Annotated in this window: 85 protein-coding genes, 1 other RNA gene, 4 pseudogenes and 1 other annotated feature; of the genes and pseudogenes, 74 read left to right on the forward strand and 16 right to left on the reverse strand. The window is 36.8% G+C overall.

All coding sequences use genetic code 11. The annotated features are described in order from the left end of the window. Nucleotides 1-314: 314 nt before the first annotated feature. Nucleotides 315-2,273, reverse strand: coding sequence for a XylR N-terminal domain-containing protein (locus IC621_RS15795; protein ID WP_191159297.1), 1,959 nt, complete (start codon nucleotides 2,271-2,273; stop codon nucleotides 315-317). 291 nt (nucleotides 2,274-2,564) lie between these two features. Here IC621_RS15795 and IC621_RS15800 point away from each other — a divergent pair, with 291 nt between their 5' ends. The 22 genes from IC621_RS15800 (at nucleotide 2,565) to IC621_RS15905 (ending at nucleotide 28,618) form a co-directional block, all read left to right on the forward strand. After that, on the forward strand, nucleotides 2,565-3,743 hold the full coding sequence (locus tag IC621_RS15800) for a thiolase family protein (protein ID WP_191159298.1): 1,179 nt from the start codon (nucleotides 2,565-2,567) through the stop codon (nucleotides 3,741-3,743). 38 nt (nucleotides 3,744-3,781) lie between these two features. Then, the gene (locus IC621_RS15805) at nucleotides 3,782-4,234 is read left to right on the forward strand and encodes a Zn-ribbon domain-containing OB-fold protein (RefSeq protein WP_191159299.1); all 453 of its coding nucleotides are present in this window, start codon (nucleotides 3,782-3,784) and stop codon (nucleotides 4,232-4,234) included. Nucleotide 4,235: 1 nt separating this feature from the next. Beyond that, nucleotides 4,236-5,564: a CaiB/BaiF CoA transferase family protein gene (locus IC621_RS15810; protein ID WP_191159300.1), complete on the forward strand. Its 1,329-nt coding sequence runs from the start codon at nucleotides 4,236-4,238 to the stop codon at nucleotides 5,562-5,564. Between the two features lie 20 nt (nucleotides 5,565-5,584). Further along, a complete protein-coding gene (locus IC621_RS15815; protein ID WP_191159301.1) occupies nucleotides 5,585-6,790 on the forward strand; it encodes a CaiB/BaiF CoA transferase family protein in 1,206 nt (401 codons plus the stop codon). 128 nt (nucleotides 6,791-6,918) lie between these two features. Beyond that, nucleotides 6,919-8,316: a M20 family metallopeptidase gene (locus tag IC621_RS15820; protein ID WP_191159302.1), complete on the forward strand. Its 1,398-nt coding sequence runs from the start codon at nucleotides 6,919-6,921 to the stop codon at nucleotides 8,314-8,316. A 146-nt stretch (nucleotides 8,317-8,462) separates the two neighbouring features. Beyond that, on the forward strand, nucleotides 8,463-10,010 hold the full coding sequence (locus IC621_RS15825) for an AbgT family transporter (protein WP_191159303.1): 1,548 nt from the start codon (nucleotides 8,463-8,465) through the stop codon (nucleotides 10,008-10,010). 288 nt (nucleotides 10,011-10,298) lie between these two features. Beyond that, nucleotides 10,299-11,675: a hypothetical protein gene (locus IC621_RS15830; protein WP_191159304.1), complete on the forward strand. Its 1,377-nt coding sequence runs from the start codon at nucleotides 10,299-10,301 to the stop codon at nucleotides 11,673-11,675. A gap of 34 nt (nucleotides 11,676-11,709) precedes the next feature. After that, on the forward strand, nucleotides 11,710-12,948 hold the full coding sequence (locus IC621_RS15835) for a dipeptidase (protein ID WP_191159305.1): 1,239 nt from the start codon (nucleotides 11,710-11,712) through the stop codon (nucleotides 12,946-12,948). A gap of 315 nt (nucleotides 12,949-13,263) precedes the next feature. Beyond that, the gene (locus IC621_RS15840; protein WP_191159306.1) at nucleotides 13,264-14,547 is read left to right on the forward strand and encodes a Rieske 2Fe-2S domain-containing protein; all 1,284 of its coding nucleotides are present in this window, start codon (nucleotides 13,264-13,266) and stop codon (nucleotides 14,545-14,547) included. Nucleotides 14,548-14,860: 313 nt separating this feature from the next. Then, nucleotides 14,861-16,291, forward strand: a complete 1,431-nt coding sequence (locus tag IC621_RS15845) for an amidase (RefSeq protein ID WP_191159307.1) — start codon at nucleotides 14,861-14,863, stop codon at nucleotides 16,289-16,291. 19 nt (nucleotides 16,292-16,310) lie between these two features. Next, the gene (locus IC621_RS15850) at nucleotides 16,311-16,565 is read left to right on the forward strand and encodes a ferredoxin (protein ID WP_191159308.1); all 255 of its coding nucleotides are present in this window, start codon (nucleotides 16,311-16,313) and stop codon (nucleotides 16,563-16,565) included. A gap of 87 nt (nucleotides 16,566-16,652) precedes the next feature. After that, complete coding sequence (locus tag IC621_RS15855) at nucleotides 16,653-17,480, forward strand: dioxygenase family protein (protein WP_191159309.1); 828 nt, start codon at nucleotides 16,653-16,655, stop codon at nucleotides 17,478-17,480. Nucleotides 17,481-17,805: 325 nt separating this feature from the next. After that, nucleotides 17,806-18,639 carry an alpha/beta fold hydrolase gene (locus IC621_RS15860; RefSeq protein WP_191159310.1) on the forward strand — a complete coding sequence of 278 codons (834 nt, stop codon included), beginning with the start codon at nucleotides 17,806-17,808 and terminating at the stop codon, nucleotides 18,637-18,639. Between the two features lie 76 nt (nucleotides 18,640-18,715). Next, nucleotides 18,716-19,426 carry a carboxymuconolactone decarboxylase family protein gene (locus IC621_RS15865; RefSeq protein ID WP_191159311.1) on the forward strand — a complete coding sequence of 237 codons (711 nt, stop codon included), beginning with the start codon at nucleotides 18,716-18,718 and terminating at the stop codon, nucleotides 19,424-19,426. A gap of 82 nt (nucleotides 19,427-19,508) precedes the next feature. Next, nucleotides 19,509-19,676, forward strand: coding sequence for an aspartyl-phosphate phosphatase Spo0E family protein (locus tag IC621_RS15870; protein ID WP_191159312.1), 168 nt, complete (start codon nucleotides 19,509-19,511; stop codon nucleotides 19,674-19,676). A gap of 86 nt (nucleotides 19,677-19,762) precedes the next feature. Next, nucleotides 19,763-20,452, forward strand: a complete 690-nt coding sequence (locus tag IC621_RS15875) for a CoA transferase subunit A (protein WP_191159313.1) — start codon at nucleotides 19,763-19,765, stop codon at nucleotides 20,450-20,452. Next, nucleotides 20,442-21,098, forward strand: a complete 657-nt coding sequence (locus tag IC621_RS15880; RefSeq protein WP_191159314.1) for a 3-oxoacid CoA-transferase subunit B — start codon at nucleotides 20,442-20,444, stop codon at nucleotides 21,096-21,098. The genes IC621_RS15875 and IC621_RS15880 overlap by 11 nt, the downstream gene beginning before the upstream one ends. Further along, nucleotides 21,095-22,210 (forward strand): muconate cycloisomerase family protein, encoded by a 1,116-nt coding sequence (locus IC621_RS15885; RefSeq protein WP_191159315.1) that lies wholly within the window; start codon nucleotides 21,095-21,097, stop codon nucleotides 22,208-22,210. The genes IC621_RS15880 and IC621_RS15885 overlap by 4 nt, the downstream gene beginning before the upstream one ends. Nucleotides 22,211-22,416: 206 nt before the next feature. Then, complete coding sequence (locus tag IC621_RS15890) at nucleotides 22,417-23,610, forward strand: thiolase family protein (protein ID WP_191159316.1); 1,194 nt, start codon at nucleotides 22,417-22,419, stop codon at nucleotides 23,608-23,610. A 375-nt stretch (nucleotides 23,611-23,985) separates the two neighbouring features. After that, nucleotides 23,986-24,918, forward strand: a complete 933-nt coding sequence (locus IC621_RS15895; RefSeq protein ID WP_191159317.1) for an SDR family oxidoreductase — start codon at nucleotides 23,986-23,988, stop codon at nucleotides 24,916-24,918. 843 nt (nucleotides 24,919-25,761) lie between these two features. Next, on the forward strand, nucleotides 25,762-27,381 hold the full coding sequence (locus IC621_RS15900; protein ID WP_191159318.1) for an MDR family MFS transporter: 1,620 nt from the start codon (nucleotides 25,762-25,764) through the stop codon (nucleotides 27,379-27,381). A gap of 355 nt (nucleotides 27,382-27,736) precedes the next feature. Beyond that, nucleotides 27,737-28,618 carry a sulfite exporter TauE/SafE family protein gene (locus tag IC621_RS15905; RefSeq protein ID WP_191159319.1) on the forward strand — a complete coding sequence of 294 codons (882 nt, stop codon included), beginning with the start codon at nucleotides 27,737-27,739 and terminating at the stop codon, nucleotides 28,616-28,618. Nucleotides 28,619-28,921: 303 nt separating this feature from the next. On the opposite strand, the gene IC621_RS15910 is transcribed toward IC621_RS15905, so the two are convergent. Continuing rightward, the gene (locus IC621_RS15910; RefSeq protein ID WP_191159320.1) at nucleotides 28,922-29,479 is read right to left on the reverse strand and encodes a thioredoxin family protein; all 558 of its coding nucleotides are present in this window, start codon (nucleotides 29,477-29,479) and stop codon (nucleotides 28,922-28,924) included. Between the two features lie 151 nt (nucleotides 29,480-29,630). Beyond that, entirely contained in the window at nucleotides 29,631-29,819 is a 189-nt protein-coding gene (locus tag IC621_RS15915) for an alpha/beta-type small acid-soluble spore protein (RefSeq protein WP_191159321.1), read from the reverse strand. Nucleotides 29,820-30,004: 185 nt separating this feature from the next. Between IC621_RS15915 and IC621_RS15920 the strand changes: the two genes are divergently transcribed. Continuing rightward, entirely contained in the window at nucleotides 30,005-30,187 is a 183-nt protein-coding gene (locus IC621_RS15920) for a hypothetical protein (RefSeq protein WP_191159322.1), read from the forward strand. Nucleotides 30,188-30,290: 103 nt separating this feature from the next. Here IC621_RS15920 and IC621_RS15925 read toward each other — a convergent pair whose 3' ends face one another. Next, on the reverse strand, nucleotides 30,291-31,184 hold the full coding sequence (locus IC621_RS15925) for a VanW family protein (RefSeq protein WP_191159323.1): 894 nt from the start codon (nucleotides 31,182-31,184) through the stop codon (nucleotides 30,291-30,293). Between the two features lie 396 nt (nucleotides 31,185-31,580). Between IC621_RS15925 and IC621_RS15930 the strand changes: the two genes are divergently transcribed. From IC621_RS15930 to IC621_RS15960, 7 genes are all read left to right on the forward strand, one after another. Beyond that, nucleotides 31,581-32,822 (forward strand): MFS transporter, encoded by a 1,242-nt coding sequence (locus tag IC621_RS15930; protein ID WP_224752577.1) that lies wholly within the window; start codon nucleotides 31,581-31,583, stop codon nucleotides 32,820-32,822. Between the two features lie 191 nt (nucleotides 32,823-33,013). Further along, nucleotides 33,014-33,766 carry a MurR/RpiR family transcriptional regulator gene (locus IC621_RS15935; RefSeq protein ID WP_191159324.1) on the forward strand — a complete coding sequence of 251 codons (753 nt, stop codon included), beginning with the start codon at nucleotides 33,014-33,016 and terminating at the stop codon, nucleotides 33,764-33,766. Nucleotides 33,767-33,888: 122 nt separating this feature from the next. Beyond that, a complete protein-coding gene (mngA, locus tag IC621_RS15940; protein WP_224752578.1) occupies nucleotides 33,889-35,823 on the forward strand; it encodes a PTS 2-O-a-mannosyl-D-glycerate transporter subunit IIABC in 1,935 nt (644 codons plus the stop codon). 25 nt (nucleotides 35,824-35,848) lie between these two features. Continuing rightward, nucleotides 35,849-38,458 carry a mannosylglycerate hydrolase gene (mngB, locus tag IC621_RS15945; RefSeq protein ID WP_191159325.1) on the forward strand — a complete coding sequence of 870 codons (2,610 nt, stop codon included), beginning with the start codon at nucleotides 35,849-35,851 and terminating at the stop codon, nucleotides 38,456-38,458. A gap of 436 nt (nucleotides 38,459-38,894) precedes the next feature. Further along, nucleotides 38,895-39,737 carry a deoxyribonuclease IV gene (locus IC621_RS15950; RefSeq protein ID WP_191159326.1) on the forward strand — a complete coding sequence of 281 codons (843 nt, stop codon included), beginning with the start codon at nucleotides 38,895-38,897 and terminating at the stop codon, nucleotides 39,735-39,737. A gap of 464 nt (nucleotides 39,738-40,201) precedes the next feature. Next, nucleotides 40,202-40,387, forward strand: a non-coding RNA gene (gene ssrS, locus IC621_RS15955) — 6S RNA. 283 nt (nucleotides 40,388-40,670) lie between these two features. Then, a complete protein-coding gene (locus tag IC621_RS15960; RefSeq protein ID WP_191159327.1) occupies nucleotides 40,671-41,882 on the forward strand; it encodes a Bcr/CflA family multidrug efflux MFS transporter in 1,212 nt (403 codons plus the stop codon). A 62-nt stretch (nucleotides 41,883-41,944) separates the two neighbouring features. Here the strand turns inward: IC621_RS15960 and IC621_RS15965 are convergent, their stop codons facing one another. Continuing rightward, a complete protein-coding gene (locus tag IC621_RS15965) occupies nucleotides 41,945-42,847 on the reverse strand; it encodes a LysR family transcriptional regulator (RefSeq protein WP_191159328.1) in 903 nt (300 codons plus the stop codon). Between the two features lie 136 nt (nucleotides 42,848-42,983). On the opposite strand from IC621_RS15965, the gene gltB reads away from it, so the two are divergent. Beyond that, a complete protein-coding gene (gltB, locus tag IC621_RS15970) occupies nucleotides 42,984-47,546 on the forward strand; it encodes a glutamate synthase large subunit (RefSeq protein ID WP_191159329.1) in 4,563 nt (1,520 codons plus the stop codon). Nucleotides 47,547-47,562: 16 nt separating this feature from the next. Further along, nucleotides 47,563-49,044, forward strand: a complete 1,482-nt coding sequence (gene gltD, locus IC621_RS15975) for a glutamate synthase small subunit (RefSeq protein ID WP_191159330.1) — start codon at nucleotides 47,563-47,565, stop codon at nucleotides 49,042-49,044. A 203-nt stretch (nucleotides 49,045-49,247) separates the two neighbouring features. Here gltD and IC621_RS15980 read toward each other — a convergent pair whose 3' ends face one another. Beyond that, complete coding sequence (locus IC621_RS15980; RefSeq protein WP_191159331.1) at nucleotides 49,248-50,525, reverse strand: Nramp family divalent metal transporter; 1,278 nt, start codon at nucleotides 50,523-50,525, stop codon at nucleotides 49,248-49,250. 412 nt (nucleotides 50,526-50,937) lie between these two features. Here IC621_RS15980 and lhgO point away from each other — a divergent pair, with 412 nt between their 5' ends. The 3 genes from lhgO (at nucleotide 50,938) to IC621_RS15995 (ending at nucleotide 54,972) form a co-directional block, all read left to right on the forward strand. Further along, nucleotides 50,938-52,155: an L-2-hydroxyglutarate oxidase gene (gene lhgO / locus IC621_RS15985; RefSeq protein ID WP_191159332.1), complete on the forward strand. Its 1,218-nt coding sequence runs from the start codon at nucleotides 50,938-50,940 to the stop codon at nucleotides 52,153-52,155. Between the two features lie 20 nt (nucleotides 52,156-52,175). Continuing rightward, entirely contained in the window at nucleotides 52,176-52,862 is a 687-nt protein-coding gene (locus tag IC621_RS15990; RefSeq protein ID WP_224752585.1) for a FadR/GntR family transcriptional regulator, read from the forward strand. Nucleotides 52,863-52,981: 119 nt separating this feature from the next. After that, nucleotides 52,982-53,205 (forward strand) — a binding site (T-box leader). 63 nt (nucleotides 53,206-53,268) lie between these two features. Continuing rightward, the gene (locus tag IC621_RS15995) at nucleotides 53,269-54,972 is read left to right on the forward strand and encodes a 2-isopropylmalate synthase (protein WP_191159334.1); all 1,704 of its coding nucleotides are present in this window, start codon (nucleotides 53,269-53,271) and stop codon (nucleotides 54,970-54,972) included. A gap of 103 nt (nucleotides 54,973-55,075) precedes the next feature. Here IC621_RS15995 and IC621_RS16000 read toward each other — a convergent pair whose 3' ends face one another. From IC621_RS16000 to IC621_RS16010, 3 genes are all read right to left on the reverse strand, one after another. Beyond that, complete coding sequence (locus IC621_RS16000) at nucleotides 55,076-55,942, reverse strand: hypothetical protein (RefSeq protein WP_191159335.1); 867 nt, start codon at nucleotides 55,940-55,942, stop codon at nucleotides 55,076-55,078. A gap of 347 nt (nucleotides 55,943-56,289) precedes the next feature. Then, complete coding sequence (locus tag IC621_RS16005; RefSeq protein ID WP_191159336.1) at nucleotides 56,290-57,351, reverse strand: DUF3900 domain-containing protein; 1,062 nt, start codon at nucleotides 57,349-57,351, stop codon at nucleotides 56,290-56,292. Nucleotides 57,352-58,025: 674 nt separating this feature from the next. Then, nucleotides 58,026-58,229, reverse strand: coding sequence for a hypothetical protein (locus IC621_RS16010; RefSeq protein ID WP_191159380.1), 204 nt, complete (start codon nucleotides 58,227-58,229; stop codon nucleotides 58,026-58,028). Between the two features lie 15 nt (nucleotides 58,230-58,244). On the opposite strand from IC621_RS16010, the gene IC621_RS16015 reads away from it, so the two are divergent. Next, on the forward strand, nucleotides 58,245-58,583 hold the full coding sequence (locus IC621_RS16015; protein WP_224752580.1) for a winged helix-turn-helix transcriptional regulator: 339 nt from the start codon (nucleotides 58,245-58,247) through the stop codon (nucleotides 58,581-58,583). Between the two features lie 176 nt (nucleotides 58,584-58,759). Here the strand turns inward: IC621_RS16015 and IC621_RS16020 are convergent, their stop codons facing one another. Then, nucleotides 58,760-59,161 carry an NUDIX hydrolase gene (locus IC621_RS16020; RefSeq protein ID WP_224752581.1) on the reverse strand — a complete coding sequence of 134 codons (402 nt, stop codon included), beginning with the start codon at nucleotides 59,159-59,161 and terminating at the stop codon, nucleotides 58,760-58,762. A 452-nt stretch (nucleotides 59,162-59,613) separates the two neighbouring features. Here IC621_RS16020 and IC621_RS16025 point away from each other — a divergent pair, with 452 nt between their 5' ends. From IC621_RS16025 to IC621_RS16080, 13 genes and pseudogenes are all read left to right on the forward strand, one after another. Continuing rightward, on the forward strand, nucleotides 59,614-60,261 hold the full coding sequence (locus IC621_RS16025; RefSeq protein WP_318153065.1) for a sugar-binding transcriptional regulator: 648 nt from the start codon (nucleotides 59,614-59,616) through the stop codon (nucleotides 60,259-60,261). Continuing rightward, on the forward strand, nucleotides 60,227-60,460 hold the full coding sequence (locus tag IC621_RS26870; protein WP_263575992.1) for a sugar-binding domain-containing protein: 234 nt from the start codon (nucleotides 60,227-60,229) through the stop codon (nucleotides 60,458-60,460). Before IC621_RS16025 ends, IC621_RS26870 begins: the two co-directional genes overlap by 35 nt. A gap of 290 nt (nucleotides 60,461-60,750) precedes the next feature. Next, entirely contained in the window at nucleotides 60,751-61,083 is a 333-nt protein-coding gene (locus tag IC621_RS16030) for a bh protein (protein ID WP_191159338.1), read from the forward strand. 523 nt (nucleotides 61,084-61,606) lie between these two features. After that, nucleotides 61,607-62,838, forward strand: a pseudogene (locus IC621_RS16035) (NAD(P)H-dependent oxidoreductase). A gap of 478 nt (nucleotides 62,839-63,316) precedes the next feature. Then, nucleotides 63,317-64,135 carry a pyruvate, water dikinase regulatory protein gene (locus tag IC621_RS16040; RefSeq protein ID WP_191159339.1) on the forward strand — a complete coding sequence of 273 codons (819 nt, stop codon included), beginning with the start codon at nucleotides 63,317-63,319 and terminating at the stop codon, nucleotides 64,133-64,135. 136 nt (nucleotides 64,136-64,271) lie between these two features. Continuing rightward, nucleotides 64,272-64,559, forward strand: a complete 288-nt coding sequence (locus IC621_RS16045; protein WP_191159340.1) for a type 1 periplasmic-binding domain-containing protein — start codon at nucleotides 64,272-64,274, stop codon at nucleotides 64,557-64,559. Nucleotides 64,560-65,993: 1,434 nt separating this feature from the next. Continuing rightward, entirely contained in the window at nucleotides 65,994-66,977 is a 984-nt protein-coding gene (gene pdhA / locus IC621_RS16050) for a pyruvate dehydrogenase (acetyl-transferring) E1 component subunit alpha (protein ID WP_191159341.1), read from the forward strand. A gap of 18 nt (nucleotides 66,978-66,995) precedes the next feature. Continuing rightward, nucleotides 66,996-67,994 (forward strand): alpha-ketoacid dehydrogenase subunit beta, encoded by a 999-nt coding sequence (locus IC621_RS16055; RefSeq protein WP_191159342.1) that lies wholly within the window; start codon nucleotides 66,996-66,998, stop codon nucleotides 67,992-67,994. Nucleotides 67,995-68,009: 15 nt separating this feature from the next. Then, nucleotides 68,010-69,353: a dihydrolipoamide acetyltransferase family protein gene (locus IC621_RS16060; RefSeq protein WP_191159343.1), complete on the forward strand. Its 1,344-nt coding sequence runs from the start codon at nucleotides 68,010-68,012 to the stop codon at nucleotides 69,351-69,353. Nucleotides 69,354-69,365: 12 nt separating this feature from the next. Then, nucleotides 69,366-70,763, forward strand: a complete 1,398-nt coding sequence (gene lpdA / locus IC621_RS16065) for a dihydrolipoyl dehydrogenase (protein ID WP_191159344.1) — start codon at nucleotides 69,366-69,368, stop codon at nucleotides 70,761-70,763. Between the two features lie 125 nt (nucleotides 70,764-70,888). Then, on the forward strand, nucleotides 70,889-71,836 hold the full coding sequence (locus tag IC621_RS16070) for a sugar-binding transcriptional regulator (RefSeq protein WP_191159345.1): 948 nt from the start codon (nucleotides 70,889-70,891) through the stop codon (nucleotides 71,834-71,836). A gap of 360 nt (nucleotides 71,837-72,196) precedes the next feature. After that, complete coding sequence (locus IC621_RS16075) at nucleotides 72,197-72,388, forward strand: reverse transcriptase domain-containing protein (RefSeq protein ID WP_191159346.1); 192 nt, start codon at nucleotides 72,197-72,199, stop codon at nucleotides 72,386-72,388. A gap of 600 nt (nucleotides 72,389-72,988) precedes the next feature. Then, a complete protein-coding gene (locus IC621_RS16080; RefSeq protein WP_191159347.1) occupies nucleotides 72,989-73,936 on the forward strand; it encodes a sugar-binding transcriptional regulator in 948 nt (315 codons plus the stop codon). Nucleotides 73,937-74,194: 258 nt separating this feature from the next. Here IC621_RS16080 and IC621_RS16085 read toward each other — a convergent pair. Continuing rightward, nucleotides 74,195-75,566: pseudogene (locus IC621_RS16085) on the reverse strand (IS4 family transposase). A 314-nt stretch (nucleotides 75,567-75,880) separates the two neighbouring features. Continuing rightward, nucleotides 75,881-77,152, reverse strand: a complete 1,272-nt coding sequence (locus IC621_RS16090; protein ID WP_191159348.1) for an MFS transporter — start codon at nucleotides 77,150-77,152, stop codon at nucleotides 75,881-75,883. A 636-nt stretch (nucleotides 77,153-77,788) separates the two neighbouring features. Here IC621_RS16090 and IC621_RS16095 point away from each other — a divergent pair. The 19 genes and pseudogenes from IC621_RS16095 (at nucleotide 77,789) to IC621_RS16185 (ending at nucleotide 101,152) form a co-directional block, all read left to right on the forward strand. Continuing rightward, nucleotides 77,789-79,129, forward strand: a complete 1,341-nt coding sequence (locus IC621_RS16095) for an NAD(P)H-dependent oxidoreductase (RefSeq protein ID WP_191159349.1) — start codon at nucleotides 77,789-77,791, stop codon at nucleotides 79,127-79,129. A gap of 251 nt (nucleotides 79,130-79,380) precedes the next feature. Continuing rightward, nucleotides 79,381-80,961 carry an FGGY-family carbohydrate kinase gene (locus IC621_RS16100; protein ID WP_191159350.1) on the forward strand — a complete coding sequence of 527 codons (1,581 nt, stop codon included), beginning with the start codon at nucleotides 79,381-79,383 and terminating at the stop codon, nucleotides 80,959-80,961. A 328-nt stretch (nucleotides 80,962-81,289) separates the two neighbouring features. Further along, nucleotides 81,290-82,066: a Cof-type HAD-IIB family hydrolase gene (locus tag IC621_RS16105; protein WP_191159351.1), complete on the forward strand. Its 777-nt coding sequence runs from the start codon at nucleotides 81,290-81,292 to the stop codon at nucleotides 82,064-82,066. A gap of 713 nt (nucleotides 82,067-82,779) precedes the next feature. Beyond that, nucleotides 82,780-83,028, forward strand: a pseudogene (locus tag IC621_RS26540) (sugar phosphate isomerase/epimerase); the annotation flags it as partial. 121 nt (nucleotides 83,029-83,149) lie between these two features. After that, nucleotides 83,150-84,829, forward strand: coding sequence for a DUF6044 family protein (locus IC621_RS16115; RefSeq protein ID WP_191159353.1), 1,680 nt, complete (start codon nucleotides 83,150-83,152; stop codon nucleotides 84,827-84,829). 18 nt (nucleotides 84,830-84,847) lie between these two features. Continuing rightward, nucleotides 84,848-85,876, forward strand: a complete 1,029-nt coding sequence (locus IC621_RS16120) for a glycosyltransferase family 2 protein (RefSeq protein ID WP_191159354.1) — start codon at nucleotides 84,848-84,850, stop codon at nucleotides 85,874-85,876. Further along, nucleotides 85,842-86,276 (forward strand): GtrA family protein, encoded by a 435-nt coding sequence (locus IC621_RS16125; RefSeq protein WP_191159355.1) that lies wholly within the window; start codon nucleotides 85,842-85,844, stop codon nucleotides 86,274-86,276. Before IC621_RS16120 ends, IC621_RS16125 begins: the two co-directional genes overlap by 35 nt. 119 nt (nucleotides 86,277-86,395) lie before the next feature. Continuing rightward, a complete protein-coding gene (locus IC621_RS16130; RefSeq protein ID WP_224752582.1) occupies nucleotides 86,396-86,767 on the forward strand; it encodes an ArsR/SmtB family transcription factor in 372 nt (123 codons plus the stop codon). Then, nucleotides 86,764-87,219 (forward strand): SRPBCC family protein, encoded by a 456-nt coding sequence (locus IC621_RS16135; protein ID WP_191159356.1) that lies wholly within the window; start codon nucleotides 86,764-86,766, stop codon nucleotides 87,217-87,219. The genes IC621_RS16130 and IC621_RS16135 overlap by 4 nt, the downstream gene beginning before the upstream one ends. A 25-nt stretch (nucleotides 87,220-87,244) precedes the next feature. Continuing rightward, a complete protein-coding gene (locus IC621_RS16140; RefSeq protein ID WP_191159357.1) occupies nucleotides 87,245-87,676 on the forward strand; it encodes an SRPBCC family protein in 432 nt (143 codons plus the stop codon). Nucleotides 87,677-87,977: 301 nt separating this feature from the next. Beyond that, entirely contained in the window at nucleotides 87,978-89,180 is a 1,203-nt protein-coding gene (locus IC621_RS16145) for an aminotransferase-like domain-containing protein (protein WP_191159358.1), read from the forward strand. Between the two features lie 580 nt (nucleotides 89,181-89,760). After that, complete coding sequence (locus tag IC621_RS16150) at nucleotides 89,761-91,221, forward strand: serine hydrolase domain-containing protein (RefSeq protein ID WP_191159359.1); 1,461 nt, start codon at nucleotides 89,761-89,763, stop codon at nucleotides 91,219-91,221. A 453-nt stretch (nucleotides 91,222-91,674) separates the two neighbouring features. Next, nucleotides 91,675-92,547 carry a DMT family transporter gene (locus tag IC621_RS16155; protein WP_191159360.1) on the forward strand — a complete coding sequence of 291 codons (873 nt, stop codon included), beginning with the start codon at nucleotides 91,675-91,677 and terminating at the stop codon, nucleotides 92,545-92,547. A gap of 176 nt (nucleotides 92,548-92,723) precedes the next feature. Next, nucleotides 92,724-94,883, forward strand: coding sequence for a type IA DNA topoisomerase (locus IC621_RS16160; RefSeq protein WP_191159361.1), 2,160 nt, complete (start codon nucleotides 92,724-92,726; stop codon nucleotides 94,881-94,883). A 205-nt stretch (nucleotides 94,884-95,088) separates the two neighbouring features. Then, nucleotides 95,089-95,559, forward strand: coding sequence for a DinB family protein (locus tag IC621_RS16165; RefSeq protein WP_191159362.1), 471 nt, complete (start codon nucleotides 95,089-95,091; stop codon nucleotides 95,557-95,559). A 218-nt stretch (nucleotides 95,560-95,777) separates the two neighbouring features. Next, entirely contained in the window at nucleotides 95,778-97,424 is a 1,647-nt protein-coding gene (locus IC621_RS16170; RefSeq protein ID WP_191159363.1) for a spore germination protein, read from the forward strand. Then, nucleotides 97,414-98,622, forward strand: coding sequence for a Ger(x)C family spore germination protein (locus tag IC621_RS16175; protein ID WP_191159364.1), 1,209 nt, complete (start codon nucleotides 97,414-97,416; stop codon nucleotides 98,620-98,622). The genes IC621_RS16170 and IC621_RS16175 overlap by 11 nt, the downstream gene beginning before the upstream one ends. A gap of 245 nt (nucleotides 98,623-98,867) precedes the next feature. Then, a complete protein-coding gene (locus IC621_RS16180) occupies nucleotides 98,868-99,971 on the forward strand; it encodes a GerAB/ArcD/ProY family transporter (protein WP_191159365.1) in 1,104 nt (367 codons plus the stop codon). A 77-nt stretch (nucleotides 99,972-100,048) separates the two neighbouring features. Continuing rightward, complete coding sequence (locus IC621_RS16185; protein ID WP_191159366.1) at nucleotides 100,049-101,152, forward strand: GerAB/ArcD/ProY family transporter; 1,104 nt, start codon at nucleotides 100,049-100,051, stop codon at nucleotides 101,150-101,152. Here IC621_RS16185 and IC621_RS16190 read toward each other — a convergent pair. Beyond that, a complete protein-coding gene (locus IC621_RS16190; RefSeq protein WP_191159367.1) occupies nucleotides 101,145-101,381 on the reverse strand; it encodes a hypothetical protein in 237 nt (78 codons plus the stop codon). The genes IC621_RS16185 and IC621_RS16190 overlap by 8 nt on opposite strands. Nucleotides 101,382-101,635: 254 nt before the next feature. Between IC621_RS16190 and IC621_RS16195 the strand changes: the two genes are divergently transcribed. Together IC621_RS16195 and moaA are read left to right on the forward strand one after the other, a co-directional pair. Then, nucleotides 101,636-102,403 carry a MerR family transcriptional regulator gene (locus IC621_RS16195; protein ID WP_191159368.1) on the forward strand — a complete coding sequence of 256 codons (768 nt, stop codon included), beginning with the start codon at nucleotides 101,636-101,638 and terminating at the stop codon, nucleotides 102,401-102,403. A 433-nt stretch (nucleotides 102,404-102,836) separates the two neighbouring features. Next, nucleotides 102,837-103,853 carry a GTP 3',8-cyclase MoaA gene (gene moaA / locus IC621_RS16200; RefSeq protein WP_191159369.1) on the forward strand — a complete coding sequence of 339 codons (1,017 nt, stop codon included), beginning with the start codon at nucleotides 102,837-102,839 and terminating at the stop codon, nucleotides 103,851-103,853. Nucleotides 103,854-104,038: 185 nt separating this feature from the next. On the opposite strand, the gene moaC is transcribed toward moaA, so the two are convergent. Both moaC and IC621_RS16210 read right to left on the reverse strand, forming a co-directional pair. Next, nucleotides 104,039-104,518, reverse strand: coding sequence for a cyclic pyranopterin monophosphate synthase MoaC (gene moaC / locus IC621_RS16205; protein WP_191159370.1), 480 nt, complete (start codon nucleotides 104,516-104,518; stop codon nucleotides 104,039-104,041). Between the two features lie 17 nt (nucleotides 104,519-104,535). Beyond that, on the reverse strand, nucleotides 104,536-105,108 hold the full coding sequence (locus IC621_RS16210) for a molybdenum cofactor guanylyltransferase (RefSeq protein ID WP_191159371.1): 573 nt from the start codon (nucleotides 105,106-105,108) through the stop codon (nucleotides 104,536-104,538). A 344-nt stretch (nucleotides 105,109-105,452) separates the two neighbouring features. Between IC621_RS16210 and IC621_RS16215 the strand changes: the two genes are divergently transcribed. From IC621_RS16215 to moaD, 4 genes are read left to right on the forward strand one after another with little or no spacing between them, the layout of a single operon-like run. Further along, nucleotides 105,453-106,742, forward strand: a complete 1,290-nt coding sequence (locus tag IC621_RS16215; RefSeq protein WP_191159372.1) for a molybdopterin molybdotransferase MoeA — start codon at nucleotides 105,453-105,455, stop codon at nucleotides 106,740-106,742. Next, entirely contained in the window at nucleotides 106,706-107,254 is a 549-nt protein-coding gene (gene mobB, locus IC621_RS16220) for a molybdopterin-guanine dinucleotide biosynthesis protein B (protein WP_191159373.1), read from the forward strand. Before IC621_RS16215 ends, mobB begins: the two co-directional genes overlap by 37 nt. Further along, nucleotides 107,235-107,693: a molybdenum cofactor biosynthesis protein MoaE gene (locus tag IC621_RS16225; RefSeq protein WP_191159374.1), complete on the forward strand. Its 459-nt coding sequence runs from the start codon at nucleotides 107,235-107,237 to the stop codon at nucleotides 107,691-107,693. The genes mobB and IC621_RS16225 overlap by 20 nt, the downstream gene beginning before the upstream one ends. Before the next feature lie 4 nt (nucleotides 107,694-107,697). Next, nucleotides 107,698-107,931 (forward strand): molybdopterin converting factor subunit 1, encoded by a 234-nt coding sequence (gene moaD, locus IC621_RS16230; protein WP_191159375.1) that lies wholly within the window; start codon nucleotides 107,698-107,700, stop codon nucleotides 107,929-107,931. Between the two features lie 514 nt (nucleotides 107,932-108,445). On the opposite strand, the pseudogene IC621_RS16235 reads toward moaD, so the two are convergent. Further along, nucleotides 108,446-109,324, reverse strand: a pseudogene (locus IC621_RS16235) (HNH endonuclease); the annotation flags it as partial.

Below are 109,324 nucleotides of genomic sequence, written 5' to 3' on the forward strand. Positions count from 1 at the left end.
GAACGATCAAAAACTTAATGAATAAAAAGGGAGCCATTTCCTTTTAGAAACAGCTCCGGTTTTTTTACATCTCCACTTTTTGGGGTCTTGACCATATTACCGTGGTTCTCAATTCGAGCATGCCTTTTTGGATGTGGAAATCAAAAATCTTAAAAGCTAAATTTGTTTTTTAACCTTCAAACAAAGTTGTCTTGAGGAAGGGATCTCCTTCTTCAATCAAACAGAAAGGTTGATAAGAGAGGAAGCTCAATGCAAATGTATAAAGTTTTGTCGTTTTAAGAGATCTTTTTTTAAGAATGAACTAGGAGGAAACATTATTCAAAACTTTCTTCGTCCTGATTTAAAAGGAGGGCAGTCAGTTTGCCAAACGCTACGTATATGTCTAAAGCCATTTGTACTTCTCGTCTAGTTGTAGAATTCATCATATCAATGTTAAATCGTTCTTTTAAATTGGTAAGGCGATAGCGCATGCCGCCAATTGATAAGTTAAGGATCCGAGCGGTTTTATGCAAATTACATTCATTATTTAAATAAAAATAAATCGTTTTTAATAGCCCAGATGATTTCTGAAGGTCATAGTCATAGATAGGACCTAAAACGCTATTGGCATAATTATCCAATTCCTGAGGATTTCTTGCATCTAATAAAATGGAGATATGGCCAATTGTCGAGAATAAGAACACTTGCTGTTTCTTATTGATTTGAGCGATTTCTAATGCTTTTTTAGCTTGTTTGTAACCTTCGTGAGTTCTATGAATACTTGGACATATATTGCTTATTCCAATGAGCAGTTGTGCTGAAGGAAATTTCCTCTTCACTTCTTTTAATATGGATATTCCGAATTTCTCTTCGCTCATATTGCAAGCCTTTAATAAATCCACGGAAACAAGCGCTTGAATCTGTCCAAAAGAGTGTGAGATCAATATATTTTCTCCTGCAATAGAAAATGAATATTTTCGAAGGCTGTTCATAATCACTTCCTTTTCATCATTTACAAATTCATCGTTTTGAAAATCATAGGATTGATTTTGTAAGTTAAAAATAAACACATAATGTGGTTTGTTGATTCTGTAGCCTAGATAAGATAGTTTTTTCGTGATGTTAGAATCTAAATTTGGCTTCAGCAATACCTCGTGTAATAGTTCTCCTTTCATTCGCTGCTCTGTATCAATGGCGGTTTTTTCATTTAGAATATGAAGTGCACAAATATTTGCTGCTCGCTCAGCAAAAGAAGACTCTAGTTCTTCCATTTCTTTTGAGTTTTTAATGATTGAAATATAACCATACACACGGTTTTGTACGATGATCGGTGTAATTAACGGATAATGGGAAAAACCTAGTTCCTTTAAAAGATTTAGTTGTATAGTAGTGGTTCGCTGTTTTAGCATTTCATTAATTTTATCCTGGTCTGATAAGTCAAGTTTTTCCTTGTTCTCGATGATGTTTTTTAAGGAATAATACTGTATATCCCCATATTCTGACAGGGTTTCAAAATCCTTGTTGGAAATAACAATGCCACATTTCAAGCTGCGTCCAAGTATCTGGGCAATTGAGTCAAGTCCATTCCCCTGTAAGACAATTTGCGTCAATTGGTTACTTAACAAATTCCCCTTTTTTAAAATTTCACTCTGTCTTTCAATTCGTTTATGTGCTTGATCTAGTTCATCCCTGATATCTTCTCGTTCATAATCAACCAATTCAGGTGAAATTTCATCTCCCCATAGATCAAGTGTTTTTCCAATGAAATGACAATGTGGATCACCCTTCCCGATACATTCAACCTCTTTAAATACAACTTTTTTGCCTAATGAGGTACTGCAGTAACCGCTCGCATACCCTTCAAGAAAATAACAAACAGGCTCAGAATGAATAGGGAAGTGCTGCAAATATTGTTTGGCTTCATAAGATTGATTCCAATACCCTTCCACGTCGAATTCTTGGCTCTCTGTATCAATATGAACTTTAATAGGAACAGATGATGTTCGTCCGAAAAGGCTATGCATCTTGACCCCTGCCATGATCCATTCCTTTTTATTTTCCCAATTAAACATATCCTTTAACATCAAGGCTTCATGCCTGCCGCACTGATATCCATACCGTAATAGAAAGCGTTTGGCCCTTTCAATTCCAAGAGCTAAAACTAGATCTTTGATTAACGTTCCCCAAGCATCAGCACTTGATATAAACATTCGATGAGACTGTAGAAAATCATCCTTCTTGGGGTTCATACTAAATAAATCGCCTAAGGTATTCGTGTTTGCTTTTATAGCCATTTTGCAACCTCCAAAAAAGAATAGATTGTGAATTGTTAATTACTATAATATCAGATTAGAATGGATTTTTAAAAACAAGAACTATACGTTTCGGTTGTAAATATAGATTTTTCCGACCGATAAGTAAATTGTTTCCTATGCCTAATATTAATAACATGTATATATAATTAAGTTTTCAAAATAGTTTTACAAATGGAAAGGTGGAAATTGTTATCTGTGCTTTCACGAGATCCAATGGATTCCACAATGGTCAATTGTAAGCTGTTCATTTAAAAGCAAAGGGGAATGAAGATGAGACGTTCATTAAGTGATCAAGTGTGTATTGTCGGAGTAGGTGAAACGGACTTTGTAAGGGGTACAGATAAGTCATTAACACAATTATTAACGGAAGCAGCTGTGAACGCTTGTAAAGATGCCGGAATTCATCCTTCTGAAATAGATGGTGTTATTAATCCATGGAGATATAATGTCCGGTGTGAAGATTTGGTTGCTGGTTTAGGAATTAAAGAACTTAAATTCAGTGGTAGAAGTGAAATGGGTGGAGCAAGTGCGATTGCAGCGATACAACAAGCTGCTCTTGCTGTCGAACATGGTGTAGCAGAATACGTTGTGGTAGCCACCGGTCAAAAAGGTTATTCAGGACCAAGATTAGGCGGAACTGATCCTAGAATACTAGACTATAATAATACGATTATGCCAAATCCAGAGTATCGCGATAATATGGAATATCCATATGGTGTAATGGTTCCAATGCAATATTTCTCTCTTCATGCTAATCGCTGGTTTTATGAATATAACCCAGACCCAATTGGCATGCAAATTGTGGCCATGACGTGCCGGGAACATGCCCACAATAATAGTAAAGCCTATATGAAGGGGAGGGCTATGACCGAGGAAGACTATCAAAATTCCCCAATGCTGGTCACCCCATTTAGGCTATTCGATTGTTCTTTAGAGATAGATGGGGCTGGTGCAGTGATTGTAACATCAAAACGCAATGCCCACCGTTTCAAAAAGCCTATCTATATTGCCGGTATTGCCGAAGGACATCCGAATCAACCTGATGATATGCCAACCCGCTCGGATATATTGGACATGGGTATTAAATATGCTGCACCAAGAGCATTTGAAATGGCTGGAATATCAAGGGATGAGATAGATTTTGCTGAAATCTATGATTGTTTTACGTTTATCGTATTACGACAAATTGAGGAAATGGGTTTTTGTGAAAGAGGAGAGGCACCTGATTTTGTTAAAAATGGAAGAATAACGTATGGTGGACAATTGCCAATTAATACACACGGCGGCTTATTATCGCAGGCACATATTGTAGGAATTAATCATGTGGTAGAAGGCGTACATCAATTAAGAGGCGAATCAGGAATCGCTCAGGTACAGGATGCAAAAATAGGGTTAGTGACGGGATATGGCGATATGGGTGATGGGTCCATTGCCATTTTACACAATTAATTGTCATGTAAAAATGAAATGAAAGAGGGGCTAAAAATATGAATCAAGTAGAAATGCAGGTAATCAGACCATTGCCAAATAGAGATTCCGATTGGTCACGTGATTGGGATTTATATAAACCTTTTTGGGAAGGAACAAGAGAAGGAAAACTTTTTGTTCAGGAATGTACGGCTACCGGAAAGAAAATATGGCCGCCGAGATTTTTATCTCCGCATGAACCTGGTTCCGAAATAAGATGGGTTGAAGCAGGTACAAGTGGCGTTGTTTACACTTTTAATATTGTACATCGAGCATTTTATCCATACTTTAAAGAGCGTGTTCCATATGCTCTTGTTGCAGTTGATGTGGGAGACGGCGTAAGATTTCTTGGAAATACAGTTGACATGGATCCTACCAAAGTCAAAGTAGGTATGGAAATGGAAGCGGTTTTTGAAAAGGTCGATGATGAAGTTACCTTGGTTCACTGGAAGCCTGTGAATGGAGGGAATTAACATGAACATCCAACATGATCTTTTAACTGGGATTAGGGTTCTTGATTTTACATGGAGTGTTTCTGGTTCAAATACAACTAGAATTCTAGCAGCAATGGGAGCAGAGGTAATTAAAGTAGAATGGCCAAAGACACCTGATATGATGCGGTTTTCCATGTATGCAAAGGATGATGAGCCTGGCTTAGATAACGGTGCGTTTTTTAATAGTTTAAATGTTGGTAAGAAAAGCTTTACCGTTAATATCAAATCAGCTGAAGGTATGAATATCATTAAAGAGTTGATTAAAAAATCGGATATCGTTACTGAAAACTTTAGTGCTGGTGTTTTTGAAAAATGGGGTCTAGATTACAGCAGCTTAAAAGAACTGAATGAAGGCATTATTTATATGAGTATTTCCGGATTAGGTCATACCGGAAGACAAAAAAATTATGGGACATGGGGTCCGACAGCAGCAGCTTTATCCGGCATGACCTATATTTCCGGCTTACCAGATACACATCCAAGTGGATGGGGTTATTCGATTTTAGATATTGTTGCCGGATATACAGGTGCATATTCTGTTTTAACGGCATTACTCTATAAGAAACGTACAGGGGAAGGCCAATATATCGATATTTCTCAGGTGGAAACAGCATTGCCTTTGGTCGGTACAAATGTATTAGATTATTTTGTCAATGCCCGTCCTTCAAACAGACCAGATTTTCCAACTGGTAATCGTTCTATTCTTTCTACTGATGAAAGGAAATCAGACTTTAGAGGTCCGATTGCTTGTCCGCAAAATACATACCGTTGTGCGGGTGAGGATGCGAATGACTATTGTGTCATAGCTATTTACTCTGATGATGAGTGGGAAAGATTTAAAGCTGCGATCGGTCAGCCTGAATGGGGAAATGATCCGAAATTCACCAACCTAAAAGGTCGTATCCAACATCAGGGTGAACTAGACCAACATATCGAAGAGTATACAATCAGATTTCATAAATATGAAGTAATGGAAGCATTGCAGCAATACGGCATTGTTGCTGTGGCAGTTCAACAAAATGAGGATATTGTAGAAAATGATCCTCAATTAAGATTCAGAGGTCTGTTTGAAAAGATTAAACATCCACTACTAGGTGAAAGATTAGTAGAAGGTATTCCTATTAAAATGTCTCAAACATCCCCATCTATTCGTAAACCAGCGCCTTTAATGGGAGAAGATAATGATTTTGTATTAAAAGAAATACTAGATTATTCAGAAGAGGAAATAGAATTACTGAATCGTAATGGTGTTTTCTGGCCATTGGATATGCCAAAAGATTCGTTTAAAGCAGTTAGACCATTATGGTAAAAGAGAAGGAGTGAACTTTGATGAAAAAGGTCGCTTTAAAAGGGATTACGATACTAGAGATAGGAGATCAATTGACTCAATTTGCTGGAAAACTACTAGCAGATATGGGCGCTCAGGTGATCAAGGTGGAACCGAGTGAGGGCGCACCGTCAAGAAATATAGGTCCATTTTACAAAGATATTCCTGATAAAAATGGAAGCTTATATTTTTGGAATTACAATACTTCTAAAAAATCGATTACTTTAGATATCGATACAAAAGAAGGTCAAGAAAAAATACTATCTTTACTGGATGATGCAGATGTCATTCTGGAAGGAAATAAACCGGGTCAAATGAAAGAATGGGGCTTGGATTATGATACGTTGTCAAGGAAATTTCCTGGACTAGTCTATTGTTCTGTTACTCCTTTTGGCCAGGATGGACCATGGAGTAACTATCAATCATCGGATATTGCCCAATTAGCGTTGGGTGGAATTATGGCTGCCACGGGGTACGATGATATTCCTGACGCTCCTCCAATCGCTCCGACTGGCGGGCAATCATTCCATCTTACAGGGTATTTTGCAGCTATGGGAATTGTAAGCGCATTGCTTTATCGCGATTTTAAAAGTCAAGGTCAATATATTGATATTTCTGTACATGATTGTGTCACTGTCTCTACTGAGATGTCTCTACCTTATTGGATTTATCAAAAAGAGCATGTCATACGTCAAACTGGCCGGCACGCCCTTCCGAACCGCTCAGTGCGTTGGAATCTCAAATGTAAGGATGGAAAATATATTCTGGTTTTAAATACTTATTTAGATGTAAAAAGATGGAAGAGTTTAGTGTCTTGGTTGTCATCCCATCAGCTGGAAGAAGACTTGGGAGACGAAAGATATACAAATGATAAGTTTCGTGCTGAACGAATGGAGCATGTAACAGATGTATTAGAGCGTTTTTGTAATCAATTTGAGTCAGAATATATTTATCATACTGCACAAAGTATCGGCCTTCCTTGGGCACCGGTTCGTGCACCGGAAGATATGATTCATGATAAACATTTAAATGAGGATCGAAATGTCTTTGCATCTGTGTATCACCCTGAGTTAAATGAATCGCTTACTTATCCAGGCGCACCATATAAGTTCTATGAAACTCCTTGGAATATTAAAAAAAGACCTCCGTTGTTAGGGGAGCATAATGACGAGGTCCTGCACAGTTTGAACACGAAACTGTCCAACTAGCAGATTCATAAGATCATTGGCGGCAATGCATTGTGGATTTTAGAGGATATTTTTAGTTAACTGTCTTAGATTATATAAGTTTTAAATACCATTTGAAATTTTAATATGTTTTGGAGGGCCAGTATAATATGAAAAATCATGAATATTTGTCAGGAATAATTGAGGAAAAGAAAGAGAGACTTTTGGAAGTTAGTAATCAAATATGGGGATTTTGTGAAACGCGTTATGAAGAGTTTCAATCAGCAGAGTTACTTTGTAAAGCATTGGAGGAAGAAGGGTTTAAAGTTGAGCGGGAAGCTGGGAATATTAAAACAGCATTTATAGGGACCTATGGAAGTGGGGGACCAACCATTGCTATACTTGGTGAATTTGATGCCTTACCTAATTTGAGTCAAGAAGCAGGAACTTCGATTAAGAAGGAAATTAGTAAAGGAGGAAATGGTCATGGATGTGGCCACCATCTTTTAGGTGTTGGTTCTTTAGCCGCAGCCATTGCAGTTCGCCATTATATAGAGAAAAAAGGAATAGAGGCTACCATTCGTTACTACGGTTGTCCCGCTGAGGAAGGAGGGGGTGGAAAGGCCTATATGGTAAGAGAGGGGCTTTTTAAAGATGTAGATATTGCTTTTACTTGGCATCCATATGATCAAAATATAGCTTATAATGCTACGATGTTAGCAACCACCCAAATCTACTATAAATTCAAAGGGATAAGTAACCATGCTTCTTTTGCGCCGCACTTGGGCAGAAGTGCTTTAGATGCTGTGGAGTTAATGAATGTAGGAGTTAATTATTTAAGAGAGCATATTATTCCAGAAGCAAGAGTTCACTATGCCATAACAAATACCGGTGGTTTTGCTCCCAATATTGTTCAAGCAGAAGCTGAAGTACTATACAAAATACGTGCTCCTAAAGTGAACCAGGTGAAGGAGATAGTCGAAAGAGTCACAAATATAGCCAAAGGGGCATCTTTAATGACAGAAACAGAAATGGATCTAGAAGTTGATGGCTCTTCTGCAGATTTAATTCCTAATGTCACATTAGCCTCACTGTTATACGAAAATTTTAAAAACATTGGAGTACCAGGTTATACAGAGGAAGAGTTGAAGTTTGCACAGTCTATACAAAATAGTTTTTCAGAGCCGCAAAAGGAAAATGTGCGTATCCATGATAATACAATTATTTCGAATGAAATCCAACCTTTTTTAGAGGAAGCAGATTTCCTACCAGCCTCAACAGATGTAGGGGATGTTAGCTGGAATGTACCAACAGGACAAGTTTATACGAGCTCATTTGCCTTTGGAACTCCAATCCATTCTTGGCAGCTTGTTACACAAGGGAAATCCTCCATTGCTCACAAAGGAATGCTATTGGCTGGTAAAGTAATGGCAGCTTCCGCTGTTGATGCCATTCTTAGACCAGAATTAATTGAAAAAGCTAAGAATGAATTAAAACAACGAACAGCTGGGAATAATTATGTGTCCTTGATCCCATCTTATGCAAAACCACTCCCAATCAGAAAATAATTTCTTCTCATTCGTGTAGCAGTAATTGAAGGAAAATGACTTCAAAATCAATAGGACTTTCTTTTTAAGGTTGGGGAATCATTTAGTTTAGCGAGACGGTTTGGAGACTTCGTCACCCTACATAAATCAAAAAAAGGAGTACTTATATGGGAGAAATAAAATTAAAAAATGGAAAGCCTGAATTAGAACATAAAAATGGTTGGTTTACGAAATTTCTAAATATTACTGAGCGATTAGGAAATAAACTTCCTGACCCCTTTATGTTATTTGTATACTTATCAGTAATTGTTATTTTACTTTCGTGGTTCCTAAATAGTCTTGGATCAAGTGTCGTACACCCAGGCTCCGGGGAGGAATTACCAATTAAGAGCCTTGTTTCAGGGGAAGGAATCCAGTTTATTTTTGGATCGATGCTTGATAACTTTACTGGTTTTTCGCCGTTAGGGCTCGTATTAGTTGTTATGCTTGGAATTGGTCTGGCGGAAAAGGTGGGTCTGTTTGAAACAGCCATACGCAAAACCATTTTAAGTGCACCCAAAAAACTAATTACAATTTCGATCGTTTTTGTTGCAATTAATTCTAATATAGCATCAGAAGCGGCATCAGTTGTTATTCCTCCCTTGGCGGCAATGGTTTTTTATTCAATTGGGCGTAATCCTATAGTAGGATTGGTTGCAAGCTTTGCAAGCTTAGGGGCAGGATTCACGGCTAATCTATTAGTTGTTGGAACAGATGCATTATTGGCTGGAATAACGACAGAAGCTGTTAGAGCAATAGATGATAAATTAATCGTGACACCAGTAGATAATTGGTACTTTGGTATTGTTTCTGTAGTAATGCTAACAATTATAGGTACTTTAATAACGGATAAGTTAATTGAACCAAGACTTGGAGAATATTCTGGAGATTATGTTCTTAAGGAGAATAACAAGGAGCATCCTAAAGCAGGGGAAGCCTTACGAAATGCAGTAATAGCCGGTGCAGTTTATATTATAATACTAGGTACTTTGGTGTTTTGGCCAAATTCTCCAATGAAAAATGAGAATGGCGGATTAATTCCATCGCCGTTTCTCGATAGTATAGTACCTATTCTGTTAATGTTTTTTATTACCATTGGGTGTGCCTTTGGCATAACAATTGGGAAAATCAAAAGCTCTAAAGATATGACTAATCTTATGACTGAATCTATGAAGGATATGGGCGGATATATTGTGCTAGTTTTTTCAATATCACAATTTATTTCCTTCTTTAATTGGACAAATATTGGTACATGGCTGGCTGTAAATGGTGCCGATTTATTAGTAGAGTTGGATTTCACAGGCATACCGGTTATCATACTCTATACTATATTGACAGCATTTATGGAGTTTTTTATTACTAGTGGTTCCGCAAAATGGGCATTAGAAGCACCGATCTTTATCCCAATGTTTATGGAGTTGGGCTATCATCCGGCATTTATACAAGCAGCATATAGAATTGCTGACTCCTCATTTAATATTATTACCCCACTAAGTGCTGCTTTTGTTATTGTCTTAGGATTCTTAAAACAATATGATAAAAAGGCGGGAATTGGAACCTTAATGTCTCTATTAATGCCTTATTCTCTTATCTTCTTGGGCAGTTGGATCGTTTTATTGTTAATCTTTTATTTTCTGGGTATTCCATTCGGACCTGGAGTAGGTGCTCACTTATAATGAGAGAAAGAGGGTAGGGGATTTTTATAATAAAAATTTTCCCAAAATTCAAAAAATATCGAAGTCAAATTTATGTTTTGTGTAATTAGCGTTTATAGCGGCTAAGACTATTCGATGTGTCAAGTGAGTAAAGTTTTAAAGAAGTATTTGGGTGAAGGAAATATATATCATTCGGTTAATGAGTTGATAAATAGCCAGCTCATTAACCATTTAATAGAAAAAGTATGTGTTTTTCACGTTCTAGTTTTGTTAAGCAGGCATTTTTGAAAATAAAGGAGTTTAACAACCATGGGTACATTTTCTTCCTGGGTGTATAGTCATTTGTATATTCTATATGCACTGACTTTTTCGTTTTATCTATTTACAATTTTTTTCCCCAATGAAATCATTCAATACTTCATCGGAGTAATGGCTATTATTCTTGTATTTATCTCTTTCAAAGGAGCAAGTAAGCTATTTAAAATTTTATGTCTCATTTTTAGTTTTACGGGACTCCTATTTTATATATATGCTAGTCTTCCTTTTGTTTATCTTCCGATGTATATGTCTTCAAACATGTCACTACTTTCTTTGTTAACCGTTCTTCCTTTGATGACAAGTGTTGTACATGCAGGTAGATTCGACCGAAGACTCAATGAATTAATGAAAGGGAAAGTGGATAATTTGGGAAATTTATACATCAGGAGTTCGATGACTACCTATCTATTAACAGGATTTATTAGTATATCTGCCTTAACATTATCGCAAGAAGTATTGCAATCTAGCTTACAAAAGATCCCGCAAAAAATAAGGAAAATCTTTATTAGTAAGACGACACTTAGAGCATTAGCTGTCGCATTAATTTGGAGTCCGACGGAAATTATTGTAGCCATAACTGTGGATTCAACAGGTATCAGTTATTTATCCCTATTGCCATGGTTGTTACTCTGTTCCTTTATTGTCATTTCACTTGATTGGATAATGGGGAAAAGAAGTTTTAGTTCGATAAATGTTGAACACGATGAAGGTGTAATTCAGAATATAGATGTCAAGAAAATGACAATTCAAATTATAAAATTAGTAATGGCCTTAGCTATTTTTTTAATCGTTGTTGTGCTGACCGGGAGCCTGTTACAACTAAGTTTTATTATATCCGTAGCAATTGTGATTCCAGTATTTTCTCTATGTTGGGCAATATTATTGAAGAGATGGAAAGGTTTTAAGGTAATTGCTTGGAAGAATTGGCGGGAACGTACCAACAAAATGCAAAATTTTGTTGTCTTGTTTCTTTCCCTTTCGCTATTTTCCAACAGTTTAAGTGAGACTTCATTTCATGATGTTATAAAACAACCGTTTCTTGCTTTTAGTGATAATCCCATAGTGATTTTAATTTTTATTCAAGTTGTTTTTTTACTGGGCGGATTAATCGGAGTACATGCCATTGCCACGATCGGTGTTTTATTTGAAGTGATCCAGCCTTTATATGGGATGATCAATCCCATTAGTATTGGGATCGTGGTGATCACAAGTGCACTGGCTACTGCAACAGTCGGAGCTTATGGGGTTACGGTTACTATGACTTCTGTAGCAACCCAGCAAAACCCATACCGGATTACGTTAAATAATTTGCCTTTTTCCTTATTTTTCGGAGCCGTTGGCATATCTATTGGTTATTTTCTCTTATGATCCTATTAAAAATTCTTAGGAGGTAGAAAATGTTATGACACCGCAAAAAAGTGAAGTGAAAAGTAGAATTGGAAAAAATTTTGATGGATACCAATCCTTTAAATACTTAATTCCAGGAAAACATTATAAACCCTATCAGCTTCCGCAGTCAGAAAAATATCGGCAGACAGAGAAAATAAAACTAAGAGAAGACCAGGAAAGGATTTTTGAAACGGTATTGAAATCCTATCCCATAGTATCCCTTAGAGATCATGGTTTTGTGGTGCCTAAGAACCAAGAAGATATTATTCCTTATTGCCGGCAGCTTCATACAGCCTACGATTATAAAGGACTAGCCTTATCAGGAGTAGATGTACTATTCGAAAACTTTATGGATGGAATCTCCATTTTGACCTCTTCAAATGGATTAAAGTGGGATGATGTTATTTTAACATTGGGAATCCGATATTGTGATATCGCCAAACAAAATACAGTTTTTATTGCCAAAGACTATCAGGATTTACTAGATGCAAAAAAGACTAATCGAATTGCAATTCTACCTTCATTAGAGGCGGCAAGTATTTTAGAGAATGAAGTGGACCGAGTAGATGTTTTATATGGGTTTGGGATACGATGTATGGGCATTACCTATAATGAAGCCAATACATTAGGTTCAGGTCTGATAGAAAAAAGTGACAGTGGGTTAACGAAATTCGGCCACAGAGTCGTTGAAAGAATGAATCGCTTGGGGATGGTCATTGACATTTCCCATTGCGGAGATCAGACAAGTTTGGATGTGATAGAGGCAAGTGAAGCACCTGTTTTTATTACTCATGCAGGTGCGCGTGCTGTCTGGAACTCACCAAGAATGAAATCTGATGAGGTATTAAAGGCTTGTGCAGATAAAGGTGGTATAATTGGGGTTTGCGCAGCTCCCAATACTACCCTTTCATCAAAAAATCCAAATGAACATACTATTGAAGCAGTTATGGAGCATTTAGAATATTTAATTGAACTAGTTGGAGTTGATCACGTTGGACTTGGACCTGATACATTTTTCGGAGATCATGTAGGATTGCAGCATGCATTTGATGACATGCTGTCCCTTAGTGAATCACATGGAGAAAATTATGAAGAATCATCGTATGTTAAAGGTTTAGAAAACCCGACCGAAGCAATGAAAAATATGATGAAATGGATGATTACACGTGACTATAACATTCAAGATATCCAAAAGATCATTGGTGGTAATGCACTGCGGGTATTAGAGGAAATTTTACCGTTTTGCGATTAGTGCGGAAACTGTGAATGAAAAAAATAAATGAAAAACGATGATAAACAGGAACATTTCTATTAAATAGAGATGTTCTTTTTTTGTTATATAAGATAGTTAAATGAATACCTTTAGTCCCGTACATAATGCATTCAATGATTTCATTCAAAATGTAAAAGGTTGTTAAACTTGTATGGAAATTAACTACTGTACGTTTCGGTTGTAAAAGGCGAATTTTCCGACCTAAAACTAAATTGTTTGATTCAATATGATTTATTAATATGTAACTATAAATTAGAATTTTCCAAAAAATATTATAAAAGAGGAGTAGATTATATGTTATCAAAACAAGATAATCACTTATTAACACGTACCGGACCAGGGACACCGATGGGTGAATTGTTTCGTTTATATTGGATTCCGGCATTAAAATCAGATGAATTAAAAAGTGATGGGAAGCCGCAGCGAGTAAGATTGCTTGGTGAAGATTTAATCGCTTTTCGTGATACTGAAGGCAAGATTGGCTTGATTGAGGAGGCTTGTCCGCACCGCGGTACTTCTCTATATTATGGAATTAATGATGGGTGCGGGATTCGCTGTATGTATCACGGTTGGAAATTTGATACGAACGGGGACTGTACGGAGATTCCATCAGAAGAGGGGGACCCAAAGTTTAGAAAGACGATCAAGATTAAAAATTATCCGGTTAAAGAAGTGAAAGGAATCATTTGGACCTACATGGGTCCGGAGGAAAAACAGCCGGAATTCCCTGAGTTTTATTGGATGGGACTGCCGGTTGAAAATATGATGTCAGAACGGGTTTGGCAGGAATGCAACTATGCACAAGTTATGGAAAATGACCTCGATTATGTACATGCTGCGTTTCTTCATAAAGCACTAGGGAAACAAGAAGTGGGAGAAGGAATCTTAAGTACAGATTTAGGAATTGATCCGAACCACCCGCTTGTTAGGAATCCGCCCGTTAAACAGGATGTAGAGGATACGAATTATGGGAAACGCTGTATCGCAGTAGGAATTGGAAACGAAACAGATAATGCCTTTATGGAGATCCACTATATTTTTCCGTTCTATACATTCCCGCCAAGGTTTGAAGGAGAGGATGGAATGTGGCATGCATTCATCCCTAGGGATGACTACAGTACTTGGTCCTGGGATGTCCAATTTTCCCATAACCGCCCGATTGATGTACAGGCCAATCATGACCGCCGCGGACTAAAGTTGGATGAACATTTCAAGAAACAAATTAGCATAGAAAATGATTATGCTCAAGACCGTGAGCTGCAAAAGACAGGAAACTTCACCGGAATTCGGGGAATCGCCAATCAGGATCATGCAGCAACCGAAACAATGGGGCCGATTGTCGACCGCTCCAAAGAGCATCTTGGAACAAGTGATTTGCCAATCATTCATATGCGCCGCTTATTGCTTCAACAAGTAAAAGCGTTCCAAGACGGAAAAGAAAACTTTACATTAGTGAATGATTCGCTGAAAAATCTGTACAGTGCCGGACTTTATGACAGCAACCAAAAATCCTGGCAGGAGGCATTTCCTTTACAGTCTCAGTTTAAAACCAAGGAGTTTGAAGTAAAGTCGAAATGAGAGAGGGTATAGCATTTCTTTTTAATAGATTATATGAAGTTCAATATTGATATAGATAAAGTGGGGCGTTTTGCTGAAGAGAACCTTCTTTACGCCAGTCAAAGAACCGCTTCTCGGAAGTAAATCGCACCGCATGTACCTCACAAAAATAATTTAACAGCGCTTTCAATAAAGTCAGAATTTCATAGCGAAAGCAGGGATCGAATGACAATAGAAGAATATTTGCGCACTATTTTAGATGATGAGGAAATGGAATTAGTCACGTTAGAACCGGCCTATACTTTTAATCTTGAAGATTATGAGAGAACAAGCCATGAATAAATTTCTTTTTGAAACGATTGAAACAGCATGCAAAGCTATTAAAAATAAACAGCTGTCACCAGTTGAATTAACGCAAATGACCCTTAATCAGATTCATGAGCATGACCCAAGATTGAATGCTTTTATTACCGTTATTGAAGAAGAAGCACTGGCTCAGGCGAAGCAACTGGAAGCAGAGATTGTGAACAATCATGTAAGGGGACCTTTACACGGAATTCCGATTGCGGTAAAGGATATTTTACAAACAAAGGGTGTTCAAACGACCAGCGGCTCCAAAATTTTTGAAGGCTGGATACCTGACGAAGATGCAGCAGCCGTTAAAAGGCTTAGAGAGGCCGGTGCTATTATTATCGGAAAAGCCAACTTACATGAATTTGCCATGGGAGCGACGACAGAAAATCCTCATTTTGGAAGCACAAGGAACCCATGGAATGTAACAAGAATTCCAGGCGGCTCAAGCGGAGGGTCAGCAGTTGCTACTGCAACAGGCATGGCTTTTGGAGCGGTTGGTACCGATACGGCCGGGTCCATTCGTCTTCCAGCGGCTATGTGTGGTACGGTCGGTTTCAAACCAACCTATGGATTAGTTAGCAGAACCGGGTGTCTTCCGTTCAGCTGGTCTTTGGATCATGTTGGTCCGATGACAAGAACGGTAAAGGACGCGGCGACTATGCTTGAAGTAATGAAAGGATATGATCAGAAGGATCGGGTATTCGTAAAAAGAAATGTCCCTGTATCGTTTGATGAGTCATTAAACGGCTTAAAAGGGGTAAAGCTTGGGTTCTATGAGCCATATATGTTTTCCGGTATTGATCATGAGGTTAAACGGGTGATTAAACAAGCCTTCCGTCACTTAGAATCACTTGGTGCAGAAATTGTGCCAATTGATATACCGGGAATTGATCAGGCCTTAAATGCCTTGAAGGCGATTGCCCAATCAGAGGTTGTTTCTTTTCACGAACCTTTATTGAAAAAATTTGGACATGTATACGGTGATGATTTGAAGTACCGCTTTGAATTCGGAAGTGATGTTTCCGCAACTGGATACCTTCGTGCTCAGCGCAAGAGAGATCAATTTGTCAGGGAAACGATCAACCAAATGAAAGGGATTGACGCATTAGTTGGACCAACGAATGTTCAGCCGCCATTTGAAATCGGTACGATGGTTCCGGAAATGGCGATCAGCAATATGTTTACACTTGGTAAAACGCCATTAGCGAATATTTTAGGCTTTCCTTCCTTATCCGTTGCTTGTGGTTTTACCTCAGAAAATCTACCTGTTGGACTTCAGTTTATTGGAAAACCTTTCTCTGATCAAAGGGTCCTTCAAATTGGTGATTGCTACGAAAAATCGGAGAAATGGGTTCAGGCATTGAAAAATAATCAAGTTTATACGAATGCAAGTGTTGTAAGAAATTCTTGAACGATGAGAGGGGATTACGATGAAATATACAATTGTTGATAAGGAAACATGTATTGCCTGCGGTGCTTGTGGAGCAGCTGCACCTGAAATATTTGATTATGATGATGAAGGGATTTCATATGTTATTCTCGACCAAAATGAGGGCACAGCCCAAGTGCCTGAAGATTTATATGATTCTTTGGAAGAAGCACATGAAGGATGTCCGACAGAATCGATCAAAATTTCTGAAGCTCCTTTTAATGGAAATGCCTTAAAATACGAAGAAGCCATTTAAACATTCCATATTTATTGAATACCGAATGTATGGATAAAAAATATTGCTTTAATTTATAAAGCGATTAATTACTAGGGGGAGATCAGAATGAAAAATCAAAAAGTTATCGATGTTTATCACGGATTAGTAGTCAAGTTTAAAGAATTGATTAGTGAACATGAAATTGATCATGACGATTACCAGAATTTAGTCAATTGGATGGATCAATTAGGTAAATCAGGGGAAATTCCATTGTTTATGGATGTGTTTTTTGAAACTCATGCTCTTCAAGAGATGTATAAGAACGTAAAAGGAACAGAACCAACGATTTTAGGCCCTTATTATATTGAAAAAGCACCCGAGATTCAAAATCCAGGAGTCATGCCACAAAGACAAGATGAACCAGGAGACGTTCTCTTTTTTAGTGGTTCAGTAAAAGATGTAGATGGCAATCCATTAGCCAATACAAAGATTGATATGTGGCAAGCTGATGCAAACGGCGAGTACTCTCACTTTGCTGAAGGAATTCCTAATGGCAATCTTCGATGTGTGTTCTATACAGATGAAAATGGGAATTTTGAAGTTCAAACGAGAGTTCCTGGAAATTATTCCATTCCAGCAGATGGACCTTCCGGCCAATTTTTAAAGTGGATTAACCATCATGCTAATCGACCAGCACATCTTCACTTGCTTTTGAAACCTGAAAATGGAGATAAATTAGTTACACAAATTTATTTTGAAGGTGATCCGTATTTGGAAAATGACGTGGCACAGGGTGTAAGAGGGACATTAATAACAAAACTTGAAAAACAAGAAGACCCTAATGTCATGATGGAGAAAGGATTAAATAAACCATATTATACAGCACATTTAGATTTTGAATTGAGACTTCAAGATACACCTCATCTTATCAAACAGTTAGATTACAATCGTTGAAAATAAATATAGATTAATTAGTAGAAAATCAAACCAAAGTGTAATCGCTTTCTGTAAAAAAGATTAAGTTGATTATTAAAAGATTGATCAAACCGAGTAAACCTTGTAGTTGATCAATCTTTTTTATAAAAGGTCCTTTTCTAAGAAATGCTTTAACTATAGAGATAATCTAAGTATAGGAGATTATCTCTAGTCTCATATTCTCTCACTTCACGAGATGCTATTATCCTCGAGATTGATTGATTCGGTTAAATAGCAACAACATTTATGAAAACAGTCTTAAAAGGGTGGTCACTAAGGGCCTGTTAATAAAGGAGTTTAGTTTATGCAAATGTATACGAAAGAAATGAATGATCGACATTTTAAAATCGCAGATTATCCAGGGAAAAAGGGAACGATCATTGCGATTCATGGTTTAACAGGGACACACAAAAATATGCATTATTATGCAGCAGTATTAAAAAGTGAATACCGATTTATTGCTATTGATTTAAGGGGAAGAGGAGATAGTTCTGAGACTGATGAAAGCACCTCTATCTTTAAACACGCCCAGGATGTCATAGATTTAATAACAGAACTAAAAGTTGAAAATCCGATTTTAATTGGGCATTCTATGGGAGCTTTTATTGCCTCGATTGTTGCAAGTAAATTGGAAACGGTGAAAGGGTTAGTATTATTGGATGGTGCAGCAAGAATGTCTGATCACCAACGTGACATTGTAAAACCATCGTTGGGAAGACTAAGTAAAACATATGACTCCAAAGAAAATTATGTGCAAGAAATTAAAGAAATTTATCATCGATTAGGAGTCGAGTGGACATCGATTTTACAAAATATAGCAGAATACGAAATTCAAAAAGTTGGAGACAAGTGGGAACACAAATCCACAGAAAAGAACATATTAGAGGATTTTGAAAGCTTTTATTTCTTTCATCCCGAATCAATATGCTCAAAAATTAAGTGTAATACTTTGTTAGTTTATGCTAAGGGTAGTATTGGACCGTTTCCACCTTTATTTTTAGAGGATGCTTTTGATGATACGAAAAAATATACAGCTAATATCGAAACGATTGTTTCGAATTGCAATCATTATACGATGGTTTTTGAAAATAGAGCGGAGATTAATCAAGCGATCAGCACATTCTTAGCACGATTATAAGAAAACTAAACGAGGACATCAGCGAACGTTTTTAGAAAAGAGTAATCTACAATTAATATGAATAGGGTGTTGACGATTGAGTAAAGGATTATCGTATTTTAAGGAAGTTTATGATGTTGTTCCAGATTGGGTTCAAAAAATGTACAATTATAGCCCAAATGCGCTTGATCACTACACAAGTTTACGCAGTGACATTATGCAAGAAGGGGCATTAACAAGAAAAGAGAAAGATATTTTACTAGTAGGAATGAATGCAGCAAGATTGTATGAGAGAAGTATGGTTTACCACACAAAAGGGGCCATAGATGGTGGAGCAACGTTACCAGAGCTTGTTGAATATCTCATTGTTCCGTACTTGTATAACGGGGTACAGACATTAAAAGTAGGGTTAAAGTCGTTAGAATATGCACTATCACTAAAAGGCATTGAAGTTCAGGAAGTTAGTGAGGACGAACATACAACTGAAGAACTTCTTCTTCATATGATTAAACTTTTAGGGGATGAGGACACTTCCTTTGCAACAAATGTATTGAATCATGTTAGATCAGGAGATGAAGAGTTACTTAAAGAGTATATATTAAGTGATTCCGTTGTTTCAAAAAAGATGAAACATATTCTAATGGTTGGAATATTCCTAACTGAGTTAAAAGGAGAACAAGGAGAAGTATGGATGGAATTAGCAAGAGAAAATGGAGCATCAGAAAATCAACTAGCTGATGTTGGATTTATTAGTTTATTAACTGCGGGTATCCCTGCTTGGTTTGAAGCAAGTGATTCATTACTATAAAAAGTTGGGTTAATGATAAATGAATTTTTCCATTTTTTCATATTAGCAAAATTTGGTAGATGATAGAAAGGGAAAAAAACAAATGATTTTAGAGGATGTAATAGCTTTAAAGAAGTGTATAGATGAATATCGTCAGAGTATGTACCAATTAGCAAAGAAAAAGGGCATTTCTGATCCTAATGTAATACAAATCAGCCAACAACTAGATAGAAAAATCATCGTGTTACAAAAAATCATATGCGATTTTTAACTTTTTTCAAAAGCAGAATTTCGATTATCAATATCGAACGTCAACAAGATCAATAGAAATAAGGAGTTCGATTGGAGGATGGAAACATGTTAAAACTCTATCAAGATATAGAATCAGCAATATCCTGTGTAAAAAATGGTTATACGTTAATGGTAGGCGGGTTTGGATTAATTGGTGCTCCTCTAACATTAATTGATGGTTTAACAAAAAAAGATGTAGAAGGATTAACAGTTATCAGTAATAACTTAGGAGAAAAAGGCAAAGGATTAGGTGCTCTCTTAAGTCAAAAGAAAATCAAAAAAGCCATTGGATCTTATTTTACAAGCAATCGTGAAGTCGGAGATTGTTATCAGAGAGGCGAAATTGAATTAGAACTATTACCTCAAGGGACCCTATCTGAATCTATGCGTGCTGGTGGTGCCGGCATCGGTGGGTATTATACAAAAACAGGTGTAGGAACAGAACTAGCAATAGGTAAGGAAGAAAGGGAAATTAACGGAACTAAATATATTTTTGAGCCGGCTTTACGAGCAAATGTTGCGTTGATCAGGGCCTGGAAAGCAGATACGCTCGGTAATCTCGTTTATTACAAAACGGCTCGTAATTTCAATCCGCTTATGGCGACAGCAGCAGATGTAGTAATAGCGGAAGTAGATGAAATTGTTGAACCCGGAGAACTGTCACCGGAAGAGATTGTAACACCACATTTATTCGTCGATGGCGTTATTAAAGCAAAAAAAATCTTGACGAAAGAAGGTGTTATTGATGTCGAGTGAAAAAAATCAAATACAAGAATTAATAGCAAAACGGGCGGCGAAAGAACTAACAGGTCCTTGTGTGGTGAATCTTGGGATTGGAATTCCGACATTAGTAGCAAAATTTATTGATGATGAAAAAGTCTATTTTCATACGGAAAATGGGTTGTTAGGTGTTACCGATATTGAGGAAGATCAAATTGATCCCAACTTAGTAAACGCAGGAAAATTACCAGTTGGTGAAACCATTGGGGCATCATTCTTCAATAGCGCGGAATCTTTTGCGATGATTCGTGGAGGACACGTTGATGTGGCAATTCTTGGTGTTTTACAGGTAGATCAGTCAGGGCAAATTGCAAATTGGGCGGTTCCAGGTAAGAACATTATGGGGGTAGGTGGAGCAATGGATTTGCTTGTAGGAGCAAAGAAAGTCATTGTAACGACGACCCATACTTCGAAAGATGGAAGTAGTAAGTTATTAAAAAAGTGTAATTTTCCAATTACATCAACAAGAAGTGTAGACTTGATTATTACTGAGCTAGCAGTCTTTGAAGTTGGAGAAAATAACTTAAAATTAATCGAATTAATGCCAGGTGTCACACTTGAAGAAGTGAGAGAAAAGACAGAAGCCGACTTTATCGAACGAATAAAGGAGGGAGTTAAGTGAAAATACATTCATTAGATGTGTACATAGTAGATTTACCAACAATTAGACCTCACCATTTAGCGATGCATACGATTGTAACACAGACAATTGTGATTGCTTGTATGAAAAGCGAAGATGACCTAGAAGGCTGGGGGGAAGTTGCAACAATTGGTGGAGCTTCATACTCTGAAGAAAGTCCAGAAGCCATTAAATGTAATATTGAAAAATACATTAAGCCATTAATTATTGGGAAAAACCCAATTAACTTTGATGCTCTTACACATATGATAGGTATACATGTTAAAGGGAATTATTTTGCAAAAGCGCTGGTTGAATCCGCAATGGTCGACTTAGTAGCCAAAACAAGGAATATTCCAAGTTATGAATTATTTGGAGGACAGTGTCACACATCATTGCCTGTTGCTTGGACATTAGCAAGTGGCGACACGGAAAAGGATATTGAAGAGGCCCAACATTGTTTAGAAACAAAAAGACATAATATATTCAAATTGAAAATTGGAAAAGGTAATCCAAAAAAAAATGTTGCACACGTAATCAAAATTAAAGAAGCAGTTGGAGAGGCAGGCAGTGTTCGTGTTGATATTAACCAAGCCTGGGATGAAGTCACTTCTCTGTATTGTATAGAAGCATTAGAAAATGGTGGCGTGGACCTCATTGAACAGCCATTAGTTCGTTGGGATAATGAAGGGATGTCAAAATTATCCTCGCGATTTAAAGTGCCAATCATGGCAGATGAATCACTTGGAACCATTCAAGAAGCTTATCAAATTGCAAAGCATGGAGCAGCCGATGTGTTTGCTCTAAAAGTCCCAAAAGCAGGTGGCCTTACTGCAACTAAAAAAGTAGCTGCAATTGCAGAAGCGTCCGGAATTCCAATGTATGGTGGAACAATGATTGAATCATCATTAGGAACAGCCATTTGCGCTCAACTGTACTCGACAATTCCTGAAATCACATTTGGTACAGAGCTGTTTGGTCCCTTATTATTCAAAGATAACGTAACAGCAAATCAAATAGAATATGGAAATTTTGAGATTAAAATTCCACAAGGACCTGGCTTCGGTATGGAGATAGATAAAGAAAAAATTAAGCATTATTCAAGAGATATGTAATGAATATAAGCTAATCGTAAATACAACAATCTAAATAGTGAATACCATCAAGGGGATGGTCGTTGGATAGGATTATAGGAAAGCTATTAATCTATTGATTGAGGAAATAGCACCAATACAACAAGCGATAATTGTTGTATTAAAAGCAGTTCAACAAAGAAATAAAGAACATTTGGAAACAAAAAGGATAGATGGGAGTTGATAACTTGTCGAATGTAGTTATTATTGACTCTGTTCGAACCGCTATTGGAAAGTTGGGAGGAGCATTAGAAAATATTCCTGCTGATTTTCTCGCAGCTCATGTACTTGATGAAGTGGTCAAACGAGCAGATATTTCAAATGACATTGTTGATGAAGTAATAATGGGACAAGCGAAACAAAGTTCCGATGCCTCGAACTTGGCGAGGGTATCACTACTCCGAGCGGGCTTTCCGGATGCAATACCAGGGTATACAGTTCACCGCCAATGTGGTTCCGGTATTCAAGCGGTAAACTCAGCTAGTCAGCAAATTCAATGTGGACTAGGAAAAGTGATAATTGCAGGCGGAGCAGAATCTATGAGTACAGCTCCCTATTATTTGAGAAATGTTCGTTTTGGTCTGAAGTCAGGAAATGGACAATTATTGGACCCCAACACTGAAAGCCAACCTGGTTCACAGCCTATTGAGACCTATGGAATGTTAACAATGGGTATGACAGCAGAAAATTTAGCGGAAAAGTATGCTATTTCACGAACGGAACAAGATGAATTTGCACTTAGGAGTCAAGAAAATGCTAAAAGAGCCATTTCTACAGAACTCTTTTCTCAAGAAATTGTTCCTTATCAAATTAAAACAAGAAAAGGGATAACAGAGTTTAAAGTAGATGAGCATCCACGAGAGACAACCTTAGAAAAATTAGTCCAGTTAAAACCAGTTTTCAAGGAAAATGGGACTGTTACTGCTGGAAATAGCAGCGGACGAAATGATGGGGCAGCGGCTTTATTACTCATGTCAGAAGGTGAAGCGAAACGTCTTGGTAAAAAACCTAAAGCAAAAGTAATTGCACAAGCAGTTGCTGGTGTAGCACCTACTATGATGGGAATTGGTCCTGTCAATTCAACATTGAAAGCTCTTCAGGTCGCTAATTTAAAATTGCAAGATATTGATTTGATTGAATTAAACGAAGCATTTGCTGCACAGGCGTTAGCGGTAATAAAAGACTTAAATCTCGATATAAATAAGGTGAATCCCAATGGTGGTGCTATTGCTATGGGGCACCCAATAGGTGCTACAGGAGCAATATTAGCTACAAAAGCTATTCATGAATTAGAACGAACAGGAAAAAGATATGGGTTAATCACTTTATGCATTGCCGGCGGCCTTGGCATAACAACTATTATAGAAAATACCCAAGTATAAAGTATATTTTTTAATTCTAGTGAAGTTAATGAGTTAATAATTCGTTCCTACTAAAATTTTTATTATGGCCGACATCTCATTACCAATTATACAAATATAGTTGAGCCTGATTGCATTACTTAAATCATTTTAACGAGATGATATACATTCAATCTTAACATAATCAAATTCAAATTGGCTGGCTTATCTTTGCCTTAATTACACTTTTAATTTATGAAATTGTTAAATTATTGCCCCTCCCTATGGATGGGCTTCTTTGGCGTGGCAATACGATATGAATGGCTATTTTTTGTTTACTAAGACCCAAAGACCATGCACGTTATTAGCCCAGCTGTCATAAAGTAACCTGAAAAATTGTTTTCTAGGAGGAAGCCTATGTCGGAAGATGAGAAAAATTATAATAGAACTGATCAAGACTATCCGATGTATCCTAATTATGGGAAAATAACGCGTTATCAAGATGTTCCTATCACCGTGCCAGAGCAACGACAGCTCCGCCAGCCTGGTGTAGAAAAATGGATGGTGCCGCGGCCAATTATTGAAAACCCTAATTACAAAGGCAGTGGAAAATTATTCGGAAAGACTGCCCTTATTACAGGAGGGGACAGTGGAATTGGTGCCGCAGTCGCCATTGCTTTTGCTAAGGAAGGGGCTGACGTTTCCATTTCTTATTTAGATGAGCACGAGGATGCAAATCGAACCAAGAGCAGAATTGAAGAAATCGGGCAACGTTGTTTATTACTACCAGGTGACTTAAGAGAAAAACAGCAATGTATTGATATCGTGGAACAAACGATTCATACATTTGGAGAACTCCAAATTCTTTGTAACCACGTCGGTATCCAGTTTCAGCAATTAAGCTTGCTTGATATTACAGATGAGCAGTTCGATAATACGTTTAAAGTAAATATTTACTCACATTTTTATACAACCCGTGCAGCACTTCCGCACTTAAAAGCAGGAAGTTCGATCATTAATACAGCTTCTGTTGTCGCGTATGTTGGGAATAAACAATTGATTGATTATACAGCAACTAAAGGGGCAAACGTTAGTTTCACACGTGCTTTAGCTAACAATCTCGTAGATAAAGGCATCAGGGTAAATGCTGTTGCCCCTGGACGAGTATGGACACCCCTTATTCCGTCAAGTTTTTCTGCTGACGAAGTAACACAAGTTGAAAATCCAATGCAGCGTCAAGGACAGCCATTTGAAATTGCTCCTACTTATGTTTATCTCGCTTCTGATGATTCACGATTCGTTACTGGACAAACCCTCCATGTTAACGGCGGGGAATGGACCTCTTCTTAAATACAAGCAAAAATTTAATGAATACCATTAAATCGATTATGTTTTTACAGAAATCGGTTTTATTTTTTGGAAAAAAACTCTTTTTCAGAATGACCGTAGTTTTTAAGGTACAACAATTTGAAGACTTATTTCCTGATTATTAGTTAATGTGTGTATACATATCTGAGGCTCAACTAAAACCGTTCCCAAAAAGATTTCTCGGTTAAGCATCTAAATTTATTTGTGAAAAATCTTTTAATGCTTCAAAAATAGTTATCATAAAGAACTCCATACAAATTAAACCTTTCTAGTTTTCCCACGTTACAAAATATTATATTATGTTAAGAATACTGGCTTAGAATCATTTTCCATCAATATCACTTTTTAATTCTATGTAGAGACTTATTTTGAAAAATTCATTTAAACGTTTAAACCTATTTGCAGCAATAATCAGGAAACAGAAAAATCATCCCAACAATCTGTAGAGAATCATGAAATAATAATCATTCATGAATAATTTTAAAAAAATAAAACAATTAAATTGACATTTACATGAGTAGGGATTAAAGTTACCTTAGCTAATAATTAACTTAATTAACTATTAATGAAATTAATTAAGTGAGAGAGTATGATTATAAAGCTTCACATACAATTGGACATCAAGCTAATTCACTTAGTTTAAATTGATGATTAATGCTTCTTAAATAGATTTAGAACTTTATATAGAAATAGACTGGATAACTTTATGATTTATTAATGAATGGAAGCAAATACTAACCTGAGGGTTATTAAAAACGTAAATGAAACATTGAAAAAATAGATTAAGTCACATGGTATATCTTTTAATTTAAGGTGGTTTTTGAAATGGAGCATTTGAGTCAAAAAGAAAAAATCGCAATCATGATTGCGATAATTGGAGCAATGTTTTTTGCAGCAGTAAATCAAACGATTGTCGGAAACGCTCTTCCTAAAATCGTTTCAGAATTAGGAGGACTTGACTATTACAGCTGGGTTTTTACCATCTATATGTTAACCAGTGCAATCACAACAATTTTAGTGGGTAAGCTTTCTGATATATATGGAAGGAAACCTTTTTTAATTATTGGAATCATTATATTCTCTATTGGGGCATTTCTTTCAGGAACGTCTACTGATATTTTCCAACTTATTACTTATAGAGGGCTCCAAGGATTTGGTGCTGGTATGATCATGTCAACGGCTTTTACAGCAGTTGGGGATTTATTTGCTCCTAGAGAACGAGGAAAATGGCAGGGAGCAATGGGTTCAGTTTTTGGGATTTCAAGTGTAATTGGACCGACATTAGGTGGATACATTGTCGATAATCTTGAGTGGCAGTGGGTATTCTGGGTGTTTTTACCGCTTGGAATATTGGCGCTTATTCTTATTTGGAAGCTGTTTCCGTCCATTGAGAGAAATCAAGGAGAAAAAGTGGATTATGCAGGTGCATTTTTCTTAACTGCAACAATAGTCTTTACATTACTCGGCTTTTCTTGGGCAGGGACGAAATATGATTGGGGCTCAGCCCAAATTATTGGCTTGTTTGCCGGAGCTGTTACAGCCCTTGTCATTTTTATTTTTGTGGAAAGAAAAGTGAAGGATCCTATCCTGCCGCTTCATTTATTCAAAAATGGTATTTTCTCCATTTCAAATATTATCGGATTTTTGATCGGAGTTTCCATGTTTGGAGGTATCATGTATGTGCCTTATTTCATTCAAGGAGTATTAGGTTATTCTGCTACACACTCCAGCTTCTTAACAATGACGATGACACTTGGTCTTGTTGTAGCAAGTGCGATTGGCGGACAAATTATTTCAAAAACTGGTAAATATAAAATTCAAGCGATAATAGGGCTGTGTGTATCAACAGTTGGTTTATACCTATTATCAAGAATGGATATGAATACATCCCAATATTCATTAGCAGCATTTTTAATTCTACTTGGATTTGGGATTGGCATTGGAATGACTGTTTTCACCTTAACTGTTCAGAACGCAGTAGATCAAAGGCTGTTAGGGGTTGCAACAGCATCTTCACAACTATTCCGTTCTGTTGGGGGGACAGTTGGAGTTGCCATTATGGGTACACTTTTAAATTCAAGAATGCAAGATAAAATGGAAAGCTTCAGCCAAAACATTGCTACGAACAATATGGCCGCTTCACCGGAATTAGCAGGAAAAATCGAGGCACTTAAGAATCCTCAAATGCTGTTGGATCATGAAAAACTAGACCAACTTCGCGCTTCATTTCCGGCAGAAGCAGCACCTTTCATTAAAGGAATTATTGAGGAGCTTCAAAATGCTATGAGCTACGCTTTGTCAGGTGTCTTTTTATTTGTTACTTTTACGATGCTTTTAGCCGTATTGTTAACTTTCTTCCTAAAAGAAATCCCATTAAGAAGTGAGGCAGACAGTTCTGTAAATAAATCTCCTAATAACATGAAGCTGCAAGAAAATAGAGGATAATTCTTTTCAAGGGTTTACCTATAGTGCTAGTACTTATAGGTAAACCTAAATTTTAAAAATAAAACCTTGTAAACTCATAGGAATAATGTATAATATAAATAAATTCAAAATTTTAAATAAATGACTGATTGGAAAACCAAAGGTCCTTAACTTCTGTTAAGGGCTTTTTTTGAAATATAAGAAAGTATAAGTTTTTGTACCAAGTTTTCGTGTCTAGCTCCAGCGCCTAGCCCGCCTGAGGTCATAAGCCACAAATGAATTGAAGGTAAAGAACACCTTCATTTCATTTGCGTCTTATGCTTGTCGGAGCTGAACAAGGCGCTTGCGCTTTTCTTAATCTTAGGGAGGATTAGAAATGAGAAAATTGATTATTTTTGCTTTCATCGGGTTGTTAGCTCAGCTAATTGATGGAGCATTGGGAATGGCTTATGGGGTAACCTCAACGACATTACTGCTCACATTCGGAATTGCGCCTGCTGTTGCTTCTGCTTCTGTACATTTTGCAGAGGTTGTCACAACAGCTGCTTCCGGAACTGCCCATATAAAATTTGGAAATGTGGATAAACAAGCTGTTTACAGGCTGATTATTCCAGGCTCTATCGGAGCTTTTGCGGGGGCTTGTTTTTTAAGCAATTTACCAGGTGATTCGGCTAAACCATTTATTGCTGTTTTTCTTTTACTGCTGGGGGTTTATGTTCTTTTTCGATTTTTATTTAAATTAGAAAACAACACCCAATCTAAAACGATCGGGTTAACCCGCAGACAATCTATTCCGCTCGGTTTGATTGCAGGATTTGCTGATGCAACAGGGGGAGGTGGCTGGGGGCCTATCGCAACACCTGTCCTTTTGTCTAAGAAAGGAACATCTGCCAGAAAGGTGGTTGGAACAGTCGATACGAGTGAATTTGCGATTGCCGTTTCTGCTACACTCGGTTTTCTAGTTTCACTGGGGTGGGAGCAGGTAAACTGGTCTTGGGTATTTGCTCTTATGATAGGCGGAATCATCGCAGCACCAATAGCTGCCTGGCTAGTAAAAAAATTACCTGCCCATCTTCTTGGGGTTCTCGTTGGTGGATTTATTGTTTTAACTAATTCAAGGACGCTTATAACAACTTGGTCTGTAGATCCAAGTGTTGTACCATTTATTTATGGATTTATTCTGATTGTTTGGTTTTCAGCGATCGTGTATGCGATCAGAAAAAACAAAATCAAACAAGAGGAAATAGTAGAAATGTGAATCTAAAAAGGAATTTATAATAACAATCAAGGAGAATTAGAGGCTGACTCAAACGGTCATTGGAAATGACTTATAGAGCCAGCCTTTCTTTTTTAGGAAAATAGATTTTTCTTTATCTTATTTGTTTCATCCATAGGAAAAGGGAAGACGGCATCCCTATTCTTCCTCCTTTGCCAACGTTCGTGTGTCTTAGATAATCTGATAGGCTTATAATAGCAATTCAGCCATTTTCCCAGGCATTCCGGCCAATTTTCATGTGAATTCATCCAATCCACCGGTTCTCTTACATATATTTAGATTGAATTATTTCTTCCACTTTATATTGCACCCTAGACTAGGTTTTTGCTCTTGTGGAATGGGTTCGTTATTTAAAATGGCTTCTAATACAGCTCGGATTGAATCACCAGTTACAGGTTTATCGTTACCTGGTCGTGAATCATCAAGCTGTCCCCTGTAGACACTTTTAAGATTGCCATTAAATACAAAGAAATCTGGAGTACATGCTGCATCATAGGCTTTTGCTGCTTCTTGTGTCTCATCGTATAAATAAGGAAACGGGTAGCCGAGCTTTTCAGCAGTTTTTTTCATATTTTCAGGAGAATCGTCAGGAAAATTTTCTACATCATTTGAACTAATCGCAATAAACGATATCCCTATAGGCTGGTAATCTTCTGCAAGTCTAATTAATTCTTGATCAACATGTTTAACAAACGGGCAATGATTACAAATAAACATAATAACTGTTGCCGTATCAGATTTTAATTCGTCCAAGCTCTGCATTTTTCCATTAACTGTATTTAACAAATTAAAGGGGGGTGCAGTAGTGTCAAGGGGTAGCATGTTTGATTCTACACGCGCCATAATATATCATCCTTTCTATTAGATTTCTCTTAAAGTATAACGAAAAAAACTTATTGTGTGAATTGAATGATCCAGCAATTAAAAACCAAGCATAAAAAATAAAGAAGAGACTCAGAAAATGAGTCTCTTCCGGCTTAAACAAACATCACGGTCATTGTTGATTTCTTATCTGCTGTTCTGCCATTGCAACGAGGCGCTTGGTCATTTCTCCTCCGACAGAACCGTTTGAACGTGCGGTTGAATCTGCCCCAAGCTGAACTCCAAACTCATTGGCGATCTCTTCCTTCATTTGATCTAAAGCATTTTCTGCCCCTGGTACCAAAAGTTTGTTTCTTGCCAAGGTCCTTCACTCCCCACGATTATTTGAGCAAATTAGTTTGCTCGTTTTTAAAATATCCGTTTAGAGGAAAGCTGATACGTGATAACATTTGGTAAAAGTTTGGTTTATATCTTACATTGAGACAGTTTCCATTTTGTATATACTCAGGTAAATTGGCAAAAACACTAACAAAGGAGTTGAGTAAGATGGACAGAGATAAGTTTATGCCCCAGTCAACTAAAAAAACAGAGATTACAATTCAAACTGATGAAACCTACCCAAATCAAAGGAATATAGCTGGAAATTCCGTGGATGAACATAAAAATCTGGAAATAGCAAATGCCATTATAAGCGGGGACGAAATAAAACAGCAAAATGAAAATTTATAGAGTGAATTGAGAAGCAGAGAGTAAATGTCTCTTTGCTTTTTTTATTTTATCTTCCCGCTTAATAAATGAATGAACAAGGTTTTTCAATGTGGAGAGCTTTACCTTATGTCCGTTTATTAGGAAGTAAAGTAGGCAAATTTCTCGGTATGTGGCGAATATCATCAGAAGAAAAGATCTGTACTACAACTCTTGATCCATGGACAGTGGCCCGTATAAGAATGGGCTGATTATAATGGTTGATAAAACAGAAATCAGGGCCATACCAACTGACGGTAGCATCACGGCCTGGAGGTACATAAGGAACACTTCTGCTATGGGAATACCTTTCAACAATCTTTACACCAGCATTATCTACAGCATTGAATAACGTAGAAGATACCTGACAAATCCCACCTCCAATTCCTTCAGATAATTCTCCTTTAACGATGATAGGTGCTCTCTGATATCCTTTATCAACAGTTCTTTTTCCTACAACTTTGTTAAATGAAAATCTTTCGCCTGGAAAAATAACTTGATTGTTTATTGCTTCTGCAGAAAGTGAAATATTATGAGTCCGTTTTTTATTGGTTACCTTAAAAAATGTGACATATTGTCCAATTAATTTTACACGAATGTTAGCAAGCAATTCACTGTCGACTCTTGGATAGATTGTTTTAGTAGGAACCTCTACTGTAGAACGATTGCCCTCATAAAAATAGGAATAAAACCTTTCTGTAAACTTCTTCCGATTTAATCTATACCCCGGCTTTTCAGAAACAATCCTTGCATACTCGTCTAATCTCGCATTAATAGGCGGTTTGTACATTTGTTTTTCCAAATCGTCTAAAAACAAGTGATATTTAGGATAATTAAGAATTGGAATATCAAGTAAATGAGTATTAAAGTCATCTCGATGAATCGTTGTCATTTTATGACCATCATGCATAATAGATAAATGATCAGATGTGGAGACAGGTTGAGCAAATACTAAAAATCCAAAAATCCATAAACTTTTCATTTCTAGTCACCTCTTGAATGTAGTATTTGTTTGAAAATAAATTTCATGAGAAAAAAAGAACATAGGTAATTTTTTACAATTAAACTTGACGTAGCTTGGACAAGCACTAAGGAGTACATACATATATCGTCAGACATATGAGAAAAGCTTTTGGTATTTTAGTAATATTTTAGTAATATTTCATTAAAATGATGATTTTTTACCTATTGTTTATTGGATTGATGTGAAGATATGGTCTTTTTTATTGATTTATTAAGAAAGTATTGAAATTATAATTAATTATTATTGAATGTAAACGATATCTTTGTTAAACTCATTTTAGTTAATGTAACTATTTATTTACTAATCTTTTACTAAAGTGTTGATTTTATTTGATTATTTAAGGAGTAGATTATATTGAGGAAACTTAATAAAAACTTTTGGATTTTTGGTGCATTCTTTTTCCTTTATTTCTTTATCTGGGCAGCCTGTACACCGTTCCTATCATTATGGTTGACTAAGGTAGGAGGGTTAAATGCCACTAAGACAGGAATTATTTTCTCAGCTATGTCAATTGCTGCAATTTGTTATCAGCCATTTTTTGGAGTTATTTCTGATAAGCTAGGCTTGAAAAAGAATTTGATATGGATTTTTATTGTTCTATTAGCTTTTATTGCGCCATTCTTTATTTATGTTTTTCCGGCTTTACTAAAAACAAATATCATTTTAGCGTCATTAATTGGCGGCGCTTACCTTGGAGCGGTTTTTAATGGTGGAGTAGGAGCCATTGAAGCATATATAGAGAAAGTAAGTCATGTAAATGCGTTTGAGTATGGTCAAGTTAGAATGTTTGGGTGTATTGGTGCTGCATCAAGTACATTTGTTACTGGTAAATTATTTAATACGAATCCTGATTTAATCTTTTGGATTAGTTCTGTTATGGCTCTTCTATTAGCCCTTGTTTTTACCTTTGCTAAAATGGGGAATAGCAGTTATCAAGATAGAAATACTGAAAATGCTCAATCAACATCGAAAGAATCGACCTTGTCGATCTTCAAAAATAAAAAGTTCTGGTTTTTAGTCATATATGTTGTTGGTGTAGGTTGTATTTATGATGTGTATGATCAACAATTTGCTGTATTTTTCACACGCTTTTTTGCTACACCTGAAGAAGGTACAGAGGTTTTTGGAAACCTTTACACATTGCAAATTTTTATGGAAGCAGTCATCATGCTTATTGCGCCGTTTATAATCAACAAAATTGGGGCGAAAAACGCTCTCCTATATGCCGGCTTTATCATGTCTTTACGAATTTTAGGGTCAGGCTTTGCGGAAGGGCCGATTGCTATTAGTTTATTAAAATTAATGCATGCGATCGAGGTGCCAATCTTATTAGTCGCAGTATTTAAATATATTTCAGCCAATTTTGATATGAGATTATCAGCAACCATTTATTTAATAGGGTTTCAGTTTTCTAAACAAATTGGAGCGATTTTTCTATCAACGATTGTAGGAAACATGTATGATACGGTTGGTTTTGAAAAGGCCTACATTTTATTAGGTACGATTGCTTTACTATTTACAATTATTTCGATCTTTACTTTATCAAATAACAAAAAAATCGCTATGGGATATGCAAGTGTTCGTAAAGTGAGTTAAAAAGATTATTAATTGGTTTATTGTAAAATGAATTGTAAAACTTATAAATTGAAAAACCAGTGTATGAAACCTTATCTTTGACATTTTATTTACATCCTTCATTAAAAGGGCAGTCTTCTTTCATATAGAAAAGAAAGGATTATTTGCTATAATAAAGAGTCTGTATAACAACTAGCCTGAGGTGAATTTTTATGATGAAATTTGAAGAAAGGGTTCACAAATTTGAATACAAGTTAAATGATACAGATGACCAAATTGTGGAGTATATTATTCGTCATAAAAAAGAGATAACTCAATTATCGATACAAGCTTTAGCTGCCGAAGTATATACCGTTCCAAATACAATTTCGAGATTGTGTAAAAAATTAGATTATGATGGGTATTCACAACTGAAAAATGGAATTAAAGAAGAAGTGAAAAACGACAAGATTAAGGACCAAAATGATATCCGATTTAATCTTAATAAAACATATAACCTTATTGATATGGAGAAAATGACTTCCATTACTAAAATAATGAGTGAGGCACATCGGGTTCTTTTCTTTGCTGTAGGAGATTCTGTTCCTTTTTGTGAGATCATGGTGAAGAATCTTAAAATGGTTGGAAAACGAGCGGAATTTTATTTACACCGGCATGAAATGATGAGTGAAATAAATCAACTTGATAAGAAGGATGTCCTCTTTATCATCAGTTTTTCGGGGGAAACATCCCAAGTGATCGAAATGGCTAATTTAGCAAATGAAAGAGGGGTTCAATTAGTCTCTTTAACTCACTTTAACCGTAATACATTACAAAAAATTGCTACTATTAATTTGTTTTGTTATGCACCTAAAGTTACAATAAATGGATATAATGCAACAGATCGAACTTCTGTGATGATCATTTTAAGAGTGCTATCAGAGTGTTATTGGAAACAATCAAATGCTGTGTATAAATACACGTGAAAGCGCTGTATTAAAATGAATCCGTGTAAAAGTAAGAAGAAATCTCTTCTTGCTTTTTTTTGCGTTAAGATAACATTAATAGAAATAAACGTTTGGATGTCACAAGTCATAAGGGGGTAACAATGATGTTATTAAAGAACATGACTTCGCCAGAACTAATTAGTATAAATCAAGCGTTCACTACGAAAGAGGAAACCATTAAATATTTAATCGAACAATTAGATAATGCTGGTAAACTTCATTCAGCAGAGGAGTTTTTCCAAGCGGTACTAGAAAGAGAAGGTTTATCACCGACTGGATTTGAAGGAGGATTAGCGATTCCGCATGGCAAATCTTTGGCTGTAAAGGAAGCTGCTTTTGCGATCACAACCTTACAGAAACCAATTAGCACTTGGGAAAGTATCGATCCAAGTAATCAGGTAGAATTGGTTATTTTGTTAGCAATTCCAGAAAGTGAAAGCGGATCCACTCATCTCTCCTTACTATCAGAACTAGTTACAAGGCTTTCAAATAAAACCTATAAAGACCGGTTAATCCATTCAACAACTAGTGAAGTGCTTTTTAACGAGTTAGATCATCTGGATGAAAATAAACAAGAAGAGGATACAAGTGCTGAGACAAATAATTTAAATAAAACGATTCTTGCCGTAACGGCATGTCCTGCTGGTATTGCACACACCTATATGGCTGCTGAAGCCTTAGTAAAGGCAGGAAATGAATTAGGAATTGATGTGGTTGTCGAAAAACAAGGAGCAAACGGAATCGAAGACCGTCATACAAACGAACAATTAAATAAGGCGGACTCTGTTATCTTTGCAACAGATGTAGCTCCTAAAAATGAAGAAAGATATCATCACCTTCCAAAAGTAAAAACTTCAGTTGCAGCGCCGCTTAGAAATGCAAAGCAATTATTGGAGCAGGCTTTAGAGAAGTCTGAAAACACTTTTAAAAAAGAATATAAGGTAAATGAACATGTACCTTCTGAAGAAATTGAAAAGTATTCAATGAAAAAAGAAGTGAAGGATTCACTTCTTACAGGGATTTCTTACATTATACCGGTTATTGTAGCCGGAGGAATGACGCTTGCTGCTGCAGTCTTTCTTTCTCAAGCTTTTAACCTGCAAGATCTCTATAACACCGAAGGATCGTGGTTATGGCTTTTGAGGCAGCTTGGGGGAACTTTACTAGGTATGTTAATGATTCCTGTTTTAGCGGGCTACATGGCATACTCTATTGCCGATAAGTCAGCTTTAGGACCTGGCTTTGCAGCCGGTGTTGCTGCCAACTTAATTGGCAGCGGTTTCCTAGGTGGTATGCTTGGGGGTCTCTTAGCAGGTTACTTCCTTAAATTGATGAAGCATTATGTAAAACCTAAAGGGACTTTTGCCGGTTTTGTTAGCTTTTGGGTATATCCAGTTGTAGGAACGCTTTTTGTAGGGTCTATTATGTTGTTCGTGGTTGGAAAACCGCTGGCTTTTTTAAATGAAGGATTAATTGCTTGTTTAAATGGACTATCTGGTGCAAATGCGCTTATTCTAGGAGCGATATTAGGGGCCATGGTTTCATTTGACTTGGGAGGTCCGGTCAATAAAGCGGCTTATACCTTCTGTATAGGTGCGATGGCAAGTGGAAATATTGTCCCGTATGCAGCGTTTGCTTCAGTGAAAATGGTTTCAGCTTTTTCCGTAACAGGGGCAACAATAGTAGGAAAAAAATATTTTAGTAAACAAGAACAAGAGATTGGCAAACAGACATGGTTATTAGGTTTGGCTGGCATAACTGAAGGGGCTATTCCATTTATGATTAACGATCCGCTGCGGGTTATTCCATCTCTGATTGCAGGCTCAGCAGTCACTGGGGCCATTGTTGCCTATTTCAATATTGGGCTGAATGTTCCTGGCGCTGGAATTTTCTCATTAGCATTACTGGAAGGTCAACCATTAATACTTGCAGCTATTGTTTGGTTTGGGGCCGCCATTGTTGGGGCATTGATTTCCATGATCCTATTAATTGTCACTCGTAAAAACAAATTAAGAAAAGAAAAAAGCATTGCATAATAAGGTATTGCAAGGAGGCGCAGCAATGAGAAACGTACACATCGTTCCACATATGCATTGGGATCGAGAATGGTATTTTTCAACTGAAGAATCTAGAATCCTTTTAGTTAACAATATGGAAGAAATTATGGAAATGTTGGAAAATAACCCTGATTACCCACATTATGTTTTAGACGGTCAAACGTCTATATTAGAGGATTACTTTGCGGTTAAACCGGAAAATAAAAGTCGAGTTAAGAAATTGGTCCAAGAAGGCAGGCTTATTATTGGCCCATGGTATACGCAAACAGATGAAATGGTGGTAGGGGGAGAGTCGATTGTCCGTAATTTGCTATATGGTATAAAAGATTGCGGTGAATTTGGTTCACCTATGCAAATCGGGTATCTTCCTGACTCTTTTGGACAATCTGCTCAAATGCCGCAAATATTAAATGGTTTTGATATTCAATATTCTATTTTTTGGCGCGGCACTTCTGAGCGCCACGGAACAAACAAGACAGAGTTTTACTGGGAAACGGATGATGGATCAAAAGTGCTTGTCCAGCTGTTTCCACTTGGATATGCAATCGGAAAATATTTACCTGAAGATGAACAAGAACTGCAAAAACGGATAGATAATTATTTTTCAGTTCTCGATCGAGGGGCTACAACAGACCATATTATTATTCCGAATGGCCATGATCAAATGCCTATCCAAAAAAATATCTTTTCAATTATTGATAAGCTCAAAAAACTGTATCCTGAACGTGAATTCTTTTTAAGTAAATACGAAAATATCTTCCATGAAATAGAAAAAAATAAGGAGTTGCCAACATTACAAGGGGAATTTCTTGATGGGAAATATATGCGGGTCCACCGCAGCATCTATTCGACCAGAATGGATATAAAAGCGGCAAATACTAGGATCGAAAATAAAATTACTAATAAGCTGGAACCATTAGCTTCTTTGGCATACAGCTTTGGATTCGAATACCACCACGGATTAATCGAACTAATTTGGAAAGAGATAATGAAGAATCATGCACATGATAGTATTGGCTGCTGCTGCTCAGATAAAGTCCATCAGGAAATAGTTAATCGATTTTTCCTTGCTGAAGAGAAGGTGGACCAGCTAATCAATTTTTATAAAAGAAAAATTGTAGATTCTATCGATACAAATGTGAACGATGATAGACTGACAGCCTTTAACCTTCTTCCATATGAACGTGAAGAAGTGATTACTACAACTGTCCTAACGAAGCATAAATCGTTTACGCTCATGGATGAGCACAAGAAAGACATAAAGTTTGACGTGTTGAAAATAGATAGCCTTGATCCAGGGTTGATTGACCGCCAAATTGTTCATTATGGAAACTATGACCCATTTTATAAATATACAATTCAATTAAAAGACACTATTCCGGCTCTAGGGTATAAGACATATTTTGTTGCTGTGAATGACAATGAAATGGCTGTTTCAGGCAATACTGTTTCCAAAGTAGATACGGAGTTCTATGAAATTAAAGTAAATTCAAATGGTTCATTATCCATTTTTGACAAAAATATAGAAAAACACTTTCAGAATGTTCTCTTACTTGAAAATGGTGGAGACGATGGAGATGAATATGACTATTCTCCATTAGAAAATGAAAAATTAATTTATAGCGATCAAGTTGAGGCCGAGGCTGATATTAAACAAACCAATTATGGTTCAACAATCGATATTCGTTACAAATTAAAAATACCTGAAGATTTAACGAAAAGAAAATCTCAAATCAACGACAGTTTTGTAGATGTTCACCTAATTGTAGCTGTATCAAATCACAAACCATTGATTGAAGTGAAGTTTAATCTTGATAATCAAGCGAAAGATCATAGGCTGCGGGCTTTAATTCCAACAGGGATTGCCTCTACGTTTTCCATTTCTGATAATCAGTTCGGTTTTATCAAAAGAAATGTCTACGATGAGGCAATGGATATTTGGGAAAAAGAAGGCTGGGATGAACGGCCAGATTCAATCTTCCCAATGTTAAACTTTGCAGGGCTGTCAAATGCAGACTATGGATTTTGTTTACTGACCAACAGTTCGAGAGAATATGAAATTGTTGGAAAAGAACATGACACCATTGCCGTAACATTGTTTAGAAGTGTGGGATTTCTTGGGAAAGAAGAGATGTTAAGACGCCCGGGACGCCCGTCAGGAATCAAACTTCCGACTCCTGATTCTCAACTTATAGGTAAAATCAGCCTTGACTTTGCTTTAACCACACACAAAAATCATACTTTGAAAGCAAATGTCGCAAGGATAGCTAAGGAGTACCAGACACCGATTGAGACATACAATAAAATCCCGCATGACGCCATGAAGCTTAACAATGCAGACGTGAAAACTCCTTTAAGCTACAGTCTATTGAAGGAAGATCACCCTTCTGTTGTATTAAGCACATTAAAAAAATCGGAGAAAGAAAAAAAGTTACTATTACGTTTTTACAATCCAACTGATTCTGAAACAACTGCCAGTTTTCATTTTAATCAACCAATTGCAAATTCAAATTTAACTAATTTAAATGAAAAAATAATTTATAATATACCTGTTATTGAAAATAAAGCGCAAATTAATATGAAAAAGAATCAAGTTAAAACAATTCAATTTTAAATACGGAAAACTCATTAGTTCTTATATGAAGTGTTTTACACTATATAATGATGCTAGTGAGTTTCCTTTTTTTATCGCGCACTTAACAAACAATTTTCAGCAAAGAAAATAGGAGAGCAGACAGTCATCGGAGATTCAATTGTTTAGAGTGATTAAGTCACTTAAATAAGGTTATTTTAATCCTTTTCACATCTAAACCGTAAATATTTTCAGTCTTAATTTGAAATGATAAACCTAAACACTCTCTTACGGAGGCATAAAAAATGCCAGAATTGCCGGAAATGGAAACGTACCGAACGTTATTAAATCAAAAAATTAACTGGAAGATATTCAAAAATGTGCAAAGTGTATGACAGGGAGAGTGAAACTTGTAAAAGGTGTGGATCAAGAATCATTGTCCTGGCTGTCAAAAATAAGATTGTAAGTAGGGGTTAAAATGAGGTTTGGTTGTCATCTAAGCATTCGGGAAGGATATTTGGGAGCTGCCAAAAAATCAGTTTCTATAGGAGCGAAGGCATTTCAATATTTTCCTAAAAATCCGAGAACTCTATCTATTAAAGACTACAACGAAACAGATACAGTGAACTGCAAAGAGTACTGTCAGCAAAATGGCCTAATATCTGTATCCCATACACCTTATTCGACTAGTCTTACCCCCTCGGAAAACAAAAAAGATTTCATCATACAATCATTATTAAACGATCTTGAAATTACAGATGCATGCGGTTCTGTTGGGGCAGTTGTTCATTTTGGAAGCGAAATACATAAAAAAGATCCGCTTAAAAGCTATCAGTTAATGATCGAAATGCTTAATCATGTCCTATCAAAATGGGAGGGAGGGACTAAACTGCTCCTAGAGAACAATGCAGGCAAACCTGGATCGTTTGGAACAACTCTTGAAGAACTCATTCAAGTAAGAAATTTATGTGATTATCCTGAAAAAATTGGTTTTTGCCTTGATACATGTCATGCGTTTTCAAGCGGGCTTTGGAATGGTGACAACTGGGACGATCTTCTGGAAACAGGGAAGAAACTAGGGTATTTTGACCATTTAAAAGCTATTCATCTTAATAATTCAAAATATGATACTGGAAGCGGGAAAGACCGCCATGCTAATATAACTGAAGGTTTCATTAAAGAAAATCAATTTGAACAATTAATACTTACACCAGAATTAAAAGGCATTCCGTTTATTTTGGAAACTCCATCAGTATTAGGCTGGACCCATGAAAGTGAGATTAAGATGCTTTATGACAGGTGGGGAACGAAATGTCATTAGCTGGATTATTTTTGAATTGGAAGGATTATTAACGAAAACTCGTGGCCAGATAACCAATTGCAGGAACAAGATCAGAAACGAGAAGTCTTGGTCCAATCACTTTATATTTAAGAAGGGAGTGCTCAAATAAATTTGTGCTTCGTAAAAAGAGAGTTTAGTTCATAAATTATCGTTCACATCGAGATTTCGATTAATTCGCTTAACTCTGGCTCATATGTTATAGAAACTTGACAGAAAAAGTCGTGAACTAGTAAGCATTAGACCAGAAACGAAAAATTCGCTCACCATGAAGGGAAATGCTCAAATACCTTTAATCTACTTGTAAAAAGGGAGTTTGGATCATAGAGGAACTTTCACATCGTTAATTCGCTCAAATCGTTCACTCTCGCTCATTTGTCATTGAAAACGAACAGAAGGCAAAACTTTTCATTTGATCTTTAGTCAACTATAGCGTATGATACTAACAGAAGCTGCGTTGTACGTAATGATAATAAAGTTTTAACCTTTAAGCTGATATAGGGAGTTTTACATTGAAACCGGAATGTCATGCCTCCACGCAAGAGGACGACAGGATTGTTTCTGCAAACACCCACTTTGAGGAGTGGTGGTTTAAAACTTTCTTACGTTCATACGGCAAATGCAGCTCCTTACATAAAATAGTAAACCAGACTCCTTTCAGGAGCTGGTTTAATTTTTTTTGTTGGATAAGAAATTTAGGTTGGTCATAGTGTTAATTTGTTAAAGTAAGTTATCGTTGTCCAGATCCGAGTGCCCATATACTCTTAGGCCGCAAGGCAATTCGTCAAAATGGTTAAATTACAACCTTCACTGATGCCTTGTCCTTGTCGCTGACGGATAATGCTCTTCATTTTTCGTTTTGTTGATCCTGGGTTTCAGGAAAGGGATTTTTTAATTGAGGAAGGTAGTTGAATAATGGAATCACTTACTGGAAAAAAACGACTGAGGTTAGCTATACTTCTTGGCGCACTTGCAGCCCTGGGGCCATTCACTATAGATATGTATTTGCCATCATTTCCTACCATTGCAAGTGAATTACAAACAAATGCTTCATCTGTACAGCTTAGCTTAACTGCGTGTCTTTTGGGTATAGGATTAGGACAGCTTTTCATGGGTCCAATGAGTGATGTACAGGGCCGGCGTAAGCCTTTACTGATTGCTCTCGTATTCTATTTAAGTGCCTCCCTAATTTGCGCATTTTCGCCAAATATCTATTTCTTTATAATAGCACGGTTTATGCAAGGCTTCGCGGCATCTGCTGGCATCGTTATTTCACGTGCGATTGTTCGTGATGTATATAGCGGCAGAGAGCTTACTAAGTTTTTTTCGTTATTAATGCTTATTAATGGTCTGGTTCCCATACTAGCACCTGTCGTTGGAGGCGGCGTTCTTGCTTTCACAAACTGGAATGGGGTGTTCATTGTTTTAGGAGGCATAGGCACGATATTGTTTTTAGTTGTCTCTTTGAAACTAACAGAAACACTTCCTGTATATAAGCGGGTACCAAGTAACTTTGCTCAAACACTAAGAAATTTTCAGTCTTTGCTCAAGGATCGACAGTTCACAGGCTATGCTCTAGCACAAGGCTTTATGATGGCAGGGATATTTGCTTATGTGTCAGGTACACCTTTTGTTTATCAAAAAATTTATGGAGCTTCTCCACAAGCTTTTAGCTTACTTTTCGGTATGAACGGAATCGGGTTAATAATAGGAACTCAACTTGTCGGGCGTTTTACTGGTGTTATTTCAGAGAAAAGATTTTTGGAAATAGGTTTACTTATATCGAACACTTCTAGTATTTTCCTGTTACTTGCTGTACTTTTAAAAGGCCCGCTATTTACTATTGTTATTCCAATCTTCTTTTTTGTTTCATCTATTGGAATAATTTCAACTTCTTCCTTCTCGCTAGCTTTACAGTCTCAAAGCCATATTGCAGGAAGTGCTTCTGCTTTGCTGGGATTGCTTCCATTTATTTTAGGGTCCATTTCATCTCCGCTTGTAGGAATTGCAGGAGAAACTACAGCTGTTCCTATGGGTGTCATCATGTTTTCAGCCAGCTTCATTTCTCTCCTTTCATACCTTGGACTAGCAAGAACTTCAAAAAAGCAGTTAAGTCAATGTGCATGACTGAATAATCATCCAAATCAGAGCAGACCTTACGTTGAGTCTGCTCTGGCATTAAAATAAATCTATTGATACTGTTCCAACATTGAGAAAAATTCTTTTACAAATTGATAGAATACTTTTTCAGAAGGAGCAATGTCCCTGTTTTTTGGTATTATGATTCCGACAGATCGTCTTACTTGCGGCGTTTCAATTGGTATTTTTACAGTGAAGCGTGGAGTTGTTTCGTAAAATGTACTTTCAGGTAAAATTGTCACTCCAATGCCTGCTGAAACCAGGCCTTTAATCGCATCCAAATCCTCTCCCTCTGATAAGATTTTTGGTGTAAATCCAGCCTGTTTGCAAGCATCAACTGCGATCTTATGAAGTACATATCCATAAGGAAATAAGACAAAGGCATCGGTTCGCAAATCACTAAGGTTCAAGCTGCTTCTTTTTGATAAAGGATGTGATGTTGGAAGTAGCGCAGAAAAGTTTTCGGTAAATAAAATGTTGCCTGCAATGTCAGGGTCGTTCTTTGGGACAGGTCCGAGAAAAGCTAAATCAATCTCCCGGTTTTTAACTGCTTCAATTAAAAATTTATAAGAACCCTGCCGTAATTGAAAAGCTACGTTTGGATGCTTTTCTTTAAAAGCCGAAATGACATTTGGAAGCAGCTGACTTGCCAGGCTTGTTGGGAATCCGATTCTGATCGTTCCGCGTTCAGGGTCCAAATACTCGTCAATTTGTTTTTTTGCATATTCAATTGCCTTCATTGCTGTTTTTGTATGTTTTAGAAAGATCTTTCCGATAGGAGTTAATTTTACATTCCTGCCTTCTCGTTCAAATAAACTCACTCCAAGTTCGCCTTCAAGATTGGCAATTTGCCTGCTTATTGCCGACTGTGCCACGTGTAGATGTTCTGCTGCTTCAGAGACATGTTCTCTTTCAGCAACTTCCATAAAATATCGCAATTGACGAAGCTCCATTTTCATTCCTCCGATTACTTATCTCAAAATTAGATTGTTTTAATCTAAATTATATATTGTTTGCATTGATTTGAAAACGTACAATAGTAACAAGTGACCATTAACGGTAAAGAGTAAACTTACGGGGGAGATAATTATGACTTATAATCAAATACCAAAAGCACAAGGTCTCTACCGTCCTGAATTTGAACACGATGCATGTGGGATCGGCTTATACGCTCATATTAAAGGGCATGCTACACATGACATTGTTAAAAAAGGACTACAAATGCTTTGTCAATTAGACCATCGCGGCGGACAAGGAAGCGATCCGCTAACAGGAGACGGCGCAGGGCTAATGGTCCAAATTCCAGATAGATTCTTCCAAGAAAAATGTGACCAAATGAACTTGCCTGAAAAAGGCAAGTACGGAGTTGGAATGATCTTTTTCTCAAACGATGATGACGAGAGAAAAGAGATTGAGGCTCGTTTAAATTCATATATTGAACAAGAGGGACAGACTGTCCTTGGTTGGAGAAACGTCCCAGTAAATATCGAAACAATTGGACCAGTTGCAAAAGAAAGCTGTCCTGTCATTCGCCAAGTATTTATCGGTGCGAACAAAGACATTAAAGATGAATCAATTTTTGAACGAAAGCTATATATCATTCGAAAACAGGCTGAAAAATGGGCAAAAGAACGTGGACAGCGTTTTTATTTTGCAAGTCTTTCAAGCAGAACAATTGTCTACAAAGGCCTCCTGACTCCTGATCAAGTAGATGCTTTTTATATGGATCTACAGGATGAGGAATTTGTATCAGCGTTTGCATTAGTTCATTCCCGCTTTAGTACAAACACATTTCCGAGCTGGGAAAGAGCACATCCAAATCGTTATCTCATTCATAACGGCGAAATTAACACGCTTAGAGGGAATATGAATTGGATGACAGCGCGTGAACAGCAGTTTGTTTCTGAAGCATTTGGAGAAGATTTACCAAAGGTTCTCCCGATTTTAGATTCAGAAGGAAGCGACTCGTCAATCCTTGATAACGCACTTGAATTCTTTGTTATGGCAGGTCGTAAGCCTGCCCATGCAGCCATGATGATGATTCCTGAGCCTTGGGCAGAAAATCCACATATGTCAGAAGAAAAGAAAGCATTTTACGAATATCACAGTTGTCTTATGGAACCATGGGACGGCCCAACGGCGATTTCGTTTACGGATGGAAAACAAATTGGTGCGATTTTAGATCGGAATGGTCTACGTCCAGCGCGTTATTATGTGACTAAAGATGATTATATTATTTTTTCCTCAGAGGTCGGGGTTATTGATGTCGAGCAGGAAAATGTGTTATATAAGGATCGTTTAAGTCCAGGGAAAATGCTTCTGATCGACTTAGAAGAAGGACGCATTATTTCCGATGAGGAAATCAAATCAGAGATGGCACAAGCCTTCCCATATCAAAAGTGGCTGGATGGACAACTAATAAAATTAAATGATCAATTGCAAGAAACAGAAGAAGAAGTAACAGACTTAGTAGTGCAGCAAAAAGCGTTTGGTTATACGTATGAGGATATTCATAAATATTTAATTCCAGTAATAACCGAAGGAAAAGACCCGCTGGGTTCAATGGGAAATGATATGCCGCTTGCGGTATTATCAGACCGTCCGCAATCTTTGTTTAACTACTTTAAACAATTATTTGCACAAGTAACGAACCCGCCAATCGATGCGATTCGAGAGCAAATCGTTACTTCGGCAATGACATTGCTTGGAGCTGAAGGAAACTTACTCCATCCAAATGAAGATAATTGTCGCCGAATCCAACTTGATTCGCCTGTTTTATCCAATGCAGAGATTGCCCAGTTAAAAACAAACGTGTACCCGGAATTTAAGAGCCAGACCATCCAAACTGTCTTTACAGAAGATTTGGAAACTGAATTAGAACGAGTCTTTCTAGAAGCAGAAAAAGCAATCTCAGAAGGTGTCAGCCTCCTCATTTTGTCAGATCGTAATTTGACAGAAAAAGAGGCACCAATTCCGTCATTACTATCAGCAAGTGCATTACATCAGCACCTTGTACGTAAAGGAAAACGTACGAAGGTAAGCATTATTGTTGAGACAGGGGAAGCTAGAGAAGTTCATCACTTTGCTGCCTTAATCGGCTATGGAGCCGATGCTATTAACCCTTATCTTGCTTTTGCGACATATAAACAGGCTATATCAGAAGGCCATTTATCAACCAGCTATGAAGAAGCAGTAAGCAAGTACGTTAAAGGTGTTACTGAAGGTATCGTAAAAGTTATGTCTAAGATGGGAATTTCAACTGTACAAAGCTATCGTGGTGCACAAATTTTTGAAGCCGTTGGAATTAGTTCTAATGTTATTGATCGTTACTTTACCGGAACAGCATCACAGCTCGGTGGAATTGAACTTGATACCATCGCAAAAGAAGCGTTGATCCGTCATAAAGATGCATATGCAGATCAAATCGACGAAACATTGGAGTCAGGCAGTGACTTCCAATGGCGAAAAACAGGGGAACATCACGCGTTTAATCCGAAAACAATTCATACCCTTCAATGGGCATGCCGCAAAGATGACTATGATTTGTTTAAACAATATTCTCAAGCTGCAAATGAAGAGAGAATCGGTTTTTTACGTAACTTATTCTCTTATGATGAATCACGGCCAGCAATACCAATCTATGAAGTAGAATCCGTTGAATCAATTGTACGCCGTTTTAAAACAGGAGCAATGTCGTTTGGATCTCTAAGTAAAGAAGCTCATGAAACACTAGCTATTGCAATGAATCGCTTAGGCGGAAAAAGTAACAGCGGTGAGGGCGGAGAAGATTCAGCTCGTTATACGGCAGATGAAAATGGAGATCTTCGCAGAAGTTCCATCAAACAAATAGCGTCAGGTCGTTTTGGAGTGAAAAGCCATTACCTTGTCAATGCCGATGAGCTGCAAATAAAAATGGCTCAAGGAGCGAAACCTGGCGAAGGCGGACAGCTTCCTGGAAATAAAGTGTATCCTTGGGTTGCTGATGTGCGCGGCTCAACACCTGGTGTTGGTCTTATTTCACCGCCGCCGCACCATGATATTTATTCAATCGAAGATTTGGCACAGCTAATTCATGATCTGAAAAATGCCAACCGTGATGCAAGAATCAGCGTTAAGCTTGTAGCAAAAGCAGGCGTTGGGACAATTGCTGCTGGTGTTGCTAAAGGTGCAGCAGATGTCATTGTTATCAGCGGCTATGACGGAGGAACAGGTGCGTCTCCAAAAACAAGCATCAAACATACTGGTCTTCCGTGGGAGCTTGGTTTGGCAGAGGCACACCAAACGCTAATGCTTAACGGCTTACGCGATCGAGTTGTTTTAGAAACAGACGGGAAACTAATGACAGGCCAGGATGTTGTCATGGCAGCACTTTTAGGTGCTGAAGAATATGGGTTTGCTACTGCTCCACTCGTAGTTTTAGGGTGTGTTATGATGCGTGCGTGTCATTTAGATACATGTCCGGTTGGAGTAGCAACTCAAAATCCTGAACTTCGTGAAAAGTTTACTGGAGATCCTGATCATATCGTAAACTATATGCGCTTTGTTGCTCAAGAAGTGCGTGAGATTATGGCTCAGCTTGGTTTTAAAACAATGGACGAAATGGTGGGCCGTTCAGATGTTCTGAAAGTAAGTGACCGTGCAAAAGCCCATTGGAAAGCGAAGCATTTAGACTTATCGACTCTTCTTTATCAACCTAAAGGTGTGCGGACTTTTAAAACACCTCAAAATCATAAAATTGACGAGTCGCTTGATTTACGTGAAATATTACCGGCTGTGGAATCAGCAATTGAAAAGCAGGTTCCTGTTGAAGTGTCTTTCCCAATTAATAATACCAATCGTGTTGTAGGGACAATTGTCGGTAGTGAGGTATCAAAAAGCTTTGGTGAAAAAGGATTACCTGACGATACAATTACACTTCGCTTTACTGGCTCTGCCGGACAAAGCTTTGGGGCATTTGTACCAAAAGGGATGTCATTATATTTATCAGGAGATGCCAATGATTATGTAGGTAAAGGATTATCAGGCGGTAAATTGGTTGTCTCAGCGCCAAAAGATGCTACCCTTGAATCAGGTGAAAATGTTATTATCGGGAATGTTGCATTTTATGGTGCTACAAACGGTGATGCGTATATTAACGGACGGGCAGGAGAACGTTTTGCCGTTCGTAACAGTGGTGTAAACGTGGTTGTTGAAGGAATCGGCGACCATGGCTGTGAATATATGACAGGCGGACATGTCGTTATTTTAGGTGAAGTCGGCAAAAACTTTGGTGCAGGTATGTCAGGCGGTATTGCCTATGTATTAGCTGATAACCATGATGAGTTTAAAGCGTTGTGCAACAAAGAGATGATTGAGTTTGAAACGCTTGAAAATAAACAAGATGCTGGCACACTTAAGAAGATGATTTTCAATCATTTTAATAACACTGGAAGCTCAAAAGCTGCTTATGTTTTAGAGAACTGGGATGAGGTAGCTGATAAATTTGTTAAAGTTATTCCAAAAGACTATAAGAGAATGCTCGACCGCATTAAAGACGAAAAAGCAGCTGGCGTAACAGATGAAAAAGCAATTATGAATGCTTTTCAAGCAAGTACAAATAAACAAAAACAAGCACCGGCAAGTGAAAAAAGTACAGAAGCAGTAGTGTTGTAGGAAAGGAGAGAGGAAGATGGGAAAAGCAACAGGATTTATAGATTATCCGCGTGAAAAGGGAAAAGAAAGAAATCCTCGCACACGGATTGCCGACTGGAAAGAATATTCAGCCCCTTTCTCTGATGAAACTTTAAGCAGACAAGGAGCTCGCTGCATGGATTGCGGTACTCCTTTCTGTCATATGGGCACGGAGTTAAAAGGAGTTACAACCGGATGTCCAATTCACAACTTAATTCCTGAATGGAACGATTTAGTTTATCACGGCAAATGGAAAGAGGCGCTGGATCGGTTATTAAAAACAAACAATTTTCCTGAGTTCACAGGACGTGTTTGTCCTGCACCATGTGAGGGTTCTTGTACGGTGGCGATTTCTGACCCGGCTGTTGCTATTAAAAGTATTGAACGTACGATTATTGACAAGGGTTTCGAAAACGGCTGGATTACACCACGCATTCCAGAGAAACGGACTGGAAAGAAAGTCGCTATTGTCGGTTCAGGTCCTGCAGGCTTAGCGAGTGCTGATCAGCTTAACCAAGCTGGACACTCAGTAACAGTCTATGAGCGTTCAGACCGTGCGGGAGGATTACTCACATATGGAATCCCGAATATGAAGCTTGAAAAAGAAATTGTTGAACGCAGAATCAATTTGTTAAATCAAGAGGGCATCGAATTTGTTACAAACACAGAAATCGGAAAGGATATTACTCCTGAAGAGCTTCAGGAACAATACGACTCTGTCATCCTTTGTACAGGTGCGCAAAAACAAAGGGATTTAGTAATAGAAGGCCGCGAAGCAAACGGTGTTCACTTTGCGATGGACTATTTAACAACCTCTACGAAGAGTCTTTTAGATTCAAACTTTGAGGATGGAAAGTATATCGACACTGAAGGAAAAGATGTTATTGTGATCGGAGGCGGTGACACAGGTGCTGACTGTGTCGCAACAGCTCTTCGTCAAAACTGCCGTAGTGTCGTGCAATTCGGCAAACATCCAATCCTGCCATTGTCAAGAACGTCAGATAATATGTGGCCGGAATTCCCGAATGTTTTCACACTCGAATATGCATATGAAGAGGCGGAAGCAAAGTTTGGAAAAGATCCGCGTCAGTATTCAATCCAAACGAAAAAGATTGTGTCAGATGAGAATGGTAATGTAAAAGAACTGCATACAATCCAAATGGAAAAAGTAAAGAATGAACAGGGCCATTTCGTTTTCAACGAAATAGCAGGAACAGAAAAAGTATGGCCTGCAAACCACGTGTTTATTGCAATTGGTTTTGAAGGAACGGAGCAACCTCTATTAGAAAAGTTCGGTGTCAAAGCAACAAACCATAAAATCGAAGCCACCTATGGTGAATACAAGACAAATATAGACGGTGTTTTTGCCGCAGGTGATGCGAGAAGAGGCCAAAGCTTAATCGTTTGGGCAATTAATGAAGGTCGGGAAGCAGCACGTGAAGTAGATCGTTACTTGATGGGAAGTTCGAATTTACCATAAAAAACGGTTATTAAATATTTTAATGTTGCTTAGCTCAGGTTATCATTGACTAAGGTAAGGACAGTGGGCATTTGAATCGCCCACTGTCCTTTTTTTGTACAATTTTATCTTTCATATGGATAAAATTTGGGATTTTAATGCCGTAAAACGCAAAACATTGAAATTCTTTATTTTCCTGACATTGCCCTTTAGATAAAAATTGATTAAAACATCGAAGAAAATTGAACCACTGCCAAACCAATAAATAAAAGTATACAAGATCCTAATACAGCATTTGTTACCCAGCCATTTTTATAATCAATATCTACCCGTTTTGAATTTAAGAGCCAGATTAAAGTAAAAGCGAGAAACGGCATAAATATGGCTCCAAGGGCTCCATGGATAATGACAAGACCAACTGGTTTACCAAGGAAGAGCAGCAGCATTGGAGGGAAAGTTAACCAGATTAAATAAAAACGATAGGCTGGATCTTTTTCTGATACAGGTTTGTCAGAAACATTTTCTTTTCTACGCAATGTTCGAACAAAATCGGCAAAAAGATATGGGACACCATTCCAAACGCCAAGCAGTGAAGAAAAAGCTGCAGACCAAGCTCCAAGCAAAAACATCCATTGTACAATACTGCCAAATTCATCTGCAAGCATGACAGACAGTGTAATTAGCCCTTGTTCGTCTTCAACTTTAATTCCTGATCCAAATAAAAATTCAGCCCCAACAATTAATAACGACAGGGTGAAAATAGCAGTCACAATATATGCAACAGAGTTATCCACTCTCATCATGGAGATCCAAGATTTCCCTCTCCACTTTTTCTCTTGAAGCCAATAGCCATATGACGCCATCGTAATCGTCCCGCCTACACCGCCAATTAAGCCCAGTACTAGTAAGAATGATCCTGATTCTAACCGTGGTACAAGAATCCCGTTTAAAATACTTCCGATATCAGGCAGCAACACGACTGCTGTGCCAACAACTGTCACAAACATAATGCCAATCAGGACGAGCATGACACGCTCGAAAATGATGTATTTACCAGTCCATATGAGTGCAAACCCAGCAAGTAAATGAATGATCGCCCATGCCCATAACGGCATAATTGGAAACATTGCCGTCATCATCAGAGCACATGTAGAGGCGGCCGCAGCACCATATAAAAATCCCCATATAATCGAATAAATACCAAAGTAGCCAGTTGCCCAACGTCCCAAAGAATGCCAACCTTCTAAAATAGTTTTTCCTGTTGCTAAATGCCAGCGTCCAATACCTTCTGTTAAATAAAATTTTAATAAAGCCCCTAAAATAATTGCCCAGCCAAGCGTCGTTCCGAATCCCACTCCCGCCACAAGGGCAGCAATTAGATCACCAGTACCAACACCTGTTGCTGCTGTTACAAAGCCGGGTCCAACATTTTTGAGTTTTTGACCTATAGTTTTTGGGGGCGTTGGAACCGTGATCTGCTCCGGTTTAACTTCTGGAATCATTGTGATACCTCCTCCTGTATAAAAAGCTACAAAATTAAAATTAATATTTCTGAGTATTGAATCCGCTTCCATTTTGTATCAGCTTGATGGGTTATTTGTTATAAGTCCAATCATTAGTAGAAGAATAGAATAATTTGCATATGGTTACTGCCTTTTCTCAAGATTTTATCATTTTATACCCCCTCGGATGATTTTACTTAATTCTAAACTTCATTCAGTTGTAATACAACAATCATTTTATTTGTATTACAACTTATTTTATTTTTCTTGATTTTCTTGATGTTAGGTCATAGAATTAAGGTAAATTAGAATAAATTGTTTAAATTAGCATACAAAAACACATTAACTTTGTCTATACTTTTTATGATTGCAATATTTGTATTATAAATTATGGAGAAGGAGATTAAGAGCAATGTATGATTATTTAATAATTGGTGGAGGAATCGTTGGACTGTCGACTGGCTATGCACTTAGTGAGTGTTACCCACATGCAAAAATTGCTATTATAGAGAAAGAACGTACACTAGCTAACCATCAAACCGGACATAATAGTGGAGTTATTCATTCTGGTATTTATTATAAGCCGGGCAGCTATAAAGCTAAATTTGCACGTGAGGGAAATGAGGCCATGATAACCTTTTGTAAAAAACATGGGATCAAATATGAGGTGTGTGGAAAGGTAATCGTTGCAACAGATCCAGAAGAACTGCCATTTATGGATAACTTATATAAACGAGGGTTGCAGAATGGATTGAATGTAGCGAAAATTGGAGTGGAAGAACTAAAAGATGTTGAACCCCATGTTAGAGGAATTGGTGCCATACGTGTTCCAAGCTGTGGAATTGCCGATTACAAGGGGGTTTCTCAAACCTTTGCCCGTCTTATCCAAGAAAGGGGAGGAAAAGTGCATCTTGCCACAAAAGTGGAGAAGATTAATGAGAAAAGTGATCGAATTACGATTGAAACAAATCGGGGCACATTTAAATCTCACTTCTTAATTAACTGTGCCGGACTACAAAGTGACCGAGTGGCAAAAATGAGCGGCTTGGGCACTGAAGCGAAAATTGTCCCATTCAGAGGGGAGTATTATGAATTAGTGCCAGATAAAAAACATCTTGTTAAACATCTTATTTATCCTGTACCGAATCCTGACTTCCCTTTCCTTGGTGTTCATTTCACCAGAATGATAAATGGTGAGGTACATGCAGGACCTAATGCTGTGCTTAGCTTTAAACGAGAAGGCTATAAAAAAACAGATTTTAACTTCAAAGACTTTTTTGAAGTGATGACGTACACAGGTTTTTGGAAAATGGCAGTTCCAAATATGAAGGAAGGCTTAAACGAAATGTTTCGTTCCTTTAGTAAGCAAGCATTTCTACGCAGTTTGCAAAGGCTTATTCCAGAATTAACTGAGAACGATATAGTGCCAACACATGCAGGTGTGAGAGCACAAGCTCTTAAGCAGGATGGAAGTATGGTGGACGATTTTTTAATTGATTCTAATCGACGTTCTATCCATATTTTAAATGCGCCTTCACCTGCGGCAACTGCTTCAATTTCTATTGGCAGGGCTATATGTGAACAGGTTCCGAAACCGCCTGCTTTAAATGTCTTTCCCAAATATATATGAAGAAGGAAGATAATAACTTGATGCAAAAGGAGAAAGTATCACAAAAAATATCACGGGAATTACTAGTTATGATTGAGAATGGAAAATTTCCGCCAGGCTCAAAACTTCCTACAGAATTGGAATTAGCTGAATTGTTCGGTGTTAGTCGAATGCCTATTCGGGAAGCTTTAAGTGTATTACGAGCTATGGGTCTCATTTCTTCTCAGCAAGGTGGAGGAAGTTATGTTGAAGAAATTATCCCAAGTTCACTAAGTCAGCATTTTCACATTCAAAAAGCAGAGGGGGAGAGCATCCAACACCTATTTGAAATGCGAAAAATATTAGAACCAGAGGCGGCTTTTTTAGCTGCATCCAGGAGAACAGCCAATGAATTAGAAAGAATGCGAGAAGTATTAAAGTGGATGGAAGAAGATTTTATTGTTAAAGAAAAGACTGGCAGAGAAGCTGATTTTGAATTCCATCGAACAATTATTCAAGCTACCCACAATTCAGTAATGATTCTTATGCTGGAAAACCTGTCTACTCTTTACAATAAAGTATTAGAGATTACCCTTAAGCAAAATGTTGGACTTGCAAGAAAAAGAGAAATTGTCTATAAAGAACACGAAAATATTTTTTTAGCGATCGAAGCAGAAGAGCCGGAACTAGCGAAGGTGCAGTCAATCATTCACTTGAAAAACGTAGAAAGGAAACTTCAATTATTATAAAATTGGACCAATGGAATAAGGCACAGTGAGATAATGAGCAAGGTTGATTGAAAATTATAAGAAAATTATGGGTTGATTATTGTCTGTGTTCATTATAAAATGGAAAAAATCAATTAAATGAAAACACAATGAATGGGAGTATTAAGGAGTATTTATTGTTTAGAGAGCTGTCGGCAGGTGAGAGACAGTCAATAAATCCCCAAACTCGCCCATGAGTGGTAAGGCTGATATGTAGGTCTTAACGGTTGACCACCGTAATCCAGTTGTTAAGTGGATTCGCCTGAGTTTTATCATGCGAATCAAAAAGAGTGGTACCACGTAGGCAAAGCCTGTCGTCTCTTATGAGATGATAGGCTTTTTTATTTTAAGCAAAGGAAGTATTATCAGTGAAAGGGTGAACGGCAAAGTGAAAAATTTCGACAAGTATTCCAGAAGTTACTTTATGCCACCAGTGAAAAGTTTGAAGTGGACGGAGAAGGAGTATATTACCGAAGCTCCTTTATGGTGCAGTGTGGATCTTCGAGATGGGAATCAGGCTTTGGTTGTCCCTATGAGTCTGGAAGAGAAGTTAGAATATTTCCAATTGCTTTTGAAAATAGGGTTCAAGGAAATAGAAGTTGGCTTTCCCGCTGCATCGGAAACAGAATATACTTTTTTGCGTACATTGATCGAACAAGATTTGATCCCGGATGATGTAACCATTCAAGTGCTAACCCAGTCAAGGGAACATATTATAAGAAAAACGTTTGAATCGCTTAAAGGTGTGAATAAAGCAGTAGTGCACCTTTACAATTCAACATCAGTGGCCCAGCGGGAGCAGGTATTCAAGAAATCCAAGAAAGAAATTATCGATATTGCTGTTACTGGTGCAAAATTGCTTAAGAAATATGCTGCTGAAACCGAGGGGAACTTCAAATTTCAGTATTCACCAGAGAGCTTTACAGGTACAGAATTGGATTTTGCCCTTGATATATGCAATCAGGTGATTGATGTATGGAAGCCGACAGCTGATAACAAGATCATCATCAACCTGCCAGCTACGGTATCTCTTTCTATGCCTCACGTATATGCAAGCCAGATTGAATACATGAGTGATAATCTGAACTCCAGAGAGAACGTTATCTTATCACTGCATCCACACAATGACAGAGGAAGCGGTATTGCAGATGCGGAGCTGGGAATGTTAGCCGGAGGGCAAAGAATCGAGGGTACGCTGTTTGGGAATGGGGAAAGAACAGGCAACGTAGATATTGTTACGTTAGCTCTGAATATGTTTTCGCATGGAGTGGATCCTGAACTCCATTTGGAAAATATCCCTGAAATTGTTGCCATATATGAACGTATCACAAATATGAGGATTAATGAGAGACAACCATATGCAGGTAAGCTTGTATTCGCTGCATTTTCAGGCTCACATCAGGATGCAATTGCTAAAGGTATGAAAATAAGAGAAGAAATGGAATGTGAGTATTGGACGGTCCCGTATTTATTAATTGATCCAAAGGATATTGGAAGAGAGTATGAAGGAGATGTCATCCGTATTAACAGCCAGTCGGGTAAAGGGGGGATCGGTTATCTTCTTCAGCAGCAATATGGGCTTGATCTTCCACTTCAAATGCGTGAGAGCTTCGGGTACGCTGTTAAAAATGTATCGGATCGTCTTCATAAAGAGCTTATGTCTAATGAAATATATGACATTTTCATAAATGAATATGTGAATATAAAAACTCCTGTCGAGTTTATCAATTTCAGATATATTCAAAATGATGATTACCAAACGATTGTATCCATCCTGATAAATGATGAAGTTCAGGAGATTACAGGCGTGGGGAACGGAAGACTAGACGCCATCAGCAACTCTCTCCAATCTAAACTGGGGATCCATTATAAAGATTTGGTCTATAAGGAGCATGCTTTAGAAATAGGATCGGGATCAAAAGCTGTATCTTACGTTGGTTTAACCGCAGAGGATGGTGCTGTTTATTGGGGTTCTGGGATTGACGTAGATATTATGACCTCTTCTGTAAAAGCTCTGTTTAGTGCAGTTAACAACATGATGACCTGCGAACGGCTTCCAATTGAAAATGATCTTTCCTTGACAAAAAAATGAGCGGCAAATATTGAAGCAAGTGACTAAAACAGCGGGCAGTTCCCTCCTCCTTTCTTAAAAGCTTCTACTGAAGTCAAAGAGAGGAAATTACTGCCCGTTGATTTTAATAACTCCTATCAACTATATAAGGTTGACGAATCATAATAACCATTGGCGCTAATGAGATCAGGAAACAGCACGAGGCAATAAACGGAAGTACAGACCACTTAAGAATGGAGTATCCGAGCATCGTCTGCCAGCCGATGGCCACTAATCCAAGTAAGTAAGCGATGCCTGTTAAATGGATCAATCTAATGCGTACCGAAGGAAGAAGCGTTTTGCGTTCAGTCAGCCAAGCGACAAAAGGTACTGCTTGTAGAGAATGGAATCCGAGACCATGAAGCCAAATGATATTTCCATGGAGGCCAGTGAAACGACCCTGGTTGATAGATATCCAAATACCTGCTGCAAACGAGACCATGACAGCAATCATTGCATAGCGAATGCTCAATACAAGCTCCGGACGTAATATATATGCTTTCCTGCGGAAAAATTGAATCCCCAAGAATAGATAAAACAGTACTAACAGCAAAGCCACAAAAGTAAAACCTGTACTAACAGCGAAATCGAAGGTTGTGCCGTCCTTCACGAACCTCGGGTTTATGCCGCGAAAATTTTGCAAGGTTTCCGCAAAGTAAGAATAAAGCGCGAGAATGATATAAGACCATCGAAAGATAGCCTTACTTTTTGTTCCCATCGCAGATAACGGAATGATCGCCGCCGTTGACAACAGAAACATACCAAGTGCAGCATTAAAGGAGAAGGCTTTCGAAACATCTCCATCAGGAGCTACCGATCCCCCATATAGTATGACCCACACTCCGCATATCCCTGCAAGTAGAAAACCAAGCAGCCCGGTAAGCACCAGCCATCTCTCTCCTTCAAAAAGCTTGATTAATGGGTTTACATCACCAAGTACCCTATTATTCAATCTCGTATCCCCTTCCTATAAGGATTTATTACTTTCATAGTACAGGAAGGTTATGACGAATCTTACCGGCGCAAGATTGAATTCCAACTGGGACTAATAATGTTTTTGTTCTCCGTCTAAGGTCTTATAAGCGGAGAATACATACCTGAGAAACGATGGTTCAAGTCACTTCAAGAGACCCAGGTCTTAGTGAAAGTTACATCCGAAGTTGCTTTTTGAAACCGATTTATCCATTTTATCCTTAAAAGGATGAATGAGTGGGTCAAGTTGATGAGGCGAAAAGCAGGTACTTTTGTATTGATCTTGTTAATTCGCTTATTGGGTAAGAATTGGCTGGAAAACCCATATTATTCTTTCTTACTTATCCTCTGAATAATCTCATGCAAATCATCTGGCTTATGAAACTCAATCGGCGAAACACCTTTTTCAAACTGAATGCTGTCTGCTTCAACTAATAATACATATCGTCCATTAATCTTGCCTAAATGAATATTCTCCCCAAAGTCAGCAAGCAATCCTTTTATAGAAGTCTCACCGAGCTTCATCTTTAGTTCAAGGTCAGGAGTTTGTTCGACCATATGGGAGGAGGCTTCGACTACTTGTTCTGTTGTTAAACGCTCTTGTATCTCCCGCTTTTCACTGGCTTCCCAAATTTCCATTTCATGCTCAAATTGCTGACGTTCCTGACTGTTTTCCTCATATGATTCCAGCACATGCTCCTGCACCATATCCATCACTTGGGCCTTCATGATTTCAGGCATGGATTCTCCATATTCAACAAACTTTAAAAAGTCTTCAAAGTAACGAGCGTGCGATGCCTGATGGATTTTCAATTCGCCTTCTTCAATCATTCCTTCTTCAGGCATGTGAGGATACTGGATAGATTTCATGTTTTTAGTTGTGATCGCCATTTCGACATTACGGATAAGAGTTGATTCATCAGCAATTGATGCGACCTTAGGTTCAAAATCACATTTCATAATAAATGCAAAAGAGTCATCAAAATATTTTTTTGGGGTGGCCCTAGCAACTAGAAATGCTCCTCCGCGCACAGCACTTGTATCAAGGTAAGAGCGAACAAATTCTTCACTTACTTTCTTAAAATCCTCTTTAGATTCAGCAACAAGGACTCGAGAAAAGATATTGTAATTTGGGTTTGAACTTAATTCATGACCTCGTTCAACAATAAAATGACCAAGTTTTGTCGGCACTTGTTCAGACTTTGGGTGACGTTCAACCTTTCGCTTAACAATTTTCTTCAACTCCCCGTCAAGAAAATCTTTTAGAGCACTTTGCTCGTATTCTTCCGTATTTAACGTTTGAAAATGCTTATACCTACTGTTTGTCTGATCATCTTTTCCTTCTATATGAACCACGTAAAATGAGAGAAACTTAATCTCAAATTCCATTAACTCATCACCCAATTTCATTTTTTTCGGCTATTCAAGTATAGAAAATAGGAGATTATGAGTCAATTTTATTTTGTTCTAGTAAATTGTTGCATTAAAAGAAACTTATTCACCAAATATACTCGTGACCTATTAAAAAGAGTTGGGTGTATTATTGAATATCGATCTCTTATGAACATTTGGTAGTTCAAGAAAAAAATTTCATCTGTTGATATTTGGTATTTTATGATGAGTTAAAAATAATAACCTATTTATATATAAGATCTTCAAAAGGAAAGAAAGAAAGCCCAATTTCTAGTTGATACAGCTGGGAAAATGGACTTCTAAATAATGTAAAGATAAAAGACTTAATTTTTTCATTGTCGGTTTTTCTAATTTCAAAGATCCTTGAAAAAAAATGACCAATTAAATGGTACAAAACACTTTTGGTTAAGATAATTAAGCATGTACGTCTATCCTAAGTTGACCCTGTGATCTTCCCCAGGTTCTTGATAAATATCAACACCCAACCTTTCCAATACATCAACAGCTTCTTTTACTGGTAGTTTGGAAGTTGAAATTCTTCAATTATTACTTCTTGAATTTCATCTATATTTGAAAGTGTAAGCTTTTCAGATTCTCCGTCACTTTTCCGTATGCTCAGGATATTGTTCACTAAAGAAAGGCTACGTTTTTTATCGAGCTTCCACATTTTGGCAGCGTAATGTATTCATAAAAAGGGTCTTAGGCTGAAAGTATTCGTCAATGGCTGGCTCGAAGTCATGGAATTGAACATCTTTTTTCGTGTCAAATGACCAATGTGTTTGCTTGATTATTTTTCCATCTACGTATCGTTTAAACGTATAGACCCCATCTTCATCTTCCTTCTCAATGACCAAATGAAGGAAAATCAAATGTTATGTGAAGAAACAAATGAAACCTTGAGTATTCTGATGGAAAAATGGAAGATTGTTATATTGTTTCATTTGCTGTACGGAGGAACTAAACGGTTTGGTGAATTAAAGAGATTGATACAGGGTATTACTCAAAAAATCCTCACCAATCAATTAAGAGAACTTGAGGATCAGGATATTATCGGTAGAAAGGTCTATCCGGAAGTTCCACCACGAGTTGAATATTCCATAACGGAATATGGAAAAAGCTTGCAACCTATTTTAGAAGAGCTTTATAAGTGGGGGGATGCTCATTTAAATCATAGGGAAAACAAAAAGAGAAACCAATCTATTGATTGAGAAGGTGTAACAGTATGGATAGCGCTATAAAACCTATAACCGGATTCCGAAAAGTGAAAATGTAAATATTATTATGCAGTTTGAGAGCGAAGAAGAAATTAGAAAAGTGTTTGATGATCTGGTTACAAATGTTGGACATGTCAATATGAAATTAGAAAATACTTTCTTTGCTGGCCTTACTTGGACAAGTGTCGGACGGCTATTCGAATTCTTTGTGTCGGATGAATTGAGATGAAATCAAGTCCTTCTATACTGAAAAAGTTTACTTCAATCGATTCATCGCTCGTTGCTTTTATTCCGCCTGTAATTTCACATAAGAAACAACTCGAAAATTGCTGACGAACTTCACCGTCTGCATAAGTAATGATCTGATTTGGATTACTGTAGACACCAGTTAACTTTTGAACAATAATATCAAACCCTGTTTCCTCTTTTACCTCTCGTATAATCGCTTCTTCAACATTTTCTCCAGGATCTACTTTCCCCCAAGGTAAGGACCACTTAGTTATCTGCCCGTTTTTGAAGAAGTAGCTTATTCTTGTTGGTAGAAAATAAAACGGCTGATTCAGCAGGGACAATTGAATTTGGTTTCAGGGCAGTTTCATCAAAATAATAATCTTTTCTTTTCATTTTACCCTCCACTATTTCTCTAAAAAGAATTATACATTTATTATTGCAGAACAAGAAAACCTTATGAGGGAGTTGTTAATTTTTAGGAGGATGAGTTACATGAAAATTCAAGAAAGGGAAAGTCTCTTTACTTTGTAACCGAAATGATATCAGAAGCATCAGACTTCATGTATTTCTAAGGTTCAGAGATAAAGCAGCTAAAATGATTACCCGCCCCCAACTATTTTGGAGAGGTGTTTTCTGTCATAGATAGATGTTTAAACTGCTTTGGTTTAATATAGTTAGTAGATAAAATAAAAGCCGAGAGCTAAGCTGGGAAGAAAGAAGGCAACTAGTAAACGCCGCTAGTTTATATTATATAGAAGGATTAACTCAAGAACAGATTACTAAACGGGTCGGTGTGTCCAGGCCTGTTATCCCAAAACAGCTCCAAAAGGCAAAAGAAAATGGAATTGTTGAAGTGTTTATAAAAGATGAAAGCGTACATACAGTTGAATTAGAAAAAGAACTTGAAGAAAAGTTTGGTTTAAAGGATGTTGTTGTTCCTACTTCCAGCTCCTTATCAGAGTTAATTAATAAGGCGATCGGTCAGGCTGCGGCTAATTACGTATCAAAAAACTTAAAACGCGTAAAGAAGATAGGAATCAGCTGGGGAACTACCTTGGCAGAGTTTGTTAAAGAATATCCGTTTGAAAGAAGAGCCGAAATGAAAATCGTTCCTTTAGTCGGAGGCATGGGGGGACAATATGTTGATATTCATTCCAATCAATTAGCATATGAACTAGCAAAAAAAATGAATGCAGCATGCTCGTATCTCTATATTCCGGCTTTCATTGAGTCAGAAGAATTAGAACGCTTAGTTAATATGAATGACGTAAAATTTGTACTTGAAGAAGGTAAAAGCGTAGATATGGCACTTGTCGGTATAGGGACACCTTATCATGATTCAATATTGAAAAAAATCGGATATTTAACTGATAAAGACATAGAGGAATTTAGAAGAGCCGGTGCTGTTGGGGGACATTTCATCCCGATTTGTCGATATTAATGGACAATCTGTCAATCATAATATTAATGAAAAGGTTGTTGGGATAACGTTGGAGGAACTAAAGGAAATTCAATTTGTTGTTGGTGTTGCAGAAGGATTAAATAAATTGGAAAGTATTTTAGGAGCGTTGCAAGGTCATTATATTGATGGATTAATAATTGACGAAGCAACTGCTGCAGCTATTTTAGAGAAATTATAATTACTAATATTCTGCTATAATCTTAATTAAAAAATGCAATTATTTTATATAGGTTTATTTTCACAATGAATATTAATTATAATAATGTATAATTATAAAATTAGCTATTCCTCTGAAGAAAAGATGCCCCGACACCAAATGATAAAGGAGTTTATATAAAAGTGAAATGAAACAATCTATGCGAAAACAGCTATTATATAAATGTAATTAGATTGTTATAAAACAAGTTTCTTTATGTGTTTGTTTACCTAGTGTAAATTCAATTCGATATTAGAGGGAGATGGATCGTTGTGAAAAGATCTGAGATGGAGGCTTCTCTTTTTTGTACTTATTGCAATGAAGAAACACCACACATGATTGTATATATTAATGATGAAATTACAAGTATAGAATGTGAGGATTGTCATCATATTGTTGAAATTAAAGTTGATATTATGAAAGAATTTTATAAAGAATTATACGAACGAATTTCAACAAAGCCTTCGCGAATAACACATGAATATAAAAGAGGTTTGATCAGCTTTTTATCAAAACTGCCAATGAGAGCCGCTAGTAAACCGTATCGATTAATGAGTGATCTAAATCAATCAAGAAAAGTAATTAGGCAGTTTAAGAAGAAATGATAAATTAAATTATTAATTTTAATATCATGGCTTTTAAGGTTTCCTTTTTTTAGGAAGAGCATACTTTTATAGATATAATCCACCTAGAATCCTACATAGTTGACTATTTTTTTCATCAATTACGATAATTTTACCTACCCTTTATCTTCGATTATTGAAAACTTCGAAATTTAATTTTCTCCACATCCCATTTAAACTCCAACTATTTTATTTTTATTGTATTTAAAAGAATTTCATCTTTGCCTTACCTTTTTTTAATCACAACTGTTTTAGCCTCTATTTGTCTACCGGGTAATAATCGTATCTTGGTTATCGAATTTATTTCTCTTAGGTATACTATTTTGGCCAATTTTTTGTTGACCTCCCTTTAACTTTGTTTTACAATTGTTCCGAATACAAACAAATGTTGAAACCATAATTTTTGTTACACCTAATAATATATGACATGGTTGTTTTATTTTTATTATGTTAAAAGGTTGAACGAATGTTGAAGTTATAAAAGATTAAAGGGAGGATGTAGAAAATGTCGATTTATCAAAAACTTTTAGAAAGAAAACTTGCAAATGAACCAATCAAGGTAGGTGTTATCGGTGCCGGGCAAATGGGATTTGAAATGATTGCCCAAATTTCTACTATTCCAGGAATGATTGTTGCCGGAATTAGTGATATCAATTTAGATGCTGCAAAAAGAGCTTAAGATTACTATCAACCACATACAACAAAAAAAGGATCAATTGTTGTATCAAATGATTTCAAAGAGGTTATTCACTCTCCTAATGTTGAAGTAATTGTCGATGCTACTGGTATTCCTGAAGTTGAAGCAAATATTACTCTTGAAGCACTAATTGCTAAAAAACATCTTGTTTTATTAAATGTTGAAGTAGATATTACAATTGGTTCGATTATGCATCAGCAGTTTAAAAATGCTGGATTAGTTTACACAGGTTCAGAGGGGATGAGCCAGCTGCAACACTTGAGTTATTTGTATTTGCTAAAACAATGGGAATGGAAGTTTTAGTTGCCGGTAAAGGAAAAAATAATAAATTACGGGTAACTGCAAATCCTGATACTGCATAAGAAGAGGCAGATCAGATGAAAATGTCAGCACATATGCTTGCTGCATTCCAGGATGGTACGAAAACAATGGAAATGCAATTGGATTTGTTCCCGATGTAGTAGGAATGCACGGAATCGTTGAAACCTGGATTCAGTTGTAAAAGATTTAGACCTAAAAGAAAAAGGCGGAGTATTAAATAAATTTGGTGTAGTTGAATATAAAGATGGTCTAGCACCTGGTGTGTTTGTCATCGTAAAAGGACAAAATGAGGGTGTAGCACATGAAATGAATTATTTATTGAAAAAAGGTGATGAAGACCATCATATTTTATATCGTCCATATCACTTAGCGAGCCTAGAAACACCAATTCAATTGCGAAAGCGGTTCTAGAACATGATGCTTCGATTCATCCACTAGGTGCACCTGTTTCTGATACAGTTGCCGTTGCAAAACGCGACATTAAAGCAGGAGAAACATTAGATGGAATTGGCGGCTTTTGTGTTCGTGGTGTTCTTGAAACGCATCAAGAGTTGAAGAGAAACGGACATATTCCGATTGGTTTAATTAGCGGCCATGTTGTTGCAAAACGAAATATTTGTCCAGGTCATTTCTTAACAACAGATGATGTAGAATTAGATCATAATACAACAGTATGGAAATTAAGAGCACTCCAAGATAGCTTATTCCCAACTGAATAATAGAAACCTTTTTTAAAGGGTGCTGCAAAGCTAATAATTATTAACATGTTTTGTAGCACCTCTTTTGAAAAAGTGTTAGAAGGCGGCACACTTCAAATTGATGACCAAGTATTTACAATTACAGAAGTAGGTTCTCTAGCAATAAAAACTTAAAGGAATTAGGGCATATATCCATCTATTTTTCTGAGCCAGCCGATCAAGTCTGGTGCAGTATTTTAGCCAATTTGTATTTCCTAAGTTTGAAGATGGTAGTGTAATTGAATTTAAGGAGTAACTTAACAATCTCTCCTAGAAAGGGAGATTTATGCTAAGGTTGTGAAAATATATTTATTAGGCAATCATCAATCTAAATTTATCCAATAGAATTCCTCTTAAAAATCATTTGATCTATTTAACAATTTATCTTTTAGACTCCAAACAATAAATTTAGACAATACAATTTAATAATAAAAAATTCAAAAGAATAGGAAGATCGGATATGAATAAAAAAGAAAATGTTTATATAGTTTCTGACTCTCTTGATGAAACTGCTGAAAAGGTGGTGAGAGCAGTTTTTAGCATTAGTGGAAGAGAAGTAAAAATACAACATATTTCCTATGTAAAGGATATCACAGATATTAAAAATGTTATTACTATCTCAAAGAATAGTCATTCAATTATTGTTTACACAATTGTTACTGGATACTTAAAGCAATATCTTGAACTTAAGGCTCAAGAGGAAGGGGTTATTACAGTTGATTTATTAACTCCACTGATGGATGTATTTATGAAACAATTTTATAAAGTACCAAAAGGGGAACCAAATTTAATCAAGAATATTGATGACGATTATTGTCGAAGAGTTGAAGCAATTGAGTTTGCAGTTCAACATGATGATGGACAAGATACTCAAAATATTAGACTTGCTGATATAGTATTGATTGGTGTCTCCCGAACATCAAAGACGCCGCTTTCTATGTACTTGGCTTATAAGGGCTTTAAGGTGGCGAATATACCTTTGGTACCAGAAATAATACCTCCGAGTGAACTTTTTAAGATTCCAAACAATAAATGTGTAGGTTTAGTTATAACACCGGATAAACTGAATGAAATTCGAAGAGAACGATTAAAGAATTTAGGGATGACCATTGAATTCAAATACGCAAATGTAGAACGGATTCATAAGGAATTAAATTATGCTGAAAATCTTATGAAACGAATCGGCTGCCCAATCATTGATGTTTCAAATATAGGAATCGAAGAAACGGCTGATTTAATTATGAGCAATGTTCAAAAAGAATGGATTTGTATATCATAATAAATTTGTATATATGTTTGATGAGGGGAACAACAAGAGGGATAATCCAAACTTCATGTTTTAATTAAAAGTGAACAAAAATAGTGTATGGAAGGAGGATACACGTTGAAACAAAGAGCAATATATCTTTTTATCTTTGTTTTTTTTTGCAATTTTAATAGCGTTTATATTAATCCAATTTGCAAATGAAAAACCAAAAGTAGTAGTTGTTTTAAAAGAATTAAACACTAAAAATCAATTTTGGGATATTGTTAAAGCGGGAGCAGAAAAAGGGTTTCGAGATTTTGATATTGATGGAAAAGTAATCGCTCCCAGTAATGAGGACGAAGTTAATGGTCAGGAAAAAATTCTCAAAAATGTCCTTAAAGAAAAACCAGATGTATTAATTGTCTCTCTAATAGATGTAACTAGAATTTCTATTTAAAAGAGTTTGATAAAAATAATATTCCTGTATTGCTGGTAGATACGGATTTACCATGGGGAAATAAAACATCTTATATTGGTACCAATAATTTTGAATTAGGTAGGAAAGGTGGTGCTCTATTGGCTTCAGAACTTTAACCTGGCGATAAAGTCGCTTTGATAACCGGAGAAAAAAGTAGCCCAGAGTTACGTGAAAGGATAAAAGGAGCTAAAGCTAGTTTAGAAACTGTAGGTATTAAAATAGCAACTCATAGAATAATAGCAAATGATACTGAGTTGGGTTAAAGTGTCACGGAGAAGATTTTAAATGATCATCTAGATGTTAAAGGTATTTATGCATCTTCTGATATTCTTACATTAAGTGCTATTGAAATAATAGAGAAATATGGATTTAACATTCCAGTTATTGGAGCAGAGGGACTGACAGAAATGACTAAGTGAATAAAAGAGGAACGTTATCTGGTTCAGTAGCACAAAAACCCTTATGATATGGGATAATTAGGTGTTGAAACCGCTTTGATAGTAATTAAGGGAAGCGATGTTGAAAGTCATATTAATAGTGGTGTAGATATCATTATCCAAGATAATGCAAAACAAAGACTAGGCTTCACGAAAGAGGGTTATCGGGATGAAGTAATGGGGGATACCAGTAAGAATATAAACACTACCTTATCGCAAATATAAAAATAGATTAAGATCTTACTCCAAATACAAAGTTCCCTAAACCTGTTATCAAATATGTCATCGATTATAAAGATTCAGTAAAAGAATCTGGTATTTTGATTGTTTTTAGAACCTAACCGTTGGAGAGTTAGGAAATAGTATTAATAAAATTATTAATTGTATTTACAGATATTAAAACTAATTAAGGAATTAAATAGTTTTTATACGAGAAATATAGGCAGCCAAGGTTTTTTAAAAAGCTTGGCTATTTTTGTATCTATAGATCTCTTGTGTGACCTGTTGAACATCTTTAATGACAGATAAGTAAGCCCTTTGTCCCATTCCGCCAGCTACCTCACAAAGATATTGTATTTTTCAATGATATAGCTAATTAAAACGTATTTTTGGCTAGGTGCGACTTTTATTTTTTCAGCTTCTTTCTGACATGCAACTCTTTTTTACATTGTTCATTTGTTCTAGGCCATTTTTTGGCAGATGACCATTCATGAACGAGTATTTACTTTTGTTCAATGACATTACGTTTTTGTATAATTTTTTTTGCGAAGGGGTCTGTTTGAATGTATTAGATTATTTGAATGGAAATTTATTTTTTGTTTTAGATAAGTAAATCCATATAAACAACCATTTTGCCTGTAATTAATTGCGTTAAATCTTATTAAAAAAGTATTTTTCTCTTGACGAAATTTAAAGAACGGTATATTATGTTTACAAATGTAACAATAAAGAACGAAAGTAAAAAGGAGGAATTAAAATGTTAAGTACTTTAAATTTACCTTCCCATATAACTGAGGAGAAGCTTCCTGAGCATTATAAACAAATGTGGCTGATCCGCTATTTTGATGAAAAGGTAGACCAATTTTTTGCCAAAGGAAAGATTCATGGAACAACTCATCTTTGCGTAGGACAGGAAGCTTCTGCTGCAGGTTCTATTGCTGTACTTCAATCAAAAGATAAAATTATAAGTACTCATCGTGGTCATGGTCACTGTATTGCAAAAGAAGGTGATGTGAACAAAATGATGGCCGAACTGTTTGGTAGAGAAACAGGTTATTGTAAAGGAAAAGGCGGATCAATGCATATTGCAGATGTTGAAAAAGGAAATCTTGGAGCTAATGGAATTGTAGGGGGCGGAATTCCTCTTGCGGTAGGAGCAGCATTAACATCAAAATTGAAAAAAGAAGGTTATGTAGTTTTATGCTTCTTTGGAGATGGTGCTACAAATGAAGGAAGTTTCCACGAGGCGTTAAATATGGCAGCTATTTGGGATCTGCCGGTAGTATTTATTTGTGAAAACAATCAATATGGAATGTCAGGCCCAGTAAAGGAAATGACGAAAATAGAAAACATTGCAGATCGTGCAATCGCTTACGGTATGCCGGGTGAGGTCGTAGATGGAAATGACATGATCGAAATCATGAGCACCGTAGATAAAGCAGTCGTAAATGCCCGTCAAGGAAATGGTCCATCATTAATTGAAATGAAGACTTACCGCTGGAAAGGTCATTCGAAAAGTGATGCGAAAAAATACCGTACGCGTGAAGAAGAGACAGAATGGAGAAAGAAAGACGGTATTAAGAGATTTAAAGAAGTATTAATTGAAGCAGGAGTGCTAACAGAAGAAGAAGCTAAGAAGCTTCAAGATCAAGCAAAACAAGAAATTGAGGATGCTGTAGAATTTGCCGAAAACAGCCCGGAACCATCAATTGATACTCTATTAGAAGATGTATATGCCTAACTTAGAAGGGGGATTAAAATGACTGAAATTAAAACAAGAGAGATTACGTATTTAGAGGCAGTAAGAGAAGCGATGAGTCAAGAAATGCGCCAGAATGAAGATGTATTCATTTTAGGAGAAGATATCGGGGTATATGGAGGCGCATTCGGTGTAACACGTGGAATGATCGAAGAATTCGGTCCTGAACGTATTCGAAACACACCTATTTCTGAAGCTGCAATTGCAGGGGGAGCAGTTGGAGCGGCTCTAACCGGTATGAGACCTATTATGGAATTACAGTTTTCTGATTTTATTACGATTGCAATGGACCAATTAGTAAACCAAGCAGCTAAAACGCGTTATATGTTTGGAGGGAAAGGTAAAGTTCCAATGGTTGTAAGAACACCAGCTGGATCTGGTACAGGTGCAGCCGCACAGCACTCCCAAAGTTTAGAAGCATGGATGGCTCATATTCCCGGATTAAAAGTTATCCAGCCGTCTACTGCATATGATGCAAAAGGATTATTAAAAGCAGCAATGGATGATGACAATCCAGTAATTTTCTATGAGCATAAGCTTTTATACCGCACACAATGCCATGTACCGGAGGAACAGTATTCAATTCCACTTGGAAAAGCTGTTGTAAACCGTAAAGGTAAAGATGTAACAATCGTTGCAACTGCTATTATGGTACACAAAGCACTTGAAGCAGCAGCAGAACTAGAAAAAGAGGGTATTGATGTAGAAATTATAGACCCTCGCACTCTTGTTCCACTAGATGAAGAAACAATTATAGAATCTGTGAAAAAGACTGGTCGCTTAGTAGTGGTTCACGAAGCAGTTAAACGTGGAGGTTTCGGTGGTGAAATTGCTAGTATGATTGCTGAGAGTGAAGCATTTGATTATTTGGATACACCAATCAAAAGGCTAGGAGGATTATCTGTTCCAGTTCCATATAACCCAACATTAGAGAAGGCTGTTATACCTCAAGTGCCAGATATTATCGAAGCTGTTAAGGAAGCTGTTCGTTTCAAATAAGAAGGAGGGAGAATTATGGCAAAAGAGATTTTTATGCCTAAACTAAGTAGTACAATGGAGACCGGTACCCTCCTTCAGTGGTTTAAGGAAGAAGGAGACACAGTTGAAATCGGAGAACCATTGCTTGAAATCATGACAGATAAGATTAACATTGAAGTAGAGGCGTATGACGAAGGCGTTTTATTAAAAAGGTATTTTGACGTAGACGATCAGGTTCCTGTTAATCATGTTATTGGTTTTATTGGCGAGGAAAGTGAATCAGTACCTGCTGAGCCACCAGGGGAATCAGGAGGATCGAGTGATTCATCCTCAGGAGAACCAGTGACAGAAAATAATGAAAATAATGAAGAAATCCCTAAAGTAGCTGTACAGGCGGAGAATAGTGCTAAGCCGCGTGCTACACCTGCAGCTAGAAGATTAGCAAAAGTGAATCAAGTGGGATTATCTGTTGTCTCAGGAAGTGGACCAAAAGGGAGAGTTCATCTTAAGGACGTTAATGAGCACGTGAGTACAGTTCAAACACAATCTAAAGTTACACCACTTGCAGGGAAAATCGCTAAACATGAAAAAGTTGATGTGTCTGCTCTCAATGGAAGCGGTGTAAACGGTAAAATCGTAAAACAAGATGTAACAGCAGCTATTCATAAAGGTAAGGAATCATCGGCTCCGACTGAAAAACGAAGAAAAATCGCAGGTATGCGTAAAGTGATTTCTGATCGTATGTCTCAGAGTGCATTTACAGCACCACATGTCACGTTAACCAGTGAGTTTGATATGACAAAAGTAAAAGAGTTACGTACACAACTCTTACCAATTGTTGAAAAACAAACGGGCTTCCGTTTATCGTATACAGAGGTTATTGTTAAAGCGGTTGGTTTAGTATTATCACGTTTTCCGTCTATCAATGCATCATTTATAAATGATGAAATTATTTATAATGATGATGTTCATATTGGTTTGGCGGTTGCGGTACAGGATGGATTAATGGTACCTGTTATTAAAGACGTTAATCAAAAAGGATTAGCTGATTTAACAACAGAAGCAAAAGACATCGGCAAGCGTGCTAGGAAACAAAAGCTACTCCCTGATCAATTAAAAGGATCAACGTTTACTATCAGCAACCTTGGTATGTATGCGATTGACGCCTTTACACCAATTATTAATCAGCCAGAAACGGCAATTTTAGGTGTAGGTAGAATGCACGATAAACCTGTTGTGCTAAACGGTTCTATTGAGATCCGACCAATGATGACAGTTAGTTTGTCCTTTGATCACCGTGTCATTGATGGAGCACCTGCAGCAGAATTTTTAACTGAATTGAAACGAGTTCTTGAGAATCCATTCGAATTGCTAGTTTAAGAGGTGAGAGACATGACAAAATCATATGAAATCGTTGTAATAGGTGGAGGTCCCGGAGGGTATGTAGCAGCCCTCCATGCTGCAGAGCTAGGGAAAAAGGTAGCCTTAATTGAAGCAGACTTTTTAGGCGGTACTTGTTTAAATAGAGGTTGTATACCTTCAAAAACCTTGCTAAAACATGCAGAAGTTATTGAGTCCATTGAAGAAGCAAAAGAATGGGGAATTGAGACAGGTGATATGTCTTTTTCCCTTGAAAAAATGAAAAAGCGCAAAGATGATGTCATTCAACGTTTGCGCGGTGGGATTGCCTTTCTATTAAAACAAGGGAAAATTGATGTGTATGAAGGCTTAGGTACGATTGAAGACGGGCAAAATATCAAGGTAGTTACCGCTGAAAAAGAAGAGCGAATTCAAGCAGAGCGTATCATCGTTGCAACGGGTTCATCTCCTGTTGTGCCACCAATTAAAGGGTTAGATTCTGTAGACTTTGAAACAAGTGACAGCATTTTTGACATCGTAGACATACCTAAATCGGTCGTTATTATTGGTGGTGGCGTAATCGGGGTGGAATTTGCCTGTATCTTCGCTAGCTTAAAGGCTGAAGTAACTGTAATTGAAGCTGCAGACCGAATCATTCCTAGTGAAGACGCTGATGCTTCTAAAGTACTGATGAAGGTATTAAAGAAAAAAGGGATTCGTTTTCATGCAAGTACAAAAGTAACTGAAGTTCAGCAGAACGGTACGCAAAAAGCTGTAAAATGTGAAAATAGTAAAGGGAAAGAACTTACAATTGAAGCAGAAACACTAATCGTGAGTGTAGGCCGAAAACCTAATCTTTCAGGTGTTCAACAGATAGCTATTGAAAAAGAAGGACCATTTATCAAGGTAAATGAAAAAATGGAAACGAACCTTCCAAATATTTATGCAGTAGGTGATGTGGTCGGAGGCTACCAATTAGCTCACGTTGCAAGTGCGGAGGGCATTGTGGCGGCTGCTAATGCAGCAGGTTTAGAAGATAAAATGGAATACCACGTTGTACCTCGTTGTATTTACACATTACCTGAAATTGCCAGTGTAGGGATGACAGAAGAAGAAGCGAAAAAGCAAGGTCTATCTGTCCGTACTGAACGGTTTGATCACGTAGGGAATGGTAAAGCTCTAGCAGTTGGTGAAACTAGCGGTTTTGTAAAAATTGTTTATGAAGAAAAGTACGGAGAAATTATTGGAGTTACAATGGTGGGACCACATGTGACGGAAATGATTTCAGAAGCTTCTGCTTTTATGTACTTAGAAGGCACGATTGAAGAAGCATCAAAAATGATTCATCCTCACCCTACTGTTTCTGAGGCTTTTTATGAGGCTGCTTTAAATATTGCCAATAAAATGAGAAAGCAAGAAGCCCTTGTTTAAACCTATATTTCTAGTATTTAATGCTCCCATTACTCAGCACCAGCGTAGAATGGGAGTTTTCTTGTAAATGTGAAGTTAAAAAGTAGTTATGTCTGAATTTAGAGTAATTGTATGGAGGTGAAATAGTGTTGAATAAGGAAGAAAAACGACAACTTGTAAAGGTATCGAATTTATATTATATTGACGGCTGGACGCAAACGCAGATTTCGAAAAAAATCGGGGCTTCAAGACCTATTATTTCAAAGCAATTGAACATGGCAAAAGAAGCCGGCATTGTAGAGGTATTCATTAAAGATGAATGTGTTCATACCGTCGAATTGGAACAACAATTGGAGAAAAAATATGGCTTGGAGGAAGTTGTAGTGGCTCCCACTATCGGACTTACACCAGAAATGGTTAAGCGGACTGTAGCACAAGCCGGGGCTCATTATATTTCCAAAAATTTAAAAAACGTCAAATATCTAGGTATTTCGTGGGGGACGACAATAGCTGAATTAGTAAAAGAGTATTCATCTGAACAAAGAAAAGACATAAAGATTATCCCTCTTGAAGGAGGAATTGGGCGGCAACGTATAGAGATCCATGCTAACCAGTTAGCGTATGAATTGGCCCAAAAAATGGATAGTACATGCTCTTATTTGTACGCTCCTGCGATTGTAGAATCGGAGGAATTAAAAGACCGTTTAATGGAGATGTCAGATATCAAAATTGTACTTGAAGAAGGAAAAAATGTAGATATGGCGGTCATAGGAATCGGGAACCCTCTTAAAGAATCGACATTGAAGAAAATCGGTTATTTACAGAATGGGGATTTGGATGACCTTTGTGCGATGGGAGCAGTTGGTGATATTGGTTTCCGCTTTTTTGATAAATCGGGAGTACCTATTAGACACCCTTTAAACAATAAGGTTATTGGTTTATCATTAAATCAATTGAAAAAAATTAAGAAAGTTATTGCTGTTGCAGATGGTATTCATAAGCTTGAGAGTATCATAGGTGCGTTAAGGGGAAATTATGTAAATGTTTTAATAATCGATGAGCAAACTGCCTCTATGATTTTAAAGCAGAGTTAAAGGGTTGGATCAAGGATTACTTTTTGTCCTTTGGATTCAGCTCTTTTTTATGTTGTCGGGATGAATCTTTAGAGTCCTTTTAATGGACGCTAAATTTTACCTTATTCGACAAATGTACGAAGATAACATTTGAATATTCGAATGACAATTAATAAGAACTCTTAATACTTTTTTCTTTCTATACATTGATTTATACGAGTTCCTTTTGTATTTACAAACTAGAACAAACTGAAAATTCCTCATTATGTTGACAGATAATTTTGAAAATAATATAATAATATTAACAAATGTTCATAATTATCACAAATGTAAAATTTATTTAACATTAATTTAATCAAGAGATCGTTAAAAGCAGGTGTGATGGAAGGTAAGGATGTACATGTCAATGAAACTGGTACACCGCAAGGCGGTTCAGTAAGTGTACTGTTAAGTAACATTTACCTTCACTATGTATTAGATTTATGGTTTGAGAAAATAATTAAACCAAGACTCAAAGGAGAGTCATATCTAATAAGATATATCGATGATTTTGTAGTGTGTTTTCAATATTAAGGGTAATTTTATGGTAGGTAGGAAAACCGAAAAGACGAGATTTAAGCGAAGTGTAAATAAAATACAAGAAGTACTTTGTATTATAAGACATTAGGCGATAAAAGACTAGGTGGAAAAGATAAATCAAATTCTTAGAGGTCACTACAACTACTATGGCTGGTAATCCTTGGTCAATAACGAAAATCTATAAAATTACGGAACGTTTTTGGAGAAGAATCTTAAGTAGTAGAAGTCAAAAGAGCTATATTACATGGGAAAAGTTCAATAATATTAAGTCGATTTTTCCTCTAGAGCGTCCTAAACTCTTAATTCCATTTTTGGAATTGGAGATCTACGCAAGACTGTGAAGCAACTTTTGAAGAGCCTGATGCGGTTTAGTACTATATTGAATGTTGAATGATAGATGGATCAAGATTGGATCTTAAAGTCAACTATTTTAAATAGACTAAACAACCTTTGGGGTATTAGACATTTATATACAAGGTGTTTTGTAAATTGAATAAAAAGGTTATAAACTAGCATAGGAGAGAAGAGAATGTTCTCATTCTATTGGACATCTTGGTATAATAAAGAAGATAACAAATCTAAAGAGGCGATATTATGTTAAGTTGGGACGAAAGGCGACAGCTGGTCAAAGTAGCTAATTTGTATTATACAGACAGCTGGACGCAGGAACAAATAGCTAAAAAAGTTGGTGTATCAAGACCTGTTATTTCAAAAATGTTGCATAAAGCAAAGGAATTTGGAATTGTTGAGGTATATATTAAGGATGAAAGCGCGCGCACAGTAGAACTAGAACAAAAGCTTGAGAAAAAATACGGTTTAACTGATGTTGTTGTTGTGCCGACCGTAGGTTTTACACCAGAAATGGTTAAACGCTCAATAGGACAAGCAGGAGCTTATTATTTATCTAAAAAATTAAAGAGCGATGTTAGGCGTCTCGGAATTTCCTGGGGTACTACACTATCTGAGGTAGTAAAAGAGTATCCCTATGAACGTAGAGAGGAAATAAATATTGTCCCTTTAGTGGGAGGCATGGGAACACAACATGTAGAAATACATGCTAATCAGTTGGCGTATGAATTAGCAAAAAAAATGAACGGTACATGTTCATATTTATATGCACCAGCAATTGTAGAAACAAAGGAGTTAAAGGAACGCCTTGAGGCTATGCAGGATATTTCAGCTATTCTTGAAGAAGGAAAGAAAGTGGATGTAGCTCTTATAGGTATTGGAAATCCATATAAGGGTTCCACTATGAAATCGATTGGTTATTTACAAGACGAGGATCTAAACAATCTAAGAAAGAAAGGGGCAGTAGGTGACATTAGCTCTCGTTTTTATGATGAGTCAGGAAACCCGGTTAAACATTCTCTAAATGAAAAAGTCATTGGCTTGACTTTGGAGCATTTGAAAGAATTGAAGAAGGTCATTGGAGTAGTTGAAGGAACACATAAATTTGAAAGTGTGGTAGCAGCTTTAAAAGGCAATTATCTAGATGTGTTAATAATAGATGAACAAACTGCTTTGGCGCTTGTAGAAGAGTAGTTATTCTTTTGAAAGCATAACTCATATTGTCTACTTACCTTAATGCAATTAGCAAAAAATTCGTTCGCCACTCGAAATATTATGAAAAAACGGCCGAGGACTCTAGCAGGGGTCCTCTTTAGTTCTGGCCACTGATGGCGATCAACGCCACTTATTATGGTATTTTATATTCCAAATTTAAGGGATTAAACTGAAACGAGCTTCGGTAATATACCAGAGCTCGTTTTACTATGGTTTGACAGCTGAAATATTAATTTCTCAACTTTCGCAGAGTGAAACCTGTAAATAAGCCTTAATATAATTGGGAAGGCCTGCAATCCACTGCTGTAGTTGACTTTCTATTAATTTTTTGGTCATTTTGTTTGTTTTTTAGGGGATCTTGAAGAAGCTCGATCAACTGCTGTAATGCCACACCCCAATCAAAGTTCATTGATTTCATCACATAGTTCATAAAAGAGACCGCCAAGGGTGCGATCGTCTGTGTTACACCGATTCTGCCAAGAGAGGATGATATAACGGGCAAATACGATGGTTGTATGGCTGATAAGTAGATCATATGAACAATATGAACGACCTAGAAATTCCTTTTGAAAACGTAACAGTGATTTTGTCGTCTTGAAGAAGACCTCAATGTCCCAACGCATTCCGGAAATGCGCATGATTTCTTGTTCTGTGAGGGTACAATCTGTACTAAAAATCGCCAGCCATTCGCTTTTCTTGTTCCGGTTTTGAATGAAGACCACTTTTACCGGAACCCCGTTTGCCATGACTGTGTGAATGGAGCGAAGGATTCCTTTCTTTCCTTGAATCGGAAGGGACAAACGATAATGTTCCATTAAAGAGGTCGCTTTGCCTCCTACTAGATAGCGTTGATTCGTGACTTTGACCATACCGATCACGTCAAGTCCCTGTTTCACAATCGATTGAATGAGAGGCTACTGGGTACTGGGTAAACCATGTATCCAACAGAACGGGCTTCTACGCCTGCAGCCATGGCACACTCAAGCATTGTCGGAATTTGTTCGGGGGCTGTCTGTAGGGCCTCCTGACGACGTTGATATCCAGATGTACGGCTTATCTACTTTCTCAGAAATTCCATTGAGTAGGGTCTTTTTGGAGTTTAATAAAGCAAAATCAACTGGCATGAAAGAGGAACCATCGGACCATCCTAGAGTAAGCATACGAAAGCCTTTATAGAACCTGTTCCGGATGGACGAGTGGTCCTTGCAGCGGGCAAGCAGCTCGACTTTCTTACTCCAATTCCGTTCAAGCATGGAGTCATCAATGATGAATACTTTCACAAGACGTTTATCTGTCAGGGCACTTATCTTGGAAATGGTCGAGGAACTAAAGGAATGCAAGAAACGGCGCCATGCGAACTTCGAATAGTTGGGGAAACGATAAACCGCATCCTTCGCTTGCCATTCATCTGCTTTTTTAGAGTCCAAAAGCCGGAACCAATTCTTTTGTTGGAAAGTGAGACAAAACACCAGTTGAAATAAATAGGAACAGGTAAAGCCAAGATTCTTTTTTATATTTGCTTTCGAAGATGCTTCAAGATTTCTAATTCGTTAAAAACGGATTGTAACTCAATTGGTAGTTGATTCTTTTGTACTTTCTCCTCTATCATATAGAGGGCACCTCGTCTTATGGTAGTGATTTCTCGTCAATCTCACTGTACCACAGAATGAGGTGTTTTTTTATTTGTATAATGGATGTCAAGGGACAGATTGAAAGGTCAAGACGGGTTACAACCTCAACCTGTTACCTGAATTATCTAGATGCGAAAGTTGAGTAATAAGCTAAGTTAATTTATAAAGAATGTTAAAAAAATAAATTCTGTAAACAGGTTATTAGTAAGTCGAGATGATTAGTTGTGTAAATAAATCAAGAACGTCTTTTAATAGACGTTCTTGATTTATTATTTACTACTAAAAATCATTTTTAAGATCCTACCGCATCCTTCAAATCGGTAGCTTTAGATGCTGTTTGTTCTTGTGGAAGGGTGATAAATTTCGTTAAAACTGCGCTTATCAGATATAAACCTGTATAAATCCAAATAACACCTACAGTCCCTACACTACCGATGAATGCGCCTACAATTACAGGGCCGATAAAAGTACTTAAACCAGCTCCTAGGTTAAGTATTGACATAGCAGCTCCTCTATTGTCTGGGGCAACTGAAGTAATTAAAGCGGTTAGAGGAGCATAACCAGCTACACAGGCACCAAAACCAATAGCCATAAGAAGTGTTGCGAAATAATTTGGTCCCATTATAACCGGGACATAATAAAGTCCTGCTGTAAAGATAGCACATCCTACACCACCGAACCACATAATTGTACTGCGCCAGCCTAGTTTATCACCAATAACTCCAAAAATTAAATTGAAAATAACATTACTTGACCAAAGTGCTCCATAGATTTGCAGCCATTCCAACCTTGTAAATCCTATTTCCATCATATAAGCTGGTAGGAATACTACAAATCCATATGCGCCAGCAGTATTAATTGTTCTAACAATACCGCCTAGTCCTACTTTTGGTTTTTGAAATGCAATGGTTACACCTGTTGCCATATATTTAATTACTTCTGCTTTAGTTTTAAACTTTTTATTATCATTATTAGATTCATCTTTACTTAGCAAAATTGCAAATACAGCACCTAAAGCAACAAAAATTAATGCACTCCATAACGTTTTTATTTCCCCTAAAATTGGCAGTGCAAAACTAGAGTAATATGCTCCTAAAACGTTTAAACCACTAGCAAATGCGACCCAGAACCATCCCACAGCAGTTCCAAGTTTATCGCTTGGTGTATAGTAGGTAAGCCATACTAGAAAAGAATAAGCAAACAACGGGTAACCAAGACCTCTAAGAGAATACGTTGGAATCATAATTGCAAGATTCATAGTTGGTATTCCTATTGTTAGGAAAATTAATGTTCCTAACACGAATAGAACGAATCCCAACGACATCGCTTTTCGAGGTCCTAAAATTTCTGCCAATACTCCTGAAAACCAAGCTGCAATTGCAACGGCTAAACCGTAAACACTAAATAGTAAGGCTGATTGCTGGATGGTTAAACCATTATCCGTTAAATAAGATGATAACCAACCTTGTTCAAGACCGTCTCCTAACATAAAAAGCAAAACTCCAATGTATCCAAAAGCCATTTTAGAGTCCATGCCAAGCTTTCCTAGTATTCTTTGATTCATAATAAATCCTCCTTTTAACCTATTAAAAATTTTTCATAATTAGATTTGGCTTAAAAAAAAATAATCTTTTTTAGTAAGTGCTTTTCCTTTCTTAATTAAGTTAAGATATCTGATGTTATTTCTGTCATCAGTAGATACCCTTGCCCTTTCATGAATACCCTTTCATTTTTTAATAACTGGAATGCTTAATAATGTTTTCCAATAAGCTTAGAAGAGTTTAAAAAATTAAAATAATCAAAATTTTACTTTTGTAAACTCTATTTACATTTGTTACATAATAATTTCTTTTTTGAAATCCGTCAAGTGAAAAAAGAATAATAATGTTTTTAAATTTTCATTAATATCCCAATCTATATACTATTAACATTGTTTTTTCGTTAATTATTAATTATAAAATATTGTTGACAATTTTACGAAACCAATTTTATAATTTTTACAAAGGTAATAAACATGAACTTTTGTAAAATGTGAAGTATGGTAAATTTATTATTTAGGGACATATTTAAGGAGATGATGATTTAGTAGTTAACCGGAATCATACTTTACCCTAAGGAAATCCATATTTAAGAAAATGAGATTCTAACTAGTACTATCTCATTAAAAATTGTTTTTGAAATTATATAGGAGGGTTAAAATATGTTGGGATTAAACTATAAATTAAGAGATCTAGAAAGATCAGGTAAAGAAATACGCGTAGGTTTAATTGGATGCGGTCAGATGGGAAGAGGGATGATTTCACAAATTGAAAATATGAAAGGTATGCGGGTTGTTGCAACAGCAGACCTCTATACAAAATTTATTCAACAAGCGTATCTTAAAGCAGGAGTTAAAGAGCAATCAATCATTTTAACAGATAGAATTGAAGAAGCCGAAAAAGCTATTGAGCAAGGAAAGGTTGTAGGGACAGTCGATAGTGACCTTGTTACTAGTTTACCTAGTGTAGATGTTATTGTTGATGCAACAGGTATTCCAAATCTTGGAGCTGAAATCGCTTGGAAAGCAATATTAAATAAGAAACATATTGTTATGCTTAATGTAGAAGCTGATGTAACTGTCGGTCCACTTTTAAAACAAATGGCTGATGCGAGCGGTGTTGTATATACAGGTTCAGCAGGTGACGAACCTGGGGCAGTTATGGAATTATATGACTTTGCAGATGCCATTGGCTTTGAAATTGTGGCTTTAGGTAAAGGGAAAAATAATCCATTAAATTTTGAAGCAAACCCTTCTTCAGCAGAGGCAGAAGCGAAAGCAAAAGGAGCAAGCCCAAAAATGTTAGCGTCTTTCCAGGATGGGACAAAAACCATGGTAGAGATGAATGCGGTTTCTAATGCTACAGGATTCCTACCTGATGTTGCTGGTATGCATGGTCCTTCCGGAACAGTTCAAGATCTTCCATCTTTGTTCCAACTTAAAGAAGAAGGTGGAATATTAAATGGTAAAAGGATTGTAGACTATGTAAATGGGGTGGCTCCAGGGGTATTCGCGATTATATCATCTGAAAAGGAAGAAGTTAATCACGAAATGCAGTACCTAAAAATGGGTGATGGTCCAAACTATATCTTATATCGTCCATACCATTTAACTAGTTTGGAAACGCCGCTTTCTGTTGCACGTGCGTATTTCCATAAAGAAGCAACCATTGCACCATGGAAGGGTCTTCAAGCAGAAACAGTAGCTGTAGCGAAAAAAGATTTAGAGCCAGGGGATCGTTTGGATGGTATCGGTGGTTATACAGTATTTGGTAAATTGTTTTCTTATAGTGAAGCATCAAGTATAAACGCATTACCAATTGGGTTAGTAGATCCAAATGTTGTTGTAACTCGTCCTGTAAAGAAGGGAGAAATTATAACATTTGATGATATTGAACAAGAAAAAGAATCTATGATTTGGAAATTACGTTCCTTGCAGATGCAAAGTACAAAGGAAAAATCAGTAAAGGGCACTCCTGGAAAATCAAACCTTATTTTAGTTTAAGGTGAAAACTTATGATATCTAGATTTATATTTTAATAAAGTTAAATAGCTAGAAAATTAAACTTTCATAAGAGAGGTAAAAAGTCTAGATTATCAATATATTGTTTTGATCTTGAGCTTTATCTCTCTTATTCATAAACTTGTAACACTATATGGATTATTTTCCTAAGGATATTTTAGTATTAATTTATCTTTCAAAGGATTGTTAGTTTAGGAACATTTAAAAGAATAAAAAGGGGGAGTAGTAGATCAATGACAAAAAAAGAATTTGTTATAGGAATTGATGCAGGCACGGAAAGTGTTAGAGTCGGTATATATGATTTACAAGGGAGACAAGTTGGTTTAGGGATTACTGGATATCAAACCTATCATCCGAGACCAGGTTGGGCTGAACAAGACCCTAATGAATGGTGGTCGGCATTAGTTAATAGTGTTAAACAAGCAATGAATTATGCAGGGGCGACTTCAGATCAGATTATTGGTCTGGGCTTGGATACGACGTGTGCGACTCTTGTTTTGTGTAGAAATGACGGAACACCATTGAGACGTGCCCTTTTGTGGATGGACATTCGATCTCATCAGGAAGCAGACTTTATTTCTTCTACAAGAGAGGATGCTTTAAAGTTTAACGGTTACGGAAAGGTTTCTCCAGAATGGATGGTTTGTAAAGCTCTTTGGCTTAAAAGGAATGAACCAGAACATTATGAGAGCGCAAACAAAATAATGGATTTTTCCGATTGGTATACATTCAGACTGACGGGTAGACATACTGGAAGCGTTAGTACTACCACTTACAGATGGCATTACAATCCAGAAGAAGGAGGAGTGCCAAAACGTTTTTACGAAGCTATTGGACTGGGTGATATTTTCGAAAAACTTCCTTCAGATTTATGTAACCTAGGAGAACATATTGGGGGACTAACGAGAGAAGTTGCAGAGGAATTAGGATTACGTGAAGGCACGCCTGTGGCTCAAGGTGGTGTTGATGCACTGAATGGTATTATTGGTTTAGGTGTGACGAAACCGGGTAAATTGGCTTTGATTACGGGTTCTTCACACAATGTTTACGGACTAACTACCCAATCTATTCATCGAAAGGAAATACTTGGAACGTTCCCTAATGCTCTCATTCCTGGTTACAATCTTGCAGAGGCAGGACAATCTTCTTCAGGTTCAACTATAAAATGGTTTCGAACCAACTTTTGCAAAGATTTAGAACCGATAGCAAATCAGAAAAATGGAAGCGTCTACGACTTGTTAAATGATGAAGCGTCACAAATTCCGCCAGGTTCAGAGGGGTTAATTGTGTTAGATTATTGGCAGGGGAACCGATCTCCTCATGTCGACCCTAATGCTAGAGGTCTGATATCTGGATTAACATTAAAACACGGAAGAGCACACATATATCGTGCAATTATAGAAGGTATTGCTTACGGAACCGATTATAATATCCGAAATCTTAGAGAAAGCGGTATTTCAACCAATGAGGTCTTTGCAGCTGGAGGAGCCACTCACAGTAAACTGTTTTTGCAGATTCATTCAGATGTTAGTAATATCGCTATCCACGTGCCGGAGGATAACCAAGTCGCTTGTCTAGGTTCAGCTATTTTAGCGAGTGTAGCAGGATCTGCTTATCAAAACATTGATGAAGCTGTATCAAATATGGTGAAGTTCAAACAGGAAATTATTGAGCCAAATCAGGAAAACCATGAAAGATATCAATTATACGCTGAACAATACAGAAAGGCATATCCTCAATTTCATCAATGGATGTGGGAAAATACAAAAATTACCCAAGACCAGGTGAAATCCCAAAAGCAACTGGTGTATTAAACATATTATGATTATAGGTTAGGACAACGATATACTCCTGACTTGAACAAATGTCTTTGTTATCAACTACAGAAAAAAAGAAGGATTCTGGGAATAAAAAACCTAGAGGTGAACGACTGCAAAGTACTTCTTCAAGAAGCTTTGTGGTCGTTTTTTAAAGTTGCTTAACTACTAAGAGTCAGACTACTTATGTGATCAATCATAATTAAATGGAATTTAATATATCAAATTTTTCTGCAAAACTCTATCAAAACTAATTGTTCTATACTATTACTCTAATATAAGTAAAATAGTCGTTTTTTATTAATAATTAAAGCGAGGTAACAAGATGTCACAGAAAATGATCTTTTTTGATATAGATGGAACACTTCTTGACCATAATAAGCAATTGCCCATTTCGACAAAGCAATCAGTTCAAGCCTTAAAAGAGGCAGGACACGAGGTAGCCATTGCGACAGGACGTGCTCCTTTTTTATTTAAAGAACTAAGGGACGAATTAGATATTGATTCATTTATCAGTTTTAATGGACAATACGTAGTGTTGAAAGGCGAAGTCATTTACAAAAATCCATTGAGGAAAGATGTATTGCATTCTTTAACAGAATTTGCTGTTACTAATAATCATCCACTTGTCTACATGGATCATGAGACAATGAAAGCAAATATTAAATATCATACTCATATTGAAGAAAGTATAAGAACAATCAACGCTCTTCACCCAGAACATAATCCGGATTATTTTATTGATAGAGAAATTTATCAAACTCTTCTATTTTGCATAGATAAACAAGAGGGGCTGTATCAAGAGAGTTTTAAAGACTTGAATTTTATTCGCTGGCATCAGTTTTCAATGGACGTTATTCCTTTTAGAGGATCTAAAGCTAACGGAATTGAAAGATTTATTGACAAATTGGGTTTCAGACAAGAACAGATATATGCTTTTGGTGACGGTTTAAATGATATTGAAATGCTTCAATTTGCAGGAAATAGTGTAGCGATGGGAAATGCCCACAATTTAGCAAAGAATGCAGCTAAATATGTTACAAAAGATGTTAGTGAAGATGGTATTTCATATGGATTAGAACTATTGGGATTACTTAAATAAAAGCTATGAAAAGTGCTTAATTTAAATAAAATAAGAGTGAGTAGGAGTTACCTCAAGAATCTTAATAGACTTGAGGTAGCTCTTTATTCATTACCAGTTGCATGGTTAAATTGTGGATTGACTATTCATGATGTATACATTATTTAGTCCTCATTTTCACTAGGTATATTAATAAATGGAGTGTCTTTCCAATTGGAGTAGTGCTAATGTCTTTAGTGTCTTAGGGACTGTTGAATTAGGAATCGAACTAATCTATTACTCCACATTTTTTATATGTAATGACTACATCTATCAAGCATACCATGAGGAAGATAATGAAATAGAAAGAAATGAAAGGCTTAAAAAATGGTTTACCATCCTTAAATTGGATAACTGGATTGGCGTTATTGATACCCTTCTAGTTACGTTGGTGTCCCCCAAGGACCTTTTATCAAGTTATTCATAAATGTACAGTAGGAACAGAAAAATAAGGAGTATCTTTTTCTCCAGTTTTCTATATGGGAGGGTAAATCCCAAGGGCGTTTGTGGAGATCCTAATGCGGTCATATAGTTGGAATTTAAAGGAAATAAGATCATTTCCTCTTTTCCCCATACCCCAATGATTCCATATTTATGCTTATTATGAAAATTCCTCTGATTATCTCAATATGTCAAAAATGAAATCTTGAGAAAACGGGAGGAAATGAAGTGGGAAATTAGGTGTATTTGCTGTATTGTTCGGAAACAAAAGAAATTAGAGGAAGCACTAGATTACATCGTTGTCCAAGGATTACAGGCAGTTGAAGTTGGAACAGGGGGTTACCCTGGGGAATGTTCATCGTAACCCTGCTAAGTTTCTAAAAGATGAAGCTGAATTTAAGAAATTTAAGCAATCTTTCGAAAGTCGGTGACTTGAAATCAGTGCGTTAATCTGTCACGGGAATCCATTACATCCAAATAAAGAAATTTCCGGAAAACATCACCGGCAATTATAAGGCCACTTACCTCTCCTATAAAAGGCACCATGATAAAATTAGAATATTTTTTACATAGCCAGTAAAAGTTAATAACAAGATCTTTTCTTAATTAATAGAGGTGTGTTATTTGGTTGAGCACAAAAGTAAAAAAGAGACGATCCTTATTTTTCTTTCATTGTTTATCCTTCTGCTATACTTGTCTCCTTTATTTATTCTGGGGGAACATGCTCATATTCGGGTGCATGATAATTTAGATTCCAATCTGGCTTGGTATAGGGTTCTAACGAACAGCGGACAGTTGTTTGGAAGTATTGAGGCAGTTATTCCCCAAATTATTAACGGACTGCCGAGAAATGCATTTAGCACCGAATTGAGCGGTCTTGTTTTGCTTTACAGCTTTTTTCCAACCATGACTGCCTATACGCTGAGTCAAGCCATTACTAGAGTTATTGCCTTTATCGGTATGTATCTCCTTTTGAAAAAGCACTTTTTAAAAGAAGAAAAGTGGGTGCTAATTAGAGCAGGTACAGCACTAACATTTGCTCTGACACCTTTCTGGCCTTCAGGTATGCTCAGCACACTTGGGATGCCGCTCGCACTTTGGGCGTTTTTAAATATACGTCAAGGTGAAAGAGAATGGAAGAATGTCGCTGTATTAACATTGCTTCCTCTATACTCAAGCTTTGTATTAGGGTTTTTCTTTTTTTTAACTGTGATGTTTATTTTCTGGCTTTGTGACGTTCTCAGAGGAAAAGGGTGGAACCTTCCGTTTTTCCTTTCAATAGCCTACATGACCGTTATCTATTTTATTGTAGAGTATCGCTTATTTCATTCTTTTTTGTTTTCAACAGTACCGAATAGCAGAGACGAATACTTTCATGCAAGATTGTCCTTATGGAGAGTAATCAGGCTGACGTTTAAAAACTTTGTATTAGGTCACAACCATGTCATGACAGTTCATGGATTAATCATTTTGCCAGTAACTTTGCTTGCTCTATATCTAATCATTTGGAAAAAACGCTGGAAAGAAGAAAGACCCTTTGTTGTTTTGTTTGTCATTAATTTCATTTTATCGGCTTGGTATGCTTTCTGGTTTTATAAGGGATGGCTGCCTCTAACAGAGCAATTTCATTTCCTTGATACATTTAATTTTGCTCGTTTTCATTTTTTAAGGCCACTTGTTATTTATATTGGGTTTGCTCTTGGTTTAAAAATATTGTCCGATCACCTGCATCAAAAATGGAAACAATTAATAACAGTATTCATAATCGCCCAAATTATCTTGTTAGGAACTTTTAATGATGAAATCGTTTACCACAATAAACCAACCGTAAAGGAGTTTTATTCAGAGGAATTGTTTAATCAAATCAAACAGCATATTGATCTGCCAGTAGAGGATTATCGAGTAGCAAGCATTGGGATTCATCCAGCGATAGCACAATACAATGGATTCTACACCCTTGATACGTATAATAATTTCTATCCATTAACATACAAGTATGATTTTCGTAGGATCATCAAAAAAGAATTAGATAAAAATAAGACGATCCGTACATATTTCGATGAGTGGGGGGGGAGATGCTATCTTTTCACCTCAGAACTTGGTAAACATTATATGTTTAAGAAAAATTCAAAAAAGCGTTTAAAGAATCTTGAGCTTCAGATTGATCCTTTTAAGGAAATGGGCGGAAGGTACATTTTTTCAGCGATCCCGATCGATAATGCAATAGAAAACAAATTAGAATTGGATCAAATCTTTGACTCTGAACAATCAGCTTGGAAAATTTATTTATACAAAGTCATTTAACCTGGAGGAGAGTACATCATGAATCAACCTGTCCTTACAATTGTTGTTCCTTGCTACAATGAAGAAGAAGTCCTGCCTGATACCATTCACCAATTGGAACTGGTCGTAAATAATCTGATTACTGATGGCGTGATCTCAAACCAAAGTAAAATTCTTTTTGTTGATGATGGATGTATAGATAAATCCTGGTCGATTATCTATAAAGCAAGCTTACATAAGGATGTGGTCCGGGGCTTAAAACTATCTAGAAATGTTGGGCATCAGAATGCTTTATTAGCTGGCCTTTTTACGGCAAAGGATGCTTCAGACTGTTTGATTTCAATTGACGCTGACCTGCAAGATGATATTGAAATCATTCAAGAATTTATTAATCAATTTAAAGCAGGATATGAAATTGTCTATGGAGTTCGTGACAAACGTCATACAGATACTCGTTTTAAAAGAAATACAGCTGAACTTTTTTATAATTGCATGAAGAAATTAGGGGTTGATTTAATTTATAATCATGCTGACTACAGGTTAATGAGCAAGCGGGCTGTAGAAGAGCTTCAAGGATTTCAGGAGGTTAATTTATTTTTAAGAGGAATTGTCCCTCTCCTAGGCTTTAGATCAACCTGCGTATATTATAGCCGCAAAGAAAGGAAGGCAGGAGAAACGAAATACCCATTGAAGAAGATGCTTTCCTTTGCTGCTGATGGAATTACTTCCTTTTCAGTTACTCCTATTAGGTTTGTATTATCCGTTGGGATGCTATCTTTTATTGTTAGCTTTTTATTCGGTATCTATTTTTTAACCTTGAAATTCTTCGGCATGACACAAACAGGGTGGACATCCTTAATTACATCTATTTGGCTGATCGGAGGCTTGCAATTAATTGCAATAGGGCTGGTGGGTGAATATATTGGGAAAATTTATAAAGAAACAAAGAGGAGACCTAAATTTATTGTTGATATCGACTTATTTAATTTTCCATTTTCAAAGAAGGACAAGACGGAAGATGAACTAGATCATTATGAGATTAGAAAATTACCTGAAACAAATGGATAACTCTTTTTTTCGATTCCTGCTAGTTGGCATTATTAATACTGTTTTTGGATTATCTACAATATTTTTCTTAATGAAAGTGTGTCATTTATCTTATTGGGTTTCCACTTTTACAGGCAATGCAGCAGGCGGAGTTTTAAGCTTTTTATTGAATCGTTCCTTTACATTTGAAAGCCAAACTTCTTTTAAAAAAGGTCTTCCCCGTTTTGTGATAGTGGTTTTCTCCTGCTACTTTGTTGCTTTTTCCGGGGGAGAATATGCAGCTATTTGGTTGAAAAAAATACTCGATCTTATACCCGTATTGACTCACGATATACTGGCTGTTCTAGTTGGTACATTATTATACACACTGCTAAATTTTTTGGGACAAAAGTATTTTGTTTTCAAGTACCATTCTTCATGAAAGCTGGATAAAAAAAGCAAATTTCTTTTAACTATAGGAAATCTGCTTTTTTTACGTCAAATTCGCGTTTTTCTCAAAAGTCAAAATAGAGAAAATAGTCTAGAGCAGATTAAGGCTACTTGACACGCAACTATTTAGTTGCATATGATATACGAGAAAGGAGGAATGGCCCGATAGATAAAATTTTTAAAGCTCTTGCCGATTCAAGCCGCAGACAACTGCTTGACCAACTGTACAAAAATAACGGACAAACATTAAAAGAGTTATGTCACGATCTTGATATGTCCAGGCAAGCAGTAACGAAGCACCTCGTATTATTAGAAGAAGCAAATCTTGTTGTAGTGATTCGCAATGGGCGAGAAAAGCTTCATTACCTTAATGCTACACCAATCGGTGAGATTTATCAGCGATGGATCCGCAAGTATGATCATCATCATATAGAAATGTTGAGTGAATTAAAAAATAAGCTTGAGGAGGACAAGTTTAAATGACTAAACCAAAATTTGTCTATGTGACTTACATTGCAACTACACCCGAGAAACTATGGAAAGCTTTGACAAGCAGTGATTTCACCGAAAAATACTTCTTTGGAAGCAAAATTCAATCTGATTGGCAAGAAGGCTCAAGCATTACCTATTCACGGAATGGGCAGGTTACCGATCACGGAAAAATACTAAAATGCGAGCCGCATCGTTTACTTTCTTTCACTTGGAACATAGTAGGTGATGAAACCGCCCGTGAGCAACCGTCACAGGTCACGTTTGAGATAAAACCAATGGATTCGACTGTAAAATTAACGCTTAAACATGAAAATCTGTCGTCAACTGACCTAGTGGAAAAGAACGATACTTTTGAAGGGTTAAATAATGGATGGCCGGCAATTCTGAGCAACTTGAAAAGCTTGTTAGAGACGGGCAATACCTTGCCTTCAATTGCAATATAACCGATTAGAGGGGAGTTGATTTAGTATGAATAATCTTACGAACATAAAAGTATTAAAGCCAGCTAATGAAGTATTTGAAGCCTTTGTAGATCCTTTGAAAATCGGAAATTTTTGGTTTTCTTCAAGCTCTGAAAGATGGGAACAAGGCAAGTCGATTACATTGAGATATGATGAATACGATGCTCAAGGGGATATAGAAGTAATGGAAATCGAGGTAAATAAGAAAATCGTATTTCAGTGGGGTCCGCCCGAGGAGGAACACGTTGTTACTATTTTGCTGAAAGAGTTGGATCATGCAAGCACTATTATAGAAATTAAGGAAGAAGGTTTTAAAGAAAATGATGGTGAGCTAATAAGTAAATTGTTAGATAATAAAGAAGGCTGGGTATATATGTTGACCTGTTTAAAGGGCTATTTGGAATATGGTGTTAACCTGAGAGCAGCATTAGTTAAATAACTTTATGGATAGAGCCTTAGGACTCTTTTTTAATAGATTGAAATGTTAAGTTCAATAAAAATTGTAATTTCTTCCTTACATTGTTCTTTGAATATAAGGTTATCAGATTTGTATTTTTTGGAATGTGTATCAAAATAATAAGAAATACATAAAAAAACGAGATTTACAAGTACCTCTGACAATTAACAAGGCTCTGTAAATGTGAAAAAATTATGAAATTATGTCAGAAAGGTTGACATATTTATATAAAGGAGTAGTATAGACGTATTATTCAGAAAATTATAATTTTGAGGTGTATCACATGAAATATCCATTTGCTAAGCGAGTCCGTCATCTGCAATCATCTGCAGTGCGAGATATATTAAAAGTAGTAAATAAAGGAAACGTCATATCTTTTGCAGGCGGTCTTCCTGATGATGAACTATTTCCGAATGAAGCCATTAAAGAAGCTTTCTCCCGTGTTTTTGCTAAAGGAAATAACCCTTTGCAATATATTGAAACAGAAGGGTATGGGCCTTTGCGCGAAGTGATTCTAGATAGAATGGCAAAAAAGCAAATTTCAGGTTTTAATACCGGCCAGGTTTTACTTACAACAGGTTCTCAGCAGGCTATTGATTTGTTTTCAAGAGTTATGTTTAATCCCGGAGACATTATCTTAACGGAGGATCCTACTTATTTAGCAGCACTACAAGTTTTTGAATCCTATGAGGCGCATGTTGTCGCGGTCGATTCAGATCAATATGGAATGATTCCTGAAGACTTAGAAAGAAAGATGAAACGTTACAGACCAAAATGTGTTTATGTTGTCCCGACCTTTTCAAACCCTTCTGGTCGTGTCTGGTCTTTCGAACGTCGCCAGCATTTGATTAATATGGCTCATAAACATCATGTTATGGTGTTAGAGGATGACCCATACGGGGATATTCAATTTAATACAGATGATGTTAATATCCCTTTAGCTGCTTTAGATGATGGAACACACGTCATTTATACAAGTACTTTTTCAAAGACTGCTGCACCAGCCCTGCGAACAGGCTGGATAGCGGGTCCGCATCAAATTATCAGGATCATGTCCCAAGCAAAGCAAGCCAATGATCTTCATTCAAACTCTCTATCTCATCAAGCTTTGCATGAGCTCTGCTGTCATTTTGATTTAGATTCGCACATTCGTAAAATAAGTGAGGTTTACGGGCATCGCATGAACATAATGGTCGATAAGCTCTTAAAAGCGGATATTCAAGACTTATCCTTTGTAAAACCAAAAGGAGGAATGTTCCTTTGGCTTGAATTAGATCCCCAAACGGATACAGCTTCTCTATTAACTGAAGCCGTTTCAAGAGGGGTTGCATATGTTCCAGGTGAACCATTCTATGCAGGTACACCGAAAAGAAATGCGATGCGTCTTAATTTCACACACTCTACACCAGAAAAAATTGAAAAAGGAATTGAATTACTAACTGATCTTTTGCAGGATACTAATAATAAAGAATTTATTTTACAATAAGAATGTAGAAAATATCGAAGAATTCCTTATATAGAAGCATTAAATTTGGGCTGTAAATAAAGTATTAAAAAAGTAAAATAGATTTTGTTAAATGAACGGACGCCTTTTTTAGCAAGAAGGCGTCTTTTTGTCGAGTTTTGAAATCAGAAAAAGGGGAAATGTATCTTCAGATAAAATCATTGTGTGGTTGGAGGTACATTAGGATAAAAAAATCACTACTGCAATTGCGATTGAAAGAAATCATTTGTTTATTCATTAAATTAAACATGGTAACAGAAAAACAATCTCGAAGAGTTAAGCGATATCAAATAAGTTCAAAGGACAAAAGGATAATTAAACAGAGTCTTTAAGAACCTATTCAAGAATCTCGTGAAAACGGCAAGATAGTATAAACAAAATGGGGATACAATGAAATTTGTCAAATTGATTAGTGCAATAAATCTTCATTATGATGAAAGAAAACAGATATAAAAATTCAAAAGTAGAACAGGAATGCTATTAGTGAAAGGGTTCTTTACAATGATTCGTGCTTGTTGAAATCCTCTTTATAAAAAAATAAAAATTCCGGGTGATAAATACAATGAGAATATTAGTAACCCCACCTAAAGTCATATTATTATGTGTATTATTGATTTCTTTTTTCACATTTTTACCAGTCTATCATGTTTCAGCGGAACAAGACATCAAGATGACTATAGATAACTATGTCGAAACCTTTCTAGAAAAACATCGAATTCCGGGAGCTTCAATTGCTATTGTTCATGAGAATAAGATATTTTATTCTAATGGCTGGGGTGTAACGGGTGAAGGGGAAAAGGTAACGACTAAGACTCCCTTTTTGCTAGGATCGATAAGTAAATCATTAACAGGTTTAGCCATAATGAAATTAATTGAAGAAGATACCGTTAATCTTGAGGATCCGGTCCAAAAGTATATCCCATGGTTCACGCTTAAAGATCAACAAGCAGCAGCTCAAATTACAATAAAACATTTACTTTCCCATACAAGTGGGATAAGCACTTATTCAGGTTTATTAAAAGCAGATCAGGGTTCTAAAAATCTTAATGCCATAAAAAACAATGTAAAAAGCTTATCAAACGTTGATCTCACTGCACTTCCGGGAGCAAAATATCAATATAGCGATGCTAACTACATCATTCTTGGGGCTCTCATTGAAGAAGTTACAAATCAAACATTTTCCGACTATATGAAACAGCAAATATTTTTGCCGTTGGGTATGACAAATACTGGGGCGGACAAAAAAACGGCGTATAAAAAAGGATATCATGCAGGATATCAATCTTGGCTTGGAATACCAAGAAAAAGTAAAGTCCCATATGATAATGGTGGAGCACCATATGGTTATATTGCTGCAAGTGCAAAGGATATGGTTCAATATATTAAATTACTTAATCAACGAGGTAACAACAACCTTTTAACTAAAAAAAATATGGATCTTTATTTATCACCTCTTATCCAAATTCCTGAAAATGAGTATTATGGCTTTGGTTTAAAAATAACAAGTCCAGATTCCGAGAATGAAATGATATGGCATTCAGGTTCAACTCCTGATTCACACGCAGAGCTATTTTTCATACCTGAATCTGGTTGGGGAGGAGTAATTCTTACCAATAAAAATCATATTCAAGAAGAAGTGGCACTTCCATATTTGAAACAAGGTATTATAAATATATTAAATGGAGATGAACTAGTTGATATACCTAAATATATTCCTATAGTTCAACTGGTTATCATAGCGATAATATGCTTACTTTTTGTAATGTTCATTTATCTACTAGTAAAGGTTAAATCTGGTAAAATTCGTAAAGGAAAACCATGGTGTTTTGCCGGTATTATTCTCTTTGTTTTATCAATTATCATCGTTCCGTTACTTATATATAGTGTGAAATCTCCATGGCATGTGATAAATGGATTTGCTGCTGATATTGCATTACTAATAAGAATGATGGTTATCCTCTTGGCATTAAACGGCTTATTATCAATATATGTTTCATTTAAGAAATTAAAGGAAGGCAGTTAATAAATCCATGTTGTCTAGTAAGGTGACTTCTGTATAGTTTACGGGAACAAGTAACCAGTTATTTAAAATAATTATGAAAAACACAATGCCAACACTACGATTTATTAAATTTACATTATTTGGTTTTTGTTTTCTATGAAGTTATAAATTTTTAACTCTCAAAAGTGACATTGCAGTCGTTTAATTCTTCAATTAACGCACCAATTATTTAAAAATAAGGTTAAAATCCAGCAAATTATTGAATTGTATGTTTTTGAATCGTTGTACAGTTTTATTCCCAATTTAACAAAATTATTGTATGATAGATTAAACGTTTTGAAAGTGAGCTGAAAGCTGATGATGTGGTCGCCACTATTTGAAAATGATGTACCTGCAGTTATTCTCCCTTAACGGAAGAAATAACTACATCTCCGTTAAGGACAGCAATTGTCTAGAGAAAACGGAGGGTACAAAATGAAAAACACCTTGTTAGGTTCCTTATATTTATCACTCGCTGCTAGTATTTGGGGCGGGATGTATGTTGTAGTAAAATTTGTGGTGGACTTTGTACCACCACTTGAATTAGTATGGTTTCGCTATATAATTGCATTTTTGGCATTACTGATCATTGGCGTTGTAACAAAACAATCATGGCGTATTGAAAAACGAGACTGGCTATTAATTTTCATAATTGGGCTTATTGGAAATACAATTTCTATCGTAACCCAAGAAGTTGGTACGATGCTTTCAACTGCACAAATGGGTGCCATTATTACTTCCACCACGCCTGCATTTTTGGTGGTCTTTGCGCGCATTATTTTAAAAGAAAAAATTACGTTTAAAAAAGCAATTTCTATTATTTTAGCAACAATCGGTGTCTATATTATTGTTGGAGAAGCCCAAATCGATTTATCTCAACAACTTGGTGGCGTTACACTGCTTATTGCAGCACTAACATGGTCACTTATGTCTGTTCTTATAAAACGTGTTCCGGAGCACTATTCACAAATGGTCGTAACGAGCTATGCTATTCTTGTGGCAATTGCCTTACTAACGCCATTTACAATTAGTCGATTATCTGAGCTCGATTTTCAAGTCATGATGCATCCATCTATATGGGGCGGCCTTTTATATTTGGGGGTTATTTCGACAGCATGCGCCTTTTTACTGTGGAATCGTGGACTGCAAATGCTTAACGCTTCAAGTGGCGGGTTATTTTTCTTCTTCCAACCTATAGTCGGTACTTTTTTAGGATGGTTATTACTAGGTGAACAAATTGGCTTGTCTTTTTGGATAGGTACAATATTCATCTTTATTGGGGTATTATTAGTCATTCGAGAAGAATAAGCAGCAGGAAAAAGCTGATTGGTGTTATTTGCCGATCAGCTTTTTATATAATTGATTCTTCTGCACTTTAGTTAAGCACGTACTTATTTGCTCAACGACTTGATTAAAATTAACATTTATAAGTCGAACAAGACTTACATCTTTTAAAATCTAGAGAGAAGGAGATAGTCCTGAAAATGGGATCCGTATTACTATTAGCAGAAAAGCCATCTGTTGCAAAGAATATTGCAGATGCTTTGAAAATAAAGAATAAAAGAGATGGCTATTTTGAAGGGAATGGCTATTTGATTACATGGGCTTTCGGCCATTTGCTGCAACTTTATGATGCGAGAGATTATGATGAAAAAATGGCAAAATGGAGGTTGGAAAACTTTCCTTTTATTCCTGAAAGCTTTCGCTATAAAGTAAAAAGTGATTTTCGTAATAAAGAAAGAGAAGACTTTGGCGCAAAGAAACAGTTAAAGATTATTTCCAGCTTACTGAAACGAAAAGATGTAGACATGATCATTTCGGCATGTGATTTTGATAGAGAAGGTCAAATTATTGGTGACACGATTATTTATAACCTTAAGACTGATAAGAAAGTCTATCGCTTATTATTAAACGAATGGACACCTGATGAAGTGTTAAAAGGACTGCAAGCAATTAAACCAAATACAGAATTAAAGCCGCTTCAGGATGCTGGTGTCAGCAGACAGTGGGCTGATTGGGTCATAGGAATTAATTTAACGTCTGTTGCGACATTAAAGTATCAAAAAGGGAAAGGACAAGCTTTAAATATCGGGAGAGTGCTGCTGCCAACTTTAAAGATTATTTACGATCGTGATAAAGAAATAGAGAACTTTGTCCCGGAAACTTATTTTAAATTATCTGCAACCTTTAAAACAAAGGACAACAAAGAGTATGAAGGAACATACTTCGAAGATGAAGAAGAAAAATTTAAAAACAAAAATACGTTAGAGCTGATAGAGCAAGCTTTACATAATCAAACAGGGATGATCATTGATAAACAAGTAGAAAGAAAACGAGAATATCCTCCATATTTATTTAACCTTTCAAATTTACAAGGGTATATCACAAGCAAGTACAAAGGCTGGACTTCTGACAAAGTATTAAAAGTCGCTCAATCCCTTTATGAGAAAAAATACATTACCTATCCACGTACCGCTAGTGTTGTATTAGAAGAGACGCTAACAGGAAAAGCTGCTAAAGTTCTGGATACATTAAAAAAAGGGTTGCCGTATGAGAAGGAAGTTCAATTCAAAAAAATGAAACGTGTGTTTGATACAGATAAGGTTGAAAGCCATAGTGCCATTATTCCGACCTATTTAATGCCAAAATCTTTATCAAAGGATGAAGATATCGTATATACAGCCATAAAAAATAGATTTATCATGCAATTCATGCCTTTTGCTGAATTTGAGGAAACAAAGTTAATAACTAAAGTGAATAATAGTGAGATAAAAGGTGTATTTGTTTCAAAGGGAAGGGTACAGCTTGTAAATGGATGGAAAAAGGTTGAAAAAATAGATTCAAAGGATACACTATTACCAATTGTCCATCCCCAGGAGCTTGTTAGTATTGAAGACTATTCAATATCATCCCATGTAACAAAGCCTCCAAAACAACATACAGAAAAAACATTGTTAAGGGTAATGGAGACTTGTGGAAAAAGGATAAAAGATGAGCAAAGCGAGGAAATGCTGGCAGCAGTATTAAGTGGTTATAGTATTGGTACACCAGCGACAAGAGCTGAGACGATCAAAAAATTAAAAGATGTCGGCTATATTGCTTCGCAAAATAAAAATCTTATAAGCACAGAACTTGGAAAAAATCTCGTTGAGACATTTCCAATTAAAGAATTGTTTGATTTAGAGTTTACTGGTAGGTTAGAAAAAACATTATCTGATATTGAAAAACAAAAAAGTACGAAAGATGCATTCTTAAATGTTATTTTTGATTTTACAAGAAACGCAGTAGACCAAATAAAAAAAGAAAAGGAAGTTATTATCAATGAGGTGACAAAGGAAAAGAAAGCCATTGAAATATTGGGGAAATGTCCACTATGTGAGCATGGAATTATTGAAGGAAAAAAGGGCTATGGTTGCAGTAACTGGAAAAATGGCTGTAAATTTGTTATTTGGAAAAACGATAAATATTTAGCTGCAATGAAGAAAAAGCCAACAAAGACAATGGTTAAAACCCTTTTGAAAAATGGTATTGTCACCGTGAAAGGCCTAACAAGTAAAAAAGGAAATATATTTGATGCCAATTTAAGGTATATAAAAAATCCGGATAACGACTATTTCAGCTGGAAAATGGATTTTAACAAGTAAATGGATTTATTGCCTCCTGTATTTTTTACCATTATGTAAAGAACTTGAGATGATATAAATCACGAGAAATCGTTTGATTATTAATATATAGGGTAGTACAACCTAAAGACAAAAATAATTGTGGAAATGCATCAAAAGACCCTCCTAATCTATTCCAATTGCCTGTATATTAAGGAAGTATGATAGTTTGAAAGGGGCGAATGGGATGGATAAACTAGTGTTTAAACATTTAGAGATGACAAGAGGGTATTTTTTAAAAAATGTAGTATTAGTCTCTCAGGAAATAGCAAATGTACAGCCTGAAGGTTTTAACAACACAATCCATTGGAACGTTGGACATGTATTAACGGTTGCTGAACAGCTAATGTTAGGCTTACCCGACAAAACGACTCATCTTCCGGTCAACTATATCGAATTATTTGGGAATGGTACAAAACCTGCTGATTGGAAAGGAGATGTACCTACCCTAGATGAGCTAATCATCGAACTGAAGGAACAGTCGGTTCGGCTTCAGCAAATTCCTGCTGAGCTGTTAAATGAAAAATTGGAAAAGCCATTTTTGGGACTTGAAACCTTTGGAGAATTAACCGGTATGGTGATCATGCACGAAGCAAACCATTTGGGAATAATTCAATCGATGATGCGCGTCATTGAACATTCAGAAGTAAAGAACTAATAAATAATGCAGAAGTTTTACAAAAGGAGTCATTCTCTTAGGAGATGGCTCCTTATTCTTTTTTTATAATCGCTTTCTTTTCCATTTTCGGTGATTCATGCAAAATTGGTAAGACAGGAAGAAAAAGGTATGAAAAGAAAAAAGAAGGAGACTATAACAAAATAGAAAAAACGAGACCGATTTATTCGGACATTTTAAACTTGGAGTGTTGTAAGAAAATGAATAGTGCGTGGAAACGGTTAACTAAAATTCATAAAAAAGGAAAACAAACACCCCAATATAAGGAAACAGAAGAAAACTTACCTCAAAAGGAAATCAGTCTTCATTTAGATATAAATCTTAAAAATATAAAGGAAGTATTAGGGAACAGCGGTGACTTATCTGTTCGTGAATTCAAAATGGGAAAACCTACCCTTCATAAGGTTGCTCTTTTGTATATCAATGGATTATCAGATAAGCAAATCATTGGCAATTCTATTATAGAAAGAATGATGGGTAACGTTAACAATACTGAAAGTGTTGATCCTGAGTCACCGAGTCAATTATTTACCTACATTAAAGAAAATATTTTAACTGTCGCAACAGTTAAAGACGAAACAGATTTTAACAAGCTGCTTAATTCTCTCTTATCAGGGCAAACCATCCTTTTAATTGATGGCTTAAAAAAAGCCCTTAGCTGTTCTGCAGAAGGCGGGGAGATACGGGCGATTACAGAACCTACGTCAGAACCCGCTGTTCGGGGGCCAAAGGATAGCTTTACGGAATCCCTTATTACCAATACAGCCATGGTTCGCCGCAGAATTAAAAGCCCTAATCTATGGGTTGAAAAGATGAAGCTCGGGAAGGTAACACAAACAGATGTAGCTATTATGTACGTCAAAGGGATTGTCAATGACAAGCTTCTTAACGAAGTCAAAGAGCGGATAGGTAAGATAGAAGTAGATGAGATTACTGGCTCCAATACAATTGAAGAGTGGATTAATGACGATACATGGACACCTTGGCCGACTATTTTTATAACGGAACGCCCGGATGTAGTAGCCGGAAATTTAATGGAAGGCCGGGTTGCTATTTTTGTTGACGGAACACCGATTCCTTTAATTTTACCAGCGGTTTGGAGCCAGTTTTTTCAGACCGCCGAAGATTATTATACACGTTGGAATATAGCCAGCTTTTTAAGACTCCTAAGAGTTGGTGCATTCTTAATCACCCTTCTTGGACCGTCTCTTTTTATTGCGTTTCTTACGTATCACCCGGAATTGATTCCAACTCCTTTATTAATTAACTTGATGTCACAGCGGCAAGGAGTTCCATTTCCGGTATTTATAGAGGCTGTATTAATGGAACTTACATTTGAGGTATTGCGGGAGGCAGGTGTTCGGATGCCGCGTCCGGTTGGTCAGGCGGTTTCCATCGTTGGCGCACTCGTATTGGGGGAAGCAGCTGTTTCGGCGGGAATTGTATCAAGTGCCATGGTCATTGTAGTGGCTGGAACGGCAATCTCAAGTTTTACCATCCCCCATCATACGATGCTGGATGCCGTCCGTTTACTTCGGTTTCTGATGATGATTTTGGCCGCTTCTTTCGGTCTTTATGGAGTTGGGCTCGGTGTCATTATGTTAGTCGCACATACTGCCAGCGTGCGCTCTTTTGGTATTCCATACTTGACTCCCTTTGCTCCGCTTATTTTTGCTGATTGGAAAGATACGATCTTTCGTAATCCAAAGACATTTTTGTCAACACGTCCTCGATTAATTAACCAAAAGAAAATAAAGAGGACAGGTGATGCTCAGAATCTTGGTCCATCACAGAGGGAAAGCCAGCTAAAGGATAATGAATCAAAGAGGGATTCTAATGAAACTTAGACCATTTATCATGCTTATACTGATCTTATCCATTGTATTGCTGTCAGGCTGTTGGGATCGTAAAGAATTACAGGACATTGACCTCGTAAGCGCTATCGGAATTGATGACGGCGGCGATGATGTAGAAAACAGATATAGCGTCACCGTCCAAGTTATAAATGAAGGACAAATAGCCGGTGGACAACAACAAGGAGGGAAAGGAGAAATTTCTCCTGTTACGACCAATACGTCTACAGGGAGTACCGTTCAGGAATCACTCCGAAAAATTGCCCCAAAGCTTCCACAGGAACTTTTTTTCCCTCATGTCCAATTAATGGTGATTGGAGAGAAGCTGGCGAGAGAAAAAGGCATTCAAGACTTGTTTGACTGGCTTGAGCGTAATTCAGAATTTCGTACTCTTTTTCCGATATTGGTCGTAAGAGGTGATACAGCAAAAAGTGCTCTCGAAATCATGACAGCTTTAGAACCAATTCCTTCAGCAAAAATTATTGGCGGCTTGGAATCCACTCAAAAAACATGGGGAGAGTATGCAAGCAGCCGTGCCGATCAAGTCATTCAACAATTAGGAGGAGAAGCGGCACATTTAACGGGGGTTGAAATTATCGGAAACCCAGAACAAGGGGAAAAGTTAACAAACGTTCAACAAATAAATCCACAAGCAGAACTGCAAATAAGAGGACTTGCTATTTTTAAAAAGGGGAAACTCAAAAAATGGTTAGATGAGGATGCGGCACGAGGTGCGAACTGGGTAAATAATGAACTGGCCAAAACCTCTTTGAATCTAGATTGTAAAGAGAAAAAAAAGGGGGTTGCCGTTGATATGATGCGCACCAAAACAAAAATAAAAGCAACTATTAAAAATAAAAAACCTGTTATCCATGTCTCAATTCGGTCTGAAGCTCACATCTCGGAAGTCCATTGTCCAATTGATCTTGGGAAATATACATTCTTTGAAAAACTTGAAAAGCAATTAGAGAAGGAAATAAAAGAGGAGGTGAAGATGGCCGTAGAAGCTGCCAAAGAAGAAGAAAGCGATATTTTTAGATTTGGGGAGTATGTCAACCGCGAGGACCCAAAATTGTGGAAGGAAATGAAGAAAAAATGGAATGATGAAGTCTTTCCTGAGACAGAAGTCAAGGTAGATGTATTAGCATTTATTCGGAGGTCAGGCCTGAGGACAAAGCCATATATTAAATAATTGGTTATCTATAATTAGATAGCCTTATCTGTTAAGAGTACTTTCTTTTTAAAGAAAACGCCATCTATGGGAGCTGGAAATTTGAAATTCTTTTAACTAAGGACCCCTTTTCTTAAGTTTGATGCATCGACTGTCATTCTACAGGAAAGGTGGACTTTTTATACTGTTTTTTGATTTTTTGGTTAATCGTTACACCGAAAATGAGAGTCAAGTCATAACAAGTAATGAAGGGAGGATTTAAGACGATGGAGAAAGCAAAAGTCAGCGCCATTCAACTTTTTGCCATGATGTTTATATTTGAGCTTGGCAGTGCGCTTGTCGTAAGTCTTGGCATCGATGCTAAAAAAGATGCTTGGCTTGCTGTTCTTTTAGGACTGTGTGGCGGAATCGTCTTATTTTTTATTTACTACTACTTATTTCGTCAATATCCTAACCTTCCGTTTACTGGGTATGCGAGAAAAATATTTGGAAAATACCTGGGATGGATCATTGGCTTGTTATACGTTGTCTACTTCATGTACGCTGCTTCCCGGAATTTACGTGACTTCGGTGATTTGCTGCTTTCATCGACCATGACAGAAACTCCGTTACTGGCGATCAATATTTTGATGGTCCTAACCATTTGCTACGTCCTATATTTAGGGGTAGAAGTTATAGGGAGAACAGCTGAAGTATTCATTGTCATTTTGATCATTTTTGGATTTACAGGAAATCTCTTCGTATATTTTTCAGGTAATATTGATTTTAATCATTTGCAGCCGTTTTTAGAAAATGGCTGGAAACCGATCTTAACGACAGCCTTTCCGTTGGTTACTTACTTCCCTTTTTCGGAAATGTTTGTGTTTACCATGCTGCTTCCCTATTTAAATCAAACTAAATTAGTTAACAAAGTTTGGCTGTCTGCCTTGATTTCAAGTGGCCTTATATTAAGTTATACAACAAGTTTAAATATCGCAGTCCTGAGTGTTGAAGAAGTAGAGAGAACTACGTTTCCTCTGTTATCAACGATTAGAAAAGTCAACCTTTTTGAGTTTCTCCAACGGTTGGATGCTCTTGTTGTCTTTACCTTTCTCATTACAATGTTTTTCAAAATAGCCATCTATTTTTATGGTGCTGTAATTGGAATAGCCGATTTGTTCAAGTTAAAAAAATATCAACACAGCCTTTTACCAGCCGGGGTAATCCTTACCTTTTTATCCATGACGATTGCTTCGGATTTTTCCGAACATATTCAAGAAGGACATGATATTACATCATATTACATTCATATTCCTTTCCATATCATCATTCCGCTGTTCATGCTGGTTATTACCTTCATTCGCAAGCGTTTCAAGAATAAAGTTCACTAGAACCGCTTGCTTATCTGCTATTTGTATGAGGATGACGATATGTCTCAAAACAAGTAAAGAAAGGGTGCTTCATGATCATGGAAAAAGCGAAAATTAGTACCATCCAACTATTTGCCATGATGTTTATGTTTGACTTGGGGACTACCCTGGTTGTAAGTTATGGAATAGGTGCCAAAAAAGACGCCTGGCTAGCGATTCTATTAGGAATGGCCGGAGGAATGGTCTTATTTTTTATTTATTACTCATTGTTTCGTCAATATCCAGGTATGCCACTTACCGGATTTGCTAGAAAAATATTTGGCAAATACTTAGGGTGGATCATTGGTTTGTTATATATTCTATACTTTTTATACATGGCTGCCCGACTTTTGCGTGACTTTGGTGATTTGCTGCTCTCATCGACCATGACAGAAACACCGTTATTACCTCTCAATATCCTGATGATCCTTGCCATTTGTTATGTAGTTTATCAAGGGATTGAAGTAGTAGGGAGAACAGCCGAAGTATTTATCGTTATTTTGATCTTTTTTGGATTTACAGGAAATCTCTTAGTAGTTTTATCAGGTAATGTGGATATTCATAATTTACAACCGTTTTTGGAAAATGGCTGGAAACCGATCTTAACGACAGCTTTCCCATTAATTACTTCTTTCCCTTTCGGAGAAATGTTTGTCTTTAGCATGCTGCTCCCCTATTTAAATCAATTTAAATTGGTTAAAAAGGTTTGGCTGTCTGCCTTGATTTCGTGTGGCCTTATACTAAGTTATACAGCAAGTTTAAATACCGCAGTACTAAGTGTTGAAGTCGTTGAGAGATCTACCTTTCCTTTGTTTTCAACGATCGGAAAGGTCAATATTTTTGAGTTTATCCAACGACTCGATGCCCTTGTTGTCTTTACCTTTCTGATTACAGTATTTTTTAAAGTATCGATATTTTTTTATAGTGCATTAATCGGAATGACCGATTTGTTCAAATTAAAAAACTATCAACAAATTGTTTTACCAACTGGAGTTATTATCATGTTTATCTCAATGGCGATGGCATCGGATTATGCTGAACATATTGAAGAAGGCCTGATAGTTACGATCCGTTACCTGCACATTCCTTTCCTGATCATCATGCCCTTGATCATGCTGGTTATTTCTATCATTCGAAATCGTTTCAAGAATAAAGCTAGCTAGACCCTTTTTGTTTGTTCGTTTTATTTTTTTTGATGACGAAGATTAATTGAGCGATTGTAATGAGCAAAAAAAATAATAACATAACATTCTCTCCAGCATCCATTACCCAAAATGGGTTTAGTAAATGGGTTGCCGCTCGAGAGAATTTAAAGCCTAAAAGAATGTCCATTGCTAAACTGAGTGAAATAGATAATAAAAAAATGAGTACAAATGCACCAATCACTTTCATGGTATTCCCCCTAATTGTAGAAGTGTAAAGATAGTATTTGTCACAAGGAAACATTTTAATAATAAATCTATGAACCACATTAATTGAACGTACATAGCTTTGAACCTACACAATCCCTCTCTAATTTTCCTCCTAAGCAAATATTTCCGGTCCCTTTAATATTATATTTTTTATTAGGAAGTATTTTTTCAAAAAAACCTATTTACATTGACGTTACGTGAAGGTGTATAGTGATGTTGTCAGGAGGTGATCACATGGAATATACAGTGCAGAAACTAGGGAAAATGGCGGGGATTAGCACTAGGACTCTGCGTTATTATGATGAGATTGATATTCTTAAGCCGGCAAGAATCAATTCATCAGGATATCGTATATATGGGCAAGCAGAGGTCGACAGGCTTCAGCAGATTCTTTTTTACAGAGAGCTTGGTGTCAGCTTAAATAATATTAAAAAAATTGTAACTGATCCGTCTTTTAACAGCGTAAATGCACTGAAGGAACATCGTGAAAAGCTTCTTTCAAAACGGAAACAACTAGATACGTTAATAGCCAATGTTGATAAAACAATAGCTTTAACAGAAGGGAGAATGACGATGACTGATAAAGAAAAGTTTGAAGGCTTTAAGCAAAAAATGATAGAGGACAATGAAAAAAAATATGGCAAAGAGATTAGAGAAAAGTATGGGGATGAACAAGTCGACAAGTCCAATCAAAAACTCAAAAATATGACTGAGGAGCAATTTGCTGAAGTTGAGCAATTAGCTGCTGATGTGATTACGACACTTAAACAAGCGTTTGCAACTGGTGACCCAGCAGGTGAATTAGCTCAAAAAACGGCAGACCTCCATCGCAGGTGGTTATGCTTTTATTGGGACAGTTACAGCAAAGAAGCTCACGCAGGGCTTGCACAAATGTATGTAGATGATGAAAGATTTACAGCATATTATGACAAGGAGCAACCTGGTGGAGCAGAATTTTTAAGAGATGCGATTCACATTTATACAGGAATAAAAAAAAAATGAAAACGCGCGGGTATCCCATAATACTGGTTTTGGGATACTCTTTTTACTGTTATTTCGATGGTAAACCAATTCTATGATCCGGTTTTGGACTTTTGAGCTTTACAAAGATGAACTACCAAGTCATCAACATCGATAAACAACCAACATTCGTATTCAGCAGCCAAGTTATCATCAGGAATTTTAGTAAAAGTTGTTAAAATTGAAGTGAAATTGTACTGGGAATTCAGTATCAACAGAGAGAATTGCACGGCTATTACAAGAACTAGCAATGATAATAAGTGTGTCCAATAGTTAAATTCCTATAGATGTTCTGAGAAGATTAAATGATAAACAAATCGGAAATGCTATTGTGAAAGTTGCCCAATTCTTCACTTTAATCTATTATTAACAAATATAGAATTTTATATTTTCAACTAGAAAAGAGGCGAGAAATTTGGAAAATGCACTATTTGATAAATTTGACCGCCCCTTAAGGGATTTACGTATATCCGTTACTGACCGTTGCAATTTCAGGTGCGGGTACTGTATGCCTGAAGAAATTTTCGGACCAGATTTCAATTTTTTGTCCTCTGACAAAATTTTATCTTTCGATGAAATCGAAAGACTGGCAGATATTTTTGTCACGTTAGGAGTTAAAAAATTGCGTATTACCGGGGGAGAACCTTTGTTAAGGAGGAATCTTCCAGACCTAATTTATCGATTAAAGCAAATTGATGGGGTAGAAGATATAGGGTTAACAACAAATGGGTCTCTGCTTAAAAAATTTGCTGCTGATTTATTTAAGGCTGGCTTATCACGGGTAACTGTAAGTCTAGACTCGTTAGATGAGGAACGATTTGCATTGATGAATGGAAATAGGGGCAATGTAAAACAGGTTCTTGATGGAATTGAGGCTGCAGCACAAGCAGGTATGAACGTTAAAATAAATATGGTTGTTCAAAAAGGGAAAAATGATCAGGACGTTCTGCCGATGGCCAAATACTTTAAAGAAAAAAAGCATATTCTTCGCTTTATTGAATATATGGATGTGGGAAACTCAAATGGTTGGCGGCTTGATGATGTTTTTTCAAAACAGGATATTTTAAATAAAATTGGAAAAACGATGCCGCTTGAACAAATTGAGCCCAATTATACTGGTGAAGTGGCAACCAGGTATCGTTATCAATACAGTGATCAGGAAATTGGCATCATTTCCTCTGTAACTGATTCATTTTGTTCAACATGCTCGAGAGCAAGGATTTCTGCTGAAGGAAAGCTATATACATGTTTGTTTGCTGCAAAAGGCTTTGATCTGCGGGAGCTCCTTCGTTCAGGAGAAAGTTCTCACTCCATTGCTGCTGCAATTAAGGAAATTTGGAGCAGCCGTGTTGACCGTTACTCAGATGACCGGAAAAGCAATACAAAATCTGGGGAGGCTCCAAAGGTTGAAATGTCCCATATTGGGGGATAGGGATGCAATATGAATTATGACTGATTTCTCAACATTTATTTCGATCTATTTGACTGGATAAAGGGGGTTATTCGGCCAATTTCGAAGTTTATCCAGCCAAATCAAAGGATGATTCGGCAATCCGGAATTAGATCTAATCAAAAAACTGCTGACTTTAGCAGTTTTTTGATTAAGCAGCTGATTATCTACCTGTAAAAATCTCCATTTTTTCCACCTGTTTTTTGAACCAAATATGTTTCTTTTATCACCATCGCTTTATCTACTGCTTTACACATATCATAAAAGGTGAGGGAGGCTGCGGATACGGCAGTTAAGGCTTCCATTTCTACTCCCGTATTTCCGCTGCACTTTACCATTGCTTGGATGATTAAATCATACCCGGCCTCTGTTTTTTTATATTCGAAAGAAAAGTCTGTACCTTGAAGCAGAATGGGGTGGCACATTGGGATTATATCTGATGTTTTTTTGGCTGCCATGATTCCTGCAATTTGTGCAACTTGGAGCGGGTCACCTTTTTTTATCAGCCCTTTTTGGATGCTTTCGTATAATTCATTGGATAATTCGATCTTGGATTGTGCAATAGCTGTACGTGTTGTGCTGTCTTTCTGAGAGATATCTACCATTTTAGGTCTTCCCTCTTCATTCCAATGTGTAAACCTGCTCATAATAAATCCTCCTTGTATTAATGCCAATCCTCTTTATAGTTAATATTAATAAAAATATTTTCATCCCTTGAGAATGGTACAGTACGTACATTAAGTTCATTCAGTAATACACGCAGGCTTCTTTTGTTAGATGATAGGGTTTGTTTCATTTTAGATAGGCTTCGGCGATGATATAGGGCCAAAAGCGGCTGATCCCTGCCTGATTGTGTTGGTAAAATTACGTCAAAGGAATGTGTTCCTTTAGCGATAGCTATAATCTCTCTCACAAAACAAGAAGTAACAAAAGGGATATCACACGAAAGAACAAAAAACCATTCCGCCTTTTGTTCATTTGAGATGACATTATAGAGAGCAAATAATGGACCTTGATGAGCCTCTAGTTCGTTTTCTATGATATAGTGGACATCTGTTCTCTTAAAGCAGGGGCGCAGCTCACTATTAGTTGAAATAATGATTGGAGAAAGCCTATTTTCCCTCAGTGCATCGACACTGTACTCATATAAATGCTTTCCTTTATATGTTTCAAACATCTTTGGCGTTCCATACCTGGAGGATTTTCCTCCAGCTAGGACGATCCCGGCTATTGACATATGAAATTCAGCTCCTAATCTTTAGATGAAGCGGTGAGATGTGTTGTAATCAGGCCAAGAAAAAGGAATTGCCCTTGTAGAAACACCTAAACGACTGTTCTGTATATTCGCTATCCGTTATACTAAATATAAAACTAAACTTACCATTTACAATTCACGCCTTAGGGATAAAAAAATTAATATACATAAAAAAGCAAGCGAGATATTCTTGTGCGTAATAGACTTATCATAACATTTTTATCGGCTTGACACAGCTAATTATTAGACTTTGAAAGCTGAAATAATAGTATTTTAAAACAAAAAAGTCTACTTTCTTGTTATGAAATAATAAAGGAGGAAAAAATGTGGTAGAAAAAAGAAAACCAATTCCTGTAGGAGAAGCTGTACGAAAAGTAATGGAGTACGCAAGGCCAGGGTTAAAGGAAATGGTCCCGCTTGAATGTGCGTATGGACGATTTTTAGCAGAAGATTTAGCAGCTGATCATGAGGTCCCGTCTTTTGACCGCTCACCATATGATGGCTTTGCGATAAGAGCGGAAGACACCCTCCAGGCAAGCTCTGAAAATCCTGCCACATTCGAAGTAGTTGGTGTGATAGGCGCAGGCTCAGTATTTACAGAGACGGTAGGTCCTTATCAAGCTGTTCGAATCATGACAGGAGCTCAAATTCCTCAAGATTGCGACGCAGTTGTCATGCTTGAACTAACCAATGAGCGGCGGGATCACAAAAAAACATACATCGAAATTAAACGTATGTTTAAAAAAGGAGACAATATATCCTTTCAAGGTGAAGACGTTCGTAAAGGGGAAATTCTAGCAAAACGGGGAACATACATTAGCCCTGGTATAACAGCACTTCTCGCAACGTTCGGATACAATGAGGTACCAGTCGCTAAAAAACCAGTTATCGGTGTCCTTGCAACTGGCAGCGAGCTTCTTGATGTAAATGAACCGCTGGAAGCTGGGAAAATTCGCAACAGCAATGCTTATATGATTCTATCCCAAATTCAAAGAGCAGGGGGAGAACCGGTATACTTTGGAAAGCTTAATGACGACTTGGAAAGCTGTATATCAGCAGTTGCAAATGCCTTAAGCAAAGTGGATATGTTAATTACTACTGGAGGCGTTTCTGTAGGCGATTTTGATTATTTGCCAGCTATTTATGAACATCTTGGAGCGTCTGTCCTTTTTAACAAAGTGGCTATGAGACCAGGTAGTGTAACGACAGTCGCACGATATGAACATAAATTATTATTCGGCTTGTCAGGTAATCCATCTGCTTGTTACGTTGGCTTCGAGTTATTTGTCCATCCAGCAGTACGAACTTATTCATTTAATGATAAACCGCATTTGTTGAAAGAGGAGGCAATATTAGAGGAAGATTTTCCAAAACCAAATCCATTTACCAGGTTTGTACGAGCCAACCTTTCCTATTTTGATGGCCGGTTAATTGTAAAACCTTCAGGATTCGATAAATCCAGTGCGGTTTCTTCGCTGGCGGAAGCTAACGCACTTATTGTCCTCCCTGGGGGAACGAGAGGCTATGCAAAAGGTATGACTGTGGATGTTCTTTTATTAGAAGATAATCGGGGAAGTGAATGGCCTTGGGAGAACATTGTTCCATCCTACAAATAGTAGGATTTCAAAACAGTGGAAAGACAACATTAATGGAGAAATTAATAGCAAGAGCAGCAAAGGAAGGTTTGAAAGTTGCAACGATTAAGCATCATGGGCATGGCGGAACACCAGTTAACGAGCTAACTTCTAAAGACAGCTTACGGCATCAACAGGCAGGAGCCGCAATAACTGGGGTAGAAGGAGATGGGGTCCTTCAGATATGTGCCAAACGTAATAATTGGCAACTTGATGAAATCATCAAATTTTATCAATCCTTTGCTGTAGATATTATTTTGATTGAGGGGTATAAACAAGAAAACTACCAAAAAGCAGTTCTGATTCGAAATAAATGTGATCTCTCTCTGCTAGATTCATTAACCAATATAGTCTGTGTCAATTGCTGGCGAGAGGTTCCAACAGAAAAAATAACGGAACGGCAATATCCGATTTTTCATTTAGATGAAGATAAGAAGATCATTGACTTTTTAATTAGTAAAGTGAGGGAGCAGCGTGGAAAAAACACTATTTGAAATTGTGGACTCTCCTATTTCGATAGAAAATGTTACAAGCAAGGTAGTACGGAGGGAGGCAGGAGCTATAACCACATTCATTGGAACAGTAAGAGAGTTTACAAAAGGGAGGAAAACGCTCTATCTCGAATATCAAGCCTATGAATCAATGGCTGTTAAAATGCTTTCTCAAATTGGAGATGAAATAACTCAAAAATGGCCAGATGCCAAAACCGCGATCACACATCGTGTTGGCAGACTTGATATTTCCGATATAGCGGTGGTGATAGCTGTTTCATCTCCGCATCGAAAAACAGCATACGAAGCGAATGAGTTTGCAATTGAACGAATTAAACAAATTGTTCCCATTTGGAAAAAAGAGTACTGGGAAGACGGAACAATGTGGATTGGCGATCAGCTTGAAAAAACATTCTATCCAGAAGGTAAACCAAGGAGATGAAAAAATGATAACTGTCTTACTATTTGCCCATTTACGAGAGGAAATCGGATCTGACAAATTATTGATAGAGGAATCAGGGATAACAATTCATCAATTAAAAGAGCTGCTCTATAAAAATTATCAGTTGGCATCTCTAAAAACTGTTATGACAGCTATAAATGAAAGTTTTGCAACAGAAGAAGATATCGTAAAAGATGGAGACACAGTTGCCTTTATTCCGCCTGTAAGCGGCGGGTAATAGATTGGAAAATGTCCTGAATAGCCTGCTATTCATCCTTTCAAATAAATGAATTTAAAGGGACCTGCCGACAAAAACACACAGATTAGATGATAAACATTATATGAAAAAAATCCTGCTTTTCTAGCTAAAAAGAAAAAGCAGGATTTTTTATCTGTTAAGGGGGTACGTCCGAGATAAATCCAAAAACCGCCATATGTAAATACTAAATCATACCAATGATTTTATCCCTTATCCAGTTCTGATAATCTCCTATACAAAGCTGATTTAAAGGTAACGTCATGAAAATGCGGTTACAACGTTAAGGAAATTCAAATATTAAAAAGCCCAATTTCGCAGTATTAAAGTTGTAAAATTGGACTTTTTTCATTACTATAGTGATAGGTAAGCCTTTGACGTTATCGCCAGCTTTTCCCCCACTTCACACCGTACGGGCGAGTTTCCCCGCATACGGCGTTCCAACTAATCCAACTCATTCAATATTTTTATGTATATGCAAAGATGAAATGTAGAATCAGATTACTTCGTTCAGACATTGCTTGCGCAATTTATTAACTTCAGTAAGTTGCTTCGCATTTAACTTGAGTGAGTTAAGAAGCACTTGTATTTTCTCTCGATTTCTCATATGAATAAGGCGGTGAAAAGATTCATGCATTATCATTAAATTCCCATATGAATCATCTTTTGTAAGACGGTATGGTGTTTTGTGATGGCAATGCCAATCATCCAGCCCTAATTCAATTCCTGTAATGGCACATCTTCCGTATTGTGCGATAAAACGGCTAATACGATTATCGTTGTATTCAATGGAACGGCTTGGTATAAATTGTTTCATCACATGTGTGAGCGTTTGTTTATTAATAGCTCGCAAGTTTTGATGAATTTTATTTCTACCTACGGTAGTATAATTACAGATAGATTGAGAGAAGTTTAGATTAACCTTACAACGTTGGGCATGAATTGGGACGAGTACCATTTCTTTTATTTTATAAAGATTACATTCATATCCCTTATAACGTTTCTGTAAGGATTTTGTGAAGTCTTGAAACGTAGCTTCTTTTCTCATTTCTTTTAAACGATTGTATAATGCTTTATTAAGACGATTGTTCAGCTTATTTAAGTCTATCGTTATGTGTGACGCTGCTGCGTAATAATTCTGTATACCCATTATGACCATATTAAATCGCCAAACATTTTCGACTGTTTGGTGTTTCTGAATTACCTTTATAGCTTGTTTTATCTTTGTTTGCGCATTTCTAAGTGCCTTTTTTGTCATATGTGAGCGAACTACATAAAGTGTTCTTTTCTTCGTCCTCTTTAGATGTGCTTTAAGGCAGAAACCTAAGAACTCTGATGAGTTCTTCTTTAAGTTGACAACCTTCGATTTTTCTTC

Origin of the sequence: Metabacillus arenae, assembly GCF_014773385.1 — a bacterium.
In the GTDB taxonomy this organism is placed as follows: domain Bacteria; phylum Bacillota; class Bacilli; order Bacillales; family Bacillaceae; genus Metabacillus_D; species Metabacillus_D arenae.

Coding starts and splice junctions, on each gene's coding strand:
- IC621_RS15795 (WP_191159297.1), bottom strand. CDS start 2,273: ATGGCTATAAAAGCAAACACGAATACCTTAGGCGATTTATTTAGTATG.
- IC621_RS15800 (WP_191159298.1), top strand. CDS start 2,565: ATGAGACGTTCATTAAGTGATCAAGTGTGTATTGTCGGAGTAGGTGAA.
- IC621_RS15805 (WP_191159299.1), top strand. CDS start 3,782: ATGAATCAAGTAGAAATGCAGGTAATCAGACCATTGCCAAATAGAGAT.
- IC621_RS15810 (WP_191159300.1), top strand. CDS start 4,236: ATGAACATCCAACATGATCTTTTAACTGGGATTAGGGTTCTTGATTTT.
- IC621_RS15815 (WP_191159301.1), top strand. CDS start 5,585: ATGAAAAAGGTCGCTTTAAAAGGGATTACGATACTAGAGATAGGAGAT.
- IC621_RS15820 (WP_191159302.1), top strand. CDS start 6,919: ATGAAAAATCATGAATATTTGTCAGGAATAATTGAGGAAAAGAAAGAG.
- IC621_RS15825 (WP_191159303.1), top strand. CDS start 8,463: ATGGGAGAAATAAAATTAAAAAATGGAAAGCCTGAATTAGAACATAAA.
- IC621_RS15830 (WP_191159304.1), top strand. CDS start 10,299: ATGGGTACATTTTCTTCCTGGGTGTATAGTCATTTGTATATTCTATAT.
- IC621_RS15835 (WP_191159305.1), top strand. CDS start 11,710: ATGACACCGCAAAAAAGTGAAGTGAAAAGTAGAATTGGAAAAAATTTT.
- IC621_RS15840 (WP_191159306.1), top strand. CDS start 13,264: ATGTTATCAAAACAAGATAATCACTTATTAACACGTACCGGACCAGGG.
- IC621_RS15845 (WP_191159307.1), top strand. CDS start 14,861: ATGAATAAATTTCTTTTTGAAACGATTGAAACAGCATGCAAAGCTATT.
- IC621_RS15850 (WP_191159308.1), top strand. CDS start 16,311: ATGAAATATACAATTGTTGATAAGGAAACATGTATTGCCTGCGGTGCT.
- IC621_RS15855 (WP_191159309.1), top strand. CDS start 16,653: ATGAAAAATCAAAAAGTTATCGATGTTTATCACGGATTAGTAGTCAAG.
- IC621_RS15860 (WP_191159310.1), top strand. CDS start 17,806: ATGCAAATGTATACGAAAGAAATGAATGATCGACATTTTAAAATCGCA.
- IC621_RS15870 (WP_191159312.1), top strand. CDS start 19,509: ATGATTTTAGAGGATGTAATAGCTTTAAAGAAGTGTATAGATGAATAT.
- IC621_RS15875 (WP_191159313.1), top strand. CDS start 19,763: ATGTTAAAACTCTATCAAGATATAGAATCAGCAATATCCTGTGTAAAA.
- IC621_RS15880 (WP_191159314.1), top strand. CDS start 20,442: ATGTCGAGTGAAAAAAATCAAATACAAGAATTAATAGCAAAACGGGCG.
- IC621_RS15895 (WP_191159317.1), top strand. CDS start 23,986: ATGTCGGAAGATGAGAAAAATTATAATAGAACTGATCAAGACTATCCG.
- IC621_RS15900 (WP_191159318.1), top strand. CDS start 25,762: ATGGAGCATTTGAGTCAAAAAGAAAAAATCGCAATCATGATTGCGATA.
- IC621_RS15905 (WP_191159319.1), top strand. CDS start 27,737: ATGAGAAAATTGATTATTTTTGCTTTCATCGGGTTGTTAGCTCAGCTA.
- IC621_RS15910 (WP_191159320.1), bottom strand. CDS start 29,479: ATGGCGCGTGTAGAATCAAACATGCTACCCCTTGACACTACTGCACCC.
- IC621_RS15920 (WP_191159322.1), top strand. CDS start 30,005: ATGGACAGAGATAAGTTTATGCCCCAGTCAACTAAAAAAACAGAGATT.
- IC621_RS15925 (WP_191159323.1), bottom strand. CDS start 31,184: ATGAAAAGTTTATGGATTTTTGGATTTTTAGTATTTGCTCAACCTGTC.
- IC621_RS15935 (WP_191159324.1), top strand. CDS start 33,014: ATGATGAAATTTGAAGAAAGGGTTCACAAATTTGAATACAAGTTAAAT.
- mngA (WP_224752578.1), top strand. CDS start 33,889: ATGATGTTATTAAAGAACATGACTTCGCCAGAACTAATTAGTATAAAT.
- mngB (WP_191159325.1), top strand. CDS start 35,849: ATGAGAAACGTACACATCGTTCCACATATGCATTGGGATCGAGAATGG.
- IC621_RS15950 (WP_191159326.1), top strand. CDS start 38,895: ATGAGGTTTGGTTGTCATCTAAGCATTCGGGAAGGATATTTGGGAGCT.
- IC621_RS15960 (WP_191159327.1), top strand. CDS start 40,671: ATGGAATCACTTACTGGAAAAAAACGACTGAGGTTAGCTATACTTCTT.
- IC621_RS15965 (WP_191159328.1), bottom strand. CDS start 42,847: ATGGAGCTTCGTCAATTGCGATATTTTATGGAAGTTGCTGAAAGAGAA.
- gltB (WP_191159329.1), top strand. CDS start 42,984: ATGACTTATAATCAAATACCAAAAGCACAAGGTCTCTACCGTCCTGAA.
- gltD (WP_191159330.1), top strand. CDS start 47,563: ATGGGAAAAGCAACAGGATTTATAGATTATCCGCGTGAAAAGGGAAAA.
- IC621_RS15980 (WP_191159331.1), bottom strand. CDS start 50,525: ATGATTCCAGAAGTTAAACCGGAGCAGATCACGGTTCCAACGCCCCCA.
- lhgO (WP_191159332.1), top strand. CDS start 50,938: ATGTATGATTATTTAATAATTGGTGGAGGAATCGTTGGACTGTCGACT.
- IC621_RS15990 (WP_224752585.1), top strand. CDS start 52,176: ATGCAAAAGGAGAAAGTATCACAAAAAATATCACGGGAATTACTAGTT.
- IC621_RS16005 (WP_191159336.1), bottom strand. CDS start 57,351: ATGGAATTTGAGATTAAGTTTCTCTCATTTTACGTGGTTCATATAGAA.
- IC621_RS16015 (WP_224752580.1), top strand. CDS start 58,245: ATGTTATGTGAAGAAACAAATGAAACCTTGAGTATTCTGATGGAAAAA.
- IC621_RS16040 (WP_191159339.1), top strand. CDS start 63,317: ATGAATAAAAAAGAAAATGTTTATATAGTTTCTGACTCTCTTGATGAA.
- pdhA (WP_191159341.1), top strand. CDS start 65,994: ATGTTAAGTACTTTAAATTTACCTTCCCATATAACTGAGGAGAAGCTT.
- IC621_RS16055 (WP_191159342.1), top strand. CDS start 66,996: ATGACTGAAATTAAAACAAGAGAGATTACGTATTTAGAGGCAGTAAGA.
- IC621_RS16060 (WP_191159343.1), top strand. CDS start 68,010: ATGGCAAAAGAGATTTTTATGCCTAAACTAAGTAGTACAATGGAGACC.
- lpdA (WP_191159344.1), top strand. CDS start 69,366: ATGACAAAATCATATGAAATCGTTGTAATAGGTGGAGGTCCCGGAGGG.
- IC621_RS16075 (WP_191159346.1), top strand. CDS start 72,197: ATGGAAGGTAAGGATGTACATGTCAATGAAACTGGTACACCGCAAGGC.
- IC621_RS16080 (WP_191159347.1), top strand. CDS start 72,989: ATGTTAAGTTGGGACGAAAGGCGACAGCTGGTCAAAGTAGCTAATTTG.
- IC621_RS16090 (WP_191159348.1), bottom strand. CDS start 77,152: ATGAATCAAAGAATACTAGGAAAGCTTGGCATGGACTCTAAAATGGCT.
- IC621_RS16095 (WP_191159349.1), top strand. CDS start 77,789: ATGTTGGGATTAAACTATAAATTAAGAGATCTAGAAAGATCAGGTAAA.
- IC621_RS16100 (WP_191159350.1), top strand. CDS start 79,381: ATGACAAAAAAAGAATTTGTTATAGGAATTGATGCAGGCACGGAAAGT.
- IC621_RS16105 (WP_191159351.1), top strand. CDS start 81,290: ATGTCACAGAAAATGATCTTTTTTGATATAGATGGAACACTTCTTGAC.
- IC621_RS16120 (WP_191159354.1), top strand. CDS start 84,848: ATGAATCAACCTGTCCTTACAATTGTTGTTCCTTGCTACAATGAAGAA.
- IC621_RS16125 (WP_191159355.1), top strand. CDS start 85,842: ATGAGATTAGAAAATTACCTGAAACAAATGGATAACTCTTTTTTTCGA.
- IC621_RS16135 (WP_191159356.1), top strand. CDS start 86,764: ATGACTAAACCAAAATTTGTCTATGTGACTTACATTGCAACTACACCC.
- IC621_RS16140 (WP_191159357.1), top strand. CDS start 87,245: ATGAATAATCTTACGAACATAAAAGTATTAAAGCCAGCTAATGAAGTA.
- IC621_RS16145 (WP_191159358.1), top strand. CDS start 87,978: ATGAAATATCCATTTGCTAAGCGAGTCCGTCATCTGCAATCATCTGCA.
- IC621_RS16150 (WP_191159359.1), top strand. CDS start 89,761: ATGAGAATATTAGTAACCCCACCTAAAGTCATATTATTATGTGTATTA.
- IC621_RS16155 (WP_191159360.1), top strand. CDS start 91,675: ATGAAAAACACCTTGTTAGGTTCCTTATATTTATCACTCGCTGCTAGT.
- IC621_RS16160 (WP_191159361.1), top strand. CDS start 92,724: ATGGGATCCGTATTACTATTAGCAGAAAAGCCATCTGTTGCAAAGAAT.
- IC621_RS16165 (WP_191159362.1), top strand. CDS start 95,089: ATGGATAAACTAGTGTTTAAACATTTAGAGATGACAAGAGGGTATTTT.
- IC621_RS16170 (WP_191159363.1), top strand. CDS start 95,778: ATGAATAGTGCGTGGAAACGGTTAACTAAAATTCATAAAAAAGGAAAA.
- IC621_RS16175 (WP_191159364.1), top strand. CDS start 97,414: ATGAAACTTAGACCATTTATCATGCTTATACTGATCTTATCCATTGTA.
- IC621_RS16180 (WP_191159365.1), top strand. CDS start 98,868: ATGGAGAAAGCAAAAGTCAGCGCCATTCAACTTTTTGCCATGATGTTT.
- IC621_RS16185 (WP_191159366.1), top strand. CDS start 100,049: ATGGAAAAAGCGAAAATTAGTACCATCCAACTATTTGCCATGATGTTT.
- IC621_RS16190 (WP_191159367.1), bottom strand. CDS start 101,381: ATGAAAGTGATTGGTGCATTTGTACTCATTTTTTTATTATCTATTTCA.
- IC621_RS16195 (WP_191159368.1), top strand. CDS start 101,636: ATGGAATATACAGTGCAGAAACTAGGGAAAATGGCGGGGATTAGCACT.
- moaC (WP_191159370.1), bottom strand. CDS start 104,518: ATGAGCAGGTTTACACATTGGAATGAAGAGGGAAGACCTAAAATGGTA.
- IC621_RS16210 (WP_191159371.1), bottom strand. CDS start 105,108: ATGTCAATAGCCGGGATCGTCCTAGCTGGAGGAAAATCCTCCAGGTAT.
- mobB (WP_191159373.1), top strand. CDS start 106,706: ATGGCCTTGGGAGAACATTGTTCCATCCTACAAATAGTAGGATTTCAA.
- moaD (WP_191159375.1), top strand. CDS start 107,698: ATGATAACTGTCTTACTATTTGCCCATTTACGAGAGGAAATCGGATCT.